102 protein-coding genes, 2 pseudogenes and 1 riboswitch (1 of these 105 cut by a window edge) are annotated in these 115,343 nt (G+C 39.6%); of the genes and pseudogenes, 31 read left to right on the forward strand and 73 right to left on the reverse strand.

What is annotated here, in order from left to right:
• Positions 1-288 precede the first annotated feature (288 nt).
• Positions 289-1,176, forward strand: a complete 888-nt coding sequence (locus IGK86_RS13385) for a MurR/RpiR family transcriptional regulator (RefSeq protein WP_002383224.1) — start codon at positions 289-291, stop codon at positions 1,174-1,176.
• A 257-nt stretch (positions 1,177-1,433) separates the two neighbouring features.
• Here IGK86_RS13385 and IGK86_RS13390 read toward each other — a convergent pair whose 3' ends face one another.
• The 7 genes from IGK86_RS13390 to yfmF form a co-directional block, all read right to left on the reverse strand.
• Complete coding sequence (locus IGK86_RS13390) at positions 1,434-3,218, reverse strand: ABC transporter ATP-binding protein (protein ID WP_016617397.1); 1,785 nt, start codon at positions 3,216-3,218, stop codon at positions 1,434-1,436.
• Positions 3,218-3,817: a MarR family winged helix-turn-helix transcriptional regulator gene (locus IGK86_RS13395; protein WP_002359022.1), complete on the reverse strand. Its 600-nt coding sequence runs from the start codon at positions 3,815-3,817 to the stop codon at positions 3,218-3,220. Before IGK86_RS13395 ends, IGK86_RS13390 begins: the two co-directional genes overlap by 1 nt.
• A gap of 248 nt (positions 3,818-4,065) precedes the next feature.
• Positions 4,066-4,644: a CDP-diacylglycerol--glycerol-3-phosphate 3-phosphatidyltransferase gene (gene pgsA / locus IGK86_RS13400; RefSeq protein ID WP_002365382.1), complete on the reverse strand. Its 579-nt coding sequence runs from the start codon at positions 4,642-4,644 to the stop codon at positions 4,066-4,068.
• A 98-nt stretch (positions 4,645-4,742) separates the two neighbouring features.
• Positions 4,743-4,955 carry a hypothetical protein gene (locus IGK86_RS13405; protein WP_002359021.1) on the reverse strand — a complete coding sequence of 71 codons (213 nt, stop codon included), beginning with the start codon at positions 4,953-4,955 and terminating at the stop codon, positions 4,743-4,745.
• A 124-nt stretch (positions 4,956-5,079) separates the two neighbouring features.
• Entirely contained in the window at positions 5,080-5,946 is an 867-nt protein-coding gene (locus IGK86_RS13410) for a helix-turn-helix domain-containing protein (RefSeq protein ID WP_016617398.1), read from the reverse strand.
• A gap of 167 nt (positions 5,947-6,113) precedes the next feature.
• Positions 6,114-7,418, reverse strand: a complete 1,305-nt coding sequence (gene yfmH / locus IGK86_RS13415) for an EF-P 5-aminopentanol modification-associated protein YfmH (protein WP_016617399.1) — start codon at positions 7,416-7,418, stop codon at positions 6,114-6,116.
• Positions 7,411-8,679, reverse strand: a complete 1,269-nt coding sequence (gene yfmF, locus IGK86_RS13420) for an EF-P 5-aminopentanol modification-associated protein YfmF (RefSeq protein ID WP_016617400.1) — start codon at positions 8,677-8,679, stop codon at positions 7,411-7,413. Before yfmF ends, yfmH begins: the two co-directional genes overlap by 8 nt.
• A gap of 208 nt (positions 8,680-8,887) precedes the next feature.
• Between yfmF and mscL the strand changes: the two genes are divergently transcribed.
• Positions 8,888-9,337 carry a large conductance mechanosensitive channel protein MscL gene (gene mscL, locus IGK86_RS13425; protein WP_016617401.1) on the forward strand — a complete coding sequence of 150 codons (450 nt, stop codon included), beginning with the start codon at positions 8,888-8,890 and terminating at the stop codon, positions 9,335-9,337.
• Between the two features lie 40 nt (positions 9,338-9,377).
• Here the strand turns inward: mscL and IGK86_RS13430 are convergent, their stop codons facing one another.
• The 3 genes from IGK86_RS13430 to treR all read right to left on the reverse strand — a co-directional run bounded on the left by IGK86_RS13430 (position 9,378) and on the right by treR (position 11,941).
• The gene (locus IGK86_RS13430) at positions 9,378-10,061 is read right to left on the reverse strand and encodes a WxL domain-containing protein (RefSeq protein WP_016617402.1); all 684 of its coding nucleotides are present in this window, start codon (positions 10,059-10,061) and stop codon (positions 9,378-9,380) included.
• Positions 10,062-10,149: 88 nt separating this feature from the next.
• Positions 10,150-10,848, reverse strand: coding sequence for a WxL domain-containing protein (locus IGK86_RS13435; protein WP_010824023.1), 699 nt, complete (start codon positions 10,846-10,848; stop codon positions 10,150-10,152).
• A gap of 379 nt (positions 10,849-11,227) precedes the next feature.
• Positions 11,228-11,941 (reverse strand): trehalose operon repressor, encoded by a 714-nt coding sequence (treR, locus tag IGK86_RS13440; protein WP_002354877.1) that lies wholly within the window; start codon positions 11,939-11,941, stop codon positions 11,228-11,230.
• Positions 11,942-12,202: 261 nt separating this feature from the next.
• On the opposite strand from treR, the gene IGK86_RS13445 reads away from it, so the two are divergent.
• The 3 genes from IGK86_RS13445 to IGK86_RS13455 all read left to right on the forward strand — a co-directional run bounded on the left by IGK86_RS13445 (position 12,203) and on the right by IGK86_RS13455 (position 16,667).
• Positions 12,203-14,947 (forward strand): glycoside hydrolase family 65 protein, encoded by a 2,745-nt coding sequence (locus IGK86_RS13445; protein ID WP_016617405.1) that lies wholly within the window; start codon positions 12,203-12,205, stop codon positions 14,945-14,947.
• 14 nt (positions 14,948-14,961) lie between these two features.
• The gene (gene pgmB, locus IGK86_RS13450) at positions 14,962-15,612 is read left to right on the forward strand and encodes a beta-phosphoglucomutase (protein WP_016617406.1); all 651 of its coding nucleotides are present in this window, start codon (positions 14,962-14,964) and stop codon (positions 15,610-15,612) included.
• 461 nt (positions 15,613-16,073) lie between these two features.
• Complete coding sequence (locus tag IGK86_RS13455) at positions 16,074-16,667, forward strand: PBECR4 domain-containing protein (protein ID WP_010706987.1); 594 nt, start codon at positions 16,074-16,076, stop codon at positions 16,665-16,667.
• Between the two features lie 240 nt (positions 16,668-16,907).
• Here the strand turns inward: IGK86_RS13455 and pepG1 are convergent, their stop codons facing one another.
• Together pepG1 and IGK86_RS13465 are read right to left on the reverse strand one after the other, a co-directional pair.
• Positions 16,908-17,051, reverse strand: coding sequence for a type I toxin-antitoxin system toxin PepG1 (pepG1, locus tag IGK86_RS13460; RefSeq protein WP_002392696.1), 144 nt, complete (start codon positions 17,049-17,051; stop codon positions 16,908-16,910).
• Between the two features lie 407 nt (positions 17,052-17,458).
• Positions 17,459-17,584, reverse strand: coding sequence for a hypothetical protein (locus tag IGK86_RS13465; protein WP_010821164.1), 126 nt, complete (start codon positions 17,582-17,584; stop codon positions 17,459-17,461).
• Positions 17,585-17,867: 283 nt separating this feature from the next.
• Between IGK86_RS13465 and IGK86_RS13470 the strand changes: the two genes are divergently transcribed.
• Positions 17,868-18,401, forward strand: coding sequence for a CPBP family intramembrane glutamic endopeptidase (locus IGK86_RS13470; protein ID WP_010824026.1), 534 nt, complete (start codon positions 17,868-17,870; stop codon positions 18,399-18,401).
• 53 nt (positions 18,402-18,454) lie between these two features.
• On the opposite strand, the gene IGK86_RS13475 is transcribed toward IGK86_RS13470, so the two are convergent.
• From IGK86_RS13475 to IGK86_RS13520, 10 genes are all read right to left on the reverse strand, one after another.
• On the reverse strand, positions 18,455-19,426 hold the full coding sequence (locus IGK86_RS13475; protein WP_002381060.1) for a ribose-phosphate diphosphokinase: 972 nt from the start codon (positions 19,424-19,426) through the stop codon (positions 18,455-18,457).
• A 174-nt stretch (positions 19,427-19,600) separates the two neighbouring features.
• Positions 19,601-20,038, reverse strand: coding sequence for a peptide-methionine (R)-S-oxide reductase MsrB (gene msrB, locus IGK86_RS13480; protein ID WP_002354871.1), 438 nt, complete (start codon positions 20,036-20,038; stop codon positions 19,601-19,603).
• Positions 20,039-20,170: 132 nt separating this feature from the next.
• Entirely contained in the window at positions 20,171-20,725 is a 555-nt protein-coding gene (locus IGK86_RS13485) for a Maf family protein (RefSeq protein WP_016617408.1), read from the reverse strand.
• 24 nt (positions 20,726-20,749) lie between these two features.
• Positions 20,750-22,882, reverse strand: a complete 2,133-nt coding sequence (mutL, locus tag IGK86_RS13490) for a DNA mismatch repair endonuclease MutL (RefSeq protein ID WP_010713705.1) — start codon at positions 22,880-22,882, stop codon at positions 20,750-20,752.
• A 31-nt stretch (positions 22,883-22,913) separates the two neighbouring features.
• On the reverse strand, positions 22,914-25,490 hold the full coding sequence (mutS, locus tag IGK86_RS13495; RefSeq protein WP_016617409.1) for a DNA mismatch repair protein MutS: 2,577 nt from the start codon (positions 25,488-25,490) through the stop codon (positions 22,914-22,916).
• Positions 25,491-25,877, reverse strand: a complete 387-nt coding sequence (locus IGK86_RS13500) for a RicAFT regulatory complex protein RicA family protein (protein ID WP_002359008.1) — start codon at positions 25,875-25,877, stop codon at positions 25,491-25,493.
• A gap of 73 nt (positions 25,878-25,950) precedes the next feature.
• A complete protein-coding gene (locus IGK86_RS13505; protein ID WP_002354864.1) occupies positions 25,951-26,748 on the reverse strand; it encodes a TIGR00282 family metallophosphoesterase in 798 nt (265 codons plus the stop codon).
• Positions 26,749-26,907: 159 nt separating this feature from the next.
• Entirely contained in the window at positions 26,908-28,464 is a 1,557-nt protein-coding gene (gene rny, locus IGK86_RS13510; protein WP_002354863.1) for a ribonuclease Y, read from the reverse strand.
• A gap of 396 nt (positions 28,465-28,860) precedes the next feature.
• Positions 28,861-29,907 (reverse strand): recombinase RecA, encoded by a 1,047-nt coding sequence (recA, locus tag IGK86_RS13515; RefSeq protein WP_002354860.1) that lies wholly within the window; start codon positions 29,905-29,907, stop codon positions 28,861-28,863.
• Between the two features lie 113 nt (positions 29,908-30,020).
• Positions 30,021-31,265, reverse strand: coding sequence for a competence/damage-inducible protein A (locus tag IGK86_RS13520; protein WP_010706982.1), 1,245 nt, complete (start codon positions 31,263-31,265; stop codon positions 30,021-30,023).
• A 191-nt stretch (positions 31,266-31,456) separates the two neighbouring features.
• Here IGK86_RS13520 and IGK86_RS13525 point away from each other — a divergent pair, with 191 nt between their 5' ends.
• On the forward strand, positions 31,457-32,662 hold the full coding sequence (locus IGK86_RS13525) for a sunset domain-containing protein (RefSeq protein ID WP_002360981.1): 1,206 nt from the start codon (positions 31,457-31,459) through the stop codon (positions 32,660-32,662).
• A gap of 77 nt (positions 32,663-32,739) precedes the next feature.
• Here the strand turns inward: IGK86_RS13525 and IGK86_RS13530 are convergent, their stop codons facing one another.
• From IGK86_RS13530 to IGK86_RS13540, 3 genes are all read right to left on the reverse strand, one after another.
• Entirely contained in the window at positions 32,740-33,369 is a 630-nt protein-coding gene (locus IGK86_RS13530; protein ID WP_002354854.1) for an NAD(P)-dependent oxidoreductase, read from the reverse strand.
• 58 nt (positions 33,370-33,427) lie between these two features.
• A complete protein-coding gene (locus IGK86_RS13535; protein WP_002383201.1) occupies positions 33,428-33,853 on the reverse strand; it encodes an Rrf2 family transcriptional regulator in 426 nt (141 codons plus the stop codon).
• A gap of 88 nt (positions 33,854-33,941) precedes the next feature.
• Entirely contained in the window at positions 33,942-34,325 is a 384-nt protein-coding gene (locus tag IGK86_RS13540; RefSeq protein WP_002358999.1) for a YccF domain-containing protein, read from the reverse strand.
• A 163-nt stretch (positions 34,326-34,488) separates the two neighbouring features.
• Between IGK86_RS13540 and IGK86_RS13545 the strand changes: the two genes are divergently transcribed.
• Positions 34,489-35,280: a hypothetical protein gene (locus IGK86_RS13545; RefSeq protein WP_010713701.1), complete on the forward strand. Its 792-nt coding sequence runs from the start codon at positions 34,489-34,491 to the stop codon at positions 35,278-35,280.
• A 52-nt stretch (positions 35,281-35,332) separates the two neighbouring features.
• Here IGK86_RS13545 and IGK86_RS13550 read toward each other — a convergent pair whose 3' ends face one another.
• From IGK86_RS13550 to IGK86_RS13610, 13 genes are all read right to left on the reverse strand, one after another.
• Positions 35,333-36,469, reverse strand: a complete 1,137-nt coding sequence (locus IGK86_RS13550) for an ArgE/DapE family deacylase (RefSeq protein WP_002367472.1) — start codon at positions 36,467-36,469, stop codon at positions 35,333-35,335.
• A 129-nt stretch (positions 36,470-36,598) separates the two neighbouring features.
• On the reverse strand, positions 36,599-37,483 hold the full coding sequence (locus IGK86_RS13555; RefSeq protein ID WP_010824032.1) for an RsiV family protein: 885 nt from the start codon (positions 37,481-37,483) through the stop codon (positions 36,599-36,601).
• A gap of 24 nt (positions 37,484-37,507) precedes the next feature.
• The gene (locus tag IGK86_RS13560) at positions 37,508-38,005 is read right to left on the reverse strand and encodes an RNA polymerase sigma factor (protein WP_002372752.1); all 498 of its coding nucleotides are present in this window, start codon (positions 38,003-38,005) and stop codon (positions 37,508-37,510) included.
• Positions 38,006-38,226: 221 nt separating this feature from the next.
• The gene (gene tnpA, locus IGK86_RS13565) at positions 38,227-38,670 is read right to left on the reverse strand and encodes an IS200/IS605 family transposase (protein ID WP_010713340.1); all 444 of its coding nucleotides are present in this window, start codon (positions 38,668-38,670) and stop codon (positions 38,227-38,229) included.
• A 290-nt stretch (positions 38,671-38,960) separates the two neighbouring features.
• Entirely contained in the window at positions 38,961-40,442 is a 1,482-nt protein-coding gene (locus IGK86_RS13570) for a helix-turn-helix domain-containing protein (protein ID WP_270278482.1), read from the reverse strand.
• Positions 40,417-40,902 (reverse strand): hypothetical protein, encoded by a 486-nt coding sequence (locus tag IGK86_RS13575; protein WP_002354843.1) that lies wholly within the window; start codon positions 40,900-40,902, stop codon positions 40,417-40,419. The genes IGK86_RS13570 and IGK86_RS13575 overlap by 26 nt, the downstream gene beginning before the upstream one ends.
• Positions 40,903-41,003: 101 nt before the next feature.
• Positions 41,004-42,086: a DUF916 and DUF3324 domain-containing protein gene (locus tag IGK86_RS13580; protein ID WP_002358992.1), complete on the reverse strand. Its 1,083-nt coding sequence runs from the start codon at positions 42,084-42,086 to the stop codon at positions 41,004-41,006.
• A 105-nt stretch (positions 42,087-42,191) separates the two neighbouring features.
• The gene (locus IGK86_RS13585) at positions 42,192-42,950 is read right to left on the reverse strand and encodes a WxL domain-containing protein (protein ID WP_010776192.1); all 759 of its coding nucleotides are present in this window, start codon (positions 42,948-42,950) and stop codon (positions 42,192-42,194) included.
• Positions 42,951-43,751, reverse strand: a complete 801-nt coding sequence (locus tag IGK86_RS13590) for a WxL domain-containing protein (protein ID WP_002385162.1) — start codon at positions 43,749-43,751, stop codon at positions 42,951-42,953.
• 4 nt (positions 43,752-43,755) lie between these two features.
• A complete protein-coding gene (locus IGK86_RS13595; RefSeq protein WP_002354838.1) occupies positions 43,756-44,490 on the reverse strand; it encodes a WxL domain-containing protein in 735 nt (244 codons plus the stop codon).
• Positions 44,447-44,836: an LPXTG cell wall anchor domain-containing protein gene (locus IGK86_RS13600; protein ID WP_002354835.1), complete on the reverse strand. Its 390-nt coding sequence runs from the start codon at positions 44,834-44,836 to the stop codon at positions 44,447-44,449. The genes IGK86_RS13595 and IGK86_RS13600 overlap by 44 nt, the downstream gene beginning before the upstream one ends.
• Positions 44,837-44,855: 19 nt before the next feature.
• A complete protein-coding gene (locus IGK86_RS13605) occupies positions 44,856-49,715 on the reverse strand; it encodes a hypothetical protein (protein ID WP_010776193.1) in 4,860 nt (1,619 codons plus the stop codon).
• A gap of 366 nt (positions 49,716-50,081) precedes the next feature.
• Positions 50,082-51,095 (reverse strand): alpha/beta hydrolase, encoded by a 1,014-nt coding sequence (locus IGK86_RS13610; RefSeq protein WP_010776194.1) that lies wholly within the window; start codon positions 51,093-51,095, stop codon positions 50,082-50,084.
• 165 nt (positions 51,096-51,260) lie between these two features.
• Between IGK86_RS13610 and IGK86_RS13615 the strand changes: the two genes are divergently transcribed.
• Positions 51,261-51,806 carry a cysteine hydrolase family protein gene (locus IGK86_RS13615; RefSeq protein WP_002389413.1) on the forward strand — a complete coding sequence of 182 codons (546 nt, stop codon included), beginning with the start codon at positions 51,261-51,263 and terminating at the stop codon, positions 51,804-51,806.
• 213 nt (positions 51,807-52,019) lie between these two features.
• On the opposite strand, the gene lrgB is transcribed toward IGK86_RS13615, so the two are convergent.
• From lrgB to IGK86_RS13655, 8 genes are all read right to left on the reverse strand, one after another.
• Positions 52,020-52,703, reverse strand: coding sequence for an antiholin-like protein LrgB (lrgB, locus tag IGK86_RS13620; protein WP_002354830.1), 684 nt, complete (start codon positions 52,701-52,703; stop codon positions 52,020-52,022).
• Positions 52,700-53,119 carry an antiholin-like murein hydrolase modulator LrgA gene (gene lrgA / locus IGK86_RS13625; RefSeq protein WP_002354829.1) on the reverse strand — a complete coding sequence of 140 codons (420 nt, stop codon included), beginning with the start codon at positions 53,117-53,119 and terminating at the stop codon, positions 52,700-52,702. The genes lrgB and lrgA overlap by 4 nt, the downstream gene beginning before the upstream one ends.
• Positions 53,120-53,270: 151 nt before the next feature.
• Positions 53,271-53,999, reverse strand: coding sequence for a LytR/AlgR family response regulator transcription factor (locus IGK86_RS13630; RefSeq protein ID WP_002385157.1), 729 nt, complete (start codon positions 53,997-53,999; stop codon positions 53,271-53,273).
• Entirely contained in the window at positions 53,980-55,749 is a 1,770-nt protein-coding gene (locus IGK86_RS13635) for a sensor histidine kinase (protein ID WP_010706971.1), read from the reverse strand. The genes IGK86_RS13630 and IGK86_RS13635 overlap by 20 nt, the downstream gene beginning before the upstream one ends.
• A gap of 91 nt (positions 55,750-55,840) precedes the next feature.
• Positions 55,841-56,659, reverse strand: coding sequence for a MetQ/NlpA family ABC transporter substrate-binding protein (locus IGK86_RS13640; protein ID WP_010776195.1), 819 nt, complete (start codon positions 56,657-56,659; stop codon positions 55,841-55,843).
• 12 nt (positions 56,660-56,671) lie between these two features.
• On the reverse strand, positions 56,672-57,343 hold the full coding sequence (locus IGK86_RS13645; protein ID WP_002368484.1) for a methionine ABC transporter permease: 672 nt from the start codon (positions 57,341-57,343) through the stop codon (positions 56,672-56,674).
• The gene (locus tag IGK86_RS13650) at positions 57,340-58,062 is read right to left on the reverse strand and encodes a methionine ABC transporter ATP-binding protein (RefSeq protein WP_002354824.1); all 723 of its coding nucleotides are present in this window, start codon (positions 58,060-58,062) and stop codon (positions 57,340-57,342) included. The genes IGK86_RS13645 and IGK86_RS13650 overlap by 4 nt, the downstream gene beginning before the upstream one ends.
• Before the next feature lie 361 nt (positions 58,063-58,423).
• Positions 58,424-58,822, reverse strand: a complete 399-nt coding sequence (locus tag IGK86_RS13655) for an OsmC family protein (RefSeq protein WP_002394733.1) — start codon at positions 58,820-58,822, stop codon at positions 58,424-58,426.
• Between the two features lie 200 nt (positions 58,823-59,022).
• Between IGK86_RS13655 and rpsN the strand changes: the two genes are divergently transcribed.
• The 5 genes from rpsN (at position 59,023) to IGK86_RS13680 (ending at position 62,253) form a co-directional block, all read left to right on the forward strand.
• Positions 59,023-59,292, forward strand: a complete 270-nt coding sequence (gene rpsN, locus IGK86_RS13660) for a 30S ribosomal protein S14 (protein ID WP_010824039.1) — start codon at positions 59,023-59,025, stop codon at positions 59,290-59,292.
• A 110-nt stretch (positions 59,293-59,402) separates the two neighbouring features.
• Positions 59,403-59,552, forward strand: a complete 150-nt coding sequence (gene rpmG / locus IGK86_RS13665; protein ID WP_002354818.1) for a 50S ribosomal protein L33 — start codon at positions 59,403-59,405, stop codon at positions 59,550-59,552.
• A gap of 15 nt (positions 59,553-59,567) precedes the next feature.
• A complete protein-coding gene (locus tag IGK86_RS13670; RefSeq protein WP_156190008.1) occupies positions 59,568-60,530 on the forward strand; it encodes a CobW family GTP-binding protein in 963 nt (320 codons plus the stop codon).
• A 44-nt stretch (positions 60,531-60,574) separates the two neighbouring features.
• A complete protein-coding gene (locus IGK86_RS13675; protein WP_002383181.1) occupies positions 60,575-60,697 on the forward strand; it encodes a putative metal homeostasis protein in 123 nt (40 codons plus the stop codon).
• Between the two features lie 20 nt (positions 60,698-60,717).
• Entirely contained in the window at positions 60,718-62,253 is a 1,536-nt protein-coding gene (locus tag IGK86_RS13680) for a zinc ABC transporter substrate-binding protein AdcA (RefSeq protein WP_002398929.1), read from the forward strand.
• Between the two features lie 57 nt (positions 62,254-62,310).
• Here the strand turns inward: IGK86_RS13680 and IGK86_RS13685 are convergent, their stop codons facing one another.
• The 3 genes from IGK86_RS13685 to IGK86_RS13695 all read right to left on the reverse strand — a co-directional run bounded on the left by IGK86_RS13685 (position 62,311) and on the right by IGK86_RS13695 (position 65,171).
• Positions 62,311-63,285, reverse strand: a complete 975-nt coding sequence (locus IGK86_RS13685) for a tRNA dihydrouridine synthase (protein ID WP_010713692.1) — start codon at positions 63,283-63,285, stop codon at positions 62,311-62,313.
• Between the two features lie 187 nt (positions 63,286-63,472).
• Complete coding sequence (locus IGK86_RS13690; protein WP_002354811.1) at positions 63,473-64,243, reverse strand: ABC transporter permease; 771 nt, start codon at positions 64,241-64,243, stop codon at positions 63,473-63,475.
• Complete coding sequence (locus tag IGK86_RS13695; protein WP_002354809.1) at positions 64,236-65,171, reverse strand: ABC transporter ATP-binding protein; 936 nt, start codon at positions 65,169-65,171, stop codon at positions 64,236-64,238. The genes IGK86_RS13690 and IGK86_RS13695 overlap by 8 nt, the downstream gene beginning before the upstream one ends.
• A gap of 256 nt (positions 65,172-65,427) precedes the next feature.
• Here IGK86_RS13695 and IGK86_RS13700 point away from each other — a divergent pair, with 256 nt between their 5' ends.
• From IGK86_RS13700 to IGK86_RS13720, 5 genes and pseudogenes are all read left to right on the forward strand, one after another.
• Positions 65,428-65,847 carry a PTS sugar transporter subunit IIA gene (locus IGK86_RS13700; RefSeq protein ID WP_002354802.1) on the forward strand — a complete coding sequence of 140 codons (420 nt, stop codon included), beginning with the start codon at positions 65,428-65,430 and terminating at the stop codon, positions 65,845-65,847.
• A gap of 12 nt (positions 65,848-65,859) precedes the next feature.
• Positions 65,860-66,351, forward strand: a complete 492-nt coding sequence (locus IGK86_RS13705; RefSeq protein ID WP_002372712.1) for a PTS system mannose/fructose/N-acetylgalactosamine-transporter subunit IIB — start codon at positions 65,860-65,862, stop codon at positions 66,349-66,351.
• A gap of 16 nt (positions 66,352-66,367) precedes the next feature.
• Positions 66,368-67,182: pseudogene (locus tag IGK86_RS13710) on the forward strand (PTS mannose/fructose/sorbose/N-acetylgalactosamine transporter subunit IIC).
• The gene (locus tag IGK86_RS13715) at positions 67,179-68,006 is read left to right on the forward strand and encodes a PTS system mannose/fructose/sorbose family transporter subunit IID (protein ID WP_002360964.1); all 828 of its coding nucleotides are present in this window, start codon (positions 67,179-67,181) and stop codon (positions 68,004-68,006) included. The pseudogene IGK86_RS13710 and the gene IGK86_RS13715 overlap by 4 nt, the downstream one beginning before the upstream one ends.
• Positions 68,007-68,153: 147 nt before the next feature.
• Entirely contained in the window at positions 68,154-70,673 is a 2,520-nt protein-coding gene (locus tag IGK86_RS13720; RefSeq protein WP_016617419.1) for a sigma 54-interacting transcriptional regulator, read from the forward strand.
• A 185-nt stretch (positions 70,674-70,858) separates the two neighbouring features.
• Here IGK86_RS13720 and IGK86_RS13725 read toward each other — a convergent pair whose 3' ends face one another.
• On the reverse strand, positions 70,859-72,328 hold the full coding sequence (locus tag IGK86_RS13725; protein ID WP_016617420.1) for a MutH/Sau3AI family endonuclease: 1,470 nt from the start codon (positions 72,326-72,328) through the stop codon (positions 70,859-70,861).
• Positions 72,329-72,479: 151 nt separating this feature from the next.
• On the opposite strand from IGK86_RS13725, the gene dcm reads away from it, so the two are divergent.
• Positions 72,480-73,766, forward strand: a complete 1,287-nt coding sequence (gene dcm / locus IGK86_RS13730) for a DNA (cytosine-5-)-methyltransferase (protein WP_025193924.1) — start codon at positions 72,480-72,482, stop codon at positions 73,764-73,766.
• A gap of 54 nt (positions 73,767-73,820) precedes the next feature.
• Here dcm and IGK86_RS13735 read toward each other — a convergent pair whose 3' ends face one another.
• Positions 73,821-74,792, reverse strand: a complete 972-nt coding sequence (locus IGK86_RS13735; protein WP_010818586.1) for a DUF3427 domain-containing protein — start codon at positions 74,790-74,792, stop codon at positions 73,821-73,823.
• 37 nt (positions 74,793-74,829) lie between these two features.
• Entirely contained in the window at positions 74,830-75,066 is a 237-nt protein-coding gene (locus IGK86_RS13740) for a helix-turn-helix domain-containing protein (protein ID WP_016616566.1), read from the reverse strand.
• Positions 75,067-75,166: 100 nt separating this feature from the next.
• On the opposite strand from IGK86_RS13740, the gene IGK86_RS13745 reads away from it, so the two are divergent.
• Positions 75,167-75,388, forward strand: coding sequence for a helix-turn-helix transcriptional regulator (locus tag IGK86_RS13745; protein ID WP_002419650.1), 222 nt, complete (start codon positions 75,167-75,169; stop codon positions 75,386-75,388).
• Between the two features lie 757 nt (positions 75,389-76,145).
• On the opposite strand, the gene IGK86_RS13750 is transcribed toward IGK86_RS13745, so the two are convergent.
• From IGK86_RS13750 to IGK86_RS13770, 5 genes are all read right to left on the reverse strand, one after another.
• Positions 76,146-77,117 (reverse strand): ATP-binding protein, encoded by a 972-nt coding sequence (locus IGK86_RS13750; RefSeq protein WP_438742581.1) that lies wholly within the window; start codon positions 77,115-77,117, stop codon positions 76,146-76,148.
• Between the two features lie 86 nt (positions 77,118-77,203).
• On the reverse strand, positions 77,204-77,563 hold the full coding sequence (locus IGK86_RS13755) for an AlbA family DNA-binding domain-containing protein (RefSeq protein WP_010818590.1): 360 nt from the start codon (positions 77,561-77,563) through the stop codon (positions 77,204-77,206).
• Positions 77,564-77,734: 171 nt separating this feature from the next.
• A complete protein-coding gene (locus IGK86_RS13760; protein WP_016616563.1) occupies positions 77,735-81,049 on the reverse strand; it encodes a DEAD/DEAH box helicase in 3,315 nt (1,104 codons plus the stop codon).
• Positions 81,039-82,310, reverse strand: a complete 1,272-nt coding sequence (locus IGK86_RS13765; protein ID WP_033627738.1) for a sigma-70 family RNA polymerase sigma factor — start codon at positions 82,308-82,310, stop codon at positions 81,039-81,041. The genes IGK86_RS13760 and IGK86_RS13765 overlap by 11 nt, the downstream gene beginning before the upstream one ends.
• Positions 82,311-82,486: 176 nt before the next feature.
• Positions 82,487-83,065 carry a helix-turn-helix domain-containing protein gene (locus IGK86_RS13770; protein WP_258150173.1) on the reverse strand — a complete coding sequence of 193 codons (579 nt, stop codon included), beginning with the start codon at positions 83,063-83,065 and terminating at the stop codon, positions 82,487-82,489.
• A gap of 345 nt (positions 83,066-83,410) precedes the next feature.
• Here IGK86_RS13770 and IGK86_RS13775 point away from each other — a divergent pair, with 345 nt between their 5' ends.
• The 3 genes and pseudogenes from IGK86_RS13775 to IGK86_RS13785 form a co-directional block, all read left to right on the forward strand.
• Entirely contained in the window at positions 83,411-83,677 is a 267-nt protein-coding gene (locus IGK86_RS13775; protein WP_010818594.1) for a helix-turn-helix domain-containing protein, read from the forward strand.
• Positions 83,678-83,769: 92 nt separating this feature from the next.
• The gene (locus IGK86_RS13780; protein ID WP_258150174.1) at positions 83,770-84,690 is read left to right on the forward strand and encodes a site-specific integrase; all 921 of its coding nucleotides are present in this window, start codon (positions 83,770-83,772) and stop codon (positions 84,688-84,690) included.
• Positions 84,603-84,956: pseudogene (locus IGK86_RS13785) on the forward strand (tyrosine-type recombinase/integrase); the annotation flags it as partial. The gene IGK86_RS13780 and the pseudogene IGK86_RS13785, both read left to right, overlap by 88 nt.
• A gap of 187 nt (positions 84,957-85,143) precedes the next feature.
• Here IGK86_RS13785 and rpsI read toward each other — a convergent pair.
• The 5 genes from rpsI to IGK86_RS13810 all read right to left on the reverse strand — a co-directional run bounded on the left by rpsI (position 85,144) and on the right by IGK86_RS13810 (position 89,133).
• Positions 85,144-85,536, reverse strand: a complete 393-nt coding sequence (rpsI, locus tag IGK86_RS13790) for a 30S ribosomal protein S9 (protein WP_002354786.1) — start codon at positions 85,534-85,536, stop codon at positions 85,144-85,146.
• A gap of 13 nt (positions 85,537-85,549) precedes the next feature.
• Positions 85,550-85,978, reverse strand: coding sequence for a 50S ribosomal protein L13 (rplM, locus tag IGK86_RS13795; RefSeq protein ID WP_048670019.1), 429 nt, complete (start codon positions 85,976-85,978; stop codon positions 85,550-85,552).
• Between the two features lie 236 nt (positions 85,979-86,214).
• Positions 86,215-86,682 (reverse strand): Dps family protein, encoded by a 468-nt coding sequence (locus tag IGK86_RS13800; protein WP_002354782.1) that lies wholly within the window; start codon positions 86,680-86,682, stop codon positions 86,215-86,217.
• Between the two features lie 127 nt (positions 86,683-86,809).
• Positions 86,810-87,529 carry a DUF5105 domain-containing protein gene (locus IGK86_RS13805; protein ID WP_016616557.1) on the reverse strand — a complete coding sequence of 240 codons (720 nt, stop codon included), beginning with the start codon at positions 87,527-87,529 and terminating at the stop codon, positions 86,810-86,812.
• A gap of 83 nt (positions 87,530-87,612) precedes the next feature.
• Positions 87,613-89,133, reverse strand: coding sequence for a gluconokinase (locus tag IGK86_RS13810; RefSeq protein ID WP_016616556.1), 1,521 nt, complete (start codon positions 89,131-89,133; stop codon positions 87,613-87,615).
• Positions 89,134-89,241: 108 nt separating this feature from the next.
• Between IGK86_RS13810 and IGK86_RS13815 the strand changes: the two genes are divergently transcribed.
• Entirely contained in the window at positions 89,242-89,934 is a 693-nt protein-coding gene (locus IGK86_RS13815) for a prepilin peptidase (RefSeq protein ID WP_025193923.1), read from the forward strand.
• Between the two features lie 48 nt (positions 89,935-89,982).
• Here IGK86_RS13815 and rpoC read toward each other — a convergent pair whose 3' ends face one another.
• The 5 genes from rpoC to IGK86_RS13840 form a co-directional block, all read right to left on the reverse strand.
• Positions 89,983-93,636 (reverse strand): DNA-directed RNA polymerase subunit beta', encoded by a 3,654-nt coding sequence (gene rpoC, locus IGK86_RS13820; RefSeq protein ID WP_002354777.1) that lies wholly within the window; start codon positions 93,634-93,636, stop codon positions 89,983-89,985.
• Between the two features lie 166 nt (positions 93,637-93,802).
• Positions 93,803-97,417, reverse strand: coding sequence for a DNA-directed RNA polymerase subunit beta (gene rpoB, locus IGK86_RS13825; RefSeq protein WP_002389470.1), 3,615 nt, complete (start codon positions 97,415-97,417; stop codon positions 93,803-93,805).
• Positions 97,418-97,787: 370 nt separating this feature from the next.
• The gene (locus IGK86_RS13830) at positions 97,788-98,129 is read right to left on the reverse strand and encodes a type II toxin-antitoxin system PemK/MazF family toxin (protein WP_002360937.1); all 342 of its coding nucleotides are present in this window, start codon (positions 98,127-98,129) and stop codon (positions 97,788-97,790) included.
• Positions 98,129-98,359, reverse strand: coding sequence for a type II toxin-antitoxin system PemI/MazE family antitoxin (gene mazE / locus IGK86_RS13835; protein WP_002367500.1), 231 nt, complete (start codon positions 98,357-98,359; stop codon positions 98,129-98,131). Before mazE ends, IGK86_RS13830 begins: the two co-directional genes overlap by 1 nt.
• A gap of 448 nt (positions 98,360-98,807) precedes the next feature.
• Entirely contained in the window at positions 98,808-99,023 is a 216-nt protein-coding gene (locus IGK86_RS13840; RefSeq protein ID WP_002354768.1) for a zinc ribbon domain-containing protein, read from the reverse strand.
• A gap of 138 nt (positions 99,024-99,161) precedes the next feature.
• Here IGK86_RS13840 and IGK86_RS13845 point away from each other — a divergent pair, with 138 nt between their 5' ends.
• A complete protein-coding gene (locus IGK86_RS13845; RefSeq protein WP_010706961.1) occupies positions 99,162-100,154 on the forward strand; it encodes a biotin--[acetyl-CoA-carboxylase] ligase in 993 nt (330 codons plus the stop codon).
• Positions 100,155-100,417: 263 nt separating this feature from the next.
• Here IGK86_RS13845 and IGK86_RS13850 read toward each other — a convergent pair whose 3' ends face one another.
• Positions 100,418-101,056 carry a lytic polysaccharide monooxygenase gene (locus IGK86_RS13850; protein ID WP_002375448.1) on the reverse strand — a complete coding sequence of 213 codons (639 nt, stop codon included), beginning with the start codon at positions 101,054-101,056 and terminating at the stop codon, positions 100,418-100,420.
• Between the two features lie 429 nt (positions 101,057-101,485).
• A riboswitch (M-box (ykoK) riboswitch) is annotated at positions 101,486-101,652 on the forward strand.
• A gap of 91 nt (positions 101,653-101,743) precedes the next feature.
• On the opposite strand from IGK86_RS13850, the gene IGK86_RS13855 reads away from it, so the two are divergent.
• Positions 101,744-103,360, forward strand: coding sequence for a phosphatase PAP2/LCP family protein (locus IGK86_RS13855; protein ID WP_104877038.1), 1,617 nt, complete (start codon positions 101,744-101,746; stop codon positions 103,358-103,360).
• Positions 103,361-103,714: 354 nt separating this feature from the next.
• Positions 103,715-103,837 carry a putative holin-like toxin gene (locus IGK86_RS13860; RefSeq protein ID WP_002404776.1) on the forward strand — a complete coding sequence of 41 codons (123 nt, stop codon included), beginning with the start codon at positions 103,715-103,717 and terminating at the stop codon, positions 103,835-103,837.
• 197 nt (positions 103,838-104,034) lie between these two features.
• On the opposite strand, the gene IGK86_RS13865 is transcribed toward IGK86_RS13860, so the two are convergent.
• The 5 genes from IGK86_RS13865 to pplA all read right to left on the reverse strand — a co-directional run bounded on the left by IGK86_RS13865 (position 104,035) and on the right by pplA (position 111,919).
• Positions 104,035-107,970: a WxL domain-containing protein gene (locus IGK86_RS13865; protein ID WP_438742587.1), complete on the reverse strand. Its 3,936-nt coding sequence runs from the start codon at positions 107,968-107,970 to the stop codon at positions 104,035-104,037.
• Positions 107,957-108,319, reverse strand: a complete 363-nt coding sequence (locus IGK86_RS13870; RefSeq protein WP_104877043.1) for an LPXTG cell wall anchor domain-containing protein — start codon at positions 108,317-108,319, stop codon at positions 107,957-107,959. Before IGK86_RS13870 ends, IGK86_RS13865 begins: the two co-directional genes overlap by 14 nt.
• Before the next feature lie 386 nt (positions 108,320-108,705).
• Positions 108,706-109,653 (reverse strand): 1,4-dihydroxy-2-naphthoate polyprenyltransferase, encoded by a 948-nt coding sequence (gene menA / locus IGK86_RS13875; protein ID WP_010830747.1) that lies wholly within the window; start codon positions 109,651-109,653, stop codon positions 108,706-108,708.
• 13 nt (positions 109,654-109,666) lie between these two features.
• Positions 109,667-110,734, reverse strand: a complete 1,068-nt coding sequence (locus IGK86_RS13880) for an FAD:protein FMN transferase (protein ID WP_002354751.1) — start codon at positions 110,732-110,734, stop codon at positions 109,667-109,669.
• Between the two features lie 255 nt (positions 110,735-110,989).
• The gene (pplA, locus tag IGK86_RS13885; protein WP_002367507.1) at positions 110,990-111,919 is read right to left on the reverse strand and encodes an extracellular electron transfer flavoprotein PplA; all 930 of its coding nucleotides are present in this window, start codon (positions 111,917-111,919) and stop codon (positions 110,990-110,992) included.
• A gap of 277 nt (positions 111,920-112,196) precedes the next feature.
• Between pplA and IGK86_RS13890 the strand changes: the two genes are divergently transcribed.
• The 3 genes from IGK86_RS13890 to IGK86_RS13900 all read left to right on the forward strand — a co-directional run.
• On the forward strand, positions 112,197-114,143 hold the full coding sequence (locus IGK86_RS13890; RefSeq protein WP_002354747.1) for an NAD(P)/FAD-dependent oxidoreductase: 1,947 nt from the start codon (positions 112,197-112,199) through the stop codon (positions 114,141-114,143).
• 217 nt (positions 114,144-114,360) lie between these two features.
• The gene (locus tag IGK86_RS13895) at positions 114,361-114,783 is read left to right on the forward strand and encodes a NusG domain II-containing protein (protein WP_002358956.1); all 423 of its coding nucleotides are present in this window, start codon (positions 114,361-114,363) and stop codon (positions 114,781-114,783) included.
• A gap of 11 nt (positions 114,784-114,794) precedes the next feature.
• A protein-coding gene (locus IGK86_RS13900) for a Gx transporter family protein (RefSeq protein ID WP_002354743.1) crosses the window boundary here: on the forward strand, positions 114,795-115,343 show its 5' portion. 9 nt of this gene lie beyond the right edge of the window; only the first 549 of its 558 coding nucleotides appear in the window; the start codon lies at positions 114,795-114,797; the stop codon falls past the right edge of the window.

Below are 115,343 nucleotides of genomic sequence, written 5' to 3' on the forward strand. Positions count from 1 at the left end.
AAAACGTTTTTATTTTTAAGGAGCTTTCATACAAAAAACACAAGTAAATCTCTTGGTATCACGTTCTTTTTACTGGCTACTTTCTTTAGTTGAGAGAAGTCTTTTCAAGACCCCTTCATTTTTCAGAAAAAAGATTATTTATTTTTTTTGGCTTTTTTTAAAGAATTTCTTTTTTGTGGAGAAAAAGAGAAATTGTATTTGTCCTCTTTTTCCACTATAATCAGTCTATACCAACAATGAAAAGGCATTCATTCTATTTTTAAAAAATAAGATTGGAGGAACGTGTTAATGAAAAACCACTATTTGGATCAACGGATTCGGATCAAAAAACCGAATTTGAGCCTCACAGAAAAGAAAATTTCCGATTACTTTGTTCATTCTGAATCATTATTGACACAAATGACGTTAGAAAGTCTGGCCAACGAAATTGGCGTCTCCCAATCTTCCGTATATCAATTTGTAAAAAAGATTGGCTATTCTGGGTTCCAAGAATTTAAAATTGATATCGCCAGAAATTCTAATTATCAGCCGACTTTTCAAAACGTCAATAGCGTGAATGGCGCCGATGATATTTCACCAGATGATGATAGTATTACGATTGCTAAAAAAGTCTTACAAGCCAATATTTATTCCCTCAGTAACGCCACACAGTTCTTAACAAAAGAGCTGTTAGATAACGTGTTGGCTTTGATGTACTCTGCCAAAACGCTTCACTTTTTTGGGCAAGGCGGCTCCTCGATTGTGGCTTTTGATAGTTTCCATAAATTCATTCGGACCAACTATCGATGCAACTACATTTTTGATTACCACATGCAGTTAAGTTTTGTCACAAAATTAACCAGTGAAGATTGCGTGTTTATTTTTTCCCATTCAGGCAAAACCAAAGAATCAATCAACCTAGCACGACAAGTTAAAAAAACCAACGCAAAAATGATTACGTTAACCGGTAACAGCGGTTCAGAGTTGGCAGGCTTGTCCGACGAAGCAATTATTGTCGTCACCGAAGAAGGCTTGTTTCGTGCGGAATCCTTGGCTTCACGGATTAGTTACTTAACGGTAATGGATATTTTATACACAAATACGATGTATCACAATTTTGATCAAAATGCCGATTCCTTGAAAAAAATCCGTGATAACATTAGCACGACTAAGACCGATCCGCATTATTTGTCGTAAAGATCTGAATGGTGCTTATTTTTGTAATATCGGTCCTCGCAAATTGGCTTTATACCGTGACTCTACATTTTATGAAGCAAGTGAACTATCATGGAGGTATTTCAAAAGCGACCAATTTTTTGGTCGCTTTTTATCTTGTGGGTAAAAATAAGTTAGAAAAAAGAACTTGGGGGTTATGTCCAAGTTCTTTCTAAATCTTAAGACAATTAGTTAATGCACGTGTTGTCTTAGCTTCATTTTAAATTTGCTTATTTCGTTCATTCCGTTACTTTAAATTGTTCGGATACATATTTAGCGTAAGTTTTATGTTTACTTACTAGCTCATCATGTTTTCCTGAACCAGTTACTTTCCCTTTTTCAACAAAGTAAATGCTATCCGCATCAACAATTGTCGACAATCTATGGGCAATAACCAATGTCGTTCGGCCCTTCATTAAATTAGACAATGCCTCTTGGACCTTCATCTCAGATTCTGAATCTAGGCTAGCAGTAGCTTCATCTAACATTAAAATCTTGGGATTCCGCAAGAATGCACGAGCAATTGCAATACGCTGTCTTTGTCCTCCAGAAATTTTAACGCCACGTTCACCGACTTCCGTATTCAATTTATCTGGCATTTCTTCTACAAATTTTCGCGCATATGCTAGTTCCAAGACATCCCATAGTTGTTCATCTGAGAAGTTTTCTGCTAAGCCATACGTTAGATTATCTCTGATTGTCCCTGCCATAATCGCAGAATCCTGTGATACAAAGCCGATTTGACGACGATAATCTGATAATTTGATATCTTTTATGTCAATATCTCCAAATTTAATTTGTCCTTCTGTAGGTTCATAAAACCTTTCAATTAAACTAAAAATCGTCGATTTCCCGCCACCTGATGGGCCAGCAAAAGCAATTACTTGGTTTGGCTGAGCAGTAAAAGAAATGTCTGTTAAGATAGGTTCCTCTGGTGCATCTTCATAAGAAAATTTTACATTTTTAACTAATAAAGTCTTTTCCGATAAATCAATATCTTGTCCACTTTCAAAGTCTTCAGGTTCTCTAGATAACAATTCTTGCACTCGTCGCGTTGATCCTGCTGCTTTAGCTACTTCAGAAAATAACGTCGCAATGATTGGCATGGCACCAATAAGATTAAATAGATACATTAAGAAACTCATCAATGTTCCGATTGTCATCACACCAATGGCAATTCGATGCATCCCATATGCCAATAGCCCAAATACCATGCTCATAAAGACCATCATCATAATTGGTTGCATAGATGCATCAAATATTGCTTCTTTTTTCCCTACATTAAATAACCGATCCACTTCATTTGCAGCACGAACCTGCGCCTGAGATTCAGCATTAGAAGTTTTGACTAAACGAATTTCACTCAACGTTTCAGTAGCAAGTCCGTTAAATTGACTCATAGCATCTTGGCGAATGTGACTAACTTTTGAACCAAATGCCATTACTGGAATCATACAAAGGATTACAACAGGAACAGCAATTACCATAGCAAGCGACATATGCCAATCCATTTTAATCATCATATATACCGTACCAATAACTGTAATCACACTGGCAACTGTTTGAGGAAAAGTAACGGCTAACAATTGCTTAACTTGATTAGTATCATTTACGACCCGGCTGGATATTTCACCCGCTTTAACAGAGTCAAAATAAGAAACTTTTAGAATAGTTAATTTATTCCATAAGCGTTTACGCATATTTTGGATGACATTTTCACCAAAAATACCTAAAATTGTCCCTCCTAATGCAGAAACGAGTGCTGAAAATATAAATAATCCAACAACTTTACCTAATAAACTATAATCTACTCCCTTTTGAAAATTATTGACTAAACTTGAAGCAAGTTTTGGAACGTACACTTGGATACTAGAAGAAATCACAAGAAATACCATCCCAATGCCAAGCAGTAAATAGTTAGGCTCTGTCATCTTGATTAAGCCTAAAAATTCTTTAAACGAAAATTTTGTTTTATCTGCTCGGATAGAATCATGACTATTTTTGCCGCCTCCACCTACTGCCATTATCTTCTCCGACCTCTCTTCCATCCTTCAAAGCCACCGTATTCACCATTGAATTCACCAAATCTACCAAAGCCATCATGTCCCATCATCTGTTCTCTAGCTCTACCATATCTAGCTGATATTTTTCTGAAATGTTCCCAATTTTTATCGTCGCCAAAAATTGTTTCAATTTTATCTAAAAATTCTTCACTAGAAATATTCTTTTCTATACGTTCTAAATAATTATTTAAAGACTCTAGTTCCTCCTCTGAAAAGCCCTTAAACATTTCTTCATTAAATCCATTAGAAATATTTCCTTGAGTACTTAAACTTTCTCGTCCTTTATCGGTCAATACAACGAATGTGACCCGAGCATCTGATTCATTTTTGACTCGTTTAACTGCTTTAACAGACTCTAATTTTTTTATGATTTGTGTCACACTAGAAGGTTTTATATCTAAATATTCAGCGATTCTTCCAGCTGTTACATTTTCTTCAGAAGCAAGCAATTTTAACGTTTCAAAAGTGTTATCTGGTTTCTCCTCTATGCTAGAAGCAAAGATTAAGTAAGGTTGTTGAGCAATTTTTAATAGTTTATTTAAAATATCTGTTTTTTTCATAATTTCCTCCAAAAAATTTATTTAGTTTATATATAATCTAACGAACTAAATAGTAATCTATTTAGTTTACTTTGTCAACAACAAACTAATTATTTGTATGTAGATATAACCAAAATGAAAAATAGCATACAGAAACTGCCGATTTGTTTTATCGATTCATCTGTTCCTCTACTTAAAAATCTATTTGTCCATTCAATCATGAATACTAAAAAAACGCTTGGCACAAGCCAAGCGTTTTGATTCTCTCTTTACATCGAACCTTTAAAAACATCTTTATTCTTAGCAAAATAATCAACACCAGAGTAAATGGTGAAAATCAAGCAAGCATATAGCATGATTTGATCTAGTGGTAGATGAAGTGCTGAAAATGGAATGTTGTTAATGAACAGTAAAATAATTGCAACCATTTGGGTAGCTGTTTTTACTTTTCCTGGCCAAGCTGCTGCCATTACTTCGCCATGTTCGACTAATAACAACCGTAAACCAGTTACTGCCAATTCACGACAAACAATAATTGCTACAATCCAAGCGGGTACTTTGCCTTGACCAACTAAGACGATAAAAGCGGTCATCACTAGCATTTTGTCCGCTAATGGGTCCGCAAATTTTCCGAAGTTCGTCACCAAGCCTTGCGCACGGGCAATTTTGCCATCCAACCAGTCTGTAAAACTAGCAACTGCAAAAATAATCGCGCCCACTAATTGGGTAACGGCTAACGTTGTGTCGCCAAAACTAATCGTTCCCCAGTCCATTGGCACTGACACAATAATAATAAAAATCGGAATCATAAATATTCTTAAAACTGTTAATTTATTTGGTAAATTCACTTCAATTGCCCCTTCCTTCTCCTGTTCTATTTTACGTTATCTTGCTGGCAGTGTCACGAAAAAAAGAAAAGAATCTGGAATAATTGCCGTTTGACCGTTTATTCAGAAATATTCTTGCCTTTTTTTAGAAAGAGCTGGTAATAGCCTAAACCTAAATTAATCATTCCAATCAATGTGATACTGTCTAAAAATTTAGAACCATAGATAAAGTAGAAATACAGTTGTAAGCCAACAATCAAGAAGCCCATGACCAACAGAGCGATTGAAAATATGGTGATAAGATTAAATTTTTTATTAACTATTTTAAGCATTGATAACCCCTTCTCTCTTGAATTATTATTGTCGTCTTTTTAACCATTCGCTGTTAATTATAAAAGAAAAGAATCTGGAATAATTGCCGTTTGACAGTTTATCCAGATTCTTCTTACACCATTTCTAACGATACGTAATCCCTAATGTAACATCCTTACGAATTAAAACTGGCGTTTTTTCCAGTGTTAAATCGGCGCCATCGACTTGAATGGCGACATTATTTGAGGCGCCTAGAATCAGTGTTGCATTGGCGGCATTCGCAGGTAAAGCTGTTGTTTGGGTCTCTCCTGCTTGCAGGGTGTGTTGGTACGTATAGTTGCCATCGACCATCACGCCAATCCAGCAAGAGCCTTCAGTGCCTTTAAAGGTAATGTTGATTGGACTATTCGCATCTTTAACCGTTGCAGTTACTTGATTATTGGAATCACTCACCACAGCCACAGCTGTTTTCTTCTCTGGTTCGCTTGAAGAAGACGGCGGTGTACTACTTTGTGTGCTACTTTCTGGGGCTTGACTTGATTCTTTGGGTTTTTCCACACTGGCACTAGTTGCCGGTGTTTGAATAATCGGTTCGGCTTTTTGATCTTGCCACATAATGTACAACACTACGACCGCAATGGCTAAACCAATTAACGAAAAGGCAATGGCTGGTAAGTTCCGCAGTAACCAACTGGATTGCTTCTCTTCGTCATGCAATTGCTTACGTGATCCTTCAAGCTCTTCATACACTGGCTTGGGTTCTTCGACAATTTCAGGTTCTTTGCCATCATAGATATCTACCAATTGATTGCCATCTAAGCCGACCGCACTTGCATATTGGCGGATAAACGCCCGCACATAAAAGGTGCCTGGTAAGGACTCAAAATCGTTTTGTTCAATAATTTCTAAATATCTTTTTTGAATTTTTGTCATTTGTTGCAGTTCATCAATTGAGATGTTCTTCTGCAATCTTGCTTCTTTTAGTGTTTCTCCAATATTTACGCTGGCCACTCGTCCATCTTCTCCAGTCTATTTTGTTAATTTATCGATTGTCTCATCAGTCTTTTTCAATTGCCAAGGAAAACATTCCCGTCCTTTAAGAATACCACAAAAGAAGCCAACTGAGGATAACAAAATTGAAAGATTTCAAAGATTTTTCTTTTTCTTAAACAGTTGGTTTATTGCTCGGTTTCTCCTTTAGGATACATGTAGAAACGGCTCAATCCTTCTTCACGAATCAAGGTCTCTGCTACTTGGCGGACGTCGGCTAATTGAATACTTTCAATGACTTCAATCTTATCAAACAGCGTGGTTTCCCCAAACAATGATTGTGAAAATTGGTTGGCGATATACTCTAAAGAGTTTAAGGATTGGAAATATTTACCAATCATTTTTTTCTTCAATAAGGACAAATTTTCTTCCGTTAATTCTGGACTTGTTGTGGCAGATAATAAAATAGCTTCAATTCGTTCTGCTAAGACTTCTGGTTGCTCACTATCGCCGCCAATATCCGCAAAATGGAAACTGCGATCTAAATTAAAGTCATAACTAAAACTATCATCTAACAAGCCTTCATCATAAAGAGCCAAATAGTTTTGAGAGGTATTACCAAACAATAATTGTAACAACAAGTTCACGGTGACTTGATATTTCATTAAATCACGACCCGTTGTTGGCACTTCATCTAAGCCTTTCAAGCCAACAAGCACTTTTGCCCGTGTGACCGCCATTTCAATGGCGCTCTCTTTGACAATGTCGGCAGCTGTTTCTTCAGGAAAATGCCGACGAATAGGTTGGGCGGCAGGAAACTCTTTCGCCGCTTGGTTTTCACGAATGAACGCCATTAACGCTTCGGGGTCCATTTTCCCTACCACGAATAAGGTCATATTACTTGGATGATAAAACGTATTGTAGCATGTATACAAATCCTCTGCGGTAATCTCCGCAATACTTGCCACTGTACCGGCAATATCAATGTGCAATGGATGTTTCGGATAAAGGTTGCCTAAAATCCCAAAGAACAAGCGCCAGTTAGGATCATCTAAATACATTTGAATTTCTTGTCCGATGATGCCTTTTTCTTTTTCGACCGTTTCCTTCGTGAAATACGGCGATTGCACAAAATCAAGCAACGTTTCTAGATTTTGTGTCACTTGATCCGTCGTTGAAAACAAATAACTCGTTTTCGTAAAACTGGTAAAGGCATTCGCTGAAGCCCCTTGTTGCCCAAATTTTTGGAAGACATCGCCATCTTCTTTTTCAAACATTTTATGTTCTAAAAAGTGGGCGATTCCGTCAGGTACTTCAATCATTTCCTCTTGACCAATTGGCACGAACGTATTGTCAATGGAACCATAATCGGTCGTAAACAAACCATACGTTTTTTGGAAATCATTTTTCGGTAATAGGTAAATCTTTAACCCATTTTCCAGTGTTTCTGTATACAATGTTTCTTTAATTTGTGCATAGTCTTTTTTAATCATTTTCCGTTTCTCCTTCCAAAAAGAAGATCGCTTGAAGTTCCAAGCGTTTGGCTACTTCTTGGATTTCTGGAATAGTCACGGCATTAATCCGCGCAATCCATTCCTCCGCCGTCAGTATTGTCTGCGGCATTAATTCGTTCAAGTATTCTTTTTCCAGCCACGCGCCTGCATTATCTAACGCTAAGATATACTGATTTTTTAACATTGCTTTCGTTTGTTCAATTTCTAATTCGCTAATCTTACCTAAGCGAATATTTTCCAATTCTGTCGAAATCAAACGCAAGACCTGATTCCGATTTTTGCCATCGATTCCTGTTTGAACCGTCATGAAGCCACGGAAGGTGTCGATACTACTAGAAGCATAATACGCTAAATGCTCTTTCTCACGGACATTCATGAATAATTTAGAATGCGGGAAACCGCCAAAAATCCCATTAAACACTTGCAACGCAAAATAATAGCTATCGCCATAATAAATATCTGTGTTGTAAGCCAAGTTTAATTTCGATTGGGCTAACACCTCACGCTCGGTCCGCTCTTCAATCACATTGCGAATTGGTTGATTGTAGAAAATCGCGGCTTTGCCTTCTTCACGAGGCGTAAACGGTAATTGCTTGAATAGTGGCACTAACTCCGCCTCATTGACATCGCCTAAGACAAAAATATCCACTTGATCTTCCGCCAGCATTTTTTGATAATACGCTGCTAATGACGCCGCTGTTTCCTCAGCTAACGCCGCAACGGTCCCGAAACTAGGGATTTTTTGATCCTCCGATTGATTAAAATAGACACTTTGAAGCGCCAAAGAAGCATAGGTTTGCTTATCCTCCACAATACTTTCCAAGTACGCTTTCAAGTTCTCTTTCTCCCGTTGGAAGGTTTCCGCCTCGAATTGGCCCGCTTGAATATTGGGGGCAAAAATAATTTCCTTCAAAAAGTCCACCGCTTCGGCAAGCACCTGACTATCCTGTAAATAATGATCATTGACAATGTTCATAGAAATATTAAACCAATGTTGATTGCCTTTTTTGGAAACGCCAATCCCAAAGCTGGCGCCGTAAAGTTCCGCCAAACGCTCACTTAACTTGACTTGATTCGGGTAATTCAAGCTGTTGGTTTCCATCAAACTGGACAACAGCGTTCTTTTTGTAATGGTTTCATGATTTAATCGTGTATTAAAGCGGACTAAAAGACGCACCGTTTTATATTTTTCTGTAGGAATGACGTGTAAATTCACGCCTTTAACTAATTGAACAGACATTGCCGCATCGCTCCTTCATTTGCTTCATCTTACCTAAAGAATGCTGTGAAATATATGTATCGCGTAAATTCTAAAGCATTTTTTAATGTTTTTTCCAATAGCTCCATTATAACACAGCTTCAGGTGCTTTCTGAATGATAAGAGTTTTTCAGTTCAAATTTTCAAGAAGATTCGGTATACTGTTTTTAAAGTGAGGAGGGAAAAAAGAATGATTAAAGAATTTAAAGAGTTTATCATGCGCGGAAGTGTCTTAGATCTAGCCGTCGGTGTTGTCATTGGTAGTGCGTTTACTGCAATCGTGACACAAGTGGTGGAAGGCTTGATTACCCCGTTAATTAGTCTGATTTTTGTCTTGACGACTGGGAAAAAGAGTGCCGACGATGCATTAGGTGCCCTTGTTTATAAAGTCGAAGGCGTTGAATTCAATATTGGTAGCGTGATTAGTGCACTTATTACATTTTTAATTACGGCTTTCGTCCTCTTCTTGATTGTCAAAGCGGCCAACAAAATGAAAAACCGTGGCAAAAAAGAAGAAGCGGCAGAAGAAGAAGTGATACCAACGAGCGAAGATTACTTAAAAGAAATTCGCGACTTATTAGCGGCGCAAACACCGCCTGCTGAAACTGTCAAAACAGACAGCACCGTCACAGAGAAATAAGCAAAAAGTCATCCTAAAGGGATGACTTTTTTGTTTGGTCTTAGAGAGATGGTCCTGCGACGAGGTTCCACGTGATGTTACCTGTATAGGTCCCTGCTTTGAGTTGTTGGTAAGGGGTTGTGATGTTTAAATATTTTTCGGTCATGGCAGAACCCCACATTCCTTGGCCTTTTCCACTCACTGCATTCCCCACTAATGTGGCACCACCACCAATTGTAATACTACTGCTAGCTGAAAATTCAGGAACAGCAGGATCGCTATTGTAATCATAACCTGTTATTGGTTCAAAACGATTTCTCTCTTCATCATATGTCACAATATATCTTAGTTGTTTAAAAGATAATGTGCCTGTCAACTTTTCTTCACCATTGACCATTTCAGGAATTGTGGCAGTAACATGCCAGCCCTCTTTCGTTCCTCTTAAATCCCCTACTCCATAGCGAGCAAAGTTGTCAGAAAAAAGAGCAGATAAATCAGCAGAGATAGCCGTTTTAGGAAATAAAAGTCCTACAGGAACATAAAGCAAGTCAAAATCAGTGTTCGAGGCATTAGGATCGGGATCTTTTCCGCCAGCATCACCATCACCATCTGGCAACTTTCCTCCACCAAACTCCACCTGCACTGGCGTATTCCCTGTCGTTACCGCCTGTGCCGACAGTGGTGCTAAACTAGCACCAACCACTGCGCTACTTACCAACAAACTTGCGAGTAATTTCTTTTTCATTTTACATACCTCTCTTTTTTTAATTGATTGTTTAAGAACGGACGGAAGACCATTTAAACAGCTCTTCCGTCCGCTATTGTTTACATGCTTAAATCGCTGGTCCTGCGACAAGATTCCAGGTGACATTTCCTGTATACGCGCCTTTTTTCAGTTCTTGCATTGGTGTCGTTACATTTAACGTTAAGTTATCTAGACGACCTGACCAAGTCCCTTGCCCCTTTCCTAGAGGAGCGTTAATTAAAGCCGCGGCGCCGCCACCAATCTTAAGGCTCGCACCGTTAAAGCTAGGGGCCGTTGGATCATTAGCGATATTCATGCCGTTCAGAGTGTTGAAGCCCCCGTAAGAACTCGTACTTTCGTTGAATATGGCATAGTATGGTGTCATTCCAAAGGTAATCTGTCCATCTAATGTATCTGTGCCATTACTCATGCCCACTACTTCGCCAGTGACATGCCAGCCTTCTTTGGTCCCACGGACATCACCCACCATGATCGATTTTGGCGCAGTTGAAATGGGTCTAATAGCGGTTATATCCTCACCAATTTTTACGGGAGAAAAGTCAAAAATTTTCGGAATGGCTAATAAGTCAAAATTCGTATTCGGTTGCGTCGGATCGGGATCTACGATTGGGCCAGTATCATCCCCCTGATCTTGCAATGTTCCACCTTCAAATTCTACCTGTACTGGTGTATTTCCTGTCGTGACAGCCTGTGCCGAAAGAGGCGCCAAGCTAGCCCCAACAACTGCGCTGCCAACGAGTAAACTTGCAAATAATTTCTTTTTCATCTATGTACGTCTCCTTTTGTTTAAGAATTTCCAGAATGTACTTCTGAAGCTATGGCCTTAATTATACAAGATTCCCCTGTGTCTGTGATTTTAAATATTTAACCGCGCATAGAAAAAATCAACAGTTCTTTTAATATCAATGATATCTCTTGGTTTTAAACATAAATTTCAACACTTTTTGACATCCGAAAGTGTTATTTAATGATTTTCGCGGCAAAATCGATTAATAAACAGCAAGAAAACGTCAAAAAGTAAGGGTTCAACTCTTACCTTTTGACGTTTTCTCCTAAATTCTTATAAATTTATCCGCGATTTCGGCGAAAAAATCTTCAAATTTCATTTAATGACAGCCGTTTTTGCGTTTGCTAGTCACTGCGCCTTACAACTTGCGGCGACGGGCGAATTCCACAAACTTAAATTTGTTTAAGCGGTGACGGGATTCCGTATAGCCAAAACAGCGAGTATCTTCCAAGTTCATGATACTGCGGACCACGACGACATGATTGCCTTCGACTTCACCAATCAGTTGCTTGTCCATCTCTGTGAGCGGTTCCACGGTAATCTCTTTCTGGGCGTAACTAATCGCCAAGCCAAGGTCGTTTTCCAAATAATCGAAAATCGAATCTTCGGCACGATGCTTCGGCAGTTCAGGGACAATCTCTTTAATCAAGTAATCAATATCTAAAATATCGACTTCCCCTTCAATCTCCCGTTGCCGAACTAAGCGCCAAACAGGGGCCCCTTCGGTCCAACCAGTCAACTGAGCCAAGTTGCGCTCTACAGGAATTTCTTCTAAGGAAACCACATGAGTATGACTTTCAATATGTTGCGTTTGTTGTAACTCCTTGTAACTGGTCACCCCTGAAATAGGAAAATTAAATTTTTTAAAGTTTAAGACAATCGAGCCTTTGCCTTGCTTTTTCTGAATGTAGCCAGCGTTAATCAGTAAATTCAAGGCTTTCCGAATTGTTTCACGGGAAACATTGTAAGTTTCCACTAATTGATTTTCACTAGGTAATAAATCGCCTGGCTGATAGTCGCCTTGGACAATTTGTTGTTCTAATTCTAAAAATATGTCATGAAACTTGTTCATGCCGATCCTCCTCTACCAACAATTTCTTTTCTAAAAGCATAGCATATTCCCTCCGAAAAACCTAGAGCTGGTCAGAAAAATCCCCCGCACTTTCTGCCTTGCTTACGCCACTGACTCCCCCAGCCAAACCACTGCTTGACCGCCTTTTTTTCGGACCCAGCGTAGTCGGTTGCAGCCACGTTGTAGAAAAGTTTTCCCAAGAATCTAGGGAAAATCCTTGTAATTCTGATTCGTTCATACTATACTGTAGTCAAACACAACATGTCTATACAAGTTTACAAGGAGGCGCCAAACATGACTATTTTAGAATTAACATTCGCACCGAACCAACTAACGACGACTTTTTTTAACCATAAATTGGAACCGCTTCACCAAAAATCGTTCCCTTTTGAAGCCTTGACTATCGAAGAAACGGTTCCTGAACTGTGCCAATTGATTGTGGCAGAGGCTGCGCCGATTCTGGGGGGAATTGTGGCTGATTTCCCAGCGGACTTCTTTTCGCCAGAGGAAACGTTGGCGCTGGTTCCGCAAGCGGTGATTCAAGCATTCGCGGAACAGTTGAACACGCCACTTTTAACGGCAGCCGAACAAGCGGCGGCACCGAATCTGCTGGCAGCATTTGAAGAAAAACGGCAGTATCTGGCTTGGCATTTGGACTATTATGGCTACGTGCCTGGGAAAAATGAATATGCGGTGGAGTCCCTGTTAACTGTCGGCAATGGCTTTTTAGGTTTGCGCGGCACAACCCCTGAGATGACGATTTCTGATGATCATTATCCAGCGACCTACATTGCGGGGCTTTATAATACAGCGGCTTCGGAAGTTGCGGGTCAAGTAGTGGAAAATGAAGATTTCGTCAATGCTCCTGACAACCAACACATCGCTTTAAAAATTGGCGATGCCACTGACTGGTTAACGATTTCTCCAGACACGCTACAACAATTACACCGTCAATTGAACTTGAAAACGGGATTGTTTGTCGCAGAAATGATTTTGAAAGATGCGGACAATCAGCAAATTAAATTAACCACGAAAAAAATCGCCAATATGGCACAGCCGAATGACTATCATCTGCAATATACGTTTGAGCCGTTAAACTTTTCAGCCCCGATTACTTTGAAAACCGTCACGGATGGCAGTGTCTACAACTATAACGTGGCGCGGTATCGCAACTTAACAGCGAAACATTTTCAGGTGACAGCATTAAGCGCGCAGGAAAACAAAACCGTGATTGAGGTTTGTACCAATCAATCCAACTTGAGTGTCCGAGAAACGGCCTTGATAACCGGTGATTTTTTTGAAAAAGAAGCCATTATGATTCAAGAAGAAGCGGAAAAAATCGCCCAAGTGGTGACCGTGATGGCGCACCAAGGCACGCGCTATACGCTAGAAAAACAAGTCTATGTGCAAGCCAGCCACGCCGAACAAAGTTGGCAAGTACCGTTTACGCCGAAGGACTCTTTTGCGGCCGCCGCTCAGGAAAGCGCCCGCGCTTGGCAAACTCTTTGGCAACAAGCCAACATTACCGTGACAGGCGATTTGATGTCTCAAAAACTTTTACGGATTCACAGTTATCACTTGCTGGCTTCGGCTTCGCCTTTTAGTAACCAAGCGCAAGCATTGGACGTCTCGATTACCGCCCGAGGCTTGCATGGTGAAGCGTATCGTGGACATATTTTCTGGGATGAAATTTTTATTTTACCTTTTTATATTCAACATTATCCTGACACGGCGAAACAATTGTTGCTGTATCGCTACCATCGATTAGAGAAGGCGAAGGAAAATGCGGCGGCTAGCCAGTATCGTGGCGCAATGTATCCGTGGCAATCAGGACGTGACGGGCGTGAAACCACGCAAAAACTTCACTTAAATCCGTTGAATGGACATTGGGGCGAGGATCATAGCATTCTGCAACGGCATGTGTCCTTGGCGATTGCTTACAATGCTTGGTTGTATTGGCATAGTACACAGGATCATGAATTTATGAAACAATATGGCGGCGAAATGTTGTTAGAAATCGCTCAATTTTGGAACAGCGCTGCGACGTTAGATGACGCAACAGGACGGTTCTTTATTGATAAAGTGATGGGACCTGATGAGTTTCACGAGGGCTATCCAGACCAAACGGAAAGCGGCTTGAAAAACAACGCCTATACGAATTTGATGGTGGTTTGGCTATTCGAAGAATTAACCAACATTTTGGCACTTTTCTCTGAGGAAGAACAGGCACAACTTTTTGCCAAAACGCAGACCACTTCGGCTGATTTAGCCCGCATGCAACAAATTCAAAATTCACTGGAAATTGAAGTTAATTCTGACGGCATTATTGCGCAATATGAAGGGTATTTCGGCTTAAAAGAGATTGACTGGGCAGCGATGAAAGAGAAATACGGCAATATTTACCGCATGGATCGAATTTTAAAAGCCGAAGGGGAATCCCCCGATGATTACAAAGTGGCGAAACAAGCCGACACGTTAATGTTGTTCTACAACTTAGACAAAACTCGGGTGGATCAAATTTTAGAAGATTTAGGGTATCAATTGCCTGCGGATTATTTGGAAAAAAATCTTTTGTATTATCTAAAACGGACGTCTCATGGTTCGACTTTGTCACGAATTGTTCATGCCCAATTGGCAGAAATGGCGCAATTCCATGAGCTATCTTGGCAACTTTATCAAGAAGCGTTGTATTCCGATTATCGTGACATTCAAGGTGGCACGACCGCTGAAGGGATTCATACAGGGGTCATGGCTGCGACGATTCACGTTACTTTAGCGACGTATGCAGGCGTTGACACGCGCCAGAACGAGTTATCAATTTGTCCAAACTTACCTGAACATTGGCAAGCGCTGGCCTTCCAGTTTATTCATCAAGGCGTGACGTATCAATTTTCATTAACACAAACCAGTGTCACGATTACAGCAGATAAAGATACACAATTATTGGTTCAGGGCGCGTTGATTCCGTTAACCGCCGAACGACCAAAAGAAGTACATTATCAATAAAGGAGCGAACCACAATGACGATTGGATTTATTTTTGATTTGGATGGTGTCATTACTGACACCGCCAAATTTCATTATCAAGCTTGGAAAGCGTTGGCCGATTCGCTAGGTATCCCCATTGACGAAACCTTCAACGAAACATTAAAAGGCATTAGTCGGATGGATTCCTTGGACCGCATTTTAGCCCATGGCCACCGTGAAAATGCGTTTACTCCAGCAGAAAAAGAAGCCTTAGCTCAGCAAAAAAATGACCACTACGTTCAATTATTAGAACATTTAACGACAGAAGATGTTTTACCTGGTGTCGTGCCATTGCTACAGCAAGCCCAAGCACGTCACATTCCCTGTGCCGTGGCTTCGGCTTCAAAAAACGCCCCCCTGATTTTGGAAAAATTAGGCGTGCGCGCGTACTTCGCCACAATTGTCGATCCCGACTCGTTAAGCAAAGGCAAACCTGATCCTGAAATCTTTTTAGCCGCCGCTGACAGTATTGGCGTGCTACCGCAAAACGCCATTGGCTTTGAGGATGCACAATCAGGCATTGACGGCTTGAAAGCCGCGGGCATCTATGCCGTCGGCTTGTCGGCCAGCCAACCCTTAATCGGAGCCGACATACAAGTCTCTGAAATGACTGAACTAAGCGTTGATGCACTGCTCAATCGCTAAAGAAGGACAAGAACCTTTAGCAGCAGGCACCTCTTTTCATCTACATTGTATCTATGCTAGAATGTAGATGAAAAGAGAGAGATGCGTCAACGTACCTCTCTAGTGTAGAGCCGTTTGAGACGGTGACCTTTTGGATTATTTAAAAATAACCGTGCTGGTCAAAGTTGACGGTTATTTTTTATTGTCATTACACTCCATTATTGGATTAAAAAGGATTGAGTTGAACGTGGTTCTGTGGTAGACTTTTATTAGAAACAAGTAGATGTTTCTTGATGATCAGGCATCATAATAACTCAATACTGAAATCGGAAGTAATAGCCGATAGTTGGCGAGCAACAGAAAAACTCGATATAGAATTGGACGTAGAGCCAATAGTTGGTGAGCAACAGAAAAACCTGAATTATATTTGAAGTTTAAAGAAGGCAAGCTAAGCTTGGCTTCTTTATTTATAGGAGAAACTAATGATTGAGAAAAAAGATTTTGACACAATTAGAAAGGCGTTCTTAATTTATGACACCAACTTCAATAATCATATGTTCACTTATACATATCAACATCGGAAAACAAAGAAATTGTTAGAAATGAACGTTCAATTTGAAGCTGGGAATTTTATGCATTTATGCGGAGTTGACTATTATCAAATAGATAAACAAGGGAGCTGTAAATTTCGTTTTAAGGCTACTCAATTTTACAGAGCTTTAAAAAATAATAAAGTTTCACTGCGCGGGATTAAACCTAAAGATGATGGAACCACAGGCCAAAAATTACAAGTAATTTCTCTATTAGAAATGCTTATTTCTCCAGGTGTACGAATATGCGATGGAGGAAAATTTTATAATTTACAGTATGAAAAAGCAATTCGTTCAGGCAAAATGATTGTGGCGTTAACATGTAAAGAGAATAACAAAAAGTACGTCCCACAATCTTTATTATCGTTAATAAATCAGCCACGAAAGAGCCAATCGAAATCTTTAACTGAATCCCATGAAGTAATTAAAATAAGTAAGTCTGAGCTGAATAGCACCTCAGTAATTGAAGTTTACGATAAATTTTAACAAAAAAGCGGGCTAAACAGACTATAGGCAAAGAGAAAAAGCCCAGAGGTTTTTCTCCTCTTTAACAGCTTTTAGGATTTCACGGATTAACGCTAAATTTATTCGTACTTTTCGGGAAAATATGCTATAATAAAAACGAAAAGAGAGATATGCGTCAACATACCTCTCTGATGTAGAGCCGTTTAAGACGGTGACTTTTTGAATTATTTAAAAATAACCGTACTCGGTCAAAGTTGACGGTTATTTTTTATTGTCATTTTTAAGCAATTTCACAATCAGCGCGATCAAAGCAATGGTAAACATACCAAACCCTAGGATCGTCTGAATTGTTTCATATGCTGACAAAAGGCCTCTCCTTTCTGTAAATTTTGGAAGTACGCTCATACGCACCACCTCACCGAAAGAGGAAAGTCTCTGCTCCTACGCTTCTCACTTTGTTGCGATGCTCGTCGCAAAGCGCATGTTCCTTTGCGCTTGCCTCCGCATTAACTTCTCTACACTTAGATTATACCATGTGAAACTAAAAAATAATTAGTTTCAAATATATTTTTTTAGGGAATTGTGCTATAATGAAAACGAAAAGAGAGATATGCTTCAACATACCTCTCTGATGCAGAGCCGTTTAAGACGGTGACCAATTTAGTTATAAAAAATAACCGTACTCGATCAAAGTAAACGGTTATTTTTTATTGTCATTTTTAACAGCTTTTTAGTTTCCAAGGACCAATACTTTACTATTAGCAACGAAGTTCACGGTCCTTTGTGCTTGTCTCCACGTTCATTTCTTTTGCTTATTGTTTAAATCCTACTAACGGAAAAATGAAATCAACGAATTTTATCCCCGCATAAAAACATAGGGCAAAGATCAAAATCTTAATTAAGATTTTGACAATTGGTCGTTCAGTTATCTTTTTCATTTGTATACTCCTTTCCAATATTTTTAAAGCTCCAACCTTTTTAATCTTTTTGACATCTATATTTTATCTAATTATAATAAAACTCACAATAGAGGAAGCATCATTTTTTCATTTCCTTTTTATTCCTTGATTAGTAGTTCAATTTGTAAACATATCATTCTGATAAAATAGGAAAGGTGGTTGTTATAGTATCGAAACAAAATTATCTACAAAGAAAAAAACACTTCTTTATCTCCTGTTCACTTTTTTGACAGCCCTACCCAGCATAGAAGCATTAACTGGAATGAGCTTAATAGCTATAAAAAATAACGAAAAAACCTTGATTATCTTTGATAGTATACTATCTTTAATTATTATTATCGTGCTGTCAGTTTTCTATAAAAAAATAGTAAAGAAAAAAAAGCAAGCTATCTTTAAAAGTCTATTACTAGCTATTGGCATGTTCTTATTTTCTATTATTCTAAATTTACTTTTCTCACGCATTCCTACTCCAGAAAATCAACATTATATTAATGAAGTCCGAAATGTAGCACCTGTTTTAATGGCCCTTCATACTAGACTCTTTTCACCTATATTAGAAGAACTCCTGACTCGTGGCATTTTTATGAACTTATTTTTTATAAAAAATACCTCTCGAAGTGTCTTATGTAAAATATTTTTTTCTGGTCTTTTTTTTGGTCTTAGCCATGGACTATTACCATCAATTTCCATGCTTTTTTATTGTGGAATGGGCTGGGTTTTAGCCTCTACCTATTATTTCTGTAATAACAATCTCACGTATCCTCTTGCGATTCATTTGCTATTAAATAATTTATGATACACAAAAAAAACCGCCCACATCAGAAAAATGATGTAGGCGGTTTTTTGTAATTATTTATTTTTTGTTTCAAATAACGGACTAACTGGTTTGTTTTCGTGGATACGTTTAATCGCATCTCCGATTAATTCACCAACGCTGACTTCGTCAATTTTTGCAATTTTACGATCATCCGATAGGTAAATAGAGTCTGTTACAACTAAGCGTTCAATTGCTGAATCTTCAATACGTTGTAAGGCTGGTCCTGATAAAACGGGATGTGTACAAGAAGCGTAAACGTCTTTTGCTCCGGCTTCTTTCAATGCGTTTGCAGCAAGAGAAATTGTCCCCGCTGTGTCAATCATGTCATCAATTAAGACACATGTTTTGCCTTCCACATGACCAATGATATTCATTACTTCTGCTACGTTCGCTTTTGGACGACGTTTGTCAATGATCGCAATTGGTGCTTTTAAGAATTCTGCCAATTTACGTGCACGCGTTACACCACCATGGTCAGGGGAAACGACAACGACGTCATCGCCTTGAATGCCGTGTTCGATGAAGTAATCGGCAATTAATGGTGCACCCATCAAATGATCCACTGGAATATCAAAGAATCCTTGAATTTGGACCGCATGTAAGTCCAATGTCAACATTCTTGTTGCGCCAGCTTTTTCAATCATGTTTGCAACAAGTTTAGCAGTGATTGGTTCCCGGGCACGTGCTTTACGGTCTTGACGTGCATACCCATAATAAGGCATAACCACGTTAATTGTTTTAGCACTCGCACGTTTTAACGCATCAATCATGATTAATAGTTCCATTAAGTTATCGTTAACAGGGCTACTTGTTGATTGAATGACGTAAACATGTGCACCACGAATACTTTCTTCAATATTCACTTGAATTTCGCCATCACTAAATTGTGTTACAGAGCACTTTCCTAGCTCCACACCCACAGCATCCGCAATTTTTTCTGCTAAGGGACGATTAGAGTTCAAAGAAAAGATTTTCAATCTTGGATCAAAATAATGTTTCGACATTAGAACCTCCACTTTCTATTTCAGCCAATTCGTTAAAACTGAACAATACTTTCCTTCTAAAATAATAGTAGTCCTAGCCAAATAAATCAAGAGATTTTCTGTATTTCATACAAGATATTCATCAAAAGTCGCTTTCTTCTAACTATTTTATCGTATTTGTCTAAAAAATGAGGATTATTTGAATAAAGAAAGGTACTCGCCATAGCCTTCTTTTTCTAAATCTGCCACTGGCACAAATCTCAAAGCTGCCGCATTAATGCAATAACGTAAGCCGCCTTCTTGGAGTGGGCCATCAGTGAAAACATGCCCTAAATGTGAATCTGCTTCTTGACTGCGAACTTCTACTCGGTGCATGCCGTGACTAAAATCAGCTTTTTCTTTGACGCCACGTTTTTCAATTGGTTTGGTAAAGGATGGCCAGCCGCAACCAGCATCGTATTTGTCCAAGGAGCTAAACAACGGTTCGCCACTAACAATGTCTACATAGATTCCGTCTTGGTAAAAGTCATCATATTCTCCTGAAAAAGGGCGTTCTGTTGCGTTTTCTTGTGTGACGGCATATTGAAGATCCGTCAAGGTTTGTTTTAATTCTTCTTCTGTTGGTTTTGTCATTCTGTCCACTCCTTTTCTTCTGTTCAATTTATTGGGTTCAATGATACCACGTTTGCCAGACAGGCACCTAATAGTTTGCATAGTAAAAGACAGTCCTTTCTCTTTTTGACGAATGAAAAGGACTGTCTTTTATTAGTTGAATTCTTTTAGTAGTCGGGCTACTTTGGCAATTGGTAAACCCATAATGGCGTAATAATCGCCAGCGATTGCTTCAATTAGTAATGCTCCTTGTCCTTGGATACCATAAGCGCCTGCTTTGTCGGCATATTCTGCGGTATCTAAGTAAGCATGGATTTCCGTGTCTGTCAGTGGATAAAACGTCACGGTTGAATGAACTGTCGCGGAGCGCTCTTTTTCCCCTTGTTTCAACGTCACACTTGTATGCACGTCATGTGTTTTGCCACTTAACAGGCGCAACATGCGATAACCGTCTTCCCGAGAAGTCGGTTTACCGAGGATTTCTCCCGCCAATGCCACAATTGTATCGCAGCCAATGACTAGTGCTTCGGGGGATTGTTCTGCTATAGCCGCTGCTTTTTGGGCAGCCATTTGCGCCACATATTCTGCTGGTAAGCCGTCTTTGCCAACAGTTTCATCGATATCGGCTGGTGCAATCGTAAAAGTTGGAACCACACGCTTTAATAACTCCTGACGGCGAGGAGATTGGGATGCTAAAATAATTTGCATAAATTGATGACGCCTCGTTTCTTTTTAATGGGGGTCTTGAATGCGTTTAAACATTCGTTCCATATCTGAATTCGTAAAATGAATCAGCACCGGACGTCCATGCGGACAATTAAACGGATTTTCGCACAAGGCTAAATCTTTTAATAGCACGCGTGCTTGTTGCTCATTGAGGTAATGATTGGCTTTGATGGATCGCTTACAGCTCATCATAATGGCAGTTGCTTCACGGAATTTTTTCACGCTGACCGAGCCAGTTGTTAGCAACATGTCAATCATCTCGCGAACAATGCTTTCCTCTTCGCCTGCAGGATACCAAGTTGGGTGCGCCCGCACAATGAAACTATTTTGTCCAAAGTCTTCCAAATGGATGCCGACTTCCGCAAGGGTTTCTTTCTGCTCTTTAATTTTCAAGGCATCGCTATTTGGATAATCAATAACGATTGGTACCAATAGTTCTTGTAAATCATCACTGACTTCGCCAATTTTTTCACGGAAGTACTCGTATTTAATTCGTTCTTGGGCAGCGTGTTGGTCGATAATAAACAGGCCATCTTTGCTTTGTGCGAATAAATAAGTTCCGTGCATTTGACCGAAGTATTCTAGCTCAGGAAAACGTTCTGTCGGTCGTTCTTCTTCCAACTTGTTCAGGGCTTGTTTCAGTTCTCTTTGGCTCGCAGCGCTATTGGCATCGAATTCCGGGTGAAGTTTCATTTCTTCTTGGAAAACCTCGTCAGCAGCCTCTGATGAACGCAGAGAAGGTTCTGAATCAGGCACTTCAGTTATTTTCGTTTCTTCGGCTATTACCTGTTGCTCATTACTAGCTGTTTCCCAATGATTTGCGGAATCAGCAGCTGCCGAAGAGGTTTCGTAAGCTGACGTTTCTTCCGCTACACTCGTTGATTCTGGCACTGGCGGCGCAAATGGGTCGTCCATTGGATCCACTGCTCTTTCTGTCTGGTTGACAGTTTCAGGGGCGCTTGAGACTGGTGTTTCGTCTGTCGCATGTTCCGCATAGAAGCGACCCGTTGCAGGATTATAGCTTAAGCTGCCCGGTCGTTGTTTTACCGCAGGTTGTTCAGTCGATAAAGGAATTTCCATTTGTTCGGCTTTAGGTTCTGGCGGTAGTTTCTTTTTAAAACGCAAATTGTCTGCCGCATTGGGAATCAACTGTTCTTGGCTCAACACTTCTTGAATCGCCTGTTCAATTAATGCCATTAAATCTTTTTCTTTACTTAAACGAACTTCTTGCTTAGTAGGATGGACATTGACATCGACTAACAGCGGATCCATTTCAATTTCTAACACAGCAATTGGAAAACGCCCCACCATTAGTTTCGAACCATAGCCGGCTACAATTGCTTTATTTAACGCGAAATTTTTAATATAACGACCATTGATAATCGTTGATAAATAGTTACGGCTGGCCCGTGTGACTTCTGGCAATGAAACATACCCTGTCAAAGTAAAATCAAGGTCTTTTCCTTCAATTTTCAACATTTTCTTTGCGGTACTAATGCCATAAATCCCGGCAATCGTTTGTTTTAAATCACCATTGCCTGTTGTACTCATCATTTTGTGGCCGTCATGAACTAAGCGAAAAGCGACTTTAGGGTGGCTTAACGCCAGACGATTGACAATGTCACCAATATTGGCCAATTCCGTTTGGATCGTTTTGACGTATTTCAAACGAGCGGGCGTATTATAAAATAAATTGGAAACGGTCATTTTTGTGCCTTTACGGAGGGCTGCTGGTCGGTTTTCTTCGACCTTGCCCCCTTTTAGAATCACATAGCTGCCTTCTTCTTCCTCAGCTGTGGCAGTTTCGACAATCATTTCAGAAACTGAGGCAATACTTGGTAAGGCTTCGCCTCGGAACCCCAAGCTGCGAATTCGGAACAAATCATCTCTTGTATGAATTTTGCTTGTGGCATGGCGCTTGAAGGCATTCAGTACATCTTCTTTGGCAATTCCTTCACCATTATCAATAATTTGAATGGTTTTCAAGCCAGCTTCTTCAATAAAAATATCAATTTGGGTGCTTCCTGCATCCAATGCATTTTCCACTAATTCTTTGACGACAGAAGCGGGACGTTCAACAACTTCACCAGCAGCAATCTGGTTGGCTAGTTGTTCGGATAGTTCTTGAATTTTCCCCATTTCACGACCTCCTAACCGGTTCGGTTCCTAATTAGATACGTTTTTGCAATTGATGAAGCATGTTTAACGCATCTAGTGGTGTCATTTCTAATAGATTCATTTTCTTCAATGTGTCAATGACACTTAATTCTTCTGTTGAAACTTCTTTAAATAATGAAAGTTGCTCGGTTTCTTCATGGACTTCTGAAACTTCTTCATGATGAACTGAACTTGGAATCGTTGTTTCTTCCGCTTCTAAAGCGGATAAAATGGTGGCTGCTCGTTCTAAAAGCGAGCTTGGTAAACCAGCGATTTTAGCAACATGTATCCCATAGCTCTTATCAGCAGGTCCTTCCATCATTTTATGAAGAAAGACCACTTCGCCATCTTTTTCGACAGCGCCCACGTGAATATTCTTCAAGCCTTTTAAGGTTTCATCTAGAACAGTTAGTTCATGATAATGTGTAGAGAATAGCGTTTTAGCTTGAACTTCACGATGGATATATTCAATGATGGCTTGCGCTAGCGCCATTCCATCATAGGTTGCCGTGCCGCGTCCTAATTCATCAAATAAAATTAGGCTATTAGGCGTGGCGTGCCGCAGTGCTTGGTTGGCTTCCATCATTTCTACCATAAAGGTACTTTGCCCTGCAATTAGATCATCAGAGGCCCCAATCCGTGTAAAAATTTGATCGAAAATTGGCATTTCAGCACTTTCCGCTGGTACAAAACAGCCAATTTGCGCCATGACCACCGTCAAAGCCAATTGACGCATGTAGGTACTTTTCCCTGACATGTTTGGTCCAGTAATCAAGAGAATATCTGTTTCTGGGTTCATGCGGATACTGTTTGGAATGTATTCTTGATGCCCTAAAACTTTTTCCACGACTGGGTGTCGTCCTTCGACAATCGCCAAATTTTTCGTGTTACTTCTTAACGTTGGTCGAACGTATTGATACCGTTCACTAATTGTTGCAAAAGATTGTAAAACATCAACCGCACTAATGGTTTTAGCCAGTGTTTGCAATCGATCAATATTCGTTTTCACTTGTTCTCTCACAGCCAAGAACAATTGATATTCTAGTTCAACTGATTTTTCTTCGGCTTCTAAGATTAAACGCTCTAGTTCTTTTAGTTCGGGCGTAATAAAGCGCTCCGCATTAGCTAATGTTTGCTTACGCTCGTATTTTCCTTCTTCTAAATTCGCTAAATTTGACTTAGTGATTTCAATGAAATAACCAAAGACACGATTGTAGCCAATCTTCAAGTTTTTAATCCCTGTTTCTTGGCGTTCTTTCGCTTCTAACTCCGCTAACCATTGCTTACCATTGCGCATGGCATCACGGTATTCATCTAATTGGTCGTTATAGCCGTCCTTAATAACATTTCCTTCAGTAATTTGTAAGGGGGCTTCTTCATTAATCGCCGTCGCAATCAATGCCACTAAATCTTCAACAGGGTTTAAGTCGACTAACAAATCATCCCATTCCCCTTGATTGATCCCGACAATTAACTGTCGAATCGTTGGTACTTGTTCTAAAGAGGTCCGTAATTGAATTAAATCACGCCCATTCACACTGCCAAATGCCACGCGTCCTGCTAACCGCTCTAAATCATACACGTTCGTCAATGCTGCTTGCAAATCCAAGCGTTCAAAATAGGCATTTAATAAGGATTGCACCATTTCTTGACGCGTCTTAATTTGACGTTCTTGAATCAGTGGACGATCCAACCATTGTTTCAACAAACGGCCACCCATAGCTGTTTTCGTTTCATCTAATAGCCACAATAGAGTCCCTTTTTTCTGTCCTGTTCGAATCGACTGACTCAATTCTAAATTGAATTTAGAATAATGATCCATTTTCAAGAAATGATCTGGCTGATATTCCACAGCTTTCTGAATATGGGACAAGCTCCGCTTTTGGGTAACGGATAAATAAGATAATAATTTGCCTGTAATTTCAATTTCTAATGGATTAATCAGTTCATTGGTTAAAAAACTAAACTCGGCATTTTCTTCCACCGTTTCTTGTGTCGAAAAGATAATATTTAAACGTAAACTTAAGTTCTCTTTTAACGATTCAGGAATCCCGGAACCTAGGACCATTTCTTTTGTTTGCAACGCAGAAGCTTCGTTCAAAACGCCCTCTTCATCAGCCAAGACTGCTGTTTTTAATTCGCCTGTACTCAAGTCTACATAGGCAAAACCGAACTGATTACCATCTGTTAGCACAGCGGTTAAGTAATTATTGTCTTTGGCTTCCAAGCCTTTACTATTCATCACCGTTCCTGGCGTTACCAACTGGACCACTTCTCGTTTGACCATGCCCTTGGTAGTCTTTGGATCTTCCACTTGCTCACAAATCGCTACTTTATAGCCTTGCTCAATCAACGTGTCAATATAGCCTTGCGCGGCATGATAAGGAACGCCACACATAGGAATCGGATCATCCGCATTGCGGTTACGACTTGTTAACGTCAATTCTAAGATTTGCGCTGCATTGATAGCATCTTCATAAAATAATTCATAAAAATCACCTAAGCGATAAAATAAAAACGCATCCTTGTATTGGGCCTTAATGGATAAATATTGTTCCATCATGGGTGTATTTTTTGTCTTTTGTGGCATTTAATTCCCTTCCTTCTCTAGCTCTTCGTTCACGCGGTATTGAATGAGCGCCGTGACATGTTGGACTAAGTCATTGGCTTCGATCAGTTGTTCGCGGTAGGCTACAACGAGTGGGTGCTCATCAAATTCTTTTGTTTTCGCATCAGCTCGTTGAATGGCTTCTTTTTCAGCAGTTGGTTTGCCATAGTGAGCAAATTGAACCGCATCTTTTTGCGCAGCTTTAATTTCTTCCACTAATTCTGTCAGCTTTTTGTTTTTCTTTACCTTTTCTTCAATCGCTTGGTAGCGCTGAATGACTTCATCTTGTCCAATTAAATGTAACAATTTTTCTAATTCTTTATTACTTTGTGCATCTAAATTCAACGGCTCCATTTTTTTCACCTTCATCTTTCACCGGCACTTTTTCTATAAGAGCAGAAAAAGTTAACCTCTTAATGATCCGAGATTAACTTTTCTTCTATTATTCTTGAAACGGGCGATCTTCACTAATCTGAATCGGCTCAATCATCTTCGCTTGGCCCGTTTGGTCATCAATCTCTAAAATACAGGCAGATAAAATTGTCCGCCCTGTTTCGACTACCTCAAAGCGCTTCGGCAATGCTGTCATAAACTTCTCAATAATCGGTTCACGCTTCATTCCTAGAATCCCATCATAAGGTCCGGTCATACCGACATCACTTAAGAAGGCTGTCCCTTTCGGTAAAATCCGAGCGTCATTTGTTTGAACATGCGTATGTGTTCCAACAACGGCTGAAACTTGGCCATCTAAAAACCAGCTCATGGCTTGTTTTTCACTCGTCGTTTCGCCATGAAAATCCACAAAAATGAGCGGTGTCCGTTTGCGAGCGATAGCCACTAGCTCGGCGGCTTTCTTGAAAGGATCTTCCAATGGCACCATAAATGTGCGGGCCTGTAAATTAATCACCGCTAGTTCCAATTGATTGACTTTCACAAAAACCATTCCTTGACCAGGCACATCTTCTGGAAAGTTCGCTGGACGAACCATTTTCTTCGCATCATCAATGAATTCAAAGATATCCTTGTTGTCCCACGTATGGTTACCCATCGTAACAACATCGACACCATCTTGCAAAAATTTCTTATAAATCTTGCCAGTAATTCCCCGACCAGATGCCGCATTTTCACCATTGGCAATGGTCACTTGTGGACGATATTTCTTCTTTAATTTAGGGACATACGTTGCTAGGGCTTCTCTTCCTAAAGAACCGACAACATCTCCTATAAATAATATACGCAAAAAGGTTCCTCTTCTCTTTTTAACATCTCTTGTTTATTATAGTTGTTTTCGCTTTGAAAAGAAAGTTTTGGTTTTAAAAGATTAAAAAAAGTGTCTCAACGAACAATCCTTGCAATTGTTCGTTGAGACACTACACGCGATACTTATTCGCTTTTTATTTTATTTCGCATAGTCTACGGCACGTGTTTCACGGATAACCGTTACTTTGATATGTCCTGGATAATCCAAGTCATCTTCAATTTTCTTCCGAATGTCTCGAACTAAACGAACAGATTCTAAATCAGAAATTTCTTCTGGTTTCACCATGACACGAACTTCACGTCCTGCTTGAACAGCAAAACTTGAATCCACGCCTTCAAAACTATTAGAAATATTTTCTAAGTTTTCTAAGCGGCGAATGTAGTTTTCTAACGATTCACTACGTGCACCTGGACGGGCTGCAGATAACGCATCTGCGGCTGCCACTAAAACAGAAATAACTGAGGTTGCTTCCACATCACCGTGATGCGAGGCAATGGCATTAATAACTACTGAATTTTCTTTATATTTCGCAGCTAATTCTGCGCCAATCTCAACATGAGAACCTTCAATTTCATGATCTAATGCTTTCCCAATATCATGTAGTAAACCTGCACGTTTGGCTAATTGAACATCTTCGCCTAATTCGGCGGCTAAAACGCCAGCCAGTTTTGCTACTTCGATTGAGTGGTTCAAGACATTTTGACCATAACTTGTTCTGAAACGTAAACGGCCTAAAATTTTAATTAAATCAGGATGTAACGTATGAGCACCTACTTCAAAGGCTGCTTGTTCTCCGTATTCACGAATCCGTTCATCCATTTCTTTACGTGATTTTTCTACCATTTCTTCGATACGAGCGGGATGAATCCGACCATCTTGGATTAATTTTTCCAAGGTCATTCGAGCGATTTCTCGTCTGATTGGATCAAATCCGGATAACACAACCGCTTCTGGCGTATCATCAATGATTAAGTCAATCCCTGTTAATGTTTCCAATGTACGAATATTACGTCCTTCACGACCAATAATGCGACCTTTCATCTCATCATTTGGTAAAGTGACCACGGAAACAGTTGTTTCAGAAACAGAATCGGCGGCGCAACGTTGAATTGCTAGGGAAAGCAAGTTCTTCGCTTTGCGATCAGATTCTTCTTTGGCACGTTGTTCTGACTCCTTGACCATCAAGGTTAGTTCATGATTCAACTCTTCTTCTGTTGACTTCATAATAATCGATTTTGCTTCTTCTTTTGAAAGGGAAGCAATTCGTTCTAATTCTTGATGTTGCTGATTAATTAAGTTTTCTACTTCTTTTTCTCGCTCATCAATTAATTGCTGTCTAGCACCAAGTTTCTCTTCTTTTTCTTCCAGTGAGCCTTCACGTTTTTCAAGAGAGTCATCTTTACGATCCAACGTTTGTTCCCGTTGAATTAAACGATTTTCTTGAGATTTAAGTTCTAATCTGCTTTCTTTCAACTCACTTTCAATTTCTGAACGATACTTCTGGTTCTCTTCCTTAGCTTCTAGCAATGCTTCTTTTTTCAGTGTTTCTGATTCTTTCCGAGCGTTCTCGAGAATACTCGACGCTGAAATTTTTGCACCATTTATTGCTTTATCATGACGTGACTTTGCAATAACAAATCCTAAACCAAGACCGACAATCAAACCGACGATAGCGAGGAGAATATTTAAAACCATATTTCCACCTCCATACTATCTTTTTGTTAATTCATATCTTGTAGTTTTTTGATAAACTAAAATCAATTATCAATATGCCTACTTGCATATTTGTGCATACACACAATTTTATTCTAATGTTTGTCGCGAAAGGTGTCAACTTAAAAAAGCCCTTTCTTTTGGAAAGGGCAGCAAATATTAGACAACGTCACATTTTTAGGTTTCCGCCGTCACGAATTGTTTAAATTTTAGAACAAACGCCGCATAGTCTGCTGTTTGACTAAGCTGCTTGATGTGGATGGGTTCGGACATGGACAACAGTCTATTTAACAATTTAGTTCTAAACAAAAAAAGACAACACCTGTCCTGTTCAGTAAGTGTTGTCCTTCTTCTTAACGAGTCGTATTCACTCGTTATTTATTCATCTAAAGGTAGTTCTTCTTGACCTTCTGCTTCTTCTGTAATGGTTGAACCGTCACCGATGCCATATGCATCACGGACCAATTTAGACACTTCTGCCATCATTTCAGGATGATCCGCCATGTATTGTTTGGCATTTTCACGGCCTTGGCCAATTCGTTCTTCTTTGTAGCCATACCAAGCACCACTTTTACTAATAAGGTCTTTTTCCACAGCCATATCTAGTAATTCGCCTTCTTGGGAAATCCCTTGGCCATACATGATATCAACTTCTGCCACTTTAAATGGTGGCGCCACTTTGTTTTTAACGACTTTAATTTTTGTGCGGTTACCGACGATGTCTGTTCCTTGTTTTAACTGTTCTGCACGACGGACTTCTAGACGAACCGTTGCGTAGAATTTCAATGCACGTCCACCAGGAGTTGTTTCAGGATTTCCGAACATCACGCCAACTTTTTCACGAATTTGGTTAATGAAAATAGCAATTGTTTTTGTCTTATTAATTGAGCCTGATAATTTACGTAGTGCTTGAGACATTAGTCGAGCTTGTAAGCCGACATGGCTCGCTCCCATCTCACCATCAATCTCTGCACGAGGAACTAACGCAGCAACCGAGTCGATGACAACGATGTCAATCGCACCACTTGAAACTAAGGCATCGGCAATCTCTAAGCCTTGCTCACCCGTATCTGGTTGAGATAAAAGTAATTCATCAATGTTAACGCCTAGTTTCTCCGCATATTGAGGATCCAATGCATGCTCAGCATCGATAAAAGCGGCTGTTCCACCATTTCGTTGCACTTCTGCAATTGCGTGTAAAGAAACAGTTGTTTTACCTGAACTCTCAGGACCATATACTTCAATAATTCGGCCACGTGGATACCCACCTACGCCCAATGCAACATCTAACGCTAAAGAACCACTAGGGATAGTTGAAATTTTTTGATCAGCTTTTTCGCCTAATTTCATAATAGAACCTTTCCCAAAGTTCTTTTCAATTTTTTTCAGTGCGGCATCTAAAGCCACTTTACGATCATCTGCCAATGGATAATCCTCCTTTAATTTATATAAACTTATTTTTCATTTCCTGTTAGTAGGTCTATCATATCTCTTTTGTACCAAAAAAGCAAGAAAAAACCGAACAAACATTCGCATATTTATTTTTTATTAATGATTCGGCGCCGCAAAAGATCTAACCCTCGCATAACCGCACTCTGTCTAATATAATTTCGGTCACGGTTAAAATGGAAACATTCTGCAACGGTTGGTTGGCCTTCTTCCGCCAGCCCAATCCAAACAGTGCCTGTCGGTTGACCTTCGATTGGGTCACCAGCGACCCCAGTAAATGATAAACCATAGTTAGATTTAGCTAACTGACGCGCTTTCTCTGCCATTTCTTTGGCACACGCTTCACTTACCGTGCCATGTTCTTCTAAAAGTTCATGAGAAATTCCTAAAAAGTTCTCTTTTGTTTCTTGCGAATACGTCACGAAGCCTCCCTTAAAAATCTTCGAAGCACCCGCAATTTCCCCCAGTGTACTTTGGAATAGGCCAGCGGTGAGGCTCTCAGCAGCCGTGACGGTTTGTCCGTTTTGTAATAACAAATCCACTGTTACCTTGGCTAAACTATTGTCATCCCCATACCCATAAAAATAGTCTCCCACTTTAGCTAAAACCTTTTCTTCCGTCGCTGTTAATAATTCTTCGCCAGCTACTAAGTCTTTTGTTTTAACTGTTAAACGAAGTGTCACTTCATTAGCCTTAGCATAAGGCGCAATGGTTGGATTCGTTTGGTGCGCAATCAACGATTGAATCTCGGTCACCAGCTGTGATTCACCAATGCCATAAAAACGCAAGACTCTTGAAATCAATTGTTCTTCTTGTGGAAACGCATCAATCAATAAAGGTCGTGCCGCTTGTTGGAACATCGGAATTAATTCATTGGGCGGCCCTGGTAAGAGCAAATAGCTTGTTGTCCCTTCTGTTACGAAAGAACCAACCGCTAATCCTGTCGGGTTTTGAAGAACTTGTCCACCTTCAATGGCTAACACTTGTCGTAGATTATTTTCCGTCATTGGCCGCTTAGACTGTTGGAAAAACTGGTGCAAGCGGTTCAATCCTTCTTGATCTTCTACTAATGATTTATGGAGATGTTGTGCGACAACTTGCTTGGTTAAATCGTCTTCTGTAGGTCCTAGCCCTCCACAAAGGACAATTAAATCACTTCTTTGTTCTGCTTCTGTTAGTAGCGTTTCTAAGCGGCCGCCGTTATCACCAACAACGGTCTGATAGTAAACATCGATGCCTAGCGCAGCTAACTCTTCTGATAAAAAGGTGGCGTTGGTATTCACTACTTGTCCCAGTAATAACTCTGTTCCGACTGCAATGATTTCTGCTTTCATTGATTTCCCCTTCTCTAATAACATACGTAGTTAAACTCACTTTCCATTTTAGCACAACAAAATTTTTACAAAAGAATTTGAGCTTCAGGAAATAATTTTTTTATCAGGAAATTTATTAATTATTACGAAAAAAATGTTCATTTTCTCACAATACATTTTATAATAACGTTATATCGAAAGGAGAGAAATGAATGAGTGTAGTATTAGTACTTTTGGGTCTATTAGGGTTACTTGTCAGCGGGGGACTGACTATCAAAGCATTAATTAAGAAACAACCGAAAAAACAATATGGCTATGCCGCATTAGCAAGTGCCGCTCTATTTATTGGTGGGGTTGCCACGACAGATTCTTCCCCAACGCTTTCACTTGATGCAGAGAGTGTTGAAACCGATGCCAATGGCTCAGCCACCATCAAAGGCGAATATGACGGCAACAGCAAACTAACGGCCAATGGCAAGGAAGTAAAAACGAAAGACAAAACGTTTGCTTACAAAGTAAAACTGTCCGATGAAAAAACGCAAAAAATCACCTTTGTTGCTGAGAAGAAAGATACCAAAGTTGAAAAATCAGTCGAAGTCACACCGTCAAAAGAATTTATTGCGAGCATCACAGATTCTGAGCAAGAATTGGCCAAAACAGAAAAAGCCTTAGCTTACGCTGAAAAACAACCTTCTCAGAAAAACTATGATGAAGCCGCAACCTTAGTATCTTCATTAAGTCAAGAATACGAGGAATACAATGATCGCCTTGAAAAAATCAAAGAAGCAGTACCTGTTGATGAAGCAGTTACAACTGCTGAAAAATCTAAAAGTAAAAGCGATTATCAAGCAGCTGAAAAATTAGTAGCTGCTGCCCCAGTTGGCAAAGAAGGATTTCAACAACGATTAACGACTGTTCAAACCGCTATCGCTGAAAAAGAAAAAAATGAACAATTAGTCGCCAGTGCAACTGCCGCTGTTGAAAAAGCTGAACAAGAACCAACCAATGAAGCTTACTATAATGAAGCGATCAAACAAATTGACGCTTTAAACTCCCCAAATCAAGCTTTAACAAAACGGGTAGCCGTTGTTAAAACTCAATTAGATGCCCACAAAGAAAAACAACGAAAAGAAGCAGAAGCTCAAAAACTAGCCGCTGAAAAAGCGCAAAAAGAACAAGCCGAAGCGGCAGCAAAAGCGCAAGCTGAAGCAGAGGCGCAACAAGCCGCACAGGCGCCAGCGGAAGTCGAGACGGCTGCTGCAGAAGCACCAAGCGGTAACGCTTTAATTAAAGGGTCACGTAATGGAATTTATCATGTACCTGGAAGTAGATATTATAATAGAACTACGAATCCAGTAGCTTGGTTCTCTACTGTTGAAGAAGCAGAGGCAGCAGGATACCGAGCACCCAAACAGTAAATACATTAGCAATAATTAATCAAACAAGAAAATGGGGCCTCCGTTGTTTTAACGGAGGCCCCATTTTCTTGTTTTTTTTATTGATACACACTAATTCGTTGATTTGGGTGTGCATTACTTTCCACTTCATCTAACATGGCAACGGCGTAGTCTGCGTAACTAATGTAGCTGTCACCTTGGCTATTGGTTGTTAATTCTTCGCCAGCGACTTCATAATGGCCTGTCGCAGGACCTTCAGCATCAAACATGGCTGCAGGACTAATATAGGTCCAGTGGATGTTTTGAGCTTCTTTCAATAAGTTTAAAGCTTCGCCCATTGCCGAAGCTAACGGCTGAATTTCTGCTGGGAATGATGGGGTATCTTTTAATTGAGTTGTGTGTTCTGGGTCCACATACAAGGTTCCAGCGCCCCCAACGACAAACAAGCGCGTTTTTTGATTGGTTAAAATCTCAATCAAATGCTGGGTAGATTTGGGGAAATCTTGCACATCAGGGAATCCTAAGGCACTAATTAATACATCAAACGCTTGAATATCTTCTGTTGTTAATTGATAAACATCTTTTTCAATGGTCGGTGTGCCATCTGTTATTTTTGAGGCATTACGAACGATGGCTGTCACGTCCATCCCGCGACGTTTAGCTTCTGCTAAAAGTAATTGTCCTTCTTTTCCTGTTGCTCCTAATACTGCTACTTTCATGTAAATCATCCTTTCATTTTTAAATAGAACTAAAATAGTTACATTTGACACTTTAAAAGTAGAGAGATTACTTATCTCTCTTAACTTCTATTTCATGAATCACATCTGCTAAGGTGATGCTTTTCAATTCTTCTTCCATTTTTTGTTGCACTTTAGTAAATTCAGTTTCTAGTACCGATTGGATATTTGCCCCAACGGAACAGTTTGGATTAGGATTCTGATGAATATTGAAAATCTCTCGTTCCAATTCAACCGCTGTATAAATTTCATACAGTGAGATCTCTTCTGGTTTCTTTAATAAGGTATTTTTATTGGCTCCACGCATGGAATGAATCAAGCCGGCTTTTTTTAACTGGCTCATTAGTCGTCGAACAACGACTGGATTCGTATTCACGCTCGAAGCAATGTATTCAGAAGTCACTTGTTCTTGAGGACCTGTTTCAATCAAACTTAAAATATGAATCGCAACACTTAATTTCGTTGACATGGCCATGTCTAATCACTCCAAACTAAATGTAACGTTATTTGTTACATTTACAGAATACGCTGTTTCGTTTTATTTGTCAATGAGAAACCTCTGACTATTCAAAATAAAAATCATTTGTTGAAACAACACGGGCCCCAAACGGCATTAACGCTAATTTCGCCAATTTAAAGGATTGTTGCCCAAACGGAATACCGATGATTGTCAGACAAAGCAACAAGCCACTAATACAATGCCCAATTGCTAATGGTAGTCCACTGATAATCAGCCAAATAATGTTTACCACCAAAGATACGCCGCTATCACTATACACGACTCGCTTTTTAAACGGCCAAAAGCTCAATCCCGCTAATTTGAAACATTGTAAACCAATCGGAATACCAATGATTGTAATGCACCAAATCACGCCTGCGAATAGCCACGATAAGCCACCAAAAAAGCCGCCAAAGATGAACCATAAAATATTGCCAAGTGTTTTCATTCTTGTTCCTCTACTTTCCTCATTAAAAATTATGCATGTGAGTAAGTATACCATGAAAGCTTCTTTTTGTTTCAAACAATATTGTAAGGTTGCTGACTCGTTAAAAGACGAAGACGGTGTTTCATGATACAATGAAGAAACTAACGATAAAGGAGTAGACTTCATGGACTTACATTTAACCGTTGATTTAAAAAAAACAAAGACACTCATTGATTTAGCCGATCAGGCCCACTTAATCATTGAACAAACAACTAAATTACCGAAAAAAGAGGCAGCGATTCTTTTCTTGCTAAGAGATAACCAACTAGTTGCTTTAGGACTTGCTGAAGAAAAAGCTACATATAAAGAAGTTTCTTTTGATCACTCGATTTTATTGAAACCGACTTGGGACACAGAACTTGCCTATTTAGCGCAAGCTTTCCTAGATGATGCGAAAGAAAGTGGTTTAACATTGGAAGCAACCCCAACGACAGTCAAAATTCCGAAAAGTGCGGTAGCGACAGTGACTAACTATAAAGAAACAGTCACCTTTATCTTGGAACGTTTTGGCTACTCTCTGTTTAAAAAACCGGCGCCGAAGAAAGCCAGACCAGCCAAAGCACGCCACAAATGGACAAAAGAAGTTAGCCAAATTCCTTTTTATATTGATACTCGACAAAGCAAAGCAACTGTTTTTTGGCAAAAGCGCAATGAAATGCTTATTAAAGCTGGCGCGACAATGATGCCAGAAGCCCCTTTAAATAAAGACGGGTCTGTCGGTTTCTCCGCTAGATTTGGTGAAAAACTTCGTGATGAACGCAAGGGCCAATTTAAAGACTTTGTCACAACGGAAGATATCATCTTAAAAAGCGTTAATGAAGTCGGCTTGTTTCTCTATTTTGCTGGAACAAACAGCTGGTTAGAGCTAGTTGATGAGAACGGCAAAACCTTAAATGAATGGACTGTGGTGGAATAAACCTTATAAAAAATGTCGCACCTGATTTTTATGATTCAGGCGCGACACTTTTTTAATTTAAATAACTTTTTGCTATCGCTTGATACTTATCAATCATATCTAAATAATTATCAATTTCGACATATTCGTCGACTTGGTGTGCAGTAGTGGTCACACCTGGTCCAAAGACAACGCAATCAAATGTATTGTCTGATTTAGTAAATTCAGCTAAGTCTGTGGTCCCAGCGCTTGTCACTAATGGTAATGGTTGATCAAATTGGGCTTGAATGGCTTGAATTAACGCAGAATCTTTCTCAGCTTTTACAGGAATTTTATTGTAATCAATCGTTAATTCTAACTGATGTTTTTCTTTTTTGTTCAATTCATCGACAATTTTTTGTAATAATGCAATGACTTGGTCGTTGCTGAATTCTGGAATTGAACGGATATTCCCTTGCAAGGCTGCTTGACCTGGAATACTGTTCACTTGTGTGCCACCTTTAATGACGGTTACATTGTGAATCGTTCGACCCAATTCAGGATTTTCATAGTTTGCTGTGACTTCCGCCATTTGTTGGTTTGCTTCTGTAATAAATTCGTTCAAATTATTAATCGCGTTAATGCCTTCTTCTGGCATCGAACTGTGGGCTTCTTTTCCGTGTGACACAACAGAATAGTTAATTGAACCCATGTGCGCATACATCAAGTTATAATTGGTTGGTTCTCCAATGACTAAGGCACTTAAATCATCCGCATAGCCTTTTTCAGTTAATTGGCCAGCACCTAGCTCACCGACTTCTTCACCAACTGTACCTAAAAATTTAACCGCTCCATTTAATGGAACTTCCTTTTCTTTTAATTCAATCATTGCTAAAACCATTGCGACTAAGCCGCTTTTCATGTCCGTTGCGCCACGGCCATACAATTTATTTCCTTCAATATGGGCCGCAAATGGCGGGAAAGTCCATTGACTTTCGTCCCCTTCAGAAACCACGTCCATGTGGCCACTAAACCCTAAGACTTTTTCTCGGTTTTCACCTAAATAAGCAACCAAACTACTACGATTTGGTGCATAAGAAACAAGTTCAGAAGGGATCTCATATTTTTTCAAAAGATTTTGTAAATAGATTGCCACTTCTTCTTCGTTTCCATTTACAGATTTAATTTTAACCACATCTTGTAAAATACTAATTTTTTCTGATTTTTCCATTGCCATTCGCCCTTTCTTGTTATGCTTAATTCTAGTGTACGCTTCTCTCAGTAAAACCGCAACTGACTTGGTTAGGTCAGTAAAAAACACGCGACAGTTTTAAGAAATGTCGCGTGTTTTTTGCTGAGTTTATTTTAAATAATTAGGCGCTGCCAATTCATTCTCAATGACTTGATTAGGAATCACAAATTCAGGGGTGCCCATATAGTAAGGCGCAATCTCTCCTTGAGAAAACACAATCACTAATTGGTGTTTTTCATTGATATAGAAAGGTTGGTCCTTTTTAATTTTTTTGAAGGGTTGAACATCACTGGGGGCATCCTCTTTTTCGGACCAGTATATTTTATTGCTATCGTTCTTCATTTGGTCTGCTATTTGTTGTTTAATTTCACTACTAATGACATCAATGTAAAAATCATTTTTAAAAATTAAGGGGAGTGAAACGACAACATTGGCTCGTTTGTCGATGGTGTCATATTTCGTTGTCGTCGCAGAGCTGCCTTTAATTTCTGTGAAGGTTCGTTTGACCACTAGGAAGCGACGGTCGTCCACAACTTTTTCATAATCTCCAGTGACTGAAACACGAGAACCATCAAACAATTGCCCTTTGACTTGTTGAAATTCTGTTTGGGCTTCTTTCAAGTATTTTTTGTTGAGCGTGTCGGCTACTGAAGATTCTTGGGATGTTTGGATTTTAGGGACATCGATGTTTACTTCACTTTCCTGTTTTTTCGCTGTCAACGTTTTGATGGTGACTAATTGAACAATTTTATCTAACACAGGAATGTTGCGGGCTGCTTCACTAAAACCTGGAAACAAATTGACTGATAAGACAAAGCCACAAGCCACCACTACACTACTTTGCAGTGAGCGGTTTCTAAAACGAAGCCAGGTGTACCGCTTTTTCTCTTTATGAAAACGCGCTTTGACTTCCGCTTGTAGATCCGTTGGCAACGGTTGTTGGCGGTATTCTTTTGAAAAGTTTTTAACAACACTTTTTACAAAATCTTCCATTATTTTTTCGCTTCCTTTCTTTTACTAATTCAATAGACTTCGGAGTTCATTCAAACTGCGGTACATCTTCGTTTTAATCGTGTTTTCGTTAATATCCAGGATCAAGGCGATTTCTTTTAGCGTAAATCCTTCAAAAAATTTTAATAGAATAATTTCACGATTGGGACTATCTAATTGATTAATAATTTCTTCAATTTCTAAAAAACTGCGTTGGGGATTATTTAAAAGGGCTAACACATGTTCATCTTTTTCAATATGAACAGCTTCTCGTTTCTTTTTACGCCAATAATCTGTCGCTACAGAAAGCAGAATTCGAAAGAACCACGCGTCAAAATCATTAATATCGGGTCCTTTTTGGATGGCCTTCAGTGCCTTTTCAAAGCTTTCTTGAATCACATCCAAGGCATCTTCTTTCGAATGTGTATAGTTAAAGGCAATGCGATACATTTTTTCATATTTGGTATCCACAAGCGTTTCTAACGCGCGAATTTGTTTTTTTCTTTTCCAACCATCGAAAACCATCGATTTCTGGAACCTCCTTTCCTGTACACTTATATAGACGAATCACAAGCATAAAAAGTTTCAACTTTTTTATTATTTTTAATTTTTATATTCTAAAGTAAATATCCACCCGCATAGCGGGTGGCTTTTTAATAGCCCTAGAAGGGCTCGCTACCTGCTGCTCCCTTTAAGGGAGCTTTTTAGAGACCGCCAACCGCTACCTTTCTATTCTTATCTAGCTGTTACTTCCTAAATGGATCTTTATACTCTCTTTTGTTTATACTATCCCTTACTCGATCTTCTGCTTCTTGTTCTCGTATATATTTTTGGTTCAGTCCTACAGTGCTCACATAATAGCCTTTTGACCAAAAGGATCGATTTCCATAATTGTATTTTAAATTCGCATGACGTTCATGAATGATTACTGCACTTCTTCCTTTTAAGAAACCCATAAAACCTGATACACTCAACTTCGGTGGAATTCTTACCAACATATGGATATGGTTGGGCATTGCATGCGCTTCAATGATTTCGACTTCTTTCACCTCACACAATTTCCTTAGTATTTTCCCTATATCTCGCCTTAATTGACCATAGATTACTTTTCTTCTATATTTTGGTGTAAACACAAGATGATACTTACAATTCCAACGAGTATGTGCTAAACTTTTATCGTCGTTCGACATTCAAAAACTCCTTTCGATTTGATAACGGTTGGTAGCCTTTATCTATTATATCGAAAGGAGTTTTTATCGCTAAAGCTCTGGCCTCCACGCGCAGTACGCGTGGTTTTTTTGTCGAAATCTCTTTAGAGATTTCAACTGACTAAAGTCATAAAGAAAAAGCGTGGTACAAAAATCACTTTGGATTTTTGCTTCACGCTCAAAATCTGATAAACGGCGGGAACAGAACCAGCTCCTTCGGAAATAAGCCGAAATTATCCAAAAATTAAAGAACAATTTCCGGAAATTTCTTCTTATTTCTCGGAGCTAAGCGGTGCTGTCCCGACCTTGTTTTCTTCTCCCGAGTGCGGTCTTAGTGCACTCAGCGTTTTAATAAAATGCGACCAATCAACAGGACGTGGTGGCGCTAGCCAAATAATTTGGGTAATCTCAGGCCAATCGACAAAATGAATATCCGATAAAATTAATTGTACACTTTCATCTACATGTGCTTTGAAAATGATATTCCATTCCGTAATTTTTTCAATATTTTTTTGTATCATACGATTATAGGCTTCACCAAAGGAAAAGTCGACACACAATGTAATCGGAGCCAAAACTTTTTTCAATGGCAACGCATCCACCATTAACAACAGATACCGATAAAATAAAAACTGTCTGGCATCCCAAACAGCGGGATTCGTTTTTTGTTCTTGAATAAATTGTCGACTAGCAGAAAAATACTCTGTATACGTTTCTGCAAAGTAGGTTATATCCATTTTGCGATAACTATAGTTTGCTTCTATTGGAAAATGGAACAATTTAAAATGTACGATTGTTACTTTTTGTTCAAAACCTTGCAGGACTTCCTCGGAAAGCTGAAATTGTATTTTTAAATAGCTTAACAAGTCACGATTCAATTGTTGAATTTCTGCAAATCTTTGGCAAAGTGCTGCTGAAGCTACTTGAAGCCACTCTTCAGCAATTAAAAATAAGAGTAAATAATTGCCTTCGTTTGTTCGTTGTGGTTCTGGGATTTGAAGACTCTCTAACCAATTGAAAACATTCTGCTGATTGTCACCGGCTAATTGTTTTAACACTTGCGAATCTACTTTTTTCTCTACATAAAACTGTTGCTGCGTTCGTACTAAAGAAACCGCCAAAAAATGAAAACATTTAGCTTGTGCATAGCCCGCACGCTGATTAAGATGAACATTCTCAGAAAAAAATAGCTCAAAGTTCCGAATCTGCTCTAAAACTTTTTTACCGTACAATGAAAAATCACGTTGGTATAATTGTAAAAAAACCAGTGTTGTTACTTCGCGTAAATTGGTTTCATTTCCCACTAAGTGAAATTCTTTATTAATTGTAATTTGGTAATTTTCCAGCATTTTCTTTAATTCCTTGAACTCCTTATAAGCCAATGTGTGACTAACAAAGTGTTCTAAAGCAAACTCATTCACAGAATCAAAACGCTGAAAAAAGAAATCTTGAAACATAGCAAAACGTAACGACTCTTTAATATAGCAATCAATCAAAGTAGCGGAAGTTTCCGTTCCTGATTCATTAAGCGTTAAGAAAATACCATCGCTCACAATTTGAAAATCCTCTGATAAACCAAATTCAATAAAATCGGCATTTAATTCAGCGACCGTTTTGTTCACTATAAATTCAGATAATTCTAACTCCTGCATTACGGTTTCTTTTGACTCTGTTAACATCGGTGCATTTTCCAGTAACTGAAATAAGGCGATTTTTCTTTTATCCACTTTATTTAAAAACATCATCAATATCATAGACTTCTCTCACATCCATTTTTTTCCCATACAATCCATTTCCTGAAAGAAAGTACCCAACCGCTGCTAAATAGCTTTCAGATTCTTCATCGCCGCCTGCACCAAGTCCGTTAGGAAAGACAAAATCTTTATTCACTTGTAGGGGATGAGCCGTTGTTTCTTTTGTTTGTTTCTTTTTTTCTTTTGACATTGCCGGTTTCTCCACAGGTTTGTCTTTTTTCTTGGGTGAAGGCTTTTTTTCTTCAGAAGGAACCGTAGTTTTTTGATCTTCCGGAGGGGTTGGCGCAGGTTGTTCCGGTTCTGACTTTTCCTGAGGGGTGATTGATTCTGGTTTTGGTTGAATTTCTTCCGTTGGTTCTAAGGGATTATAAATAGGTGTCGCCAATGTTTGAATTGGTTCTATTTCGACAGCCGTAAAAATTAGCAAAGAACTAAATAAAAAAAGATACTTTTTTCTCATGGCTTCTCACTCTCTCTACCTCTACTTTATGGGAAGCAATTCCTTGTAAAAGTACCTTTACTTTTACAAGGAAAACCCTTTTTGTCAATAGATAGCCCTTTTTATTGCTCAGATTGTTGTTCTTCCTCTTTTTTCTTTTTACGATACAAGAAGAAAATCAATAAGAGCAGCGCTAGAATGATTAATGCAATCAGTAGATACAACCACCAATTGGTTCCTTTAATGGTTACGTCTTTTTCATTTAATTCTTTAGCGACGTCCCCAGAAATAGTAAATTCTTTTGTAAATTCCCATTTGTACAGGTACCGTTCTTCACCATTGGCGCCTTTGACTTGATAGGTGCCCTTTTCATCTTTTACACCATAGGCCGTTGATTTCAAGACATATTTCCCTGGCGTTAATCGTTCCCCTTTTAAAGAAATTGGGTAACTAAAGTTAGAGTTTGGCGCCACTTGCATATCCTCAGTATCGGATTGGTAAAGCGTTTCGCCTCCTTTTGAAACAGTGTTGATTAAATGTAATTGGTTTAAATAGGCCGCTTGTGGGTTTTGTAAAGAAACATTGATGACGTTTCGCGCGTTGACTTGGCCTGGTTTAACCCCCAGTAATTTTAAATCTGGTTGAACCTTTGTCTCATTTTGCTGAAGAATAATGGCCACAACATAGGAGTATTCATTATTAATAGCTAACCCTTTTGATTGATCCGCAGAAGTCGTGGTTTCTTTCTTTTTCTCTTTGAGTGTTATGCCGCCAGCCATCACGCCATCAAAAGAATCTTTAGGCATCGTGATGGTTAAAGGTAAGGTCTTTTGGGAATGTTTCGGCAAGATGATTTCTTTCGGTGCTTCCACATAATCTTTTAAGTTAAAGCGTAAAGTTTTGTCAGGTTTGATCCCGTTTTGGCCATATTCTACTACGCCATTTAAATTCGTTGTCGCTGAGTTTACCGTATTTTCAATGGTAATGTCTTCATCTGTATCATTACGTAACTGTATTTCTACGGTTTGTTTGGCACCAGGCGCCATTTTTAAGTCAAAGTAGGTTTTTGATTTATCCACTTGATTTTCGGGAATTGTTGGTGTGACCGCAAAATTAAATTCAGAAGCGTGCGCCTCCACGCCAATCCAGCCAAATAACATACAAGCGATTACCGTTGCATATACTTTCCATCTGTTCATATTCATTCTCCTATGTCTGTCATTCTTTGTTGTATTATAAGCACCAAAAGACCGAAAGATAAGCCAAAAATTTTTGACTTATATCCCGATCTTGCGTGTATGCTGTCGTTCTTAGTTTCCTGTGTTAGCAGGTGTATCTGTCAAAGTCCAAGTAAAAGTTGTCGTGTATTTTTTCGCATATTTTGTGGTTGAACCAGGTACTTCTAATGAAATACTTGTTTTAGCGGCATCTACACTATCGCCCCAGCTCATTAAGTACGTACCCGCACCTTCTTTATCGCCAGCAGCCATGACCACTGATTCAGCTCCAGTTGGGTTTAATTCAATCGTAGCTGGCGCTGTCGTTGGTTTTGCAGATTGTGAAGCTGAAACCACGCGTCCGTTGCTTAAAGTTACTTTAGCCGCTGTTAGTTCTTGGTTGGCTTCAGTTTTGAATTGACCATTTTGTTTTACTTTTAACGTCCAACCTGTTTCAGTCCCACGATTATCTGAGACTTGAACAAAGTTCGGGCCTTCTTGGTCGGCACCAGCATTATCTTTGTATTTTTGTGTTTCTGCATAGTAGGTCATATTTTTTGAGGTAATCGTTTGTTCCCCAAAAGATAAGCTAGATGCATAGTCAATGGATAACGGACCTGCTGTCCCTGGCTTAGGCCCTGTCGGATCAGTTGGATCAACTGGCGTAATTGGTTTATCCGGATCTGGATTCGTCGGATCAACTGGATTCGTTGGGTTCGTATTTGGTGCAAATTGAATCGCTCCGTTTGTTTGGTATTCACCACCGTCGACTGCTAATGCACTCATTGGTACAAGTGCCAGTGCGCCTAAAGTTGCGGTTGCCATCAATGTCATTACTTTTGTCTTTTTCATTTATTTCCCTCCATTATTTACTGGTACATCTGAAAGTAGCCAAGTCAATGTTGTTTTATATTGTACTGCATCCTTAGGGGTTTTCCCGGGAACAGTTAGTGAGATTGCCCGTGTGATTGTGGCATTTACTTGCTGTCCTTGTTGATTTTTTTCGGTCACTTTTTCTGCTTGCCCCCACAGCGTGATCCACGTTCCGGCGCCGGTCTTTTCTGGGGCTTGCATGACAACAGTTTCTGCGCCCGCAGCATCTAATTGAATGTTTGCGGTAGCAGTTGGCGGCAATACGTCCGTCGCATTTGAGCGCACACTGGGCTCAGTAAAGGCGACGGTGGCGCCTGTTAATTCTTTGTGTAATGTTTCTGCATTACGAAATTGACCATTTTGTTTCACTTTTAAAACCCAGCCAGCATTGGTTCCCCGTAAATCACTTACTTGTACATAATTAGCAGTTGCCAATTCACTTGCTGAACCATCTGGATTTTTATAGGTTTGCGCTCTGGCAAAATACGTTTGATCCTTATTCGATATCTCATTACTCCCAAAATCCAAACTTGAGGCATAATCGATGGAAAGCGGCCCAGGGGTACCTGGATTAGGTCCATCAGGATTCGTTGGATCGACTGGTCGAACTGGTTTTTCTGGATCGGGATTTTCTGGATTTACTGGATCCGTCCCATCTGTGCTTGGGGTAAAAACAATCGACTGTTCGCTATCAAAAACGACCGTCGCCGCTTCAGCAGGAACAGTGGCGCCAAGCAACATTGTTCCGAATAACAAGGAGTAGACGACTGTTTTTTTCATTTACTTAGCCTCCAACATTCGTTGGTACAGATTTCAATGTCCATGTTAAGGTCGTACGATATTCTTTTGCTAATTTAATCGCTTTACCTGGGACATTTAATTTCACGGCAGTAGCACCTTCTGTCGCATCTTTCCCAAAACGATAGACCCAAGTCCCCATTCCTTTGCCATCTTCTGCTTTGACTAATTCTACTTCTGTTCCAGGAACAAAGGTATGTGCTGCTGTTGGTGTTGGCGCGTATGCGGCATCAACAATCGATGTCACACCTGCATTGGCAATCGACAAAGCGGCCCCAACTAATTCTTCATTTTGGGCTGTTTTGAATTGCGCATTTTGTACAGCGCTTAACGTCCAGCCTTCTTGTGTCCCACGTTTATCCGTTACCTGAACATAGTTGGGACCTGTTGTTCCATCTTTAAATGTTTGAATTTGTGCGTAATAATCTTTCGTATCGGAAGTGATTTTTTGGGCGCCAAATTGAAAGCTTGAAGCATAGTCAATTGATAAGGGGCCTGCAGTCCCTGGTTTTGGTCCAGTTGGGTCAGTTGGATCTTCTGGTTCAACTTTTTCATCTGGATTGGTTGGGTTAACTGGCTTCGTTGGATCTGTATCTGGTTCAAATGTAATGGCGCCATTACTTGTATAGTTCACGTTAATGTCTTCCGCAAATGCTTGTTGTGTCGCTAAGACACCGCTAAATCCTACAATCCCTACTACTGCTAATACTGTTTTTTTCATCTTCTCTTCTCCTTTTAATAAATAATATGCCTATAGTGATAAGGCTGATTCCCAAATAAATAAATGGTGCTTGATTGGTGGTACCTGTCGCTGGTAATCTTCCTTGTCGCGACCCATATACGCCAGAAGAAAGGACGGATGAAGCGCCTCCGTCAGCTGGCTTGGTGGGTTCGGTCGTTGTGGAAGAATTACTAGTCGCTGTTGTCGACTCTTCTGTGGGATATTCATACGTTCCATAAAAGGAGACAACACCACTATTTTCATAAGCTGCTTCCCCAAACGCAGTGTCTGAATGACAGAAGCTGAAAAGACCTAAAAAACAACTAAGCAAAAGGTATTTTTTCATCTCACTTCTCTCCTCCTTGTTATGGTGCCATGACTAATGACCATGACAATGTCCCTTTGAATTCGCCAACTTTTTGTTTCTCGACTGGCACAGATAGTTTAAGTCCCCGTTGGTTTGCCGCACCCCAACCTTGGTTAATTGTATAACTACCTGAACCGGAGCCTTCATTTTCTGTAACAACCGTATCTCCTTTATTGAGTAAAAATTCTCCTTTGTCTGTAACCAATGACAAATCTTCCAATTGATCTGTGCCGTTCGTTAAGGGATTCGTTACCTGAACATTCAGTTTCCAAGGCGTACTTTCTGTCCCGCGTGTGTCTTGAACGACTAAATCATCTGAAAGAGTTGGCCAGTAAACTTCTGGCTTGGCAGAAATTTTTTGTTTGCCAAAATCAATTGTTTTAGGTACTTTTTCTAACGTTAATTCACCTGAAATAGACACATTGACTTTTTTATTTAACGTTTCGCCAGCTTCTGTAAATTGATAATTGGCTGGCACCGTTTTAGCTAATTCTTCTGGTTTCGCTTGCTGAATGGCTTGGAAGGTTGCGGCATCAAGACTTGGTGTTTGATTGGCCCGACCATCTGCGAAAATCACCGTTGCTTGTGTCCATTGTGCCAACTCGTCTGAATTCGTTAAGCCATTTGCTTCTTTTAATTTCAAATGCGCACTTGTCGCATACAAGGCAAACGAACGATCTTTGGCAAGGACACTTTCATTTTTCACAACAACTAAATGAACCGTTTTGTTTTGCAAATTATCCCCTGACGTCCCTGCTTCTAATTGAATATCATGTGTCCGCGATACAGTTTTTTCTGCTAACGGCGCTTGAATTTGTGGTAAATCCGTCTCTTTTAATGAGGTTTTGAAAAACGGCCGACCTTTTGCGCCAAGCATTTCTATTACTTTATCGACAGTCGTTAGTTGCGCTGCCTCATCTTCTGTGACAATCACCGATTGCCCCGAAAGTTCCACTTTATTTGAAAATTGAACTTTCACCTGATAACTGTAGTTCATATTCGTCGCTTTCCATGAAAGCGGGGTGGTATCTTTTTGCTCTGGAATTTGCTCTATCGCGCTCCCAACTTCACTAGATTTAACCGTTCCTTGGTGCAACCAAGAACCTGTTACTTCGTCAGGAAGGAAGCTTAGGGTTGGTGTTAAAGCACTTGAGGTCGGAATCATCAAACGTCCTTTTTGAACTTTTTGTCCAGCTACTTCGGTGCCCCACGCTTGTAAGGTTAACGGCGCATTGCCAGCTTTGACCTCTTTTACATCATGAGAAATAGTACCTGCACCTGCCACAATTCCAGGCGTTTCCACTTCGTAATCGATGATGGAGCCAGGAATTGCTATTCCATAGCCATTGGCGCCCTTGGTCACATCGTTATCGCCAATAAATGTTTTTCCAGTCGCTTTTTCAATCCCATGAAACGTTGTTGGCGTAAGTTTTGTAGCATTATTGACCGTTGGATTAATCGTCAAGACCTGATAGGCTTTGACATTTCCAAACCAAGTCCCTGTGCTATCCACCAAAGCAGTTGTATCTGTCGTTGGTTTAATCCATAAAAGTTCATCTTTTGTTGGATCGACAGCTTCAAAATCCGCAATGTTTACTTTACCTGTACCAGGAATTGTTTCTAATGTTGCATGATCCTGAACCGTTAGTTTGCTAGCTGAAATTAAATTGGCCGTGTTGGTGATCCCAATTCCAGCGTTTTTAGATAGATGAATTGATCCGAATTCATTGTAAGTCGTACTATGATTCGCGGCAGTAGCAGAAACGCCATTTTTGATGTTCCCACCATTAGCCATTAATTTAATGCCATTGGTGACATTTAATTCCGTAAAGTTGACAACGCCTAAGCCTGTCGCATTTAGTGGTTCTGTTTGATAGTTATTGGTGCCGTCAACGTTAGTCCCAAAGTTAAAGGCCACTTTATTTGAACTAGCATTCACAATTGCATTAGTAAAATTATCTGTTGATGAACCACCGGATAAACCGTTAATACTAACTGCACCTTGAACATTTGCGGTAACATCACGTAAGATTTTTCCGCCACTGATATTGGAATACTGTGTCGCATATAAATTTCCAATACTAGAACCCGCTGCTTGAATATTCATTGTAATCTTGCCGTTCTTGGTATACGCAGCATTGGTTCCACCATCACCGTAAATGCTGGCCCCATTTAAAGATTCCACACCTGTTTTAGTGAAAATATTTAAAGTAATTGTGTTTGATTCATCCGTTCCTAGTGTCGTATTTTGACCATAGGGCCGACCACCAGTAATGTAGGTATTACCAGGCAACTTAAACTCTCCGTTGTAATTTCTTAAATCAATTAAGAGTTTGGCATTTCCAAGAAGTGAGCCCGCATTGGTAATCCCACCTGAAAAACCGTTCGCGCCTGTCCGAGGAGTTCCTGAGAAATTTCCTCCGTAGATGCGATTGTCTGAATTACCAGTAATTGTATGGCCACCGCTTGCTCCATAAGAAGCGCCCATCGAAGCATTAATTACTCCTTCATAAACCGTTACACCGACATTCCCAACATTTTTGGCATCATTCCAGCCACCGCCTGAAAGAAACCAATCGACTTGACCATTATTAACGATTGTTTGACCGTTTCCATAAACTCGAGCTGCTTGATAGCCTGTTCCTTCTAATGTGTCAGCAATCCCGCCATTCAATGTGTTAGAAGTATTGCCTTCAACGACACCTGAAAAAGAGCCACCATATGTCCAGCGAGCAATGGTATTATTTAAAACAGTCTTAGTATCTCCTTTTATATAGATATCCCAAGTATCATTACTAGCAGGATAGCCGCCGCCACCAACAATATCCCAACCTGAATTATTACCACGACTTTTATTGGTCGTTGAATAATCTAAGCTTGTCGGTTTTGCGCCTGAATAAGCCATACCATCGCCACCTAAAGACCCATCACCATTCGCTGTTCCCACTTCAATTGTTGTATTTCCTTCGATATAACCGCCGCGGCCAGCTGCAGTTGAATAAATTGCACCATTATTAAACGAACCGCTGACTAATTTAGAAGAAATATTTCCGAAAACTTTAAAAGCTGCTGCCGATTTGGCTAATTCTGCTCTTTGCTGTGGTGTATAAGCATCATACGTTGCTTCATTTGAGGCCCCAATTTGACTCTTGTTAAATTTCGAAACATTGTTACCAGCACCGCCGTTAAAATCATTAATACCACCAGCGGAATTCGTTCCTGCTGTAACCACATTCGTAATATCTCCGATGATCGTTCCAGAATATTGGTTGCCTCCTTCAAAATCTGCACGACCCGCACTATACAACTGTGTATTTAAATTTGTAGTAATTCCATCAGTCGTACGATTCGTTCCTATATCGCCACGGGAAGAGCCACCAATAAAACGTTGACCCGCTGTATACCAACGGCCATATCCAGAAATATCGTTTGTTACTTTTCCACCAATATTTCCGTATTGAACACCGCCATAATACGTACTTAATTGGAAACCTGTAGCAGCATTCGTAATCGCAACCTTTGTTGAGACGTTACCAGTAACATTCGCTGTGTTGGTTGCGTTGGTCCCATAACCGCCCCCATAAATTGAAGCAATTCTGCCACCAGAATCATTGACAACCAATGAAGTATTCCCAGTCACTGTCCCAATATTGGCGCCCCCACTTAATGTATTTAGTCCGCTCCGTGTATTGTTAATAACAATCGTAGGATTTCCAGCTAAATTACCACCATTTTGGTTTCCGCCATAGAAATTCCATGTCCCTGTACCTGTACTATTTACTGTTAAAGTTGGGTTTCCTGAAACATCTCCTGTATCCGTTCCACCGTATACGGTCAGACCGTTTCCACTAGAACCGCCATTCAAGTTCAAACTGTAACCATTTAAATACATATTCGTACCTGTATAGTTTAGATTTCTCAAAGTGATGTTTGAGCCAAAAAAGATATTTTGATTAAATCCTAACGTCTTAGAACCCGTTGGCGCCGTTTGATCCATACTAATCGGATCCGCACTGTTTCCAGTAATCACTAAATGATTGACCTTGCCTTGCAAGGCGTAAAAAGTCATATTACTTGCCGTAACGGTGTCAGGAATCACTTTAGCGGTGGTCGCCGCACTCGTCGTAATATTGTTTCCTATATAAAGAGTGAAATCGCCATTGTTTCCCTGTTGATACAAATCAAACAAGGCTTCTTTCAAGCCAGCCTCTGTCGATGCATATTCTTTGTACGCTGCTCCATCTCCTGCTGGACTTGGCACAACAATCACTTTTGTTTTATCCGCAGGAGCAATTGTGTCCGCAATGGACTGATCAACTGAGATAGCTCTGGCCATGCGTGTCAGTTTCTGTTTAAAGACAGCCGTAAGTTGTGTATCTTCTGAAAACTCTAATTGAAGAAGTTCTTCATTTGTATATGTTTTTCCTTGGTAAGACCAGCCAACGAAAGTCGCATTTTCCTCACTATTCGCCCATTTTGGTAATTCTTCTGTCCGAAGTGGCTGATTTTTTTCTTTTACCACTTGATAACTTTTGGCATCATTTAGAAACAAAGCTTGATCCGTTGTTTCAAAGGTCAAGGTGATTTGCTTCTGCTCTTCGCTTGGTTTTGTTTCTGTGGAAGAGGTGGTTACTTTTTCTGTGATAGCACTAGATTCCGTCATTGATGACTGTTCTGTAGAATGTGCGCTGCTTTCTTTTGTTGCTTCACTTGTACTGGTTTCTGCTGTTTTTGGCTGTGTCTGCGTACGTTCCGTTTGTTGCTCCCCTTCAATCGCCCACGCTGAAACAGATAAAAATGGTTGTACAAGTAAACAAGTTGCCAATAAAACAGCGATTTTCTTTTTCATTAACTTCATCACTCCTCCCTCGAAGTAAACTTTCCACAACCAACCTATGGCTCAAGTATACGAAGTTTTCTTCTGATTTTTTTAAAGATATTTTCTTAATTTCAAAAAAAAAATTTATTTTTTAATTTTCTTTTTGTTAACTAAACGAATTTTTTGCTGTTTTTGTAAGATAAAAATGTTAATTTGTTCACAAAAATAACAAAAACGTTATTTTTAACATTAAAATTAACAAACGAGTTCGTAGTATAGCACGGATTTTTTCTCATGTAAACATCATTAAATAAACATTTTTGTTTAATTTATACATATTTCTCAGCTAAAAAAATGACAAAAATAAATAAACAGAGGCCTTAGAAATATTTCTAAGGCCTCTGTTTATTTATACGTATTCACAAACTGGACTGTTTCTTGGTAACATTGTTTAGCTTCTTTTGTTTGATAGTCGAATTGATATTCGTGGGTGATTGTTGCTTTCTTATCTTTGAAAAAGAGAGTTGAAACTGGAACATTTAAAGTTTTTAACCGCTGAACCAAGGCTAGTCCTTGATCTTGGAATGAAAAACTATTGCCATCTGTTAGATACGTCGGGGGAAATTCTTTGGTGACTTTATCCACTAAACTCACTTCTTGCAGTTCTGCACTCGTCTGCCAGTCTTTAGTGCCGAGCAAGGACCAAGCCACTGTTTTAACGAAAAATTTCATAAAACGATTATCACTTTGTTGGTTGGCCATTTGTTTCAAATCCACCGGACCACAATACGAGAGTGTGCCTTTTAAATGGCTAGCCGGCAACGCTGCAGTCATCCCTAGTTCTTTGGCATAGTTGGCATTGGTTTGAACTGTTGCATATTGTAGAGCAATCTGTGCACCCGCACTGTCCCCGCCAATAAAAAGCTTAGATAAATCTAACATGGGATATGCTTGTTTCTTTTCTAATAAAAATTGAACAAGTTCATTGACCTGCTGGAGCTGGCTTGGATAAGGTGCGTCTGGTGCTAATTCATAATTCATTGAAATAAAGGCAACTGAGGAATCAGCCACTAAACGTGTCGCAAATTCTTTCATCCCAGACTTATCTCCTCCCACATAGCCACCACCATGGACCCATAAAACGACTGGTACCGCTTGTTTTGACGTTTGGGGATAATACAAATCAAAGGTATTCTTTTTTCTTGAAGAAGGGTATGTTTGATTTTCTTGCAATTGAACATTGGGCAATGCTTTATCATAGGAAGCTGAATCTTTTATTTCAACTTCGCCTGCGAATAACTGGTTGATGACCCAAGCGCCTGGCTTAGGAGATAATTGAAAGGCGAGAAACACACCTAAGCAAATAACCACAATGATTCCTAACAACCAAAGGATAAAACGTACGATTTTTCTTTTCACTCTATTCACCTGCTTTAATTTGTAGCAAAATTATAGCATGTTTTTTAGCCAAAGCGTTTATTTTGAAACAGCTTTTTTAGAATTTGATGTACTTTTATCATTTGAAATGCCCTCTTAAAAGCTGTAAAATGAACAAAATGACTTTAACCTTTAGGAGGTTGCCAAATGAAAGCTCTGATTTCCATTGATTATACAAATGATTTTGTCGCCACAGACGGAAAACTAACCACTGGTGCCGCTGGACAAGCTATTGAAACGGCCCTTGTTCAACAAACAAAGCACTATTTTGACAATGGCGATTTTGTGGTTTTTGCCATTGATGGGCATGACCCCCTAGATCGCTATCATCCTGAAAATAAACTTTTCCCGCCCCACAATGTCTTAGGAACTGACGGGCGTAATCTGTTTGGCTCGCTAGCTGATTTTTATCAAGCTCACAAAAATGAGGCAACCGTTTATTGGATGGACAAACGGCACTATTCTGCTTTTAGTGGCACGGATTTGGACATTCGGTTACGAGAACGAGGAATTACAGAGCTTTGTTTAACTGGTGTTTGTACAGATATTTGCGTGTTGCATACGGCTGTTGATGCCTATAATTTAGGCTATCAATTAATGATTCCTGAACGCGCCGTTGCTAGTTTTGATGAACAAGGACACGAATGGGCGTTACGCCACTTTAAACAAACTTTAGGAGCAACCATTCTATAAAAAGACTGGTCAATCCTTCCATGCGCCCTATCTATACTCAAAAAATCCTGTAAACAACACAAAAGCCAACCTTACTATGGATAAGGTTGGCTTTTTTACACTCATTTTAACTCCGAGCCTGCGGATTAGTGATAACTAGCATTCACAGAATAAGCAGAGACTGCTAGCTGATAGAAATTAGCTACTCATAAAAAAGTGGGATTCCTCACTTTTTTATAGACCAATGACCGTTGCAAAGAAAGGAACTACTAAAACAGTAACTACGCCAACCACTACGACAGAAATACTAGCCATAGCAGCCTCTGTTTCACCCATTTCCATGCCAACTGCCACACCTAGGGCATGTCCGGCCGCACCTAAAGCTAAACCTTTGGCGATTGGATTGTTAATCTTAAACCATTTCAATGCAATTCGACCCAAGGCATAGGTTAGTACACCATTGAAGATTACGGTAAACGCCGTAATAGAAGCAATGCCGCCAACAGTTTGAGAAATAGGTACGGCAATCGCTGTTGTAGCAGCTTGTGGTAAGATTGAGGCCACTAAATGATTATCCATGCCAATCACTTTTCCTGCAAAATAAACAGCCACTAACGAACCAAAAGAACCAATTGTTAACGCCGTTAAAATTTCTAACCAATATTTTTTCAACACGTCTCTCTTTTTATATAAAGGAATCGCAAACGCTACTGTCGCAGGTTCTAGAAAGAAGCTGATATATTTGCCACCTTCATTGTATTGCTCGTAACTAATTCCTGTTACTTTTAAAACGACAACGCCTAAAATCATCGCAACGAATAATGGCGTAAATAAGAAGAAACCTTTGCTTTTTTTAAACAACCAAGTACCTATGCCAAATACAGCTAATGAAATAATAATGCCAACATACGGATTCATGCGCGAACCTCTCCTTTCGCTTTCTTCGTTGCTGCGGGTTCTTTTTCTTTTCGAGCATCTTTCATATGCAATAAAAAGGCGCCCGTCCAACCAGTCGTTGCTAGTAACGCTAATGTTGCTACTAAAATAACAAAAACAATTTGAACGCCAAATTGTTGCATAATCCCTAAAGAATTAACTAAGGAAATCCCTGAAGGAACAAATAAAAATGTAATAACCGTTGATAAGCTATTACCTAGCCCTTCCACTTGCTCCAATTTAACAACTTTTGTACATAAACCAATGAACAATAACACCATGCCAATTACTGAAGCAGGCATTGGTATTGGGGAAATGAACGCCAAGCCGTTGGCGATTAACATAATAATGGCAAAAACTGCTGCTTGTTGTAAAAATGAATATACTTTCTTTTCCATTCTTCTTCGCTCCCTTTTGTCTGTTTTCTATGGGTTAAGTATATAAAGAAAACGTTTTTTTAAGGGCTTTTTTTCATGAAATGCCAGAATTTCTTCACCAAATGCAAAAATCACCACTTGAAATGCATTCGACATTTCAAGTGGTGATTTTTTAACTTAAGCCAAGTTTTTCTTTAAATTCTTTGACATATGAACGGCTAACAGGTACTTTTGAGCCGTTGGTTAAAATTACTTGCAACGTGTTATTAAACCACGGCTGAATTTCTTGAATTTTTGTTCGATTCAAGATGAAACTTCGGTGCGTTTTAATAAAGAGCGTGGCAGGTAATTTTTGTTCGATACTGTTGAGGGTCCCTGTCATCTTATAAATTTGTTGATCCACAAAAATGCTCAGTTGCCGTTCTTCAACAGAAACGAGGTAAATATCTTCTGGCGCCACAAGATAAATGCGGTCTTCCCCTTGAATAGGTATTGCTTCAGATTTTGGTCCTTTTTCGGCAGTGTTTTCTGGGACAGCTTGAGCCATTTCTTTCGATGCTTTTTCAATGACTTGTGTTATTTTTTCTTCTTCAAAAGGTTTCAAAATATAATCTTTTGCATTCACTTGAAAGGCCTTTAACGCATATTGATCATAGGCGGTTGCAAAGACCAAGTAGGGCGCTTTTTTAAGATGGGTTAATTTTTCCGCTAAATCAAACCCGCTTTCATCGGTCAAATGAATATCTAAAAATAACAAATCTGGCTTTTGATCCATCATCTCTTCCATTGCCTCCGCCACAGAATCCGCTTCTGCAACGCTCGTCACTTGCGGATGTTGGGAAACAAGATAGCTCAATTCTTCTCGTGCTAAGGGCTCATCATCAACGATTAATACGTGCATCTAATTCCTCCTGTTCCATCGGGATTTCTAAATGAACATGGCTCCCGCCTGTCTCTAAATTTTCAATTAAAAAACAACCTTCTGATCCATAAAGGTTCGCCATTCTGCGGGACAAGTTTTCCAGTGCCGTGCCGGTGCCTTTTTCCGAAGTCACTGTCGTCTTTCCTAATAGCAAGCGGCGTTCTTCGGGAATCCCTTGCCCATTGTCATACACATCCACATGTAATTTATGTTGTTTTGCTTTGACCACTACCCGAACTTGATTGTTCTCCTTCCGGCTGCCAAATGCATGCTTGATGGTATTTTCCACTAACACCTGAATCGCATACGGCGGTACTTTTTCTGAAGCAACCGCTTCTTCCACGTCAAATGTTACTTGATAACGATTCGGAAACCGTGCTTGTTCTAATGACAAATAGGCTTTTACTTGTTCTAGTTCTTGTGAAACTGGGATCGTAGTTTGCACGGCTCCCTGTAAGTTGCCTCGAAAGTATTTACTTAATTGGAGCAATAGTTTCCGCGCTTTTTCACTGTCTTTCCGCATTAATGCGGAAATAGTATTGATGGCATTAAAGAAGAAATGTGGGTTCACTTGCGCTTGCAAGGATTTAATTTCAGCTTCTTTAAGTAATTTTGATTGTACTTCCGCTTCACCTAATTCAATTTGTGAAGAAAAAATTGTCCCAAGACCTTCTGCTAACTGCTCCTCGACATGCGTTAACTGCGCTGGATCCGTAAAATACATTTTTAAGGTGCCAACAATTTGCTGATGGGAAAATAATGGAATCACAATCGCCGCTTGCAACGGACAATTAGGGTCCGAACAACCAACTTCTTCTTTGGCATGTGCGATGGTCATTCGGCCCGTCCGTAACACTTCCCGAGAAAGCTCTGTAATGACTTCTAGCTCTGGAATATGATGGTCGCTTCCTGCGCCAACATGAGCTAAAATTTGATGACTGTTTGTCATGCTAATCGCACTGACTTTTGTATAATGCTTAATAATCTCCGCAACTTTTTTGCTGGAATTTTTATTGAGTCCTTCTCGAAAATATGGCAGTGTTTCCGCTGCTAATTCCAAAACATCGTGCGTCTGAACCGCTTTGGCCTGCTCTTCTTGTTTCAATGTCGTCGTTAGAATCGACATAAAAATGAACGTTCCTACGCTATTTAACAAAATCATCGGCAGCGCAATAAAACGAACCAACGTGGCTCCATCCGATAGATCACCGCTGAAAAAGAAAATAAACATCATCTGAATCATTTCCATACACGCTCCGACAATGGCAGAAAAGCCGGCAGACGGAAAAACGGTTTGCTTTGCCATGCGGCTCCCTAAAAAACCAGCAATTAAGCCAACAATTAAAGAAGCAGGCACATAAAAGAAACTATGCCCCCCGCCTTGAATAACCCGATGAAAGCCAGCAATTAAACCAACCGTACTGCCGACAATCGGACCACCCACTAATCCAGAAACGCCAATTACTAACGTACGCGTATTCGCAATGGAAGCATTGCTGCTTAAATAGGTTAGTAAATTATTGGGAACAATCTGATTCTTAGCGATTTCGATACCTGTAAAATTAGAAATAATAGCAAATAAACCAAAAATCAAAATCAACTGAACTTTTGAAGACATTTTTTCACGACTTAATAAAACACGCTTAAAATAAGGCACATTCACTAAAAGAAAGGCCAGTAAAATAATTAAGCCCACCCGTTCCATCATTAAAATAAATAATTCGACCACACCGGCACCTCCTTCCTATTAACTATACTATAAATCAAAGAAAAGAAAAAAATGAAGCTTCTCAAAAAAGAGGCTTCATTTTTTCTATTCATTAAAACGCAGGAATATTAGCGCCTTTAGAATTTTTCTTGATGTATTCAGCAACTTCTTTTGTTGTCATCGCTTCTTTTAAAACCTTGATTTTTTCGCTATCTTTTTCGCCTTTACGTGTCACAACTTGCAATGCGTAATGTTTACTTGCTTCTTCATCTTCTAACAAAATCGCATCTTTCGTTGTTAAACCAGCAGGTTCTAAGTAGGCTGGGTAGCAGAACACCATAGCGATGTCTTTTTCATCATAGGCTTTAGCTAAATTCAGTAAATCAATGCTTTCAAAAGTGATGTTTTTAGGATTTTCCACGACATCTTCCACCGTGCCGTTAAAGCCGACACCTTCTTTTAATTTAATCACGCCGTTTGCATTTAAAATTGCTAAAGCACGACCTTCATTGGTTGGATCGCTAGGAATCCCCACTTTGGCATTTTCAGGTAAATCTTTCGCATCTTGATATTCTTTTGAATAGAAACCACCAGCAAAATAATAAATCGGTTGCACAGCCACTAAATCAGCTTTTTTCTCTTTGTTAAACATTTCCATGAAAGGTTGATGTTGCGCAAAATTAGCATCCGCTTCGTCATGTTGCACGGCATCGTTGTAGGCAACATTGTCGCTCACTTCCATAATGTTAATTTTGTACCCTTTTTTCTCAGCTTCTTTCTTGGCAATCTCCAAGATATCTTTTGAAGATTCCAATTGCACGGCAACGGTAATCTCCTTATCTTCTTTCTGGTCTGCTTGTTTATTTCCCCCACAGGCAGCTAAAATGACTGTTGCAATAACAGCGAATGTTGCTAAATAAAACTTCTTCATTCTTTTGTCCTCCTACTTTCTTTTGTCTAGTTTTTGGGCAATGAAGTTCCCAAGCATTTGTAAAATGAAGACCAGTGCAATCATAATCACAATGGCAACATACATAATACCGTATTCATACCGTTGATACCCGACACGAACTGCAAAATCGCCAATCCCGCCGCCACCAACAACACCCATCACCGTGGAATATGAAACCATACTCACTGTCGTGGTTGTGTAAGCAAGAACCAATCCGCTACGTGCTTCCACCAATAAAAAGTGCCAAATGTATTGGACTTTCGAGGTACCTAACGAATTAGCTAAAAAATAAATTTCTTCTGGAACATCCAACAGCACTTGTTCAACCAAGCGAGCAAAAATCGCGATCGCAACAATACTCAATGGCACAGATGAAGGAATTGGGCCAAATGCCTTTCCTAAAACAGAACGAGTGACTGGAATCAACGCAATCACAAATAATAAATAAGGAAACGAGCGAATAACAGTTACAATGAAATTTAAAACCCAATACAGCCAAGGTTGATGCCCTTTGACTTTCGGATTAGCCAAAAATAGTCCTAATCCTAAAGGCAAGCCGACAAGCAAACAGATAGCCATCGAAATCGACATCATAATCCCTGTTTCTTTTAAACCAACCAGCATAGATGGCCAATATTCGGCAAAGGTTTCTGAAAAAGTCATGGACGCAAACTCCTTTCCACTTTTTCTAAATAGGAAAGCGGTTCTTCCTCATATTGCTGAGGATTATTCAGAAATTCGCCAATTAACTGACCTTTTTCCATCACTAAGATACGATTACATAAGCGCTTCACGGTTTCTAATTCGTGACTAACAAAGAAAATAGTCGGTCGGAATTCCTGATGCGTCTTATGTAATAGTCGAACGACACTTTCTGTATTTTCTTCATCTAATGAACTCGTTGCCTCGTCACATAATAACCATTTTGGATTACGGCTCAACGCTCGAGCAATAGAGACACGCTGTTTTTCCCCACCAGAAAGCTGAGCAGGATACGCTTCTGCCTTATGGGCCATATCAACAAACGTTAATAAACGCTCAATTTTTTCAGGCTGTTTCTCTTTTAAAAGTTTCAAAGGCAACGCAACATTATCATAAATTTTCAAATTTTCTAACAAATTGTAATGCTGAAACACCATCCCCATTTGTTGTTGCTGCTGGCGAACTTCTTTTTTAGAGAAGGTTTGAACATTTCTACCATCAATACGAATCTCCCCTTCACTCGGTTGTTCCATTAAATTCAACAAACGTAACAACGTGGACTTGCCAGAGCCACTTTTCCCAACAATCCCAACGATTTCTCCTGGTTGGACAGAAAAGTGAATATTTTTTAACGCGTGTGTCTCTTGATAGACTTTCGACACATTCACTAACTCAATCATGATTACCTCCTAAAGGCCGACAAACAAACTATAACAACTAAAAAAACTGTATAACAATTAAAGTAATTCTGTGAAACGATTTAAAAAAACTATTACGAATTAAAAAATAACACACGTTTCGCAAAACAGCGTTATACCAGAGATGTAACTACTTACATCATCTACTAAAACAGAAAAAAAAGCAACCTTTTTATTTGTGAAAAAAACACTATCTGTTTTTTGTCTGTATTATTTTGTACAAATGAATTAAAAATTTCCTGTTTCTACAGCTATTTCCCTACGCTCCTCTAAAAAAAGACATTCTCAGAAACGAGGCATCCAAAAAGGGAAAAGCGCTCGTAACGATAATGTCTCTAATGGTTTACTTTTTAAATACAACTGTTTCTTCGACAGTAATTCTTTCAGCTAATGATTGAATCACTGGACAGTTTGGGGAGACAAGCTTCAAACACCGTGTCGCCCGTGCTTGAAAGGCTTCTGGAACAGACACATAAAAGAGAATCGTCACCTGTTTTAATGGTTGTGCGCGTCTCTCTACTTCTCTTGAATACGTGACTTCTATTTTTTCAAACTCAAAGGGAATGTGCGAATTTTCCAAAACGGATTGATACACGTACCCCCCACAAGCGCCAATTGCCGAAACGAGCATTTGAACTGGCGAATATCCCTCTTCTTTTGCTAACACCCAGCGCGCTGTTTTCGTTTGTAATTCAAATTTTTCCACACCACGAATAATCGTCAAACGTTCTACCATTGCCATCTTCACTCCTTTTTACTCTTTCTTAAAAGATACTACAAAACAGCGCTAAAACAAACATTTCTAACTTCTCAACTTAGCAAGTCCTAAAAAAAACGAAATTCTCACTTGACAAACAACGCAACACCTGATAATATACTTCCGTTCAAATCGTAACCATTACGATTTAGATTTTATAAATCCAAAAAGAAAGGAAGTGCCTTATGGCTAAAAAATCAAAAATTGCTAAAGTAAAAAAACAACAAGCAATGATTGCAAAATATGCACCTATTCGCCAAGCCTTAAAAGAAGCTGGCGATTATGAAGGTCTTAGCAAATTGCCAAAAGATGCTCATCCAAGTCGCTTAAAACTCCGCGATCAAACAGATGGGCGCCCACGTGGCTACATGCGTAAATTTGGCATGTCTCGGATTCGTTTCCGTGAATTGGCTCACCAAGGCTTGATTCCTGGCGTCAAAAAAGCAAGCTGGTAACTCATTATTTCGATAAAGACAACTAGCGAGGACAGTCGCATTTGGGCTGACCTCGCAGCCCCCTTTATCTTTTATACGCAATTAAAAAAATCAAATTGGAGGACGGCACTATGCGCCAAACCATTACGTTAGCTTGCGCTGAAACTGGCGAGCGCCTTTACTTAACAAGTAAAAACAAACGAAATACACCAGAAAAATTACAGCTGAAAAAATATTCACCAAAATTACGGCGCCGTGCACTTTTCACTGAAGTCAAATAACAGGAGGGAAACTTGATGGGCATTCCAATCACCATTGTTTCTGGCTTTTTAGGCGCAGGAAAAACAACCTTAATTAACCATGCGCTTGCGCAGTCACCGTTTCCTAAAGAAGAAATTATTATTATTGAAAATGAATTTGGTCAAACAGGCGTTGACCACGCATTACTTTTACAAACCACGGAACGAATTATTCAATTAAATAATGGTTGCATGTGTTGCAGCTTACGAGGAGATCTTCTTGCCTCTTTATCAGCAATCTTAGAAGTGTACCAAGAAGAACAACAACCCATTGCCCAAGTCATTTTAGAAACAACGGGCATTGCTGATCCGCAACCAATCATTCAAACAATTTTAACGACCCCGCACATCAAAAATCATTTCTATATAGACAGTCTCTTAACGGTCGTTGATGGGCATCATTGGCAACAGCAACTTCAAGAAGCCGAAGCCATCAAACAACTGGCCTTAGCAGATCGCCTCTTTTTTTCTGTCAAGGAACCAGCAGACAGCACTCAGCTACCAACGTTCCAAGAAACCCTTCGTACCATTAATCCTTTTGCTGATATTTTATCCTTTCAAGCCAACGAGCCTCTTTTGGCTAGTGACTTTTTTCAATTAAATAAGTTTACGGCAACACTTACAGAACACGAAATGACTCATTCCCCGCATGAGCACGCCCACGAGCATCATCACCATACCTTTCACTCCCTCACGCTAACGGCGTCCTCAGCCCTCAACGAACCTCTTTTCACTCGTTGGCTTGATTGGTTAATGTATACACATCAGGAAAAGTTATACCGTTTCAAAGGGATTCTCGCCTTACAGGAGCATGACTTGGCCATTGCCATGCAAGGCGTCAACCAGCAAGTGGCCTTTCAAATGACGAATCAACCCCCTCAAGAAACGACAATTGTTCTGATTGGCAAAGAATTAGAGACAAAAAAATTCAAGAAACCTTTCAAACCCTCAACAAAATAGCTACTCCGTAAATTATTTTTTACGAAATGGAGGTCCTATATATAATGGAAAAAACTGACTTATCTAGCGCTTATCGTCGACTGAAAAGTCCCAACATCAAAACACGAAAACGCGCACTTAAAATCATTAAAGAACATAAGCGCAATAAACAAAAGAAAATTGCGTAATTCACTAAAGGAGCACACCTATGAAAAAATTTACTCTTCCCCTGTTAGCCGCCTTATCGCTAATCCTTTTCGGCGCTTGCGGCAAAACAAACACCTCTGATAAAACCGCTGACGGTAAAGAAAAACTATCCATTGTCACGACTTTTTATCCTATGTACGATTTCACTAAAAATATTGTAGGCGATGAAGGAGACGTCAAATTGTTAATCCCTGCTGGTTCTGAACCTCACGATTATGAACCATCCGCCAAAGATATGGCTACCATCCATGATGCGGATGTTTTCGTTTACCACAATGAAAATATGGAATCTTGGGTACCAAAAGCTGCTAAAGGCTGGAAAAAAGGAGCCCCGAACGTCATTAAAGGTACCGAAAACATGGTCTTACTTCCCGGCAGTGACGAAGACGGACACGACCATGACCACGAACATGGCGAAGAAGGCCACCACCATGAATTAGACCCGCATACTTGGGTTTCGCCTCATCGTGCCATCCAAGAAGTCACAAACATCAAAGAACAATTAGTCAAACTTTACCCTAAAAAAGCCAAAACATTTGAAACAAACGCAGAAAAATACTTAACAAAATTAACAGCCTTAGACAAAGAGTTCCAAACAGCTTTGAAAGACGCTAAGCAAAAAAGTTTTGTTACCCAACATGCTGCATTTGGTTATCTTGCCTTAGATTACGGCTTAAAACAAGTGCCAATAGCTGGTTTAACACCTGAACAAGAGCCAACCGCAGGGCGCTTGGCAGAGTTGAAAAAATATGTCACAGACAATCAAATTCGCTATATTTATTTTGAAAAAAATGCCAACGATAAAATTGCTAAAACGTTAGCTGACGAAGCAAATGTTCAATTGGAAGTCCTAAACCCGCTAGAAAGTTTGACACAAAAACAAATGGACAATGGCGAAGATTATCTTTCTGTAATGAAAGAAAACTTAACTGCTTTGAAAAAAACAACAGATACAGCCGGGAAAGAGGTTCAGCCAGAAACCTCTGAAAAAACAGAAAAAACCGTGGCTAACGGCTATTTCAAAGACAGTGAGGTGGCTGAGAGAACACTGACAGATTACGCTGGAAATTGGCAATCCGTCTATCCTTTATTAAAAGATGGCACATTAGACCAAGTCTTCGATTACAAAGCGAAACTGAAAAAAGATAAAACACCAGCCGAATACAAAACCTACTATGATGCCGGCTATCAAACCGATGTCGACCACATCAACATCACTGATTCCACCATTGAATTTCTGGTCAATGGCAAACCACAAAAATTCACCTATAAAGCAGCCGGTTATAAAATTTTAAACTATGCAAAAGGCAACCGTGGCGTCCGGTTCCTTTTTGAAACAGACGATGCCAATGCTGGGCGGTTTAAATACGTCCAATTTAGCGACCACAACATCGCACCAACGAAAGCCGCTCATTTCCACATCTTCTTCGGCGGCGATAGCCAAGAAAGTCTGTTCAATGAAATGGACAACTGGCCAACGTATTATCCAAACGACTTAAGCAAACAAGAAATTGCCCAAGAAATGATTGCGCATTAAGCATTCAAAAGAGAGGAGGTAGCATTAGCTAAAATGCTGCCTCCTCTCTTTTTTTATTTAGTCAAGCACACCATGTTCTGCTTCAAACGTCGCTAACAACTGGCGCACTTCATCCGTTGATTTTGTATTCATTAATTGTGCTCTTAAATCACTGGCACCTGGAAAGCCTTTAACATAAATTTTAAAGAAGCGATGCAGCCCAACAATGGAGCGAGGCACCAATTCTGCATATTTGTCTTGCAAATCCAATTGTAAACGTAGCAAGCCCAGTAATTCTTGTGGCGTATGTGTTTTGGGTTCTTTTTCAAAGGCATAAGGATTTTTAAAAATCCCCCGACCAATCATGATGCCATCTACACCATATTGTTCTGCTAATTCTAGGCCCTTTTGACGATCTGGAATGTCCCCATTAATCGTAATTGTCGTTTGCGGTGCGACACGGTCCCGAATAGCCATAATTTGCGGAATGACCTCCCAATGGGCATCCACTTTGCTCATCTCTTTTCGTGTTCGCAAATGAATGGATAGATTCGCAATGTCTTGCTCTAATAAATGCGTGATCCACGCCTCCATTTCCGCCATTTCAGTAAACCCAATGCGTGTTTTGACACTAACAGGTAAGCCACCTGCTTTGGCGGCGTCAATCAATTCAGCCGCAACTTCTGGGCGCAAAATCAGCCCGCTGCCTTTTCCACGCTCAGCCACGTTAGGCACAGGACAGCCCATATTTATATCTAATCCTTGAAAGCCCATCTCCGCTATGCCGATACTCATTTCACGGAAAAATTCCGGTTTATCTCCCCAAATATGTGCCACCATCGGCTGTTCATCTTCTGTAAAAACGAGGCGCCCGCGCACACTGTCTTTCCCTTCAGGATGACAATAACTATCTGAATTAGTAAACTCTGTAAAAAACACATCTGGTGCCCCAGCTTCTTTCACGACATGACGAAAGACCACATCAGTGACATCTTCCATTGGTGCTAAAACAAAAAAGGGCTTTGGCAATGTTGCCCAAAAATTCTTGCTCATCTTCATATACTCCGTTTCTGATTTTTTCTTTATTTTCAACGACAATTGTCGACATATTCTGGTGCGAAACATTGCTATTATACAGGGAAATGCACGAAGAATCAAAAAAGGCATACTTAGAAACAAGAAAACTGTCTGAATCTGCTCGCTAGAATGAGTGATTCAGACAGTTTAATCTTTTTACGGCTTAACTACGTAAGCCACGCCCTGTTTCTACAAGGTACCAACAAATGCCATATAAAACGACAATAAATAAGATTAAAATGGTCATAGAAATACCAATTGGCACATCTTGAACCCCTAGGAAACCGTAGCGGAACCCAGAAATCATGTAAACAATCGGATTAACTTTTGAGACAGCTTGCCAAAATGGCGGCAACATGGAAATGGCATAGAAAACCCCACCCAAATAGGTTAAAGGCTGTAACACAAAGGTCGGCACAATCGATACATCATCATAGGATTGCGCAAAAATACCATTTAACAAACCAGCTAAAGAAAAAAGAATCGCTGTCATCAATAAAGTCATGATGACCATCAGCCAAGAAACAACGTGCAATGGGACAAAAAATAGAGAAATGATGGTGACTAACGCACCGACCAAAATACTACGACCAACGCCACCAATCACAAATCCCCAAATAATCACATGAGTTGGAACTGGCGCCACGAGAATTTCTTCGATATTTTTCTGGAATTTTTGTGAGAAAAAGGAAGATGAAACATTGGCGTACGAGCTTGTAATGGCTGACATCATAATTAAACCTGGCACGATAAATTCCATATAAGAAAAACCGCCCATGTCGCCAATTCGCCCGCCAATCATTTTCCCAAAAATCACAAAATATAAGGACGTCGTAATCACTGGCGGTACCAGTGTTTGGACCCAAATCCGTAAATAACGGTTGGTTTCCTTCACAGCTAAACTTTTTAAAGCAGTAAAATACAGACTAAACATGTTGATCCTCCCTTTGGTACGTATCCTCGGTAATCTTCAAGAAGAGCTCTTCCAAACGGTTGGACTTATTCCGCATTGACAATACTTTGATTCCTTGTTGACTTAGCTGTTCAAACAAGTGATTGACTCCTTGGTTTCGTTCCACTTCCACCGCTAACGTTAACTCGTCCTCAAACACACTTTGATAGCCTTCAATAACTGGCGCCTGCGTATAAGGTGCTAAATCAAAAATAAACGTTTCAAATTGTAATTTTGCTAACAAGTGCTTCATGCTGGTGTTTTCAATCAATTCACCAGACTGAATAATCCCAATGTTGCGACACAACATCTCAGCTTCTTCTAAGTAATGGGTCGTCAAAATAATCGTGGTTCCCTGCGCATTTAACTCTTGTAAAAAGGCCCACATTTCACGGCGCAATTCAATATCGACACCTGCAGTTGGTTCATCTAAAATCAATAACTTCGGCTCATGCATCAGCGCGCGAGCAATCATCAAGCGACGTTTCATTCCGCCAGAAAGCATCCGAGCCCGCTCGTTCCGTTTTTCCCATAAATTGGATTGTTTTAAATACTTTTCACTCCGTTTCATGGCTTCTTTACGAGACACCCCATAATAGCCCGCTTGATTGACCACAATCTGCTGGACCGTTTCAAACGGATTGAAGTTAAACTCCTGCGGCACTAACCCAATCTGTTGCTTCGCCCGCACCATCTCCGTATCTAAATCATACCCAAAAATTTTGACTTTCCCCGAAGTCTTATTAACTAACGAGGTCACAATCCCAATCGTCGTTGATTTTCCTGCGCCATTCGGTCCCAAAAGAGCATAAAAATCGCCTTCTTCGACTGTTAAATCAATCCCCCGCAACGCTTCAACACCTGAAGCGTACACTTTGCGTAAATCTTGTATCACAAGAGCATCAGTCATTCGTAACTCTCCTTAATGTATAAATATTCATGAGTATTATTGTAACACTTCTCGATAAAAACGGGGGTTATTTTGATTAAATTTCACAGTTTTGCTTAGCTATTTTTCAACAACAAACTAACAACGAATAACGTGTTTATTTTGACTTGAAACTGTTTAAACAGTTTCGAGAGCGTTAAAACCCTTTCAAATCAAGGATTTAGAGTTCTCTTTTTTTGGCACAGAACTTGCTTTATATAAAAGTGAGGTGAAAAGAATGAAAAGAAAATTTTTAATTGCTAGTCACGGAAACTTAGCGAAAGGCTTCCAAAGTTCCTTGGATATTCTCGCAGACAAAGGAAAAGAGCTGGCGGTCATCAATGCCTATGTGACTCCTGAGGACTACACGCCAATTATTCAAACGTTTCTTCAGTCCCTTGGCGCAGAAGAACAAGCTATTATTTTAACAGATTTATATGGTGGTAGTGTCAATCAAAAAATTGTTCAAGAAGTCATGACGACAAAACCAGACAATGTTTTTATCATTTCCAATGCCAACTTAGCCATTGCCTTGTCTCTGATTTTCTTAAAAGAAGGCGAAAAGCTAACCAAAGAAGATATTCAAGCAGCAATTGCTGAAGCACAAATTCAATTCGTTGAATTAAACCCATCAAATGAAGAAGAAAACTTTTTTTAGGAGGAAATTAAAATGATTACACAAGTACGAGTAGACGACAGATTAATTCACGGCCAAGTAGCCGTAGTTTGGACCAAAGAATTGAATGCCCCCTTATTAGTTGTAGCGAATGATGAAGCAGCCAAAAACGAAGTAATGCAAATGACGTTAAAAATGGCTGTCCCTAATGGCATGAAACTATTAATTCGCTCAGTTGATGATGCGATTGATGTCTTTAATGATCCTCGTGGTAAAGACAAACGAATTTTTGTAATTGTGAACAGTGTAGCGGATGCTACTAAAATTGCGAAAAACGTGACAGATATTGAAAGTGTGAATGTTGCCAACGCTGGCCGCTTTGATAAATCAGATCCATCCACCAAAACAATGGTTTTCCCAAGTGTCCAATTAAACCCTGAAGAGTTAGAAGCTGCCAAAGAATTAGCCAGTTTGACTCATGTGGAAAGCTATAACCAAGTCCTACCAACCAACTCAAAATTAAGTCTAAAACAAGCCGTCAATTAAAAGGAGGAAATGAACAATGCTTATGCATGCAACAATGGCAGCCTTAGCTGTATTTATCTGTTTTGCTGGGAATTATTTAACTGGTCAAAGTATGATGGAACGTCCCTTAGTCGTTGGATTAGTCACAGGAATTTTAATGGGCGACATGAAAACAGGGGTTCTAATGGGAGCCTCTCTGGAAGCAATTTCTTAGGAAATGTTAATATCGGTGGTGTTATCGCAGCGGAACCTGTAACTGCGACTACTTTAGCCACAACGTTTGCAATTATTTCAAATGTCGAACAAAAAGCCGCCATGACGTTAGCCGTACCAATTGGGATGTTAGCCGCTTTCGTGGTGATGTTTTTAAAAAATGTCTTTATGAATATCTTTGCTCCTTCTCTTGACAAAGCAGCACGTGAAGGCAACCAAAAAATGGTTGTAACACTGCATTACGGAACGTGGATCATTTATTATTTAATCATCGCTTCGATTTCATTTATCGGAATTTTAGCAGGAAGCGGGCCAGTAAATCTGTTTGTTGAAAGCATTCCACAAAATTTGATGAACGGCTTAAGCGCAGCTGGCGGACTTTTACCTGCCGTTGGGTTTGCTATGTTAATGAAACTATTATGGGATAATAAATTGGCCGTCTTTTACATTTTAGGCTTTGTTTTAACCGCGTACCTACAATTACCAGCCGTTGCGGTGGCGGTCATCGGGACAGTAATTTGTGTCGTGAGTGCCCAACGGGATGTAGAATTTCGCGACATTCTAAAAAGAAAACCTGCGGCGTCTTCTGCGGTTGAAGGCAGCGCGAAAGAAATCGAAGAGGAGGACTTTTTCGCATGAAGTTAAAAGAGAATTTATCTAAAGAAGAAAAAAAAATGATGCGCTCTGTTTTCTGGCGTTCTTGGACGATGAACGCTAGCCGGACAGGAGCTACACAATACCACGCAGTGGGTGTCATGTACACTTTACTCCCAGTTATCAATCGTTTTTATAAAACCAAGGAAGAACGGGCCGAGGCATTGGTGCGTCACACCACTTGGTTCAATGCAACCATGCATATCAATAACTTCATCATGGGGCTCGTTGCTTCGATGGAAAAACAAAACAGTGAAGACGAAAACTTTGATGCTAGCTCTATTACAGCAGTTAAAGCCTCACTAATGGGGCCACTTTCAGGCATCGGTGATTCCTTCTTCTGGGGCATCTTACGTGTTATTGCTGCCGGTATTGGGATTTCATTAGCCAGCACTGGTTCGCCATTAGGGGCGATTGTCTTCTTACTTTTATACAACGTCCCTGCGTTCTTAATTCACTATTATGCGTTGTATAGCGGCTACTCAATCGGTGAAAGTTTTATCCAAAAAATGTACGAATCAGGCGGAATGAAGATACTCACAAAAGTATCGAGTATGCTAGGCTTAATGATGATGGGCAGTATGACTGCTTCAAATGTAAAATTCAAAACGATTCTTGAAGTTTCCGTTAAAGGAAGCGAAGACGTAGTTAAAATCCAAGACTATTTGGATCAACTATTCGTCGGTATCGTACCATTAGCCGTGACGTTACTTGCTTTCTGGCTATTACGCAAAAAAGTCAATGTTAACGTGGTGATGTTTGGCATCATGTTCTTAGGCATCTTGCTAGGATTACTAGGCATCTGTTAAAATTGAAACAATAAACATTTAATTATTAAACACTTAGAGCCTGAGACAAAAATCCAAAGTGATTTTTATCTCAGGCTTAAAAGCTGATAAACGGCGGGAACAGAAGCAACCCCTGTCCCGACCTCTCTTTTGGAAGGACGATGAATCATGCGCTTGGAGACCTACCAACACTTAGTTGATATTTTAGAAACCAGCAACACCCCGATGAGCACACAAGAAATTGCCACAAAAATTCAATTAAGCCGCTCGGTAACCAGCTTATACTTAAATAAATTATTGGAAAAAGGTGAAGTCCAACAAACGGGAAAAAAACCCGTTTATTGGCAATTAACCCGTGCAACAACCCCTACGACCGATGTGTTTCGACAATACATCGGTAGCCAAGGCAGCGCCAAAAAAGCCATTGAACAATGCAAAGCCGCTATGTTGTATCCCCCATTGGGTATGCCTTTATTAATCCATGGAGCCAGTGGCGTCGGCAAAAGCTTTTTGGCAAAGTTGATTTATGAGTATCTGAAAAATGAACAAATCATTGGCCTGGAAAAATTCTACACCTTTAACTGTGCCGATTATGCCAACAATCCCGAATTACTGTCATCCATTCTCTTCGGCCATACCAAAGGCGCATTTACTGGAGCTGAATCAGAAAAGCAAGGACTCTTGGCCCAAGCCAATAATTCCGTACTCTTTTTAGATGAAGTACATCGATTATCCAACGAAAACCAAGAAAAACTCTTTCAGTTTATGGATACAGGAACCTTCCGCCCCATTGGTGAAGAAGGAAAAATGGTCCATTCCAAGGTCCGGCTACTATTTGCGACCACCGAAAACCCGAAAAAAGTCTTATTACCAACCTTTTATCGCCGAATTTCCGTAATCGTCTCACTTCCGAACTTCAAAGAGCGCCCCATTCGAGAACGGATTGCGATTTTGAAAAACTTATTCCACCGAGAAGCGAAACGAATGACCAAAGACATCAACGTGGACGAAGAAATCTTTACGGCATTATTAGAAAATGACGAACCTGGTAACGTGGGAAGTTTATCCAACAAAGTGCAGCTCCTTTGCGCGTCGCAATTACGAAAAACTTTGCCCAATCAACCCGTCGTCATTGGCGATGCGACTCAACCAATGATTACGATTCCTTTAGACAAAGAAGTGTTAGAAGAAGACACACTTTCTTCCGATATTTTCGCAACATTTGAAGCCTTATTTACAAAAGAAAAAACACTGGCCCACTTAAAAACTGAACTGACACAATTCATTAAATATTGTTTAGACGATGAAATAACCTTGGAAAATGATTATTTTTTACAAAACCTAGTCACGGAAGTCCAAACCAAAAACAAACTAATTATTAACCAACCTGAACAAACTGAAAAACCGATGAAAGATGTTGCCAAATTGCTGAAAATTTTACCGCCAACATTTAACGAAACAGTGCTTTTTCCAGTCCAAACACAGTTAAAAGAACACTATCCGCGAACGGTTTCCCTCGTGAAAAACTTAGTCAGTCCGCTGCCAGAAGAATACCGTTTCTTGACAGAGGTACTCTTATCTGTATTACTCAGCGGGGAAATTTCTGAAACGATTCCTTACCAAGCGCTCCTCGTGGCGCATGGTGAATCGACTGCCACAAGTATTCAAGCCGTTGCCAACAAATTATGTGGTACCTATATTTTCGATGCGATTAACATGCCCTTAACCTCCTCCGTCCGAGATATCGTCGCCGAAGTTAAAGACTGGCTTTCTCAGCGGGACACATCACAAGGCGTCATTATGCTCGTCGATATGGGTTCCCTGACACAACTTTATAAAAGTTTGAAACCGCAAATTCTTGGAGAACTCTTGGTGATCAACAACCTGACCACTGCCTATGCGTTGGAAATTGGTCATCAATTAATGAACGAACAACTTTTCTATGGTATTGCTAAAACCGCTGAAAAAAAATTTAAAACTGATGTACAGTACTTTGAAGGCTTTTCAGTAGAAAAAAATATCATTGTCTCTAGTATTTCAGGTCTGGATATTGCCAAGCAAATCAAACAAATCTGTCAAAAATACCTGTATACTGACATTAAAGTCATTACTCTAAAATACAAAGATTTGGTGAACACGTTAGACATTGCCAACGCCGAAGAAAATTATTTAAAAGAAACCTCGCTCATTTTGACGACGTCCTACTTAGATAATCATACGAATGTTGCTAGCGTGAACCTCTTAGACATGTTAGACGAAGATGCAGGAACCCAGTTGATGGAACCTTTCCAAAACTTGATGCATCCCAATAACATTGATAGCATGATTAACGAGTTTGTTCACTTCTTCTCGAAAGAAGGCTTGTCAGAAAAACTAGAATTTCTTAATCCTGACGTCATTATTAAACAAGTCGAAAACGTTACAAAAAACATTGAAAAACGTTTCGACCTCACACTCAGCGGCAAAATGAAATTTAACTTAATGATGCACAACGCGCTCATGGTAGAGCGGACAATGCTCGGCGTTGAAGACTATGAAATCCCTGCTAACCTCGAGGAACTAACCATTAACCAAAAACCATTTTTCCAAAATGCTAAAAACATTTTCTATACCCTAGAACAGTTTTATCGAATAGAGATTTCCAACTGGGAACTCTATGTGATTTATGAAATTTTGTCTTCTCGGTGAGAGGGGATGGGAAAAGCCACTTTCCAGAGGAAAGTGGCTTTTTTAGTTTGTATTCTGCGTTAAAAATTCATACATATTTGGTTCTACAGGTGTTTCTAAGGTAAAGTCTAATTTAATGACGCTTTTTTTCTTACCCTCTTTGTCTTGTTTTTCGACTTGTTGGATAGTTGTTTCCCATTTTTAAGTTATAGAAATGGTAATTCATTTAACATCTCCACTAATACTGAACCTTTTACCCAAACGTTTTGACGATACATCGATATTCCATTAATAGTCACTGGCTTGTCTTTAGAATCCGCACCAGAACCTCTAAAGAAAACTGCGTGTTCTTTTGCTTTTGGAAAATTGATTGACGTTTTTTTTGTTCCATTTTTATTCAGTTTAACATTACCATACTTATCAGTTTCTTCTATTTCAACTAATTCCTTTTTTTGTATAAGATTGCGAACTATTTGCCATACAGGTTTCACTTCATTTTCAATAAACTCTTCATTAAATGATAGACGTTTAAACCCTAAAAACTCTTTATCCAGCAATTTTTGTTTATTTGATTTTTCTTCAAATATAATAAATAAAAATTGTTGTTCACTAAAATCTGCATAAACAGTAGATTCCTCAAATGTTTGATTTGTATTTAACCATTCATCAAAATCTACTGGGGACATCTTAGTATCCTCGGTTCGGTTCCCTGTATTCGTTTGAGTAATTGTCTTACCCACTAATCCAATCTCACTAAACAAATCAATTTTACTCATTTTTTTTGATTTCGCCCCAAACATATGCGTAACAATTTGCTCCGTTACAGACTTTGCAACATCTTGTTTAGAATTTAAATTGATAGGGATGTTTAATTCTAACATCAAGTCTCTAACTGTCATTCGTTTGTACTTTCTTGTAAACTCTCTTAATTGTTTATCTAGTTTCTTAAAAGTGTTGAACTCTTCAGGAAGTTCTTCAAGTTCGCTACCAAAATGTTTCTGAACAAGAGTTGACACAGCAGTTCTCTTCAATCTAAAACGAGGAGGATTAGGCCATTTAGGAGCGGTATCAATTAACATTAGCTCTGACCTTAATGTTGAAGATAGCATTGGATAATGTTTCTCTGGATTCGCATCATTTTGTGCCTTCCTTAAATAATTTCGTACTAAAGTCCAATCATTACGTAATTTTTCCTGAGTTTCTTTATCAAATTCATTAAAATCAAAACCTTTAATAGGAAACATTGCGTAATCCGCCGCTGGCACAGTTCCTTCTGCATCATACAAGTAATAAACTAATAACAACCTTTTCAGTTTTTTCCAAAAATGAGAATTATGAAATTCTTCAGAGATGATAAGTTTAGGAGATACAGCAGTTATTGACATTGGTTCTTTCGCTTCGTACATACCTTGTTTCTTCTTTGATTTCCGAATACCTGTTGTTTTTAGCTCTACTTCTAATCCGTCTACAAGTAAATCCGGGTTCTTGGATGAATCTGCGGGATAACCTAAAACTGATTGCTCAATTACATCTCCTGCAATTCCCGTAATCTTCGGATGCTTTATTGTACGATAAAAAACATTGTTCTTGTCTACTTCACCTAAAGTTTTCCCTACTGCGCTGTTTAAAATTGTAATTAATTCTTCTTTCTTAAATGTGTGTAAGCTTCTATCCACATAATCCCCACCTTTTCTTTCAAAAAATCAAATACCCCAAAAATTTCTATTTTTTTTACATATATTATTATATCACTTGAATTTCGATCTTGATCTTTTTTTATTTTTGGTGTATAATAGTAAACAGTTAAACCGAAAGGATGTTCGTATAATGAGCAAACAATTAAAAGTATTAGAATTATTCGCTGGAGTAGGTGGATTTCGCGTAGGTCTTGAAAAGTCTAACCCAGATTTATATATAACAAAATGGTCTAATCAATGGGAACCTTCAAGAAAATCCCAAGATGCTTTTGAAGTATATAATTTTCATTATCCGAATAGTCTCAACATAAATAAAAATATCGAAACCATCACAAATGAAGAATTTGAATCAATGGATGCTGATATTATTGTTGGTGGATTTCCTTGCCAAGATTATTCTGTAGCACGTAGTAAAAAACACGAAATGGGTATTGAAGGTAAAAAAGGCGTATTATTTTGGGAAATTATTCGTGCAACCAAACATATCCGCCCACAGTATTTAATTTTAGAAAATGTTGATCGTTTATTAAAATCTCCATCTAAGCAAAGAGGGCGTGATTTCGCTATTATGTTAGCCTCTTTTAATGAATTGGGATATTCTGTAGAATGGCGTGTAATAAACGCTGCTGATTATGGTCGTAGTCAAAGAAGACGGCGCGTTTTCTTTTTTGTCTATCGAAATGACACTAATTTTGCAAAAAAAATTGATGAAAAATTTGAAGGCACCTCTACATTAGATATATTCACTGAAGAACGCCGATATGATAATTATCTTTTTAAAGACGGACTATTCGCCAAACAATTTCCTATTCTCCAACAACCAGTAAAAAATCGTGAAGCCTTCTATGAATTACCGGAAGATATAGTTGAAGTTTCAGACAATTTTTCTGGAAAAGTTTGGAATACTGGTATTATGCGTTACGGGAGATATTACACTGTAGATACAGAGCCTAAAGGCGACGAAAAACCGATTCCTTTAAAAGAAATCATTCAACCAAACAATGAAGTTCCCGAAAAATATTTCTTAAAAGATACCGACAAATTAAAAAAATTCCAATATTTACGTGGACCTAAACGTATCGAACGGACAACATCGGAAGGACATACGTATATCTTTTCTGAAGGAGGTATGTCTCCATACGATGATTTAGATTTGCCTGGACGTACAATGCTAACTTCTGAAGGTAGTGTAAATAGATCTACTCACCTCCTAAATATTGACGGTAAATATCGATTAATAACTCCTATAGAAGCAGAAAAATTGCAAGATTTTCCACCTGATTGGACAAAATATAAAAAGCTAAGTAGCGGAGAAGTTGTAGAAGTATCAGATCGTATGCGAATGTTCTTCATGGGGAACGCTTTAGTTACTGAGATTGTTAAACGTATTGGTGATGAATTGCAAAATATAATATGAAAACAAGACAAAGAACGTAAGAAAATAAACTTACGTTCTTTGTCCTTTAATCTATCAAAATTTAACTTGATAATTCACAGGCTCCATAGTAAAGTTATTTAATTCCATACCATTGTATATCCTAATATCACCATTCTCTGTATTTGGATTAAAATTGTACACTCGAACTAATCTATACTTTTCTGGATTGCTTTCACAAAATGCTAATTCATTTGACGAAATAAAAAAACGCGAGTGTTTTCCACCAGTTGTAGTTTTTACTTCCACATATATTGGATTCCCTTTTAAATCAAATGTAAGTATATCAAAACCAGCGCTATCTCCTTCAACTATAGAAACATGAATCATTTTTTCTGCTAATTCAGGTTTCTCTGCTTGCACTAATTCTTTTTTCAACAGCTGGAACACAAATAATTCTCCTTGCAACCCTAATTCTCTATTTCTCTTATTTTGGGCTACATAATCAATTCTACCTTTGCGTTTTCTATAATTGTACTCTTCACTATCTTCTGCTATAGTATATTTCTCATCCTCTACTTCAAGTGTTAAAGTTAGTCCTATTCTATTAAGAACATATTCATTTGGAACTTCCCAGTCAATAATTTGCCAATTGATGTGAACTGGTTTCTCTAAATTAATATCGTGGTTAAGATATGCTAATCTTCCTAAATAAGTAAACGGTTCTATACCAGATTTACTATTCTTTCTACATCTCAGAAACAGATAAATATTACTTTTTAAATAATCATGATTAATAAAATCTTGAATTTGCTTATTCTGTATTGTTTGTTTAGGTTGTGATTGCCATTTTAAAATTCCGTCCACCGTAAGACTCTCTTTAAATTCTAATCCGAACCCCTTCTGACCAAAAGTTACAAACAAGACATAATCTTTTTTTCTATTAGGTATTTTTACAATGCCATGAATCCCCCAAGTTCCTGCTCCTGGTGTAAACGGCGTTATTCCATCAAAAATCTCATATACTTCTCTGCGTGTATATGTATCAAATATTTTTAAATTCTTCAATATTATTTCTCCTAAACAAATTATTCAGTATATCAAATCATTTTTTTGAAATCTTCATAATACGGGATATATCATCAATCTCCAAAGCATCTGCAATACGTTCAATGTGTTCCAAATAGATTCTTTTTCGCTTGCCATTCGCAAGATTACTGAGATTAGATGGTTCAATACCTGATAATCTCGCTAATTCTCTCAGAGACATATTTCTTTCAGCTAGTAAGTCATTGATCAATACTTCTACTTTAACCGATGTTTTTTCTTGACTCATAGTCATTTTCTCCTTTCTAACTGTTGTCTATATAAACATCGTATAGTAAACTATTTTTATAGTGTTGTTCGTATAGACATGCATTTTATATAAAAGGAGTGTATTTATGAGTAAAGTAGAAAAAGAAAATTTCGTCAGTTCTATCCATGTATACAGAGCAATTCATCGTATGACTCAACAAGAACTTGCAGAAAAGGTCGGTGTTTCGAGACAAACCATTCTTCAATTAGAAAAAAATCGCTATAACCCTTCTTTATTATTAGCTTTTAGGATTGCTAAATTTTTCCATGTGAGGATTGAGGATATATTCGTTGTTAATGAAAGTTAAATAGAAAAATATACAAGTAAACAAAATTAGAAAATTAATTAAAAAGAAATTTATCCTCTGCATAAGTGTATTTTTAGGAGGCGTATAATTTTGAAATCAGGCTCCGTCATTCTATTGGTAATAAAGATAAGCGTGTAATCAGCCTATAAGACTTGTATAGCAGAAATAACACTGTAATTACTACAACAAAAAAAGACACTTTCCAAATTGGAAAGTGTCTTTCAAAATGATAATTGAGTGGCACTCGATTCCCAAGGAAATCTTCGTCCCAGATTGTTTTCGTAAGCGAACACGTTCGCAACGACTCCAAATAATTAACGTTTTGAGAACTGTGAAGCTTTACGAGCTTTTTTAAGACCTGGTTGACACCCCATGGGTGAAAGTGGATTTCATGAGGTGTCAGCTTTGTTAATCTGACGGGATTACTGGATTTTGAACGTTCACTCAATTTCGTCACATTTCAGTGGTTCGTTACCAAGATTCGTTACCAAATCAGGGGATAACGTAAGAATACGTTTTATGTTATCCTCTTTAATTCAAATTCGCCAGACAGTGTCTGGTGTTTTATATAATCTATCACGGCATCAATTGGCCAATCACTGATTGGCTTTTTCAACATGCTCTGAAATTGAGACACTAGGAACCTACTTGATACCTACTAGGGAGTTACTTTAAAGCTACTTGATACAACTATAAACACCGCTAAATATGCATTCCAGCATGAAATTCTAGCATTTCCTCTCGCCTACTTGATACCCTACTTGTTAAGTGAATAACGTTTTTTAGGATCTCTCGGCCCAGTACCATGCATAATTACAATCCCTTTTTCAACAAGTCCTTTCATCACTTTTTGGGTAATTCTCCTACTTCTTCCAATCAATTCATCAATCTCATTTGGTGTCAAATCACCAGAATTATATAAATAGCGAACAATTGCTTCCTCATGCTCATTAAGCCCGTCAAACAACTCTTTAGTCACCAGTTCACTTACTCGACCAGTTTCTCGTTCTTTCCTAGCAACAATATTATTCTTCAAAGTTAATTGGACTACAACACCACCTGGTTCTTCATAAATCGGTGGTTCCAAAAAGTAATCCGCCATTTCATCATAGATACGTCCAACTCCCTCATTTGACTCACGAACCCACTTGTACTGAGTGAGGGTGGCAGCAATTTTTGGATTCCTAGACCAACGTTTCTCTTTCATGTTATTAAGTGTCACAAATGTTGGCAATTCACCGGGACTAAAGATTTCCAAACGGTCATCAAACATCTTAATCCGAATATGGTCGCCTTCATAATCATAACGGCGGTGGATGATAGCATTAATCATCCCTTCAAACCAAGCATATTCAGGATACTCGGTAAGGGTGACAAACCTACCATCTTTGCCAAGAAATGTATAATCACGAAGTTGAATTTTGATGAACTCCTTAGCCTCACGAATAGCAACCGGAAGTGCCTTATCAAATGTGACATCTTTGACGATATTTAGGCGTGACCCTGATTCCGCCTTTACCCCTTCATAGCGCATGAAACGAATACGAGCACTTGGCATAAAAGCAGTCACATTATCACTGAAAAGTAGCAAGCCAGCTACCGTTAGCTTATCATCTCGAAGAAATCCTCTTGCTTTCAATAACTTTTCAGTTGGAACAGTGGTTCCCAGCAGCTGACGAAACTCTTCAACCACTTCTTCGTTCACATCTTCAATCGAGGAATATTCCACTAACTCCTCTCAAACTTCCTAAATCCTCGGTCATATTCCAAGTCTGTGATTTGACTATGGGTCAATTTTTTCGACTTATCATTAATTCAGAGATATACTTGTTCGTTCTTCAGCCCCACCATGGCCGAGTAATTTGGTTCAATCGTAAAGATCAGAACCTCATCATCCTCTCCCTTGGCATTTTTCACAGGCATTCGTTCATAACTATACTTTGGCAAACGACTGAGGAAATCCATTGGTGCTTCAATATATTCTTCAATTTTCTTAGTGTTCCCCATCTTAAACCCGGTCACTTCACCATCATCTTCAATCCCTATGACAAGTGTACCACCCTCAGCATTCGCAAAAGCTGAAATATGCTCTGCCACCTGGATTGGCTTGATGTTGGCACGTTTTCTATCCAAAAACTGCCCTTCTGGTTCAAATTGCACGTATTTCAAATCCATATATTTTCCCCTTTTTCTACTACTGATTTTCTATTCGTATTTTTATGGTCATCTCTCTGATTATTGATAGGGGATCATCACAAACAATATATCCTCGAGATTAAGTTTAGAGACCAATTTTTAGCTTCAAAACCAAGGCATAAATTACGTGAACCCTTTCAAAAATTTTACTTACCCTCTCTCTCCTCTATCTTTCGTGAGAGTCGCTTTCACTTCATTTGGAAGTATTCCCATAAAATAATTTTCTATATTATCCCAAAACCATTTTGAGTACGACAATATTTTTTCTTTAGGAGAATTCCCCGACTGTTTCTTCGTAAATAAAAATTTCAACATTTCCACGCTAGAATAATGTTTGGTTTGAACATCCTGTAAAATAATATTCTGATAAAAATCGCCTTGCTTAATAGCTCTCTCTAAAGGATACACCGAGTTCATTCGCAAGTAGATTTGTGGATTATTGCCCCCAATAACTTGAAAACTCAAAAGCTTTCGCGCTTCACCTATACCCAAAGCTGCAATTTTCGCATCAATTTCGTCACCTCGAGACCTATAATTAAACGAGGTAATTTCATCTTTGCCCATAACAAAGTTTTCTTTTGGTTGAAGAGCATTTTTCAATTCTCTCATTATAAATGAGGTGAACATATCCCCATCTTGATGAATAATGTAACTCGATACATCTCCAGCATTAGTTCTTTCAGCTATAAATTTAACTTCTTTTATTTTTGAAAATTCAAACGAAGAATTAATTAGTGTTTGAGCAAAGGCCCTTGCCTCGAACTTATCTGCTATTTTTAAATTCTTTTGTAGGTAACTCCCTAAGTTAATCACATCAAAAAATTTTCCAGATACTCTTGTTTCGTTAATGAATCTTTCAAAAACCTGAAGAATAATTCGATATTCAGCCAAAATGTTTTCAACCGTATTTTCTTCGTTGGATAATCTAACTTCAACACCAGAGGCGAAGGAAAATTTTTCAAAAAGCTTCTTATCCTGTAATTTCTCTCTTTCCTCTGCATTAAATAATGAGAATTTAAAACTTGGAAAAGACATCTTCTTATAGTATTTTTCCCAAATTCCGCTAAGATTCACTTGATATATCGCCGAAAATGTTTTACTTTCAACATCACTAATTTTAGAAAAATACTTTCCCAATCGAGAATTTACAAAATTTTTTTCTACATCTGACGTTACAAAAATCAAATCATTACCAAATAAACTCCGTGGCCGTGCCACAAATGGCGAATACCCTAACTTATTTGGAGAGGAGAAGTCTTTTTCTATCATCAGCAGAACGGTTTTTACCTTGTTATCCAAAGAGTCTTCATCACGCTTGTTTTGAACAAAGATATATTTAAAGTCTTCGGGACTAATAATTAAATTACGATTATTGCCTTTTTCTTTATAGACAGAGAGTACTTTTCGCATTACTTCCAATATCTGATTCTTTCGTATTGCGGACATACCATGCAATTGTTTAACTTCATTCATATCACGAGGTAAAAAGTCAATTACTCCAAAACCATGTGGTACTCTCTCACGGTCTCGAGCAGCACGACCAATTTCTTGAATGTAATCGACAACATTTCCAGTTGGTGCATAATGATAGACATTTGTAATATCAGGGATATCAATTCCCATTCCAAAAGCCTTCGTAGCCAATACGAACTGAAGCTCCCCCCTCTTGAATTCTGATAAAACTTCATCTTTTTCTTCCTTTTGGAGCGTACCATAATACTTACCTGTTTTCGCTGCCATCTCTGGAGCGTTTTGTGTAATAAAATTATAAAAATCGATTAACAACCTCACTGTAGGAAAATACAGAAGGGATTTTTGTCCCTTTTTTTCGGCATTCAAAATATGCCTTAACGCTAATGTATTTTTAGTCTTTCTATAGTCCCTTCCCTCTACGTCTAGCTCTTTTTCACTGTTCTTGACTTTCATTAAGATATCATCACGCCTCACATCTCCAAAATATGAGATTGGACTAATCATATTTAGACTATTTCTCGTGTCAAGGTACATATCTTCTTTACCGCCATATATCGCTGTTGCTGTAAAAGTAACAATAGGGAATTTGTATTCCTTTCTAAGTTTTGCCAAGTATATTCCAAGATACCAATAATCAGCCCTAAATGATTTCCCCCATGTCGTAACAATATGAGCTTCATCTATGATGACTACACCTATATTACGTTCTCCAATCAGCATTTTTATGTCACTTCTAGCTTGAAGAGTCTCAGGTGAAAGATATAATACATCGATTTCTTGTTTTTGAACTCTTTCTAGAACTCTCTCCTTTTCAAATGGTGGGGTATTCCCATTGATTGTCGCTGAAGTCCTCACACCTCTTTGCCTCATATTATCAACTTGATCATTCATCAAACCAATCAAAGGAGAAATCACCAAAGTTAAAGGTTTATCATCCTTATACTTTTCTGCTAGATAAAGTGCAGGAATCTGAAACATTACAGATTTCCCAGCACCAGTCGACGCTGTTATATAAACGTCACGAAATGGTTCCCCATGCATAGCTTTTTCCGCTTGAATCACAATATCGTCAATTATCTGAGCTTGCGATATTTCAACTGTCTCTTTGTTGTGTTCTTCAATATTTTTATAGAATGATATATTTCGATACGTGTCATATCCATAAACATCTTTTAGAACTTTAATATAAGCTTCTTCATTTTCAATTACTTGTCTTCTAATTGATTGAGTCGCGAAAAATATATTTATGCTAGAAATTTTATCTAGTATATTCAACCTTTCCAGATATCTATTTGGCAAGCTTTCTGGATTTCCTGATAGGACCAGAAGTATATTCTGATCCCTATCATTTTCAAGAATTTTTTCTTCCATATCTAAAAATGGAAGTTCATCTTCTGATAATTCAATTCGAAGTAAGTCTTTTTTCGGAATATCCTCGCTAAAAACAACTTCCTTAGGTATTTCATCAAATAAATAGTATTGTTCTACTTTTGCACCTAATTCAGGATATGTAACATAGTACTTCCCGCTTTCTTTCGAAAAGTCTATTTTCCCATAAAAGAGTGAAACGTTCGTTAGCAGTTTTTCCTGATCTGGTTCAAGCTCGTTATCTTCTTGATAGTAGAGATAATGGTACACATTTTCGATATTCGATATAGTCCCTTGATAGGGATATTGCTTATCATATAAATTGTTTCCTAAAATCACGATGGGATTTTTATTTATGTTAGCCTGTTCAGCAAAGAGGAAATACTCCTCCATCGTCATCCATTTATATCTTGAATTAAAGCCTCTATTATCTATAATCTCATCGGTAACTCGTTCGCGATAAATATCTATGTTAAGCAAATCGATATTTTCTAAAGTAAAACTAAAATATTTGTCCTTTTTGTCCAACCCAGCACTTGGTAGCCCTCTCAAAATAACAATTGGACTTATCACACCTTCCGTTATTTCTTCTATTTTTTTATTTATTTGCTGTTCAATCCTCATAAAAATCTCTTAACCTTTCTAAAATATGATTCCTTCTTAACTTCCGAAGAGCCTTCGATTCAATCTGTCGTATTCTTTCTCTCGTAACTTTTTCTAATTCACCTATATTCTCAAGAGTGTACGTTTTCCCATCCACTAATCCAAAACGGAGAGACAAAACCCTCATCTCTCGTGGTGTCAAACAATCTTCCATTATTTCAGTAATTTCACTCTTTAATGCTTCCCTTTCAACTTCATCTCCTGGCGAATTAGTCTTGTCATCCGAAATGAAATCTCCTAGGTAACTCGTTTCTTCAGCACCAATTGGAACATCTAGACTTGTTGTTAGATTTGCTAAGTCCATGTTGTGCTTTGCTTCGATTATTTTTTCTTCAGGTAAACTCATTAATTCCGAGAGTTCCTTATCAGTTGCATTCCTACCAAAATCGTGCCAAAATTCCCGCTGAATACTTGCTAGTTTATTAATCCTTTCTCTCATATGAACAGGGATACGGATAGTCGTTCCATGATCGTATATTTCTCTAGTAATCCCTTGTCTAATCCACCATGTGGCATAAGTTGAAAATTGATTTCCTTTACTTAGGTCAAATTTCTTTGCCGCCTTCAATAACCCTTGAACGCCTGCCTGATACATATCATTAACGTCTAATCCAGCAGTGGAAAACGTTTTGTATTTCATTACAATCTTCCAAACAAGTTTGCTATTAGCTTCAACAAGATTTGATAATGCATTATCCACGTCCCCTTTCCCTCTATCGGAGTGAAGGACAGATAAATACTCGAAATTTTTGCTCTTGTCAATTACATCTTGATAGCTTGCAACTTCCTCTTGAAATAATCTATCATCTAAAAGAGCATCTAAATCGTAATCATCATCATCAAGGAAATCAAATTCATCATTTTCGCTTTTCGGCTTGTCTACAATAACTTCGTAGCCGTTCTTAACTAACTGCTCAGTTATTTTTTCCTGTAACTCATTTCCAATATTCTTCGACATAAACCAAGACAATAAGCTTGATTTATTCACACTCTTTTTTGCACCAATCAAATCAAATAATTGTTTTATCTGTTCTCTTAAAGACTGCTTTGAATAAACCAGCTCAATATTAAGCGACTCAATTTCATCGAAAACTTGCTTTTTTTCATCATCAAAGACTGGATACTCGAATAGCAAATTTTCAATAACTCTTATACTTTGCCTGCTTCCATATAAAAAATTATCGTTTATAAAGTTAATTATCGAATCTAGATTTTCACTCATGCTAACACCGCCCATACCTTCAATAAAGGACGATTTCCTGGAATATATAATTTCTAGCAAATCAATCTTAATCTAATTATACCATCACTTAAAAAAACTGCTTTCTCCACAGCCCGAACTGAGAAATATGTTTAATTCAGAATAGTCCAGAAAATATGATTGCTTATAAATAAAGGTTACCATTTTTTCATTTCAATTCCAATCTCTAATTTAGCTAGCGACTGCACCACTGTCTCCTCAATCGCTTCTCTAGCAGCTTGGTGGTTCTTCCCAAACATTTCAAAATATTCTCGACTCGTTCCTTGGTCCAGAGCGTGAAGCAAATCCTCGAAGGCGGTCAAATACTCTTTGTCTTTTGACTTTGCAATTTGTAAATATCGAACAAAAATTTTCTGTAACAAATATGCATTAGTTAAATCATTTGGTATCTCACTCTTATTATCCTCGTAATAAGCCATAACATTCGCGAGAGCCCCAGTGTATTGATTCTGTGATGGTGGAGTGAGAATTTCCTCCACTGTCGTTTCTGCAATTTCAGCTAGTCGTTTCAAGCGTTGGGGACTGGGGACTGTAGCCCCACGTTCCCACTTTGAAATCACACTTGTACCAGGGGATGGATCAAACAACTTGGAAAATTCCTCTTGTGTCATTCCTCTATCTAAACGAATATTTTTGATATTTCTACCAATTGCTTTATCTTTGTCTGTAATTTGTTTGAACATCTTTTTGCTCATTTCCATTTCTTGATACTCCATGATAACATTTTCCGTCATAATTCGTCAAAAATTTCAGAGGCACTTTAATTCGGGAATACTCGGCCGACAAATTTCAGTACTTTGACAATTGAATGAAGCGGAAATACCACGCAAAATTATAACGCCACCTGACCAAGGTTTCCTTGGGGCGAGGGCATACAAGCCCGAGCGAACAGCAGTGGCGTAGTGACCATAGGAGGTCTCCTCCGACGGGAACGGTGGGTGAGGCAGGTCTCCTTCCTCACCCAGAAACCCCCAATTGATAACATGGGGATAGATTTCACCAAATCCGCCAAAAAAGTGGCAGAAAACCAGTAATAGCAAGCGATTGGAAAGTTGAAAGTGATGTTAGCACACGAAGAACGAGAAGCGATTATGCAAAATGTAATGGCAGCAGTTTTAAACGGCATCGAAAATGCCAAAGCTAGTTATGAAGGGAATCATCCTTATCTAAACAAAAAAGAAGCCGCTGAATATCTTGGTATTGCTCACAATACCTTATCTTCATGGGTGAAATTTTATGGGTTACCTGAAATTCGTATCTTTAACACAATTCGTTATGATAGACGAGAATTAGATAAATGGATGCGTAGCCACCCTGATTTAAACTAGCGGAATAACAAACCATCATGCGGTAGACTTAGTGCGAGCAAGAACGTACTTGCTCTACAAGCTACCTATCAAAAATGAAAGTGAGGAAACTTATGGCAATACAAAAAATGGAAAACGGACGTTGGAAGATAAATGTTTACATAGGATCAGATGTCCCACGCTATATCGCTTATGCGGATAGTAAACATGATGCTGAAATTGAGGAGGCGGAAGCAAAGCTAAAAAAGTTAAAAGGGGAAATCAAGAAACGAAAAGGAGACTACACTTTCGAGGAAGTCTACAAGACATGGTGGGCAAAAAAATATACCATTACTCGCCACCATGAACCAACAACACTGGAAAGAACAGAATCTGCTTTTCGCTTGCAAATTCTTCCCTACCTAGGTAAGACCAAAATTAAGAACGTCAGTTACGATTTATTAGAAGATACACAAATCATTTGGGCTTTCGGTGATAAAGAAAAAGGCATGAAACCTTACGCAAGCTATAAAAAGCTCGTTGCCTATACTAAACAAGTCATGAAATACGCGCTGCTTAAAGGATATATTGAGAAGAACCCTTACGACTTTCTTGAAATGCCCGTCAACGAAGAACTCAAACGTAAAAAGGAAGAGAGACGGCAGAAAAAGTATTACCCGGTGGAAGTAGTCAAACAATCGCTAGAGCTTACGAAACAACATTATGGAATGCAAGAATACGTTCTCCTAGCCTTGACCTACTATCTAGGAGCAGCAAAAGGAAAGATTTATCCACTAGCATGGTCTGATGTTGACTTTGACCAACAAACCATCTCCATGACCCATAAATTGGTGATAGACGAGAATACTGGCAAGAGAGTTCGACAAAAAGGCATGAAAATAATTACCGCTACCGGACTGTCCCTATCAGCGATTCTCTCTGCCACCTCCTCCAATGCTGGCAAGAAGAACAACGTAATAACTTGGCAAGGTTTGGAATTCACCCAGGAAAACATCAATTGCTTTTCACCTATACCACCCAAAAAGGCGAATTAAATCAACCACTCCATCCCGACTATTTAAACAATAAACTCAATGCCCTAGAAAGGAAGTATGGTCTACCACATATTGTTCCTCATGGACTACGCCACACCTTCGTTTCTGACCTTCTCAACGAGGGTATCGATGAATTAGTTATCAAATCACTTGTGGGCCATGCCGAAACATCCAATATTACACGCAACGTTTATGGTCACGCTAAGTCAGATAAACAAGTTGAGACCATGAAGTTACTTGAAGAAATCAGAAATACAGAACTATAAGGAGCCATGTCTTAGGAAATCTCAAAGCGAAAAGAGAAAATGGTTACGAAAAATATCAAATGGTAACGACATCCCACCAAAATCAAAATCCAATCTCCAAACACTCGTTACCAAACTCGTCACCAAGTCAAAAAAAGACACCCAGCCAAAACGACTGAATGTCTGATAAACGTTGATATACCAACGATTAACGTTTTGAGAACTGTGAAGCTTTACGAGCTTTCTTAAGACCTGGTTTTTTACGTTCAACCATACGTGCGTCACGAGTAAGTAACCCAGCGCGTTTTAAAGCAGAACGGAAGTCAGGATCTACTTGTAACAATGCACGAGCGATTCCGTGACGGATAGCTCCTGATTGTCCAGCATAGCCACCACCGTTTACGTTTACGATTACATCGTAAGCGCCTTTTGTTTCAGTTACGCCAAATGGTTGGTTGATAACTTCACGCAAGTCAGCATGTGGAATATATTCTTCTACGTCTTTTTTGTTTACAGTAATTTTACCAGTACCTGGTACTAAGCGTACGCGGGCAACTGCATTTTTACGACGGCCTGTGCCGCTATATTGTACTTGTGCCAATGAATTTCCCTCCTTAAATTAAGTTCGTGATATCTAATACTTCTGGTTGTTGTGCAGCATGTGGATGCTCAGCTCCACCGTATACGTTCAATTTAGTAAATTGTTTACGTCCTAAAGTGTTTTTAGGTAGCATACCTTTTACAGAAGTTTCGATAAGACGGCGAGAGTTTTTGTCGCGTAATTCACCAGCTGTCACTGATTTTAATCCTCCAGGATACATTGAGTGACGGTAGTAAATTTTGTCTGTAGCTTTTTTACCTGTTAATTTTACTTTATCAGCGTTAATTACGATTACGAAATCTCCAGTATCCACATGTGGTGTGAATGTTGGTTTATTTTTACCACGTAGTACAGAAGCAACAACTGCTGATAGACGTCCTAAAGGAACATCTGTTGCATCTACTACGTACCATTTACGTTCTACTTCGCCAGCTTTGGCCATATATGTTGTACGCACGTTTCTTTCCTCCAATTTTGTTTTCGATGTTTGACATACACTTGAGTTTCCGGGGCTCATTGTGGGGCAAACAATACCATTTAATATTTTACCTTCAATCACTGATAAAGTCAATGTTTTTCTGCGCTTTCAGAAAATAGATTTTCACTTATTTTTTCGTGCCTTTTAAACAGAAAAAAACCGCCAACGTCAACGTCAGCGGCTTTGGGAGTTGTTTTAAATTATGCGTCAATACCAGGCGCTTTGCCAAGTTTGGCTTGTAACATCCAAATATTTTTTTCGATGTCTGTTTTGTTTGCGATGAAAATGTCTTGTGTGCAGTCGTCGCCTTCTTCACCAGAAACTTCGATTCCTTTTGCGTAAAGGTCTGCTAAGTAACGGTAGCCTGCTACTAATTTTTCCATACGTTCTGGAATGGTGCGGTCCCAGTTACCAATTTCATCTTCAATTTTTGTATTTTCTGCGAATTCACGCAATGTTGAGAATGGAGAGCCGTCCAATGTGATTAAACGTTCTGAAACAACATCTAATTGCTCATTGATTTGATCCATGTATTCATCCATTTGTGGGTGAAGTGTTAAAAATTCAGGTCCACGCATATACCAATGTGTTTGATGAATTACCACGGAAAATTGGCTTAAATCTGCAACGAGTTGGTTCAAAATTTCTTTTGTTTTTTCAAATTTCATTCTTTGTCATCCTCCTAAATATTATTTCTACACTCTTAGTGTAATATGAATTGTGAAAAAAGTACACTGAAAACCTTTCTTTTTTAAAATTATTATCAAATTATAATAATTACAATTAAGAATCTAATTAATTTCCTGAAATCGCTGTTTTTTCATCCGCAGTGACGACTTTTTGTTCCGCTTGAGTGAGGATCGTGTCGAGTGCCTCTGTCAACTGGTCAGTATCTTCTTTTCCTGTGACGAAAGCTAAAAAAAACTGATTCAGTCTCAGTTGCTCCGCTGCCGGCAAGTACCATTGTCCTTCTACTTGCTTAACCGTTAATGGCAGTTCAACTGGCTCATGGCTGACATTGATTTGTTGGATTTCTTTTTTTAAAACGTCTAACGTGTGCTGCATGTCTAGCGCTTGTGTCGCCTGTTGCGTTTGCTGAAGAAGAGCAGTGGTTGTATCTTCAATCGCCGTCACAAAATCTAAGCCCTTAATCTGAAAAGTGATTGTCGCTTGCCCATTCAATTCTTTTGTGGCTACTAGTTGATATGACGCTTTTTTCTTCACTTGAGCCAGTAATTCTGTGCTAAGCTTCTGGGCTTCAGTCTCGGTGACTTCAGCGTTCATTTCTTTTAAGCTATTGAAAAACTGCTTCTGGAACTGTTGACGGCTCGTCTGCAAATGCTCCGCTAAGACTTTCGGTTCACGAAAAGTTTGAGAGAATGTCGCTGGCTTTTCTTGATAAATAAAGTAATCTACCAACTGTTGCGCTGCTTTTTCGCCGGAACGAGACGGTGCACTGCAGCTTGCTAACGCCCCAATGAATAACAGAAATAGTGGTAGTAGCTGTTTCTTCATTCCTCATCCTCATTTCCTCAAGTCTTCGTCTCTCTTCTAGTTAAGCAACTTCTCAGCCATTTGTCAAAGCTATTTACTATCAATTATTTGCGGAATTCTGCTAATTTTTGATAACTTTGTGCTAAAACTTGTTGGGTTTCTTGAAAAACAGGATACAGTTTTTGATAAGATAGCAGTTGATCTGCTCGTGGCGTGACCGTTTCATGAATCAGCACCTGTTGTGCCGCTGCTTGTAAATTTGGTAACTGCCCTAAGCCTTGCCAACCTAGCAAAACAGCGCCTAATGCCGAAGCTTCGGTACTATCAGTGAACGATAACGTTTCTCCCAGCACATCAGCCATGATTTGACGGAACACAGGGGAATCAGCAAAGCCGCCTGTCGCCCGAATCTCCTGAACGGGTCCACCGAGTTGTTTCAAATCCTCTAAAATAGTTTTTAAATTGAAACAGATTCCTTCCACCACCGCTCGAGCTAAATGTCCGGCATGGTGATTTTTGCGCAAGCCAATAAAACTTGCGCTCGCCTCTGCATTCCACAACGGCGCTCGTTCACCTAGCAAATAAGGATGAAACAGTAAGCCATTTGCCCCAGCTGGCACGGTTGCAATTTTGGCCATAATTGGGTCATAGAGATTGGTCCCGTTTTGGATAGCTTGCTGACGTTCTTCTGCAAAAATCGTTTGGCTCGCCCAATCTAACGCAACTGCACCATTACTACTTGCGCCACCAATCACCCAGTGCTGTTCATCTAGAGCAAAACAAAACGTTTCACCTTGCGGATGCAAAAAAGGTTCCTCGACAATATACCGAAGTGCGCCGCTCGTACCAACGGTCAAAGTCGCTACACCCATTCCTAGCGCTCCCAAACCTAAATTAGACAATGGACCATCCGCGCCACCAAGAACTAAAACCGTTTCCTCCTCAACACCAAGCATCTCTTGCCAAGAAGGCGCTAATGCTGGAAAAATGAACGTTGACGGGGCAACTTTTGGCAACTGTTCCTCCTCAATAGATAAATACGCTAAAATCGACGATTCCCATTGCCGCGTGTGAATATTAAATAAACCCATCCCCGAAGCACTACTATAATCTGTCCAGTATTCGCCAAAGAAACGGTAAAAAATGTAGTCCTTAATCCCAATAAACTTGGCCGCGCTCTGCACAACGGCTGGCTGATTTTCCTGCAGCCAGCGAATCTTGTATAAAGGCGCCATTGGATGAACTGGCATGCCTGTCAATTGATAAAACAATTGGGCCGCTGGCGTTTCTTTTAACGCTTCCGCATAATCAGATGATCGTGTGTCAGCCCAAGTAATCACTTGGGTCAATGGGCGTCCTTGCGCATCCATGGCAATTAAGCCATGCATCGCTGAAGCAAAAGAAATGAGCCCAATTGGTTGATTCTTCACTTGCTGTGTGACGGTTCGAATACAGTTCACCACAGCTTGGAACAGCGTCTCTGGGTCTTGCTCCGCCATTCCTTCAGTCTCTTGAATTAATGGATAACGCACATAGCTAGAAGCTACGACTGTGCCATTTGCTTGAAAAGCCACTGCTTTGGCTTGCGTGGTGCCAACGTCGACACCAATCGCTAATTTTTCCATTTGATTCCCTCATTTCTTGTTTCTTTTATTATTCCTAACAAAAAAAGATTTGTCTAGTCAAACGAAAAAGTTTAAAAAAAGCGTAGTTTATTTTTAAGGAGGTAACCTATGTTTTTCTTGAGTCTCTTTTTGATTGGTGCCTGTTTCGGTTCTTTTTTATGCTTAGTGGCGGAGCGCTTACCAGTAGGGCGTTCTTTGTGGTGGCCCCCTTCCCACTGTCAAGGTTGCCACCAGCCTCTACAACTCTATGAATTAATTCCAGTTGTTTCGATTTTGCTGCAGCGCTTTCGTTGTCGAAAGTGTCAACAGCCAGTAGCTAAGAGTTATCTTTTAGCAGAACTTGTCATGGGCGGGTTAACCGCAAGCTGTTTTTCAGCTGGCCTGACGATTGATGCTTTGATTCTCTGGTGGTGGCTGACGAGTGCTTTCACATTATCCTTGATTGATTACTGGTATTTAGTGGTTGAACCGAAGATTCTTTATCCTAGTTTTTTTGTGCTTTGCTTACTGAAAGTGGCGGGTCAGCATTCGTTTTACTTACTGACTGGTCTTTTTTGTTTTTGTTTTTTCCGAGCCGTCTTACATTATTTTCCGGAAGCCATGGGGCGAGGGGATCTTTTGTTACTGGGTTTGTGGGGCTGTTTTTTACAGGTACCTCAGTTGCTGATGCTACTATTTTTTGCCAGTAGTTATGGCCTAATCTATGGCTACAGCTGTAATTTTTTGGGGTATCCAGTTGAACAGAAACTTCCTTTTGTCCCCTTTTTAAGTTTGGGCTTACTCACAATCAGTTGGTTATAGCAAATAAAAAAAGCCGCAAGGAGCATGCTCCTTACGGCTTTTTAGGGTTTATTTATTGATGTTTTTCATCGCATCTTCAGCAGCCATTTGTGCTTCGATGTCTGAAATACTATAAACGTTTTCGCTAGCTACGCCAACTTCTTTTGGTTCCATGTTACGGTAACGAGCCATACCAGTACCAGCTGGGATGATTTTACCAATGATAACATTTTCTTTCAATCCAAGTAATGGATCTTTTTTGCCACGGATAGCAGCATCTGTTAACACGCGTGTTGTTTCTTGGAAGGATGCAGCAGATAAGAAGCTGTTTGTTTCCAATGACGCTTTGGTAATACCAAGTAAAACTGGACGACTAGTAGCAGGGACGCCACCAGCAACTAATGTGTCGTAGTTACGGTCTTTAAATTCTGCGATGTCCATTAATGTTCCTGGAAGGATTTCAGTGTCACCTGGATCCATTACGCGGATTTTACGTAACATTTGACGAACCATTACTTCGATATGTTTGTCGCCGATTTCTACCCCTTGCATACGGTAAACACGTTGTACTTCACGTAATAGGTAGTTTTCAACAGATAAAACATCACGAACTTGTAATAATTGTTTTGGATCAATTGAACCTTCTGTCAACGGTGCACCACGGTGGATGATGTCGCCTTCAGCAACTTTCATACGTGCAGTGTAAGGGACAGTATAGGTACGTGTATCTGTTTTTCCTTTGATGGTTACTTCTTTTTGACGTGTGGCAGGATCTTCAGAAATATCGATAACTTCACCGGTTACTTCTGTAATCACTGCTTGCCCTTTCGGATTACGTGCTTCAAAGATTTCTTGGATACGAGGTAAACCTTGAGTGATATCGTCACCGGCAACCCCACCGGTATGGAACGTACGCATGGTTAACTGTGTACCAGGTTCCCCGATTGATTGAGCGGCGATTGTACCAACTGCTTCTCCGACTTCAACGTCAGAACCAGTTGCCAAGTTACGTCCGTAACAGTGCTTACATACACCATGTTTTGTGTTACATGTAAAGACAGAACGGATGGTTACTTTTTCAATACCAGCGTCCACGATTTCTCTTGCAAGATCTTCAGTGATTAATTGATCCGCACCAATGATGATTGCACCAGTTTCTGGATGAACAACTGATTTACGTGTATAACGACCTAATAGACGTTCGTCTAATGGTTCGATAATTTCATTACCTTCACGAATTGCTTCGATTTCAAGACCACGGTCAGTGCCACAGTCGTCTTCACGAATGATTACGTCTTGGGCAACGTCAACTAAACGACGTGTTAAGTAACCTGAATCGGCTGTCTTCAAGGCCGTATCGGTCATCCCTTTACGAGCCCCGTGAGTTGAGATAAACATTTCTAAGACAGAAAGTCCTTCACGGAAGTTTGAGATGATTGGTAATTCCATGATTCGTCCATTCGGAGCGGCCATCAAACCACGCATACCAGCTAACTGTGTAAAGTTGGAGATGTTACCACGGGCTCCAGAGTCAGACATCATGAAGATTGGGTTACGAGCTTCCATACTTTCGATCAGTTTTTGTTGGATTTCGTCTTTGGCACCGTTCCAAACGCCGATTACACGTTCATAACGTTCGTCATCAGTAATTAAACCACGACGGAATTGTTTAGTAATTGTTTCAACTTGTTTGTGGGCAGCATCAATGATTGCTTGTTTTTCATGAAGAACCATGATATCGGCAATCCCTACCGTCATCCCAGCATAAGTTGAGTGTTTGTAACCTAAGTCTTTCATGCGGTCAAGCATTTTAGAGGTTTCCGTAATGTGGAATCTCTTGAAGACTTCAGCAATGATATTTCCAAGATTTTTCTTCTTGAATGGTAACACTAATTCTTGCTCTTTAATGTGTGCAGGAATGTCTGTACCAGCTTCTACGAAGTATTTATCTGGTGTTTGAACAGTTAAGTTATAGTCTGTTGGTTCGTTCAAGTAAGGGAACTCAACAGGCATGATTTCGTTAAAGATGATCTTACCAACTGTGGTGATTAAGATTCGTTCTTTTTGCCAATCAGTAAATGGTTTGTCACCTAAAAGTGTTGTTTGAACCCCAATCCGTGAGTGTAAATGCACGTAGCCATTTTGCCATGCTAAAACAGCTTCGTTCATGTCGCGGAAGATCATGCCTTCCCCTTCACGGCCTTCTTCTTCCATTGTTAGGTAGTAGTTACCTAAGACCATATCTTGAGATGGTGTAACAACTGGTTTACCATCTTTCGGGTTCAAGATATTTTGGGCAGCAAGCATTAACATACGAGCTTCTGCTTGTGCTTCTTCATTTAGAGGCACGTGAACCGCCATTTGGTCTCCATCGAAATCGGCATTGTAGGCTTCACAAACTAATGGGTGAAGACGAATCGCACGACCTTCAACAAGAACAGGTTCGAAAGCTTGGATCCCTAATCTATGCAACGTAGGTGCCCGGTTAAGTAAAACTGGGTGTTCTTGGATAACTTCTTCTAAGATATCCCAAACTTCATCTTCGCCACGTTCGATTTTACGTTTCGCATTTTTAATGTTTGTCGCAATTTCACGTTGTACTAATTCACGCATTACAAATGGTTTGAATAATTCAATCGCCATTTCTTTTGGTAAACCACATTGGTACATTTTTAAGAACGGACCAACGACGATTACGGAACGACCAGAATAGTCAACACGTTTACCTAGTAAGTTTTGACGGAAACGACCTTGTTTCCCTTTCAACATGTGAGAAAGAGATTTCAATGGACGGTTACCTGGTCCAGTAACTGGACGACCACGACGACCATTATCGATTAAAGCATCGACCGCTTCTTGTAACATCCGTTTTTCGTTTTGAACAATGATGCTTGGCGCATTTAAGTCTAATAAACGTTTTAGACGGTTGTTACGGTTGATAACACGGCGGTATAAGTCGTTTAAGTCACTTGTTGCAAAACGACCACCTTCCAATTGAACCATCGGACGTAAATCTGGTGGAATAACTGGGATAACATCCATTACCATCCAGCTTGGTTGGTTACCAGAAGCACGGAAGGCTTCTAAGATGTCTAAACGACGGATGGCACGTGTCCGTTTTTGACCAGAAGCTGTTTTCAATTCTTCTTTTAATTGCGCAACTTCGCCATCTAAATCGACGTTATCTAATAATTGTTTCACGGCTTCGGCACCCATAGCAGCTTTGAAGGCTTGGCCATATTGTTCACGTTTTTCACGATATTCGCGTTCCGTTAACAATTGTTTTTTCTCTAATGTTGTGTCACCTGGTTCGATGACAACGTATGAAGCAAAATAAATGACTTCTTCCAATGCACGAGGGCTCATGTCTAAAACAAGACCCATCCGAGATGGAATTCCTTTAAAGTACCAGATATGTGAAACTGGTGCGGCTAATTCAATATGTCCCATACGTTCACGACGTACTTTTGAACGAGTGACTTCAACGCCACAACGGTCACAGACAATACCTTTATAACGGATACGTTTATATTTACCACAAGCACATTCCCAGTCTTTGGTTGGACCAAAAATGCGTTCACAGAATAACCCTTCACGTTCGGGTTTTAATGTACGGTAGTTAATTGTTTCGGGTTTTTTAACTTCCCCATAAGACCAGCTTCTGATCTTTTCTGGTGAAGCAAGCCCTATTTGCATACTTTCGAATTTATTTACATCGATCAAAAGGAATTCCCTCCATTTCCTTATTTAGAGAAGCTGAGTCAGCAACTTGTTAGCAAATGGCAAGCATCACTTGAAAGAAGGTCTGACGACACTTGGAACAAGTAATGGCTTGCGCAGTTGCAACAAAGTCGCAGTTGAATCAACTCATCAGAGTGGTAGCGACAAATTAGTCTCTGTCTTCGGCTGTTTCAATTTCTTGAACAACGTCTTGTGCTTCTTCTTTCACGACTGATTCTGCTTCTTTTTCCAGCTGTTTCGCTGATTGTTGTTCCGCAAATTTGGTTAGTGCGTCAACGGTGATTAAATCATCATCGTCATCGTCCATATCGCGTAACTCAATCTCAGCTTCCTCAATGTCCAAGACACGCATGTCTAAACCAAGTGATTGTAATTCTTTCACTAATACTCGGAATGATTCAGGCACACCTGGTTTTGGAATTGGTTCACCTTTAACGATGGCTTCGTATGTTTTCACACGTCCGACAACGTCATCAGATTTGTAAGTTAAGATTTCTTGTAATGTGTAAGCAGCACCGTAAGCTTCCAGTGCCCAAACTTCCATTTCCCCGAAACGTTGTCCACCGAATTGAGCTTTACCACCCAACGGTTGTTGCGTAACAAGAGAGTAAGGTCCGATTGAACGAGCATGCAATTTGTCATCAACCATGTGGGCTAATTTAATCATATACATGACACCAACGGAAATACGGTTATCAAATGGTTCACCTGTACGTCCATCGTAAAGAACTGTTTTAGCATCGCTAGCCATACCAGCTTCACGAACAGTTTCCCAAACGTCTTCATCGGTTGCCCCATCGAAAACAGGTGTTGCGACGTGAATACCTAATTGGCGAGCAGCCATACCTAAATGTAATTCAAGTACTTGTCCGATATTCATACGAGAAGGTACCCCTAATGGGTTCAACATGATATCAACAGGTGTTCCGTCAGGTAAGAATGGCATATCTTCTTCCGGCATAATACGGGAAACAACCCCTTTATTTCCGTGACGTCCCGCCATTTTATCTCCTTCGTGAATTTTACGTTTTTGAACGATATAGACACGAACTAACATGTTGACACCTGGTGATAATTCATCGCCAGCTTCACGAGTAAAGATTTTCACATCATGAACGATACCGCCGCCACCGTGAGGTACACGGAGAGACGTATCACGAACTTCGCGGGCTTTTTCCCCGAAGATTGCGTGTAATAAACGTTCTTCTGCAGATAATTCTGTAACCCCTTTAGGTGTGACTTTCCCAACTAGTAAGTCGCCATCTTGAACTTCAGCACCAATGCGGATAATCCCCATTTCGTCTAAGTCTTTCAACGCATCTTCCCCAACGTTTGGAATTTCACGGGTAATTTCTTCAGGTCCTAATTTTGTATCACGTGCTTCTGATTCATATTCTTCAATATGCACAGAAGTGTAGACATCGTCTTTAACTAAACGACGGCTCATGATAATGGCATCCTCGTAGTTGTAACCTTCCCATGTCATGAAGGCAACTAAGACGTTTTGCCCTAAAGCCATTTCGCCTTCTTCCATAGAAGGTCCATCCGCTAAAGTATCACCTTTTTCAACTTTTTCACCTAAGTGAACAATTGGGCGTTGGTTGTAGCTTGTTCCTGAGTTAGAACGACGGAATTTTGTAACCATATATTTGTCTAATGCGCCATTGTCGCGACGAACGCGAATTTCTTTGGCATCGACGAATTCTACGACACCGTCATGTTTACATAGTAGAGCAGCACCTGAGTCATGGGCTGATTTATATTCCATCCCTGTACCTACCCACGGAGAGCGTGGTTGAATTAATGGCACCGCTTGACGCTGCATGTTGGCACCCATCAAGGCACGGTTGGAGTCATCGTTTTCTAAGAAAGGAATACATGCTGTTGCGACTGCGACTACTTGTTTTGGTGAAACGTCCATGTAGTCAACTTTGTCTACGGCAACTTCTAAGTTTTCACTTTGTAGACGCGCCATAACAACATCATTGGCAAATGTGCCATCTTCATTTAAAAGTGAGTTCGCTTGCGCTACGATATAATGGTCTTCGATGTCTGCTGTTAAGTAATCTACTTGATCAGTAACACGGCCTGTCGCACGATCAACACGGCGATAAGGCGTTTCGATGAAACCAAATTTATTCACTTTCGCATAACTAGATAAACTATTGATCAACCCGATATTTGGTCCCTCAGGCGTTTCAATTGGACACATACGACCATAGTGAGAGTAGTGAACGTCACGAACTTCATAACCGGCACGGTCACGAGTCAAACCACCAGGCCCTAAGGCTGATAGACGACGTTTATGGGTTAACTCACCTAATGGGTTTGTTTGGTCCATGAACTGTGATAACTGTGAAGAACCAAAGAATTCTTTGATACTTGCTACCACTGGACGGATGTTAATTAATTGTTGTGGTGTCAATGTTTCTGTGTCTTGAATAGACATTCTTTCACGAACCACACGTTCCATACGGGCTAAACCAATACGGAATTGGTTTTGTAATAATTCGCCTACTGAACGGATACGACGATTACCTAAGTGGTCGATGTCATCGACATTGCCGATATCTTCCATTAAGTTGAAGAAGTAGCTCATTGAAGCAACGATATCTGCTGGACGAACTGTTTTTACGCTGTCGTCTGGATATCCGTTACCAATCACATTTACGATACGTTCAGGATCTTTTGGTGAAAGAACTTGAATCACTTGGATTGTCATTGGTTCGGTTACTACCGCATCTTCACTTGGATAGTAAGTTACGCTGTTTAAGCCGTTGTCAATGTATTCGCCTAATGTTTCCATGATTTGGTGTGTTAAAACCGTGCCTTTTTCGACAATGATTTCACCAGTTTCTGGATCAACTAGCGTTTCAGCTAAGGTTAAGTTTAAGAGACGTGTTTTTAAGTCTAATTTTTTGTTAACTTTGTAGCGACCAACGTTTGCCAAATCATAACGTTTTGGATCAAAGAAACGTGCAGTTAACAAGCTACGTGAGCTATCTGCTGTTTTTGGTTCGCCTGGGCGAAGACGTTCATAAATGTCTTTCAAGCCTTCTTCTGTACGAGAATCACTTGCGTTTTTGTGTAAATCTTTTTCAATTGTGTTGCGTAAGCTTTCGCTGTCGCCGAAAATTTCGAAGATGGTATCATCTGAACCGAAACCTAAAGCACGAACTAACACAGTTAAAGGAATTTTACGTGTGCGGTCAATCCGAACATAAGAAATGTCTTTCGCATCTGTTTCCATTTCTAACCATGCACCACGGTTAGGAATGACTGTTGAGCCAAAACCTTCTTTGCCGTTTTTGTCCACTTTTCCATGGAAGTAAACACCTGGAGAACGAACTAATTGGGAAACGATAACACGTTCTGCCCCGTTGATGATGAAGGTACCCATTTCTGTCATTAATGGGAAATCGCCGAAGAAGACTTCTTGGGATTTAATTTCACCTGTTTCACGGTTGGTTAAACGTAATGTTACATGTAATGGCGCAGAATAGTTGGCATCATGTGCGCGGGCTTCTTCTACTGTGTACTTTGGTTCTTTTAATTCATAGTCAACAAATTCTAAGGATAAGTTTCCTTGGAAATCATCAATTGGTAAAATGTCTTCAAACATTTCACGAAGTCCCTCATCTAAAAACCATTGATAAGAGTCTGTTTGGATTTCAATTAAATTTGGTAATTCCAATACTTCACTGATACGTGCGAAACTTCTACGTTCGCGATGCTTTCCGTATTTTACTACGTGTCCAGCCAAGCTCTTCACCCCTCTAGTTATAAGTCTATCAAAACACCGATCCGAAAAATTACATTTACGTTACATATATTAAATATATGTAACAAAAAGCATTTTTTGCAGTTTTTAAGCAAAAAAAAACCAAAAATAGAACATGCTTCCGAAAAATTTTCTGGCGTTTCTACTTTTGTTTTCCTATAAAAAACCGGAACGGACAATATTTCGCTCCTGCTTCGTCACTTTCAGATAGTTTTTGCTCTATAGATTTTACTACCTTTGTCTAGAAAAGTCAAGGGTTTCTTTAAGGTTTTCTTTTTCATAAAAAGGAGTTTTTTTATAAAGGGTTTAAATGAAAAAATGCGTAATAAATAATTACGCATTTTTTCAACAACTAGAAAATATATTCAATTATTTGGTCAATTTTCGCCATATCTTTTAATGGCAAATGCTCAATTTGACTTAATTTTCTTTCAGTGAAGTCCAAAGATTTCAGTTGTGAGATCACTACTTGCCCATGGGTTTCTATGTCATCGGGCAACGTATATCGAGTGGGAATATTTTTAATGGTGGAAGTAATCGGGCAAATCACAGCAAACATGGTTTTCCGATTAAATTCATATCTTGACACGACTAAACCAGGCCGTCTCTTCTGAATCTCTTTGCCTGCAGCAGGATCAAAATCAATCCATACAATATCTCCTTTTTTGGGAATGTACTTCTTTTCAACGTTCATTAAAAAAGTTCTCTCCCCTCAGGTGCAAGATCATGCCACTCATCTTTTTCATAATACTCACCTTCTGGACCTTCACTAAATGGATCCTGAATTTTAGGGACTAATGTAATTGTACCGTCGTCAGAATACATCACAATATATTCTTGGTCGACTTTTGGTTTTTTACCATTATCAGTGGGTAAAGTTAAAACGACCGAGTTTCCTTGTCTTCTTGATTTAGTTGTTAGCATGAAATCACTCCCTTCGCTTCATTATACTATGCCTTTGCAATGATAGAAAGAATTTTAAATCACACTTAATGTGACTGAGTTTACTATATAATGCGTGTGGGACAAAAATCACTTTGGATTTTTGCTCCACGCTCAAAAACTGATAAACGGCGGGAACAGAAGCAACACTACGCGTTGCTCCGATCTCAACAACTTCTAAGGTGTTTTCTCGACATGCGTCTCGTCACAGTACAGCCTTCAAAAGAGCTACAGCTCTAAGAGTTGCGATGTTTCACTGTGAAGCATGAACAGATGAAATCATCGTACCTACTTGGTCTCCAAAAATTAAAGAACAATTTTCGGAAATTCCTTCTTATTTCTCGGAGTTAAACGCTTCTGTCCCGACCTCCTTTTCCCCTATCTTCCTCTTCACACAAAAAAACGAATGCAAAGATGCATTCGTTTTTGACTAACCGCCACCTAATAAAAAGTCTAGGACATTCATGCCGCCGCTTGTTTGGCTGCGGTAAAGTTCGGTGTAGCCGCATTGGGTACAGCTAATTGTAATAAATTTTTTATTTTGAACATCAAAAATTTTCGCAAAGTTCCCACCTGTTGCCTGAAATTGGTCCGACACATAGTGCATGTTGCCACATTTCTCACAAACATATTGTTGCTTTTCCATTCCCCTCACTCCTTCTCAATAAAACAAGTATAGCAAACGCCTGCTTCATTTTCCTCCATCCTAAGATGGATTTTTTCACTAGTTGACCAAGCCTTTTCCTTTCCGCTACAATAAGCATAACGAATCGGAGGAAAAAATATGTCGACAAAAAGCCAAGTCCTAACTTTATTGATGAAACAAACGCCCGCATTCCTTTCGGGCGAAGAGATGGCACAACGTCTGTCCTTATCTCGCACAGCTATTTGGAAAGCGATTAATGAATTGAAAAAAGATGGCTATCAAATTACTAGCGTGCAAAATAAGGGGTATCGCCTTGAGAAATCAGATGTCCTTTCTGCAGAAGGCATTCAGTTGGCATTATGGCCCCAAACGCCGCCTTTAACAATTACCGTCCTAGAAACATCTGAATCTACCATGACCGATGCTAAGCGGGCGATTTTAGACCAGACGCCCGACAATACTTTGATTGTTGCTGACATGCAAGAAATGCCGCGGGGCAGGTTCGGCCGACCATTTTTCGCTACGCCAGGTAAAGGGATTTACATGAGCATGGTGCTTCAACCGAACCAAAATTTTGAAGAAATCGCCCAATATACTGTGATTATGGCCGTAGCGGTCGCTCGAGCAATGGATGCTCTGGCAGGCGTTCACACAGAAATTAAATGGGTCAACGACCTATATTTAAATGGCAAAAAAGTTTGCGGGATTTTGTCGGAAGCCATGAGCAATGTGGAAACAGGGCAGATTTCCAATGTCATCATCGGCATGGGGATTAATTTTTCAATTACAGAAACCGAATTTCCTGAGGACATTCGGCAGAAAGTGACTTCCCTTTTCCCAGATGGTGAACCGACGGCGACGCGAAATGAATTAGTCGCCAACATTTGGAATCATTTTTATCAAATTTTAGACGAACGTTCAACGAAAGACTTTTTAGAAGAATACCGACAACGCTCCTTTGTGATTGGCAAAGACGTCGCTTTTACCCAAAACGGGCAAGACTTCCGCGGCGTTGCGACAACCATTAATGGAAATGGAGAATTGATTGTCCAGTTGCCTGATGGCACGGCCAAAACGTTGTCTTCTGGGGAAATTAGTTTGGACCAGATTGGTGAATGGCATCGAGGATAAGTAGGGAAATTTAGAAAAAAGAAAGCGGGACATCAGTCGTTTTGACTGATGTCCCACTTTCTACTTCTGAAAATAATCAGCTGAACAAAAGCAGCCCCTTCGAAAATAAGCCAAAATTGACTTTCTCACACAAGTGTTCGGCGTACCTTAATCCTTCCAAATGTTGAGAATCACGAAGAACGTAGTGATTTGATGATGAACAGGACCTACTTGGTTCTTGGCGCTAAACACTTTTGTCTCAGCCGCATTATCTTGATACCTGATTATTGAACATTAACATCTATCGCTTGATAAAATGAATTAATCGTGTCATTGATATCCCAAACGGCATAAATAACATGGTATCCTTTCCTATCAGCGGGAATATTTATTCTGTGTGTTTCTGTATCATTGACCATAAATCCTTGACCAGGAGGTAAATCTTGACCGATTGGTTGCCCTACTATGCCAATCAGTTCCATTTCGTCCATCGTTAATGGTGCATTAGGATTCCATCCAGGTTTCGTCATATAGTATCTAAAACGATTGGTCTTATGTTTTGCCGTCATCACCCATTTAAAATTATTCTCTCCTGTTGTTATATTACTTTTTACCCAACGAGTGGCTGTTTGTTCATCTAGTTTGGAATAGCTTGCTAATCCAGCTGAAGGCAACCTTCCATTTAATTGACCCGTGTCTAATAATTTAGTTGGCGCTTCAATTCCTTGGGGTGTCGTGATAATTTCTGGCTGTGAGCTGTCTTGACCAGGCCCCCATCCAAATCCGTTTGCTTCCGCATTTTTGACTCGACTGACTGGGCTATCAACATAGCCGTGTGCATAACTCTGCTGTGCATCTCCTAAAGCAAAAACACTGATCATCGTTGCGCCTACTGCAATTATGAATAACATCATTTTTTTCATGTATATCGCTCCCTTATAAGCAAAACCCTTCAAAAAACATGTAATCTTAATCAACTGAAACGTAAAATCTCCACAACATCATTTTTACTTTTTCGATAGCGACCATCAACTTTGTGCACAATTATTGTCGACATATTTATTTTAAATGAACTAGCAATTCAATAGCAACTGTCCGCCTTTTTTACTGAGAAAAACTTATAGCACTCTTATAAAAAATGTTTGTTTTTTAATTTATCATTATTGAACACCTACTATTTATAGCGATTAACCGAGAACAGCCTTGCCCACTCTTTTTTTAGAATGCTCAAGTACTGTTTTTTTTAACTGCTTCACTTCCCCACACCTTTAAATTTATTTAAAAAACAATAAATTTTCTTAAACTTCATTGTGAGAACCGCTGCATAAATTCTATACTTCTAGCGTTAGATAAAATAACCTTGTTAGGTGAGGCTCCTATCCAAACATAGGCTATTGCGCAGAAATGTCGAAAGACACCAATGTGTAAAACAGGAATGGTCGAATTAAGGCTCTTCTAAAAATAGCTAAGAGAAATCTTTACGTTGGATAGTGCTAAAGCTCAGACGATGAGAACCGATTGGCTTGCTGTGTCCTGTTTAGTCGCAAGCGCTTATTTACGATCGATGCTGGCTTAGTCTACTCTTTCAAGGGAAAAAGAAAGGGATTCTCATGCAAACATCGAATAAAAAATTTCCACTTTATGCCCTAACAACGCTTGGTTTTACTTTCCTCACTTTGTTAGTGGCGGCTAGTCCAAATTGGTTTCAACAAATGGACGAAGCTATTTATCACATCAAATGGCAATTAAATGCCCCACTTTTAACAGCGGTCAATCTGTTAGCAAAAACTGCCACGATTGGACCAATGCTGCTATTCTTCTTATTATTGATGGTTTACCTTTTACGCAAAAAAGAAAAAATCCTAGCCTTTTGGGCTGTCAGTAACCTATTAGCTGTCGGCTTTTTAGGGAGCGTTTTTAAACATGTGGTGGGTCGGGCTCGACCAAACCTAGGTGCTTTAGCTGATCGAAGCTCTGCTAGCTTTCCCAGCGGACATTCATTATTAGCAATGGCGCTGGTCTGTACGATTTTGATCATTTTGGCCTATCTTCATGTCGAAAAAACCAAAGGAATCAAAATTTTCTTACTCACTTATTTAGTTTTGATTGTGTTAGGTCGCTTAATCTTACGCGTTCATTATCCTAGTGATGTCATCGCTGGGATGCTCCTAAGTTATAGCTGGATCAACTTTTCATTTCAAATTGTTCAACGTTATTTGCTGGCACCTGAACCAGAGGAAGCAGAAGTACCGACACAACGCCGGCGCCGCCATTCTCGTAAAAGAAAAAGTTTATTCGTGGTCTTCAGTTTAACCCTTTTATTTTTAGGCACACTTTCTGTTTCCGCTTACGGGGTCAGCATGTATCGCAATTTGCAAAAAACAGCGAACACCATGTATAAACCAAGAAAATCTTCCACGAAGAGTCCCGATTTAGCCAAAGGAGAACCGGTTAGTTTCTTAATTATGGGGATTGCGAATGACTCAAAACGCAAAACCGATTACCGCTCCAACGCCTTAATGGTGGTTACAGTGAATAATCAATTACAAAAAACTACCATCACCAGCATCCCGCGTGACTACTATGTGGAAATGGCTGGCACCAATGGCGAATACAATAAAATCAATGCGGCCCACGTTTTCGGTGGTGCCGATATGCAAATCAAAACGGTTGAAAATGTCTTACACATCCCAATCAATCATTACTTTTCAATTGATATGGATGCTATGAAGGACCTTGGCGATGCGGTGGGTGGCGTCACTGTTGACAATGCCTTTGCTTTTGATGCTGAAGGGATTCATTATCCGAAAGGCAAACAGCATTTAGGTGGCTGGGAAGCTTTACAATACGCGCGTATGCGTTACGAAGACCCTGAAGGCGACTATGGTCGCCAACGCCGCCAACGAGAAGTTTTAATCGAATTAACCAACAAGCTACTTTCTTTTAACAGCTTGCTAAAATATCAAGAAATTCTGGACGTAATCGGCGAGCATGGCGAAACCGACTTGTCCTTTGACCAAATGATGGCAATGCTAAAAAAATACACCCCCGCACTAAAAACAATCGAAACCGATCAATTGAAAGGCTACGATTATACTGGCGATGGCGTGACAGGAATTGAAGGTATTTCTTATCAGCTGGTTGAAGAAAGCGAACGCCAACGTGTCGAAAATGCCATCAAAGAACAAATGAACCTCTCTACAAAAGACACTGAACAATCGCAATAACGACTAAAAAGCAGCGCCCCTTAATGAAAGGGGCGCTGCTTACTTTGGCTAGTTAGACGGTCATTTCAAAAATATTAATTTTTGTCACCGTTAGTAACGGCTCTACATCAGAGAGGTATGTTAGCGCATAGCTCTCTTTTCATTACCATTATAGTACAATTGCCTAAAAAAATATATTGGAAACTAATTATTTTTTTGTTTTACATGGTATAATCTAAGTGTAGATAAGTTAACACGGAGGCAAGCGCACAGGAACATGCGCTTTGCGACGAGAATCGCAACGAAGTGAGAAGCGTAGGAGCAGATGCTTTCCCCTTTCGGTGGTGGTGCTTATGAATGTAAGTACTGAAATCTATGAAAGGAGTAGGTCTTTTGTCAGCATATGAGACAATTCAGACGATCCTAGGGTTTGGTATGTTTACCATTGCTTTGATTGCACTGATTGTGAAATTGCTTAAAGAAGACAAAAAGAAATGACCGCTGTTTAACTTTGCCTAGTTAGACGGTCATTTCAAAATCTTTAAAATTTTGTCACCGTTAGTAACGGCTCTACACTAGAGAGCTATGTTGTCGCATATCTCTCTTCTCATTACCATTATAGCACAACGACCTTAAAAAGACCATCAATAAAAGATGCCCGAGCCTCCTATTTCAAGGCTCGGGCATTTTTATTTTTATGGGCCAGTCACTAAATTCCACGTGACTGCAGCTTGGTATTGTTGACCAGTCATGCCTTGACTAGCTGGTACTTCTAATTTGATATTATCAAATGCGAAGTCTAGTTGATAGACATTACTGCCAGTAAATTGTTGGTTGGCAACGATGTTCGTAGCCGTGTTATTTGCCGTTAAGTTAATGGCAGTCGTGGTGCCAATCATGTTTTTCAACTCCGTTGGTTGATTGTAATTGGAGAAACTTGAAACAGGAGCCGTGCCTAATAATAGGCGAGTCGCTGTTGGCAAGCTGTCTGTAGCTGATTTTGGTTGGGACAGTTGTGCCGTTAAGCTCCAATTCGGTTGAGTTTTCTTAATTCGCAGATAGGGATTGCGTGTACCGTTGCCGTAGTAATCAGCGGCTTTCTTCAGTCCATGCTGTTGTGTGTTTCCTGCAATCCCTATCTGACCAAAATTGAAAGTTGGGACACTGATGAAGCCTTCAGCCGTTGGTGTTACAATCGCCTGATCATTGTCTTTCACACGAACAGTTGCCGAAGCAGAAATGCCACTGTAATTCCCACTGGTGGTAATCCCTGCACGCAAGACTTGCCCCGCTGTCCCCGTCGCTTTGGTAGTGAACTGAACCGTGGCAGATTTACCCACTGGAATGTTAACCCCTAAGCTAACGCCATTAGTCCAAGTAGTCGCTGTGACTGGGACGGTTTTCGCCGTGCCGCCAACTGGTGTAACGATCATGGCAGTTGGTGCTGCTAAGCCAGTTGTCCAAGCCGTTGATTTCTTGATGGTCGCCGTAGTTAATGGTGCTTGGCTTGTATTAGTAATCGTAGCACGCCATGTGACGTTGCCGCCGCTAGTCACTGTTTCAGCTGTAGTGCGTGTTAAAGTAACACTCGCTTTTGCCACTTCCTCTTTATACACTGCCGTCATGTCGTCATTGCCATCAAAGGTTGTGTTATATGTTGGCGTCGTACTTGTTGTCAATGTGTTTGGTTTGGTTTTACCTTTGTACCAACCTTGGAAAGTATAGGCTTTGCCACCAGCTGAATAACTAGCTGGCAAAGCTCTCGCCGCCGTATACTTGAAGCTGTTACTTGTCATTGGTGTTTGTTTCCCTTGCGTGAAACCTGTCGGTGGCGTAATTTTAGCACCCGCGGCATCAACGAAGTTTTCGGTGACTTGTTTTCGTGTGACTTTATAGTTTATCGTTTGCTTGTAGTCGCTAGTTCCATCGAAACCGAATAATCTTGGTTGGGAGTTTGCACTAGTTAGAAATAATAGACTAGGAAGGATATCTCTTGTTAGTCCTGATTGGCCCCACCTTGCCTTAACAGAAAAAGTATTGTTCGTCTCTCTGTTAAACACTGTTTCAAAACTAGTAAAACTAGTCGTTGCTGAATCCGATAGAAGGTTGGTGCCAATGTCACTAATGGTCTCGTAGTCGTACAACGTAATGGTTTTCGTTGTTGCTTCCACTTTGTCAACATACTTCAATTCATTCGTAATATCAAAGTTGTTCAACGCAAAACCTTTATTTAAAACACCTGTTGGTAGATCAGAAAAAAGTTCATAATCATTAGGAATCAAGACGTTTTGCTTTGTTTCTACTTTATAGCGATTAGCAACGGTCGCCTCTTTACTTCCCACCATTGGGTAAAGCGAACCTGTTGCTTCAAAGGGACTAGTGGCGGTTTTTCTGAAAAATTCTGTATAGTTTCCAGAAAGCGTAAGTGGATTCGTGAACGCTTGACCTTGTTCATCGACAAACTCTGCGTAGAATCCTGGGTGAACAGTGATTTCTTGGACTTCTTCATAAACCGCCGTCATATCATCTTTGTCATCGTAAGTGACGGCATAACTTGGTGTTTTCGTCGTTTTCATTTTGGTTTGATCAGTGCCTTTGTACCAACCTTTGAACTTGTAGTTTTTGTCCCCTACTGTGTAGGTATCTGGCAAGGCTTTGGCACTGGTGTAGGTGAAGTTCTCACTATCAATCACTACTTTGTTGCCTTGGGTAAAGCCTGTTGGTGGTGTAATTTTAGCACCGCTGGCATCGACGAAGTTTTCGGTGACCTTGCGATTGGTTAACTGATAGTAAATCGTCCCTACTGGCGTAACGTAAGAATTAAATAAACGGGATGCACCTGATACATACAATCGATTATACAGATACTCCGATTGTTCTGGAATTGTAGTAGTCGAATCATACTCACTCACTTTAAATTGTGTCGTTGTCATTTTGTTTAGTCCGTAATACAATGGCGCATTACTGGTTGGGTTACCGATTAATGTATTATCTGCAGTTGAATAACGATTCAACGTAGCTTGTGTATAAGCACTTCCTGTATAGACAGAGATATTTTCATAAAATTTTGGAATAGTGATTCTTGTATTGGTTGTTCCATAATTATTCACACCACCTAAAGATACATCTGCTCTAATCGTTTTGGCAGGAATCGTCACTCGTTTGGTATTTCCTGAATTGATCCCAGTAATCGATCCAAGCTTCGTATAAGTGGAATTAATTTCTTGTTGTAAATCGGTTGTAATTGTAAACGGCGTTGGCGATATAATCGTCCCTGCTTCATCGATAAATTGGAAATTCACAGTCTTACTTGGAAAATTGTAATCTTTACCTGTGTCCACTTCATAAACCGCTGTCATGTCGTCTTGGTCATCGTAAGTGACGGCATAACTTGGTGTTTTCGTGGTTTTCAGGGCTGTTTTGTCCGTGCCTTTGTACCAGCCTTTGAATTTATAGGTCTTGCCGCCTGCCTTGTACGTATCTGGCAAGGCTTTGGCACTGGTGTACGTGAAGTCATTGCTCGTAATCCTTGTTTGTTGCCCTTGCGTGAAACCTGTTGGCGGTGTGATTTTGGCGCCCGTGGCATCAACGAAGTTTTCGGTGACTTTTTTGTGGGTGACAACTAAATTGTAATCTTGTTGGATAGCATAAAATCCGCTAGCGGAAACATTATAATTTTCAGTACTAGCTGCTTTAGCTGAGCGGATTTCTGCTTGATAAGCAACCGGTGGTGCTGGCGATACTGGCCAAACAGCTCCTTTGGGCTGATTAATTACATACGTATCGTTCGTTTTCACTAAACTAACATTCATAAGAAACTCCGAAATCTTTGGAGGCATCCCTATTCCCGTACCGCCATTATAGTATTTATATGTGTAGCCATCCACAGGTGCTTCCAATTCAACTGTATTTATATATTTGGGCACGGTCAGCTCAGGATCTTTCAGATAGTAAAGGCTTAAATCTGATCTGTAACCAAAACCAATTACGGCTGTTTGACTAGGTAAAATAATATCAATCCCCGTCTCTGTGGGAACATTGGGGGCTACCATAGTTTCATCAGAAATGACAAACATCCCACTCGTAGTAGTAGTTTCAATCCATCTCGTTAGGCCCATCTCTGTTTTTAATTTAAAGTCTGATGTATTTAATGGCGTCTTATCCTTTGAAGTAATATTAAGTCCCAACCATGCTTCTGGAGTGACTAATTGCGACCTGTTCATTTCATTTCTAGATAACTCCCTAAATTGGGAATCAAGCGAGGCTAAATTTCCTGCCTTAACCCCAACCGCTCGATTCTGGATTTGTACTGGGAGTTGCGGTGTGAGTTGCACCTCCTGCTGAGCTTCCGCTTCTTTTTGCTCCGCTTTCACTGGCGGTGCTTCCTTCTTTTCTACCGCCACTTCTGCTTGTTTCTCTGTTTCCTGTGTTACTTCTTCTCGACTTGTTTCAGTCGTTGTTTCTTGCGTTTCACTACTTGCTTGTGTTTCTTCCTTGACGCTACTTTCAGCGGTCGGACTACTTTCAATCGTGACGGTTTCCGCAACTGCCGTCACGCCCGAAAAGGCATTCACTAGCAAAGAACCACATAAGCCAATAGCTGCAAGACGTTGCCATTTATTTCGCTTCATGTCGTCCCTTCTTTCTATGTACCATTCCGACAAGGCCAATTAAGACTAAGCCGAGAATGCTAAGATTTGCCTGACTCTTGCTCCCTGTACGAGGGAGCTGCGAGCCAGTTGTGGTGGTCTGTGTCGAACCACCACTTCGTTGATCTCCTTGCGGAGGACCAGCTGGTTCCTTGGGATCAGCAGCTGGCGCATCTGTTTTCGGTGGGGCATCTTTAGGAGCGGGTGTTCTCGGATTTTGGTAAAATTCAATCCCCACCGAACTAGAACCACCATCAGACGCTTCAACATTTATAAAAAAACTAGGAGAAGATAGTAGACACACAATCATTAAATAACGCTTTTTTTTCATTTAAAAACCTCCTTTTAAATCAACAACAGATTTGAGCTTCTGTACAATTACTGCTCAAACAACCTTTTTTTCATACCTCTATGATAACAAAGAAACCCCCTGTAGAAGTTGACGATTTTTACGCACCCTATGCGAAATTTTTGAAACACGTTGATAGAACAACGTTTACAAGCTCGTTATTTAATTATCGATAAACAAAAATGTTGTTCTACGCCTACTTTCCCTCGAAATCACGCGTTCAAAGTTTAAGTCTTTACTCTTTTTAACGAGAAAAGCTCAAAATGTTAGCATTAAAGACTAACATTTTGAGCTTTTCTTAATTATTCCGACGCATTCTTTTTTAAAAAAACAAGATTTTTTTCGCATTCCTCGCACTTTTTTAGGTTCTAACCAAGCAAGGCACTGATTAATAGCCCTAAAGCATAGGTGCCATTGAAAACCATTAAGTTCTTAATGGAATGGCGGAAACTTTTCGGCTGCGGCAATTCTTGTTTAAACGTTTGAATATTTTTCCAAATGACAGGCAGAGTAGCAAACGTAATTAACACTGGCCATTGATAAATGCCACTAATGAAGCCGAATAAAATCACCAGATAGCCAGCTAGCGCTAACACTTGAAACAGCACAATCCCCGCTGGACGCCCGATATAATAGACTAATGTATAACGGTGGTTCTCAATATCCGTGTCTAAGTCTCGTAAATTGTTGGCGAGCATGATGTTAGCAATCGAACAGACCAAGGGCAAGGACGCCACGACAATCGCAAGCACCGCCCAGAGATTGCCGTCTAAGCGAAAGGCGCCGCTAGCAAAATCAACCGTTAAGTAAAACGGCGGCTTGGTGACGACATTCAAGTAAACGGTTAAGACGAAGATGCCTAAGCCCATCGTGAAGCCACTGAAAATTTCCCCCAAGGGCATGCGGGATAACGGAATCGGTCCATACGTGTAGAAAATCCCGATGAAGCAGCAAATTCCTCCTAACACAAGGAAGAGCCAACCGGTTTGAACCGTCAAGTACGCACCCACAACGGCAGTGAAGGCAATCATGGCGAAAATCATGTTGCGAACTAGTTGTGGTGAAACGCCTGATTGTCCGATAATATTTTCTTCATATTTGTAGACGTCCGATTTGGCTTTTTTGAAGTCCATGTAATTATTAATGGCGGTGGTGGCCATATCAAAGACCACCATGCCAATGAAGAAAACCAGCGTGTTGCCCCACTGGACTTCCCCAAAATAGGTCATTGAAAACAAGACCCCGATAATGAAGGGAAAGAGACTGGCAAGCTTCGTCTGAATTTCCACTACTTTTAAAAACACATTTAAAGACATTTTTAGTCGCTCCTTATTTCAAATCGGCCCGATTCCCCATCGTATAGCCAGAGTCTTTGCCGATTTCAAAGTTGCCTTCGATATCTTTGCTGATGTAGACTTTGTCGTCTTTTGTGACGAAAATGGCATCGGTTCCTTTCAGACTTTCGACATATTCTAGTCCTTTTTTGACGCCCATTGAGAAGACGGCTGTTGAGAGACCATCACCATCGATGGATTTGTCGGTGATAATGGTGACACCTGCGATGTCGTTATCAAACGGATAGCCAGTTTCACGATCGAAGAGATGGTGGTACGTTTTGCCATCGACTTTTAAGTAGCGTTCATAAATTCCTGATGTGACTAAGGTTTTGTTGCTTTCTTTGACTTGACCTAAGACTGTGTTGCGGGCTTTATTCGGATCTTGAATCCCGACTGTCCAATCCATGTCTTTGCCACGTGGGCTGTGCCCTAAGACGTAAACATTCCCGCCTAAATCGACGATAGCGGTGGTAACGCCGTTGTCTTTCAGAACTTTCACGACTTCGTCGGTGATGAAGCCTTTGGCAATTGCGCCTAAATCTAATTGCATGCCTTTTTCTTCAAGGTAAACGGTTTGCTCTTTGTCGTTGAATTTGACTTTCGTGTAATCAACGAGTTTCAAGGCTTGATCAATTTCGGCTTGGCTTGGTTTGCGGGCATCATCGAAGCCAATGTGCCACATAGAGGTGATTGGACCAATTGCCATGTCGAAGCCGCCGCGGGAGTCTTTGCTATATTCATAGGCTTTTTTCAACAAAGGATACAGGTCATCTGAGACTTTGACTGGTTTCACGCCTGCTTCTTGGTTGATTTCATCAATTTCTGAACCTGGTTGGTTGACGGTGATTTTATCGCCTAGTTCTTTGACACGGGCAAAAGCTTTCGGTAAGACGTCTTCTTTGCCATCATCGTAGATGCGAATTTGAACGTAGGTACCAAGCATTGTTTGACGGTCAGAGTATGGTTCTGTATTAATTTTCGCTTCTGGTTTTGAGGAACAAGCAGCTGCCACAAACAGCACTGCTAGAACACTCACCATGAGCAGAAGTTTCTTTTTCATAGGATTCCCTCTTCTTTCCTTCTTTAATTAAAAAATAAGTTCTCTTGCATAGTAGCCTTTTTTGGAAAAAATGAAAAGTCTTTCTCTTGGAAATTCACAAATTTCTGTGAAAAAAATTTGTGAAATGATGGACAGAACTAGCGAAGAAAAAGGGGCGGGAAAGTCAGCCAACCGACTTTTTCCCAACCCCTCAATGGTGTCAAGTAATTGCTGAAAAGCGTTTCAGAAACTACTTCACGATTCATTTATTATTACTTATTTTGTTACGATGTTGTCAACAACGATTTCAGTTGTGTCGCCTTTTTCAGCAGCGTTCACTAATTGTTGTGCGTAGTTGATGAATGAATGTGTGCTGTGTGTTGCACCAGTTACCACTTCAACACCTGCAGGTGAGCCGTCTTCTTCGCCCATTGCTTTAACAAATTCTTTGTTTAATGTTTCGATATATTCTTTTGGTCCAACGCCAGTAACGTCTTTCATTTTGCTTTCGTATTCAGTGTCATCTTTTTTAGATTTACCGTCAGCGTTCACGTTATCGTAGTTAGATTCAGTCACTTTACCATCTTTCACAGTCATTGAGAATGTTGTGTGGTAGCCGTTTGAGTCATTTTTTTCTTTCAATGAGTACGTACCATCTTTCAATGTTGCCCCATTGTCGATTTCGATTGTGTCTGTGTTACCAGCTTGTGCTGCTTGGATTAATTGTTGTGCGTAGTTTTGGAATGATTCAGATGAATGAGTCGCACCAGTTACTACTTCCACACCGCTTGCGCTTTGTGCTTTAACAAAAGAATCGTTTAATTGTTTGATGTATTCTTTTGGTCCAACACCAGATTTTGCTTTCATGCTTTCTTCATACTTAGTGTCTTCTGTTTTAGATTTGCCGTCAGCATTGATGTTGTCATATTTAGATTCAGTGATTTTGCCGTCTTTTACAGTCATTTCAAAGACTGCACGGTAACCATTTTTTTCATTTTTTTCTTCTAATTTATACGTACCATCTTTTAAATCGCCACCGGCAACTTTTTTCGCTGGTGCTGATGATTCAGTTGATTTTTTCGTTTCTGAAGATGCTGCGCTAGAAGAGTTCGTTGTGTTGTCTTTCTTGTCTGCGCCACAGCCTGCTAATACTAAACTAAATAATGCAATTGCCGCAAAACCTTTAACAAATTTATTCACTTTCATTGATAGTCACCTTTTCTTTCCTGATTTTCACAAACATCAAAAGTTTGTGATACATTACACATTATAATGGTTTTAAAAACGTTGTCAAGACCATCCCCTAAAAATATTTACATTTCGGTCTTTTTTTCATCAAAAACTCATCGTTGGAGTAAATTTGTTGACAATTAAAATTTATATTAGACAAATTCGTGAAATACTTATATAATGTTAGTCGATTGTGTACTTATTAATCATTATCACTATTTTACTACTTACAATATTAAGGAGCGGATTGTCAATGACAAAGCAAAATATTGTCGTTGTAGGTGCTGGGTATGCTGGCGTTTCAGCTACTAAATTTCTAGCAAAGAAATTTAAAAAAGATACGGACGTAACAATCACATTGATTGATCGCCATTCTTACCACACTATGATGACCGAATTGCATGAAGTAGCAGGCGGACGTGTTGAACCAGAAGCAATTCAATACGACTTACAACGTTTGTTCTCACGCAAGAAAAACGTAAAATTGGTAACAGATACTGTTACTGGGATCGACAAAGAAAACAAAGTTGTGAAAACTTTAGCAGGTTCTTATCCATTTGACCAGTTAATTCTGGGTATGGGTGGCGAACCAAACGACTTTGGAACACCAGGCGTGAAAGAAAATGGTTTCACCTTATGGTCATTTGATGACGCAGTGAAAATTCGTCATCACATTGAAGCAACCGTTGCTAAAGCAGCCATCGAACCAGATGCTGAAGTACGCAAAGCAATGTTAACATTCGTTGTCTGTGGTTCTGGTTTTACTGGGATCGAAATGGTCGGCGAATTAATCGACTGGAAAGATCGTTTAGCGAAAGATGCCAAAATTGATCCAGACGAAATTACATTAATGGTTGTTGAAGCAATGCCAACCATCTTAAACATGTTATCTCGTAACGATGCTGCCAAAGCAGAACGTTATCTAGAAAAGAAAAATGTTCAATTATTATTGAACTCACCAATCGTTGAAGTTGCAGCAGATCACATTAAATTAAAAGATGGTTCTGAAGTACCAACGCATACGTTAATCTGGACAGCTGGTGTGAAAGCAACTTCTGATGCCGCTGACTTTGGTTTAGAAGCAGCCCGTGGTAGTCGTTTAGTTGCGAATGAATACATGCAAGCAAAAGGTTACGAAGACAAAAACATTTATATCATTGGTGACTTGGTTTATTACGAAGAAACACCAAACACACCAACTCCTCAAATCGTTCAAGCAGCTGAACAAACAGGTCATACTGCGGCTGCCAACATCGTTGCAGATATTAAAGGCGGCGAAAAACACGCCTTTAAAGGAAACTACCAAGGATTCATGGTTTCCATCGGCGCGAAATGGGGCGTTGCCAACTTATTCGATAAAATTCATTTGAGTGGTTTCTTAGCCATCATTATGAAACATATCGTTAACTTGAAATACTTCTTTGATATTCGTTCTGGTTACTACATGTTCCAATACATTATGCACGAAATCTTCCATATTAAAGATGATCGTTCTGTTGCTCGCGGACATACGTCTCGTTACGGCAATGTCTTGTGGAGTGTTCCGCTACGTGTCTTCTATGGTATGGTTTGGTTAGTCGAATCAATGAAGAAAATTGTCGGCAACGGCGATTACTTGAAACCAAGCACTTGGTTTGGTGATGGTTCTTGGTTCACAGATAAAGTCGTTTTCCCATTCCCTTGGTTACAAGAACAAGTAACAACAGGTGCTTCTCAAGCAACTGAAACAGCAACAACTGCTGCAAGTGGTGCGGCGGATGCGGCGGCAAGCGGTGGTGCCGATGCGGCAACACAAGCAGCGCACTTTGGTTTAAGCTACGCTTACGGCGAAACACCAATGCAAGTGTTTGATCACATGCCTAAATGGTTCGAAAGCGTAATGAAATTTATGATGCCAAACCAAGAAGTTGCTTTGTTCATGCAAAAATTCATGACAATCGTTGAAGTATGTATTGCTTTAGCATTGATTGCTGGTTTATTCACTTGGTTATCAAGTGCTGCTACAATTGGTTTAACAATTGCCTTCTGTTTATCTGGCATGTTCTATTGGGTAAATATCTGGTTTATCTTTGTCGCTTTTGCTTTGATGAACGGTTCAGGCCGTGCTGTCGGTTTAGACCGCTGGGTAATTCCATGGATTCAACGCAAACTTGGTAAAGCGTGGTATGGTACCCCGAAAGCTAGATACGGCGGTAAGTAAGCAATCGATCATCGATTGACAACTACGAGCAAAAGCTGAGACACATGTCTCCAGCTGACTATCATAGGATTTAGTATGTGGGACAGCAGTCAAGCATGACTTTTGTCCCACATATTTTCTTTTATATAATATGGTGGCTCAACTGGAAAAGAATACTTCTTTTCCGTTCATTATGTTATGATAGACAAGAAAAAAACACCAAAGGAGAGAGAAGAAAATGACGATCAAAGAATTCATTAAGAAAAGTCGCTTGAAAACATGGGACGTTATTATTATTGCTGTTTTAGTTCTTGGTTCTTTTCTGCCCCTTGTTGTTTTTGCCATGCAAAACCGTGGTCAAGAAGCGGCTACGTATCAAGCAGTCTTGAAAGTAGACAACAAAGTAATCAAAGTCTTTGACTTAAAAAAGGACGGCCCGCATTATACATATAAATACGAAGCAAAAGACGGTGATTACAACCTGATTGAAGTAGATGGTGATCGTATCCGCGTGAAGGAAGCCAACTGTGCTGACTTAGTGGATGTTCGGCGAGGCTGGATTTCCAAACCTGGTGAAACCCCGATTGCCTGTCTACCCCACAATTTGTTTATCACCGTGGAAGCTTCTGATGGGAGTGAAGACGGTAGCTTAATTTATTAAGCACGACAACTATGAGCAAATTACACAAGAATATTTATATTGCTATGCTCGTTGCCCAAGGGGTCATTATTGGTTTAATCGAAAATATGATTCCTTACCCTTTCGCATTTGCTCCTGGGGCAAAGCTCGGTCTAGCAAATTTAATTACCATTATTGCGATTTTCACCATGCGTAAGCGTGATAGTTTTTTCCTAGTCTGTTTACGTTTGATTTTAACGACATTACTGGGCGGTACACTTTCGACCTTTTTCTATAGTGCCAGTGGTGCCTTATTAAGTTATTTCGGCATGTTGCTTGTCAAGCAGCTGGGGCCAAAACGGGTCAGCATTATCGGGATTAGTGCCGTTGGTGGTTTCTTACACAACGTTGGTCAGTTGCTAACGACCTCTTTCTTTGCTCATTCGTGGGCGCCGATGCTGTACTTACCATTTTTATCTCTGTTTGGGTTACTCTCAGGGATTGCCATTGGGATTGCCGCTAATTATTTACTACAACATGTCCAGACGTTACGAAAATTCCAACTGAATTATGAACAAACAACGAAACATAAGTGGAGTCAA

This window comes from Enterococcus sp. DIV1206 (genome assembly GCF_051712485.1).
In the GTDB taxonomy this organism is placed as follows: Bacteria; Bacillota; Bacilli; order Lactobacillales; family Enterococcaceae; genus Enterococcus; species Enterococcus faecalis.

Excerpts from the sequence above, each read along its gene's own strand:
- IGK86_RS13385 (WP_002383224.1), top strand. The coding sequence starts at position 289 with ATGAAAAACCACTATTTGGATCAACGGATTCGGATCAAAAAACCGAAT.
- IGK86_RS13390 (WP_016617397.1), bottom strand. The coding sequence starts at position 3,218 with ATGGCAGTAGGTGGAGGCGGCAAAAATAGTCATGATTCTATCCGAGCA.
- IGK86_RS13395 (WP_002359022.1), bottom strand. The coding sequence starts at position 3,817 with ATGAAAAAAACAGATATTTTAAATAAACTATTAAAAATTGCTCAACAA.
- IGK86_RS13405 (WP_002359021.1), bottom strand. The coding sequence starts at position 4,955 with ATGCTTAAAATAGTTAATAAAAAATTTAATCTTATCACCATATTTTCA.
- yfmH (WP_016617399.1), bottom strand. The coding sequence starts at position 7,418 with ATGATTAAAAAAGACTATGCACAAATTAAAGAAACATTGTATACAGAA.
- yfmF (WP_016617400.1), bottom strand. The coding sequence starts at position 8,679 with ATGTCTGTTCAATTAGTTAAAGGCGTGAATTTACACGTCATTCCTACA.
- mscL (WP_016617401.1), top strand. The coding sequence starts at position 8,888 with ATGATTAAAGAATTTAAAGAGTTTATCATGCGCGGAAGTGTCTTAGAT.
- IGK86_RS13430 (WP_016617402.1), bottom strand. The coding sequence starts at position 10,061 with ATGAAAAAGAAATTACTCGCAAGTTTGTTGGTAAGTAGCGCAGTGGTT.
- IGK86_RS13435 (WP_010824023.1), bottom strand. The coding sequence starts at position 10,848 with ATGAAAAAGAAATTATTTGCAAGTTTACTCGTTGGCAGCGCAGTTGTT.
- treR (WP_002354877.1), bottom strand. The coding sequence starts at position 11,941 with ATGAACAAGTTTCATGACATATTTTTAGAATTAGAACAACAAATTGTC.
- IGK86_RS13445 (WP_016617405.1), top strand. The coding sequence starts at position 12,203 with ATGTCTATACAAGTTTACAAGGAGGCGCCAAACATGACTATTTTAGAA.
- pgmB (WP_016617406.1), top strand. The coding sequence starts at position 14,962 with ATGACGATTGGATTTATTTTTGATTTGGATGGTGTCATTACTGACACC.
- IGK86_RS13455 (WP_010706987.1), top strand. The coding sequence starts at position 16,074 with ATGATTGAGAAAAAAGATTTTGACACAATTAGAAAGGCGTTCTTAATT.
- pepG1 (WP_002392696.1), bottom strand. The coding sequence starts at position 17,051 with ATGAGCGTACTTCCAAAATTTACAGAAAGGAGAGGCCTTTTGTCAGCA.
- IGK86_RS13465 (WP_010821164.1), bottom strand. The coding sequence starts at position 17,584 with ATGAAAAAGATAACTGAACGACCAATTGTCAAAATCTTAATTAAGATT.
- IGK86_RS13470 (WP_010824026.1), top strand. The coding sequence starts at position 17,868 with ATGAGCTTAATAGCTATAAAAAATAACGAAAAAACCTTGATTATCTTT.
- IGK86_RS13475 (WP_002381060.1), bottom strand. The coding sequence starts at position 19,426 with ATGTCGAAACATTATTTTGATCCAAGATTGAAAATCTTTTCTTTGAAC.
- msrB (WP_002354871.1), bottom strand. The coding sequence starts at position 20,038 with ATGACAAAACCAACAGAAGAAGAATTAAAACAAACCTTGACGGATCTT.
- IGK86_RS13485 (WP_016617408.1), bottom strand. The coding sequence starts at position 20,725 with ATGCAAATTATTTTAGCATCCCAATCTCCTCGCCGTCAGGAGTTATTA.
- mutL (WP_010713705.1), bottom strand. The coding sequence starts at position 22,882 with ATGGGGAAAATTCAAGAACTATCCGAACAACTAGCCAACCAGATTGCT.
- mutS (WP_016617409.1), bottom strand. The coding sequence starts at position 25,490 with ATGCCACAAAAGACAAAAAATACACCCATGATGGAACAATATTTATCC.
- IGK86_RS13500 (WP_002359008.1), bottom strand. The coding sequence starts at position 25,877 with ATGAAGGTGAAAAAAATGGAGCCGTTGAATTTAGATGCACAAAGTAAT.
- rny (WP_002354863.1), bottom strand. The coding sequence starts at position 28,464 with ATGGTTTTAAATATTCTCCTCGCTATCGTCGGTTTGATTGTCGGTCTT.
- IGK86_RS13520 (WP_010706982.1), bottom strand. The coding sequence starts at position 31,265 with ATGAAAGCAGAAATCATTGCAGTCGGAACAGAGTTATTACTGGGACAA.
- IGK86_RS13525 (WP_002360981.1), top strand. The coding sequence starts at position 31,457 with ATGAGTGTAGTATTAGTACTTTTGGGTCTATTAGGGTTACTTGTCAGC.
- IGK86_RS13530 (WP_002354854.1), bottom strand. The coding sequence starts at position 33,369 with ATGATTTACATGAAAGTAGCAGTATTAGGAGCAACAGGAAAAGAAGGA.
- IGK86_RS13535 (WP_002383201.1), bottom strand. The coding sequence starts at position 33,853 with ATGGCCATGTCAACGAAATTAAGTGTTGCGATTCATATTTTAAGTTTG.
- IGK86_RS13540 (WP_002358999.1), bottom strand. The coding sequence starts at position 34,325 with ATGAAAACACTTGGCAATATTTTATGGTTCATCTTTGGCGGCTTTTTT.
- IGK86_RS13545 (WP_010713701.1), top strand. The coding sequence starts at position 34,489 with ATGGACTTACATTTAACCGTTGATTTAAAAAAAACAAAGACACTCATT.
- IGK86_RS13550 (WP_002367472.1), bottom strand. The coding sequence starts at position 36,469 with ATGGAAAAATCAGAAAAAATTAGTATTTTACAAGATGTGGTTAAAATT.
- IGK86_RS13555 (WP_010824032.1), bottom strand. The coding sequence starts at position 37,483 with ATGGAAGATTTTGTAAAAAGTGTTGTTAAAAACTTTTCAAAAGAATAC.
- IGK86_RS13560 (WP_002372752.1), bottom strand. The coding sequence starts at position 38,005 with ATGGTTTTCGATGGTTGGAAAAGAAAAAAACAAATTCGCGCGTTAGAA.
- tnpA (WP_010713340.1), bottom strand. The coding sequence starts at position 38,670 with ATGTCGAACGACGATAAAAGTTTAGCACATACTCGTTGGAATTGTAAG.
- IGK86_RS13570 (WP_270278482.1), bottom strand. The coding sequence starts at position 40,442 with ATGATATTGATGATGTTTTTAAATAAAGTGGATAAAAGAAAAATCGCC.
- IGK86_RS13575 (WP_002354843.1), bottom strand. The coding sequence starts at position 40,902 with ATGAGAAAAAAGTATCTTTTTTTATTTAGTTCTTTGCTAATTTTTACG.
- IGK86_RS13580 (WP_002358992.1), bottom strand. The coding sequence starts at position 42,086 with ATGAATATGAACAGATGGAAAGTATATGCAACGGTAATCGCTTGTATG.
- IGK86_RS13585 (WP_010776192.1), bottom strand. The coding sequence starts at position 42,950 with ATGAAAAAGACAAAAGTAATGACATTGATGGCAACCGCAACTTTAGGC.
- IGK86_RS13590 (WP_002385162.1), bottom strand. The coding sequence starts at position 43,751 with ATGAAAAAAACAGTCGTCTACTCCTTGTTATTCGGAACAATGTTGCTT.
- IGK86_RS13595 (WP_002354838.1), bottom strand. The coding sequence starts at position 44,490 with ATGAAAAAAACAGTATTAGCAGTAGTAGGGATTGTAGGATTTAGCGGT.
- IGK86_RS13600 (WP_002354835.1), bottom strand. The coding sequence starts at position 44,836 with ATGAAAAAATACCTTTTGCTTAGTTGTTTTTTAGGTCTTTTCAGCTTC.
- IGK86_RS13605 (WP_010776193.1), bottom strand. The coding sequence starts at position 49,715 with ATGAAGTTAATGAAAAAGAAAATCGCTGTTTTATTGGCAACTTGTTTA.
- IGK86_RS13615 (WP_002389413.1), top strand. The coding sequence starts at position 51,261 with ATGAAAGCTCTGATTTCCATTGATTATACAAATGATTTTGTCGCCACA.
- lrgB (WP_002354830.1), bottom strand. The coding sequence starts at position 52,703 with ATGAATCCGTATGTTGGCATTATTATTTCATTAGCTGTATTTGGCATA.
- lrgA (WP_002354829.1), bottom strand. The coding sequence starts at position 53,119 with ATGGAAAAGAAAGTATATTCATTTTTACAACAAGCAGCAGTTTTTGCC.
- IGK86_RS13630 (WP_002385157.1), bottom strand. The coding sequence starts at position 53,999 with ATGCACGTATTAATCGTTGATGATGAGCCCTTAGCACGAGAAGAATTG.
- IGK86_RS13640 (WP_010776195.1), bottom strand. The coding sequence starts at position 56,659 with ATGAAGAAGTTTTATTTAGCAACATTCGCTGTTATTGCAACAGTCATT.
- IGK86_RS13645 (WP_002368484.1), bottom strand. The coding sequence starts at position 57,343 with ATGACTTTTTCAGAAACCTTTGCCGAATATTGGCCATCTATGCTGGTT.
- IGK86_RS13650 (WP_002354824.1), bottom strand. The coding sequence starts at position 58,062 with ATGATTGAGTTAGTGAATGTGTCGAAAGTCTATCAAGAGACACACGCG.
- IGK86_RS13655 (WP_002394733.1), bottom strand. The coding sequence starts at position 58,822 with ATGGCAATGGTAGAACGTTTGACGATTATTCGTGGTGTGGAAAAATTT.
- rpsN (WP_010824039.1), top strand. The coding sequence starts at position 59,023 with ATGGCTAAAAAATCAAAAATTGCTAAAGTAAAAAAACAACAAGCAATG.
- rpmG (WP_002354818.1), top strand. The coding sequence starts at position 59,403 with ATGCGCCAAACCATTACGTTAGCTTGCGCTGAAACTGGCGAGCGCCTT.
- IGK86_RS13670 (WP_156190008.1), top strand. The coding sequence starts at position 59,568 with ATGGGCATTCCAATCACCATTGTTTCTGGCTTTTTAGGCGCAGGAAAA.
- IGK86_RS13675 (WP_002383181.1), top strand. The coding sequence starts at position 60,575 with ATGGAAAAAACTGACTTATCTAGCGCTTATCGTCGACTGAAAAGTCCC.
- IGK86_RS13680 (WP_002398929.1), top strand. The coding sequence starts at position 60,718 with ATGAAAAAATTTACTCTTCCCCTGTTAGCCGCCTTATCGCTAATCCTT.
- IGK86_RS13685 (WP_010713692.1), bottom strand. The coding sequence starts at position 63,285 with ATGAGCAAGAATTTTTGGGCAACATTGCCAAAGCCCTTTTTTGTTTTA.
- IGK86_RS13690 (WP_002354811.1), bottom strand. The coding sequence starts at position 64,243 with ATGTTTAGTCTGTATTTTACTGCTTTAAAAAGTTTAGCTGTGAAGGAA.
- IGK86_RS13695 (WP_002354809.1), bottom strand. The coding sequence starts at position 65,171 with ATGACTGATGCTCTTGTGATACAAGATTTACGCAAAGTGTACGCTTCA.
- IGK86_RS13700 (WP_002354802.1), top strand. The coding sequence starts at position 65,428 with ATGAAAAGAAAATTTTTAATTGCTAGTCACGGAAACTTAGCGAAAGGC.
- IGK86_RS13705 (WP_002372712.1), top strand. The coding sequence starts at position 65,860 with ATGATTACACAAGTACGAGTAGACGACAGATTAATTCACGGCCAAGTA.
- IGK86_RS13715 (WP_002360964.1), top strand. The coding sequence starts at position 67,179 with ATGAAGTTAAAAGAGAATTTATCTAAAGAAGAAAAAAAAATGATGCGC.
- IGK86_RS13720 (WP_016617419.1), top strand. The coding sequence starts at position 68,154 with ATGCGCTTGGAGACCTACCAACACTTAGTTGATATTTTAGAAACCAGC.
- dcm (WP_025193924.1), top strand. The coding sequence starts at position 72,480 with ATGAGCAAACAATTAAAAGTATTAGAATTATTCGCTGGAGTAGGTGGA.
- IGK86_RS13740 (WP_016616566.1), bottom strand. The coding sequence starts at position 75,066 with ATGACTATGAGTCAAGAAAAAACATCGGTTAAAGTAGAAGTATTGATC.
- IGK86_RS13745 (WP_002419650.1), top strand. The coding sequence starts at position 75,167 with ATGAGTAAAGTAGAAAAAGAAAATTTCGTCAGTTCTATCCATGTATAC.
- IGK86_RS13755 (WP_010818590.1), bottom strand. The coding sequence starts at position 77,563 with ATGGATTTGAAATACGTGCAATTTGAACCAGAAGGGCAGTTTTTGGAT.
- IGK86_RS13760 (WP_016616563.1), bottom strand. The coding sequence starts at position 81,049 with ATGAGGATTGAACAGCAAATAAATAAAAAAATAGAAGAAATAACGGAA.
- IGK86_RS13765 (WP_033627738.1), bottom strand. The coding sequence starts at position 82,310 with ATGAGTGAAAATCTAGATTCGATAATTAACTTTATAAACGATAATTTT.
- IGK86_RS13770 (WP_258150173.1), bottom strand. The coding sequence starts at position 83,065 with ATGGAGTATCAAGAAATGGAAATGAGCAAAAAGATGTTCAAACAAATT.
- IGK86_RS13775 (WP_010818594.1), top strand. The coding sequence starts at position 83,411 with ATGTTAGCACACGAAGAACGAGAAGCGATTATGCAAAATGTAATGGCA.
- IGK86_RS13780 (WP_258150174.1), top strand. The coding sequence starts at position 83,770 with ATGGCAATACAAAAAATGGAAAACGGACGTTGGAAGATAAATGTTTAC.
- rplM (WP_048670019.1), bottom strand. The coding sequence starts at position 85,978 with ATGGCCAAAGCTGGCGAAGTAGAACGTAAATGGTACGTAGTAGATGCA.
- IGK86_RS13800 (WP_002354782.1), bottom strand. The coding sequence starts at position 86,682 with ATGAAATTTGAAAAAACAAAAGAAATTTTGAACCAACTCGTTGCAGAT.
- IGK86_RS13805 (WP_016616557.1), bottom strand. The coding sequence starts at position 87,529 with ATGAAGAAACAGCTACTACCACTATTTCTGTTATTCATTGGGGCGTTA.
- IGK86_RS13810 (WP_016616556.1), bottom strand. The coding sequence starts at position 89,133 with ATGGAAAAATTAGCGATTGGTGTCGACGTTGGCACCACGCAAGCCAAA.
- IGK86_RS13815 (WP_025193923.1), top strand. The coding sequence starts at position 89,242 with ATGTTTTTCTTGAGTCTCTTTTTGATTGGTGCCTGTTTCGGTTCTTTT.
- IGK86_RS13830 (WP_002360937.1), bottom strand. The coding sequence starts at position 98,129 with ATGAACGTTGAAAAGAAGTACATTCCCAAAAAAGGAGATATTGTATGG.
- mazE (WP_002367500.1), bottom strand. The coding sequence starts at position 98,359 with ATGCTAACAACTAAATCAAGAAGACAAGGAAACTCGGTCGTTTTAACT.
- IGK86_RS13840 (WP_002354768.1), bottom strand. The coding sequence starts at position 99,023 with ATGGAAAAGCAACAATATGTTTGTGAGAAATGTGGCAACATGCACTAT.
- IGK86_RS13845 (WP_010706961.1), top strand. The coding sequence starts at position 99,162 with ATGTCGACAAAAAGCCAAGTCCTAACTTTATTGATGAAACAAACGCCC.
- IGK86_RS13850 (WP_002375448.1), bottom strand. The coding sequence starts at position 101,056 with ATGAAAAAAATGATGTTATTCATAATTGCAGTAGGCGCAACGATGATC.
- IGK86_RS13855 (WP_104877038.1), top strand. The coding sequence starts at position 101,744 with ATGCAAACATCGAATAAAAAATTTCCACTTTATGCCCTAACAACGCTT.
- IGK86_RS13860 (WP_002404776.1), top strand. The coding sequence starts at position 103,715 with ATGAAAGGAGTAGGTCTTTTGTCAGCATATGAGACAATTCAGACGATC.
- IGK86_RS13865 (WP_438742587.1), bottom strand. The coding sequence starts at position 107,970 with ATGAAGCGAAATAAATGGCAACGTCTTGCAGCTATTGGCTTATGTGGT.
- IGK86_RS13870 (WP_104877043.1), bottom strand. The coding sequence starts at position 108,319 with ATGAAAAAAAAGCGTTATTTAATGATTGTGTGTCTACTATCTTCTCCT.
- menA (WP_010830747.1), bottom strand. The coding sequence starts at position 109,653 with ATGTCTTTAAATGTGTTTTTAAAAGTAGTGGAAATTCAGACGAAGCTT.
- IGK86_RS13880 (WP_002354751.1), bottom strand. The coding sequence starts at position 110,734 with ATGAAAAAGAAACTTCTGCTCATGGTGAGTGTTCTAGCAGTGCTGTTT.
- pplA (WP_002367507.1), bottom strand. The coding sequence starts at position 111,919 with ATGAAAGTGAATAAATTTGTTAAAGGTTTTGCGGCAATTGCATTATTT.
- IGK86_RS13890 (WP_002354747.1), top strand. The coding sequence starts at position 112,197 with ATGACAAAGCAAAATATTGTCGTTGTAGGTGCTGGGTATGCTGGCGTT.
- IGK86_RS13895 (WP_002358956.1), top strand. The coding sequence starts at position 114,361 with ATGACGATCAAAGAATTCATTAAGAAAAGTCGCTTGAAAACATGGGAC.